This is a genomic window from Citrobacter sp. Cu096, from assembly GCF_030332285.1.
In the GTDB taxonomy this organism is placed as follows: Bacteria; Pseudomonadota; Gammaproteobacteria; order Enterobacterales; family Enterobacteriaceae; genus Citrobacter; species Citrobacter meridianamericanus.
In genome coordinates, this window is sequence record NZ_JAOWID010000019.1 from 115,344 (window position 1) to 230,686 (window position 115,343).

Consider the following 115,343-nt stretch of genomic DNA (forward strand, 5'->3'; position numbering starts at 1 on the left):
TACCCACTTCATAAACCTGCAGCAACGCAGGCGCGTTTCCGGTACGGAAAGCGGCAATACCTGCGCTCAGGTTCTGCTCATAGTTGCCTTTGTACTGCGGAACAATTTTGTAGTCGGGATTGGCGGCATTAAAGCGTTGCGCCAGAGAATCAACTTCTTTACCCAGTTCGCCTTCCATTGAATGCCAGAATGGGATGGTGGTGACCGCCAGTGCCTGACCTGCAAACGCCAGGCTAAGTGCCAGTCCTAAAGCTGTATGTCGTAACGATATCATCGGTTATCTCTCTTGTTGTGCCGGATGCGCGATATCACGCGTTTTATGCTCGCGGGGGTAACATGACATGCTCGAATGACAGAAAAATAACTTTTTTATTACAAAAAAAAGATAGTAAGGCGACAAACAGATGGCAAGGCGGTGAAAGTTGTAAGAAGGGAAAGTGGGAGCTGAGACACGTATAGGCAATTTAAATGAAACACCAGATGGCGATGTTTATGCCTCTTACCCGGCCTACACATACCGTAGGCCGAATAAAGCGTTTACGCCGCCATCCAGCAAGGAAGGAGAGAATTAACCGCCCAGATACGCGCTGCGCACCGCTTCATTAGCCAGTAACGCATCGCCGGTGTCTTCCAGCACCACATGACCGTTTTCCAGCACGTAGCCGCGATCGGCGAGCTTCAGCGCCTGGTTCGCGTTCTGTTCGACGAGGAAGATGGTCATCCCCTGCTCGCGCAATTGCTCTATGGTGTTAAAGATCTGCTGGATGATAATCGGCGCCAGGCCCAGCGATGGTTCATCAAGCAGTAGCAGCCTCGGCTGGCTCATCAGCGCACGGCCTATCGCCAGCATCTGCTGTTCGCCGCCGGACATCGTTCCCGCACGTTGAATACGGCGCTCATGCAGGCGAGGAAACAGGTCATACACCCACTTGATGCGTTCCTGAAACTGGTCCTTCTCGGCAAAAAAACCGCCCATCGCCAGGTTCTCTTCCACCGTCATGCGGGAAAACACGCGACGCCCTTCCGGGACAATCGCCACCGCTTCGCGCATGATTTTCGCCGTCTGCCAGTCGGTAATGTCTTTATCATCAAAGACGATTCGCCCGCTGGTCGCGCGCGGGTCGCCGCACAACGTACCGAGCAGCGTGGTTTTTCCCGCGCCGTTGGCGCCAATAAGCGTCACGATTTCACCTTGATTGATATACAAGCTGACGTCGTGCAGCGCCTGTATCTTGCCGTAGTGGGCGCTGACTTTATCAAACGATAACATCACCTTATCCATATTATCTCTCGCCCCCATTATGCTTCACCTAAATAGGCGCGGATCACGTCCGGGTTGTTACGAATCTGTTCCGGCGTCCCGTTCGCCAGCGGCGTGCCCTGGTTCACCACGTAAATACGGTCCGAAATCCCCATCACCAGCTTCATGTCGTGTTCAATCAACAAGATTGTCGTGTTGTGATGATTACGCAGCTCAGCAATCAGCTCGTCCAGCTCTTTGGTCTCTTTCGGGTTAAGACCTGCGGCGGGTTCGTCGAGCATCAGGATCTCCGGCTGGGTCACCATGCAACGGGCGATCTCCAGACGACGCTGATCGCCGTAGGCCAGGTTACTGGCCTGACGGTTGGCATGCTCCAGCAAACCAATACGCTCCAGCCAGGTGGCGGCGCGATCCAACGCTTCACTCTGCGCGCGGCGGAACGACGGGGTTTTCAACAGGCCCGAAAACACGCCGGTTTTCAGCTGCTGATGTTGCGCCACCAGCAGGTTTTCAATCACCGTCATCTCGCGAAACAAACGGACGTGCTGGAAAGTGCGCACCACGCCCATCCGCGCGATTTGCTGTCCCGGCAGCCCTTCCAGATGCTGGTCGCGCAGCTTAATGGTACCGCCGGTGGGTTTATAAAAACCGGTCAGACAGTTAAAGACCGTGGTTTTTCCCGCGCCGTTTGGCCCAATTAACGAAACTATCTCCTGTGGCCGCAGCTCCAGCTCAACGTTGTTTACCGCCAGCAGACCGCCGAAGCGCATCATCAGGCCGTTAACGGATAATAATGGCTGACTCATGCCTGCTCTCCTTTTGCTTCCCCGTTTTTCAGTTTCAACTGTGGACGGGTCATCGGCAACAAGCCCTGCGGACGCCAGATCATCATCAGTACCATTAAACCACCCAGCATTAACATGCTGTATTCATTGAAATCACGCATCAACTCGCGGGACACCACCAGCAGGATGGCCGCGAGGATCACCGCGAACTGTGAGCCCATTCCGCCCAGAACCACAATTGCCAGCACAAAGGCCGACTCGGCAAAGGTGAAGGATTCCGGGCTGACAAAGCCCTGGCGCGCGGCGAACAACGTACCGGCAAAACCGGCGAACGCGGCGCTGATGGTAAAGGCGGTCAGCTTGATGCGCGTAGGGTTTAAGCCCAGTGAGCGACAGGCAATTTCATCTTCGCGCAGCGCTTCCCACGCACGACCCAACGGCATACGCAGCAGACGGTTGATAACAAACAGCGAGAAGACCACCAGCAGCAGCGCCACCAGATACAGGAAAATCACACGGTCGGAGGGATCGTACTTCACGTTAAAGAAGTTGCTGAAGGTATCCCAGCCGCCTTCACGGGCGGTACGGCTAAACTCCAGACCGAAAAAAGTCGGTTTCGGGATCTGGCTGATACCGTTCGGGCCACCGGTCACTTCGGTGTTGTTGAGCAGCAGGATACGAACGATTTCGCCGAAGCCTAAGGTCACAATCGCCAGATAATCCCCGCGTAGACGCAGCACCGGGAAACCGAGCAAGAAGCCCGCAGCAGCGGAAACCAGCCCTGCCAGCGGCAGGCATGTCCAGAAGCCGAGGCCGTAATAGTGGTTCAGCAGTGCGAAAGTGTAAGCGCCGATGGCATAAAAGCCGCCGTAGCCCAGCACCAGCAGGCCGGAAAGCCCCACCACCACGTTTAAGCCGAGGCCGAGGATGATATAAATCATCGTCAGCGTGGCGATATCCACCGTACCGCGTGACACCATAAACGGCCACGCCACGGCAATCACCAGCAGCGCCACCAGAAACAGCTTCTGTTTAACGGTGGAGCCATCAATCGCCGGCAGAATAAACTTCGGCCCGGAGACGCTCTTCAGACCCTTCTGGAAGGCTGGACGCAGCAACTGGAAGAGGAAGACCACGCCAGTACCGATAAACACCCACTGCCAGCGAATATCCGCCGCGGAATCCACCACCAGTTTGGTGCCGTCAAGCTCCAGCTGGACGCCCATAAAGACGCCCGCCAGGACGAAGAACATCGCGGCAGAGAGCAGCGCCATTGCAAAATGCATCGGTTTCATACTTTCTCTACCTCCGGGCGACCCAGAATACCGGTCGGCATCACCAGCAGCACCAGAATCAGCAGCGCGAACGACACCACGTCTTTGTATTCAGTACTCAAGTAAGCAGAGGAGAGCGCTTCCGCGACGCCCAGAATCAGGCCGCCGATCATCGCCCCTGGAATACTACCGATACCGCCCAATACCGCTGCGGTAAAGGCCTTCATCCCGGCCATAAAGCCGATGTAGGGGTTAATTACGCCATAGAACTGACCGAGCAGCACACCCGCGACCGCCGCCATTGCCGCGCCAATCACAAAGGTCAGCGCAATCACGCGATCGGTATTTATACCGAGCAGGCTGGCCATTTTTAGATCTTCCGCGCAGGCACGGCAGGCGCGTCCCATACGGGAGTAACGGATAAACAGCGTCAGCGCCAGCATCGCCAAGAAGGTTACTATCCAGATAACCAGCTGCATGGTGGTGATGGAAGCAGAGAAGTTTTCGCTGCTGCCGACGGTCCACTGGCCGTTAAACAGGCTGGGTAATGCGACGTCGCGCGAGCCTTCCGTCAGGCTGACGTAGTTTTGCAGGAAGATGGACATCCCGATAGCGGAAATCAGCGCGATCAGGCGCTTGGAGCTGCGCACGGGCCGATACGCCACGCGTTCTATGCTCCAGCCGTAGGCGCTGGCAATCACAATCGCGCCGACGAAACCCGCCGCGACCAGTAGCCAACTGGAATCAATGCCCATCATCATTAGCGCAGCGATGATCATAAAGGAGACATAACTGCCGATCATATACACCTCGCCGTGGGCGAAGTTGATCATGCCAATAATGCCGTACACCATCGTGTAGCCGATGGCGATCAGCGCATAGGTGCTTCCCAGCGTGACGCCGTTAAACATCTGCTGCAAGAAATAGAGGAACTGCTCGGACATAAGGTAACCTTTCTTAACCCGCCCGTTTTACACGGGCGGTGGGATAACTCGTCTTCAGCGATTACTTCGCAACGGTCGATGATCCGTCCGCGTGCCACTGGAAGACACCAAACTCAAATCCCTTCAAATCGCCTTTTTCGTCCCATTTCAGCGGCCCAATCACGGTATCAGCCCCGTGTGCTTTCAAATCTTTCACCAGGTCCAACGGCTCTTTGCTGCCGCTGCGGTCCATGGCGGTTGCCAATGACTGGACGGCTGCATACGTGATCCACACGTACGGGCCGCTTGGATCTTTCTTGTCAGCTTTGAGTGCATCAACGATCGCTTTATTCGCTGGATCCTGGTCATAACGTTTAGGCATAGTCACCAACATGCCTTCAGCGGCATCACCGGCAATGTTAGACAGCGACGCATTACCTACGCCCTCTGGTCCCATAAACTGGGTTTTCAGGCCGACAGAACGAGCCTGGCGCAACATTTGTCCCATTTCCGGGTAATAGCCGCCGTAATAAACAAAGTCGATATTTTCTTTTTTCAGGCGGGCAATCAGCGCAGAAAAATCTTTTTCTCCGGCGGTGATTCCGTCAAAGAAGACGATATTGGCATTGCCTGCTTTCAGGCTGTCCTGTACCGAACGCGCCAGACCTTCACCATATTGCTGCTTATCGTGAATGATGGCGATACGCTGTGGTTTCACCTTCTCCAGAATGTATTTCGCGGCGGTCGGCCCTTGAGAGGAGTCCAGGCCCGCTGTACGCATAATGTGTGCGTAACCGCGCTGGGTCAGCTCCGGGTTGGTCGCGCCCGGGGAAATCATCAGAATGCCTTCATCTTCGTAGATATCGGATGCCGGTTGCGTGGAAGATGAGCACAGATGTCCAATAACGTACTGAATGCCGTCATTGACGATTTTGTTCGCTACCGCCACGGCCTGCTTCGGATCGCAAGCGTCGTCATATTCCACGGCGACCAGTTTGTCGCCTTTGATCCCGCCTTTGGCATTGATATCTTTAATGGCCTGACGCGCGCCATTAAATTCCATATCACCCCACTGCGCGACCGGGCCTGACATCGCGCCAACCACAGCGACCTTGATATCATCCGCCATGACCGCGTGTGACATGACCAGTGCTATCGCTCCTGCGATGATTGTTTTTGCATTCCGTTTCATATTCCTGAATCCCCATTCGTGACGTAATTAATATTTTGTATTTATATGGTTAAAAAGCAGACTGTGCTTTTTTTGAACTGCACTATTTTTACCAGTCTCATTAATGGTTTAGCGCAGTTTTTTTAGCAAATTGATACTAAAAGCTCTATTTTTCAGTCGATTAAGAAAAGATAATATTCTGCTTTTCACTATAGATAAACAAAAAAAAGCACGTTTGTCAGCATAAAATAACGGCACAAAGAGCGGAATAAAATGCTGCATTCCAGGGTATTATCCTGCCTATTTTTCAATCTCTGATGTTTCAAACTGTCAATATCGTTGTTACAAAACTATTAACCTGGTTAATCGAATAAAAAAGAGAAAGCATCCGGGTGAATTATTTCGGTACACTGATTCCATCTTTTGTGATTTGGACATGCTGTTAATGAAGCTGACCATCGTTCGTTTAGATAACTTTAGCGCCCAGGATCAGATTGATCTGGGCAAAATCTGGCCGGAATATTCCCCCTCATCGTTAAGCGTAGATGAAACGCATCGGATCTACGCCGCGCGCTTTAACGAGCGCCTGCTCGGCGCAGTGCGGGTCACGCTGAGCGGCACACAAGGCGCACTGGATTCATTGCGCGTGCGCGATATCACCCGCCGTCGTGGTGTGGGCCAGTATTTGATCGAAGAGGTCATCCGGGTAAATCCTGATGTGAGTGCATGGTGGATGGCCGATGTCGGCGTTGAAGACCGCAGCGTGATGGCCGCGTTTATGCAGGCGTTAGGGTTTACGGCCCAGGAAAATGGCTGGGAGAAACGGTAGAAAACCGCTCCCAACCAATTGTATTACTAGTAGTTTCCCAAGAATTACGTGTTGCAGGCAGGCGGCAAGTTATAAAATCCCCGGAGCTTACATAAGTAAGTGACCGGGGTTGAATAACGCAGCCAACACACCTGCGGCGCGAAAGGCGCCGGGAAAATCACTTGGCGTCTGTCGCCGTCCCGTTAGCATGCCAGTCAAACACGCCAAACTCGAAGCCTTTCAGATCGCCCTTCGCATCCCAGGACAACGGCCCCATGACGGTTTCCACCGAGTTTGCTTTCAGGTATTTGGCAATTTCAGCCGGGTCGTCAGACTGGTTCAGACCAGCCTGCAAAGATTGCAGCGCAGCGTAGGTGGTCCATACGAATGCACCACTCGGATCCTGTTTCTTGGCCTTGATGGCGTCCACAATCGGTTTGTTCGCTGGTACCTGGTCGTAGTTCTTCGGTTTCGTTACCAGTAAGCCTTCTGCTGATTCACCGGCGATATTAGACAGCGACACGTTCGCTACCCCTTCTGGTCCCATAAACTGAGTTTTCAGACCCGCAGCGCGTGCCTGACGCAGGATCTGCCCCATTTCCGGGTGGTAACCGCCGTAGTAAACGAAATCGATGTTCTCTTTCTTCAAACGCGCCACCAGCGTAGAGAAATCTTTCTCACCGGCAGTGATCCCGTCGAAGAACACCACGTCAGCGTTGGCTTTCTTGAGGTTGTCCTGCACGGAACGCGCCAGGCCTTCACCGTACTGTTGTTTGTCATGCACGATCGCAATGCGCTGCGGCTTCACTTTTTCAACAATATATTTGGCGGCTGTAGGGCCCTGATCGGAATCCAGACCGGTGGTACGTAACACCAGGTTATAGCCGCGTGCGGTCAGCTCTGGCGCCGTTGCCGCTGGGGTGATCATCAGAATACCTTCGTCTTCATAGATATCTGACGCAGGCTGAGTGGAAGAAGAGCACAGGTGACCGATAACGTATTTAATCCCGTCGTTGACCACTTTGTTAGCAACCGCTACCGCTTGTTTCGGGTCACAGGCATCGTCATATTTCACCATGACCAGTTTGTCGCCTTTCACGCCGCCCTTGGTGTTAATATCTGCAATCGCCTGCTCTGCGCCGGTAAATTCCTGATCGCCATATTGTGCTACCGGACCGGACATCGCGCCGACAACAGCAACTTTAATATCCTTAGCAAACGCCATATTGCTCAAAGACAGGGCGATACATCCTGCCAATAACGCTTTACCCTTCATATTCATCCTGACAATCCCCATTATTGTGGTTATTACGTGTGTTGTGATGTTGTTGTTCAGCACTTTATTTCAATTATTGGATAGCTACCCGTGCTTTAGCAGCATACTCTGCTAAAACATACCCGATTTTTATGATTATGGAATAGCTAAATTTGACATGCAGATAACAACTTGATGACAAAAAGCATAGAACGTCAGGAGAGAGAAGGAGAGATAAAAACAAAAAACCCCGGATTTTCATCCAGGGTTTATTAGCATTTCCAGTTTGGCAGGAAGATTACGCTTCGATCGCCGCACGCAGTTTTTTCATGGCGTTTTTTTCAAGCTGACGAACACGTTCAGCGGAGACGCCGTAGCGATCGGCCAGTTCCTGCAACGTTGACTTGTTATCTTCATCCAGCCAACGAGCACGAATGATGTCCTGGCTACGTTCGTCCAGACCTTCCATTGCGTGGGTCAGTTTGTTCGCAGCCTGATCTTCCCAGTTGTCTTCTTCAATGCCGTCAGCAAAGTTAGATGACTTATCCTGAAGATACAGAACCGGTGCCATCGGCTGGCTGTCAGACTCGTCGTCTGAAGACATATCAAACGTCATGTCCTGCGCCGCCATACGGGATTCCATTTCACGCACGTCTTTACTGGACACGCCCAGCTCACGAGCAACCATTTCGACTTCGTCCTGGTTAAACCAGCCCAGACGCTGCTTGGTTTTACGCAGGTTAAAGAACAGCTTACGCTGTGCTTTGGTGGTCGCGACTTTAACGATACGCCAGTTACGCAGAACGTATTCGTGGATCTCAGCTTTGATCCAGTGCACGGCGAAAGACACCAGGCGCACACCCACTTCCGGGTTGAAACGGCGCACGGCTTTCATCAGGCCGATATTACCTTCCTGAATCAGATCCGCCTGCGGCAGGCCATAGCCCGCATAATTACGAGCAACATGAACAACAAAGCGCAGGTGAGACAGGATCAGCGTTTTAGCTGCTTCCAGATCGCCCTGGTAATGCAGCTTTTCAGCCAGTGCCCGCTCCTCGTCAGCCGACAACATCGGCCACGCGTTTGCAGCCCGGATGTAAGATTCCAGGTTACCAACAGGGGCTAAAGCTAAATTTTGCATTTCTTTGGTCATTCAAATCCTCTCAATCTTTTCATCTGGCGCATTGGCAAAATGCTAATTAGCAAAAACCAGTAGCAACAACCATGCCAGAGCTTATGAGCAACGAGAATATCATTCAATCTTTTATCAGACAGTGATTTTATCCACAAGTTCCATGTCGTACTGTGTATAGATTACGCACAAAATGTGACATCACGGTGAATGCATCGGGAAGAGGTTACAGGGACTCTTTCCCTGCAGAGCGAACGACTCAGTGCAGGGAAAGATTATACCAGAGATTTTTTAATCGGGGGTAAAGTGACGTAAATGTTGAACCGTGGCAAGCCAGGCTGCCACCCAGCCAATCATTGAGCACACCAGCAGTAACAGCAGGCATTCATCGAATGATAAACCGTTGATATCAAACTTGGTCCCGAAAACCTGTGCCACTTCAGTCACCGCTGACGACAGCCGCATCACCAAAATTTCTGACAAAATCAGTGAAAGAAATGCACCGGAAAAACCCAACAGCGCGCCGCCGTAAAGGAACGGACGCAGGATAAATCCATCCGTCGCACCAATCAGTTTCTGGACGTTAATGGTATCGCGACGCGCAAAAATACTCAGACGCACGCTGTTACCGATGACGAGGAAGACCGCCGCCACCATCAGCACGCCAATCATCGCGGAAACGCGTCCGACAAGGCCCGTCAGCGCCGCCAGGCGAGCGAACCAGCTGTCATCCATCCGCACTTCATCAATCCCGTTGATTTGTGCGATACGGTCGCGCAGGGTGTTCAGCGATTCCGTGCCCTGAAAATCCAGTTTCGGGATCACCACCGCCACAGCCGGCAGCGGGTTCTCTTCCAGCATATCCAGCGCGCCGCCAAAGCCAGACCAGTTACGGAATTCGCCCAGCGCGTCATCGCGAGAAAGATAATTCACTTTCTCCACGCCCTGCTCAGCCTGCAACTGACCAACCACTCGCGCCGCCGCATCATCATCCAGCGTTTTTTGCAGGTAAACGGTGATCTGCGGGGACGGATAATACTGGCTCGCCGCGTGGTTTACATTCTTATAAACCATGTAGCACACGCTTGGCAGCGTCAGGGAGATGGCAATAACCATCACCGTCAGAAACGTCGCCAGCGGCTTACTTTTCAGGTCTTGTAACGCGCCCTGGAACGCGTAACGTACCTGCTCGTTAAAGACGTTGGTTTTCCGCGAGTTCGGTTTTGGCGCGGCTTTTGCCCGCTTTGGCGCGTTGCGACCGCCGTCACCAGGCGCACCGCCCGATTTACGAAAACGATCCAGTCGGCTACCGAACTGTTTGATTTGATTGATAGCGTCACGTCTATTCATGCGCCAGGCCTCCATGCAGATGCCCATCGCTCAGAACCATTTGGCGATAGGAGCGACGGGAGATCAGGCCAATATCGTGCGTAGCCATTAATACCGTGACCCCGACGCGGTTAAACTCTTCAAACAGACGCAGGATCCCTTCTGACAGCGCGTCATCCAGGTTACCCGTTGGTTCATCCGCCAACAGTACCGCAGGTTTATTCACCACCGCACGGGCGATGCCCACGCGCTGTTGTTCACCGCCGGAGAGCTGAATCGGAAAGTTTTTCGCTTTGTCCAGCAGCCCTACCTTATCCAGCGCCGCTGACACGCGACGACGAATATCGTCCCCACTGGCACCCGCAATGATCAGCGGGATTGCCACGTTGTCAAACACGGTTCTGTCCATCAACAGGTGGTGATCCTGAAAAATCATACCAATCTGACGACGCAGAAACGGTACCTCACGGTTTTTCAAACGGCTGATGTCATGCCCGCTGAAGTAGATTTTCCCGGCGCTGGGCCGTTCAATCCCACAGATCAGCTTCAGCAGGGTACTTTTCCCCGCGCCGGAATGGCCGGTCAGAAACGCCATCTCGCCAGGCTGCATATGGAAGGTCACTCCCTGCAGCGCTTGTCTCCCACCGAGATAGGCCTTGCTGACATGTTCAAAGCGAATCATTGTTAATCCTCTCGGGCAAAAAGTGCCTCTATAAAATCGCCCGCTTTAAACGGACGTAAATCCTCGATACGTTCGCCCACACCGATATAGCGGATAGGGATGCCAAACTGATCGGCAACCGAGAAAATGACCCCGCCTTTCGCCGTTCCGTCCAGCTTGGTCAGGGTGATACCGGTTAAGCCCACCGCTTCATGGAACAGTTTGGCCTGGCTTATCGCATTCTGCCCGGTACTGGCATCGATAGTCAGCATAACCTCATGCGGCGCATCAACGTCCAGCTTCTTCATGACGCGAACGATTTTTTTCAATTCTTCCATCAGGTGCGATTTATTCTGCAAACGCCCTGCGGTATCAGCGATCAGCACGTCTACGTTACGCGCCTTTGCCGCCTGGATGGCATCAAAGATGACGGACGCAGAATCCGCGCCGGTATGCTGGGCAATCACCGGAATGTTGTTACGTTGACCCCAGACCTGCAGCTGCTCTACCGCCGCCGCACGGAAAGTATCGCCCGCCGCCAGCATCACCGATTTTCCCTGCTGCTCAAACTGACGCGCCAGCTTGCCGATGGTGGTGGTTTTCCCCACACCGTTAACGCCAACCATTAAGATAACAAATGGCGTTTTACCCTCAACATTCAGCGGTTCGTCAACCTTCGCCAGAATCTCGCCCATCTCGTCTTTCAGCAGACCGTACAGCGCTTCTGCGTCTTTGAGCTGCTTGCGGCTGGCGCCTTCCGTCAGATTCGCAATGATCTTGCGGGTCGTTTCTACGCCCACATCGGCAATCAGCAGTTGCTCTTCCAGCTCTTCAAATAGATCATCGTCGATCTTTTTACCCCGGAAAAGACTGATAAATCCGGAACCAAGGTTTTCTTTGGTTTTCAGCAAGCTGCGTTTCAAGCGCGCAAAGAAACCTTCTTTCGTCGGTTTTTCCTGCTCCTGGACTACCTCTTCTTCTTCCGGTTCTTCTACAGCAGGTTCTTCTGGCGGCACCACCATAACCGATTCTTCAGCAGCCTCAGCGGCCAGCGCCTGTGCTTCGAGCTCTTCGTCGGTCAGTTGCGGCTCGTTTTCAGCTTCTTCTTCAGCCGCCTCAACGATTTCCACGGTTTCCGCTTCGGCCTGCCACTCTTCGGCAGAAACTTCTTCGGTTTTCACCTCTTCTGGCAGCGGCAATTCTTCGCGTTCGATAACCGCCGCCGCTGGCGTTTCCACTACAGTTTCAGCAACGGGTTCAGCAACCGGCTCAATTTCCGGCTGCGGTTGTTCGGTAACCGGTTCTTCTTCCGGCTGCAGTTTTTCGATTTCCGCAACCTGCTCAGTGACTTCCACAACCTCAGCAGCAAATGCTTCCGTTTCTGCTTCGCTATGGGTTTCCTGCGCGCGAGACGGTTCCTCAACGACGGCAATTTCTTCAGTAACCGGTTGTTGTTCTTCGTTTTTTACTTCTGTCTCGTTTTCCGGTGCCTGCTCTTTTTGACCAAAGCCCAGCCAGGAAAAAAAGCCACGTTTTTTCTCTTTCGCCATTTGCGACTACACTCCCCGCTGTTGCTTCATGGCACAGCGTCAACGCTATGTACATAGCAGCTAAAAAAATGATGAAATAGTCTATCACTTAACTTAACTCACATCACCGCCTGGAATGACATGCTATAGGCGGATTGAGCAATAATAGAAATGAAAAAACCGAATCACTCTGGCAGCGGACAGATCCGCATTATTGGCGGGCAATGGCGAGGCCGTAAACTCCCGGTTCCGGACAGCCCCGGATTGCGTCCGACCACCGACCGCGTACGCGAAACGCTGTTCAACTGGCTGGCGCCGGTAATGGTCGATGCCCACTGCCTGGACTGCTTCGCTGGCAGTGGCGCACTGGGGCTGGAAGCGCTCTCTCGCTATGCGGCAAATGCAACGCTACTGGAAATGGATCGCGCGGTATCTCAGCAGCTCCAAAAGAATCTCGCCACGCTGAAGGCAAATCACGCCCGAGTCGTTAACGCGAATACACTGGCATTTCTGGCTCAGGCAGGTACGCCGCATAACGTGGTATTTGTTGACCCACCGTTTCGCAAAGGATTACTGGAAGAAACATTAACTCTTCTGGAAACGAATGGCTGGCTGGCGAACGAAGCGTATATTTACGTGGAAAGCGAAGTTGAAAACGGTTTGCCGCCGGTTCCGGTGAACTGGTCGCTATACCGTGAGAAAGTCGCCGGACAGGTCGCCTATCGCCTGTACCAACGTGAAGCACGAGGAGAACACGATGCTGATTAACCTGGGACGCCTGCTGATGCTGTGCGTCTGGGCATTTTTACTACTGAATATTTTCCAACCTTTTCCACGCCCGCTTAACATCTTCGTTAACGTCGCACTGATATTTATGGTGCTGATGCACGGCATGCAGTTGGCGCTGCTAAAAAGCACCATGCCCAAAGATGGCCCGCAGATGACCAGTGGAGAGAAAATCCGTATTTTTCTGTTTGGCGTCTTTGAGCTGCTGGTCTGGCAAAAGAAGATTAAAGATCAGTTGAAGAAATGAGGTGATGCCGGATGGCGGCTGACGCCATTTCCGGCCAACTTAACTACGGTTGCGCACTAAACCCTTCAAAATGCGAACCTTTGTAGCTCAGCGTCCCTTTATCTCCGACCGTTAACGCATGGTACTGCTGAGCATCCAGACGAAACGTTTGTTCCAGGCCACCGCTTTGTGGCTTAAAGCTGGCTTCATAGCGCATGCTGGTTCCCGCCGGACTCACTTCCTGTTGACGGGAGCGTCGGTCGTTAAGCGGCTTTTCCCGCTTATTCGTCACCACCACCTGCTTTTGTACCAGCGGCGCGGCATCATTATCCGCTTTTTCACGTCGCTGCTGAACAAAGCGAAACGACGCTGCGACAACGATTAAGACAATGATAACAATGAAAAAAAGTGGTGGTTTGCTCATATTATTAACCCATCAGAAAATGCGGAAATAAGCATACATTGCCCGTTATGGTGTTGTCATCTGGCAGTATCGACCTCTACACTGGACAATAGAGCCGTAAGCACCCCGCTTACGAAAAAATAACGAATTCAAGGAACTAAGATGCTTTGGTCGTTTATCGCTGTCTGCCTTTCCGCATGGTTGTTCGTGGATGCTTCCTATCGTGGGCCTGCCTGGCAACGCTGGGTCTTTAAACCCCTGACGTTACTCCTGCTGGCGCTGCTGGCCTGGCAGGCGCCAATGTTTAACGCTATCAGTTACCTGGTACTGGCTGGCTTGCTGGCCGCGCTGCTGGGCGACGCGCTGACGCTATTGCCGCGCCAACGCCTGCTGTACGCAGTAGGGGCATTCTTCCTGTCGCATCTGCTGTATACCATTTACTTCGCCAGCCAAATGACGTTGTCGCTCTTCTGGCCTTTGCCGTTGGTACTGGCGGTGCTGGGGGCGTTGCTGATTGCCGTGATCTGGACGCGTCTGGAAGAATTGCGCGTTGCTATTTGTACCTTTATTGGCATCACGCTGATGATGGTCTGGATGGCTGGCGAACTGTGGTTCTTCCGCCCGACCGCTCCGGCGCTGTCGGCATTTATGGGCGCATCACTCCTGTTCATCGGCAATATTGTCTGGCTGAGTAGCCATTATCGTCGCCGCTTCCGCGCCGATAACGCCATTGCAGCCGCCTGCTACTTCGCCGGACATTTCCTGATTGTTCGTTCGTTGTATCTTTAAAAAGCTTGACTCTGGAGTCGACTCCAGAGTGTATCCTCCGGTTAATACGAAATGATTATCAACCGGAGGATGCCATGCCGACACCCGCTACCAATGGCAAAAAAGCCCCACAATTCTCTTCTTTCAAGCCAGTCCCTGCGCCACAAAAGGCTGACGATTGCTGCTGCGAGGGAAGTTGCTCTACCCCACCCCCCGTATCCGATACCGTAATAGGTACCCGTTATTCCTGGAAAGTGGCAGGCATGGACTGCGCGGCCTGCGCCCGAAAAGTAGAGAATGCAGCCCGCCAGGTCAGCGGCGTCAACCAGGCCCAGGTGTTGTTTGCCACCGAAAAACTGGTCGTCGACGCCAGTTCCGATATCCGCCAGCAAGTTGAAAACGCAGTGCAAAAAGCAGGCTATACCCTGCGCGATGAAAACGCGACGGAAGCCGCCCCCGAGTCACGTTTTAAAGAAAACTTGCCGCTGATTTCGCTGATTATCATGATGGCGATTAGCTGGGGGCTGGAGCAATTCAATCACCCCTTCGGCCAGATAGCGTTTATCGCTACCACCCTGGTCGGTCTGTACCCCATTGCCCGTCAGGCTCTGCGTCTGATGAAAACTGGCAGCTACTTTGCCATTGAAACGTTAATGAGCGTGGCCGCCATCGGCGCGCTGTTTATCGGCGCGACGGCGGAAGCCGCCATGGTGCTGCTGCTGTTTTTAATTGGCGAGCGCCTGGAAGGATGGGCTGCCAGCCGTGCCCGTAAAGGGGTCAGCGCGCTGATGGCGCTCAAACCGGAAACCGCCACACGTCTGCGTAACGGCGAACGCGAAGAGGTGGCTATTAATACCCTCCGCCCTGGCGATATTATCGAAGTTGCCGCGGGTGGGCGTTTACCAGCTGACGGCAAACTGGTTTCCGGTTTTGCCAGTTTTGATGAAAGCGCCCTGACCGGCGAATCGATCCCGGTTGAACGAGCCACCGGCGAGAAAGTCCCGGCAGGCGCCACCAGCGTGGATCGTCTGGTCACGCTGGAAGTGCTCTCCGAACCGGGCGCCAGCGCCATTGACCGTATTTTGCAGTTGATTGAAGAAGCGGATGAACGTCGCGCTCCCATTGAGCGCTTTATTGACCGTTTCAGCCGGATCTACACCCCAGCCATTATGGCGGTTGCGCTGCTGGTCACCCTTGTACCACCGCTGCTGTTTGCCGCATCCTGGCAGGAGTGGATTTATAAAGGGCTGACGCTACTGCTGATTGGCTGCCCATGCGCGCTGGTGATTTCAACCCCCGCAGCCATTACCTCTGGTCTTGCCGCCGCGGCGCGTCGTGGCGCGTTAATCAAAGGCGGGGCCGCGCTGGAACAACTGGGTAGAGTTACGCAGGTCGCGTTTGATAAAACCGGCACTCTGACCGTGGGTAAACCGCGCGTCACGGCGATTCACCCGGCGAGCGGTATTGGTGAAGCTGAACTATTGGCGCTGGCGGCGGCAGTAGAGCAAGGCGCGACACACCCGCTGGCGCAGGCGATTGTTCGGGAAGCACAAACGCGTGAACTGGTTATACCTGTCGCGAAAGAACAGCGCGCATTAGTCGGCACTGGCATTGAAGCGCTGGTCGATGGCGAGCACGTGCTGATTTGCGCCGCCGGTAAGCAACCTGCCGATGCTTTTGCCGGGCAGATAAGCGAACTTGAAAGCGCGGGCCAAACGGTGGTGCTGGTGCTACGTAACGAGGCCGTACTCGGCGTGCTGGCCTTACAGGACACGCTACGCGAGGATGCCCGCCACGCCATCAGCGAACTTAATCAGATTGGCGTGAAAGGGGTGATTCTGACCGGTGATAACCCACGTGCAGCGGCCGCCATTGCAGGCGAACTGGGTCTTGAATTCAAAGCGGGGCTATTGCCGGAAGATAAAGTACAGGCCGTTACCCATCTCAACCAACAGTCGCCGCTGGCGATGGTTGGCGACGGCATCAACGACGCTCCGGCGATGAAAGCAGCCACCATCGGTATTGCCATGGGGAGCGGAACCGACGTCGCGCTGGAGACCGCCGATGCCGCCCTGACCCACAACCGCCTGCGTGGTCTGGTGCAAATGATTCAACTGGCACGCGCTACCCACGCCAATATTCGCCAGAACATTGCGATTGCGTTGGGTCTGAAGGGGATTTTCCTCGTCACCACACTGCTCGGGATAACCGGACTGTGGCTGGCTGTACTGGCAGATACGGGGGCGACGGTACTGGTGACCGCTAACGCGCTGCGGTTGTTACGTAAAGGATAGTTTTTTGCCGGATAAGCATTGGCGCCATCCGGCAAACAAAACTACTGACCTTTACGCAGCAGATAGCGGTACGGCAGCGAGTCGGTCTCTTTGGCCACCAGCTCATGTTCCATAAAGGTACAGAAACCGGGAATATCACGGGTTGTCGCCGGATCGTCGGCGACAATCAGCAGTGTTTCACCCGCCTGCATGCCGCGCACGGTTTTGCGCACCATCATAACAGGTTCCGGACAGCGCAGCCCCTGAGCATCAAGAGTATGGTCGGGAGAGGTAAACAGATCGCTCATCGTAGTCTCGTTCATTCAAAAACGGCGTTATTTTACGCTCTGTTGTGACGTAAGCCAATCAGGTTAACGATTGCGTGAAAAACAACCATTGCAATGTGTTCTTAAAGCAGTATCATGCGACGGTTTTTTATTGGGTTCCCTCACCCCATCCAACAAAAAGGTCACAATATGACTCCGTTTACACAATCTCAGCGCGTAAAAGCGTTGTTTTGGCTATCGCTATTTCATCTGCTGGTGATCACCTCCAGCAACTATCTGGTGCAGCTACCGATCTCCATTTTTGGTTTCCATACCACATGGGGCGCGTTTAGCTTTCCGTTTATTTTCCTCGCCACTGACCTGACCGTGCGTATTTTTGGCGCGCCGTTGGCACGACGCATCATCTTCGCGGTGATGATCCCCGCGCTGCTGATCTCTTATGTCGTTTCATCACTGTTCTATATGGGATCGTGGCAGGGATTTGGCGCACTGCTGCACTTTAACCTGTTTGTTGCCCGTATCGCCGCCGCCAGCTTTATGGCTTACGCGCTGGGACAAATTCTGGATGTGCATGTCTTTAACCGCCTGCGCCAGAACCGTCGCTGGTGGCTGGCACCAACGGCCTCCACCCTGTTTGGCAACATCAGCGATACGTTAGCCTTCTTCTTTATCGCCTTCTGGCGCAGCCCGGATGCCTTTATGGCCGAACACTGGATGGAAATCGCGCTGGTCGATTACTGTTTCAAGGTGCTGATCAGCATTATTTTCTTCCTGCCGATGTACGGCGTGCTGCTGAATATGCTGCTGAAAAAGCTCGCAGATAAATCCGAAATCTCTGCATTGCAGACGAGTTAAAGGTTCATTTTCCGAGTTGTGATAAGATGGACGAATGAGCCGTTATGGCCGTTTATCGAAAGGAAGAAGTCAATGCGCAATCTGGTTAAATATGTCGGTATTGGCCTGCTGGTTATGGGGCTTGCGGCCTGTGATAATAGCGATACAAAAGCGCCAGCAGAGAAGACTGCCGCAGAAAGTAACGCCACCGGACAACCGGTCAGCCTGCTGGACGGCAAACTCAGTTTTTCTCTGCCAGCGGATATGACCGATCAGAGCGGTAAGCTGGGTACTCAGGCGAACAATATGCACGTCTATTCTGACGCAACCGGCCAGAAAGCGGTGATTGTGATTGTCGGCGACAATACCAACGACGACCTGGCTGTGCTGGCAAAACGCCTGGAAGAGCAGCAACGTAGCCGCGACCCGCAGCTGCAGGTCGTCACCAATAAATCCATTGAGCTGAAAGGCCACACGCTGCAGCAGTTAGACAGCATCATCTCGGCTAAAGGCCAGACCGCTTACTCTTCTGTGGTGTTAGGCAAAGTAGATAACCAACTGCTGACCCTGCAAATCACGCTGCCTGCTGACGATCAGCAAAAAGCGCAGACGACAGCAGAAAACATCATTAACACGCTGGTTATCCAGTAACGGTTAAGACGATGACGCGGCCTCCGGTGACCCCACCTGAGGCCGTTTTTTTAACCGCCAGGTCAGTAATAACGCCACTGCTACCAGCCCTGCCGCCGCCAGATAGATAACTGGCACACCCGCCCATGTCATTACCAGCCCAGCCAGCGGCCCGGTAACCCCCAGCGATAAATCCATAAACACCGTGTAGGTCGCCAGCGCAGCGCCCTGGTTTTGCTGCGGGACGGCTTTTACCGCCACCACGCCCAGCGCCGGGAAAACCAGCGAGAACCCCGCCCCGGCCAGCAGAACACCGATTTTTGCCATCCACGGCATGGAAGCCATCCCGACCAGTAACAGCCCAACAATCTCGACGCTAAAGCAGATCATCGCCACATTCAGTCCGCCTAAGCGGTTGATCCCATTTGGGAACAACAGACGCGTGCCCACAAACGTGCAGCTAAAAAGCGTCAGCGCGAAAGCCGCGCCGTCCCAGCCTTTGGCATCATAAAACAGGGTAATGAAAGTGGCGATCACGCCAAATCCGGCGGAGGCCAGGGCCAGCGCCATACCATACAACCAGACGCGCCCGAGCACCGCGCGGAACGGCAACGGTTTGCCTTTGCTGGCCTTTACCGCCTCACGAGGAAGCGCCAGCAATATTGCCGACAGCGCTACGCCCATTACCGTCAGCGCCAGCCCCTGTAAGCCACCCCAGGCATAACACAGTACACCCAGTGGGGCGCCTATCGCCATCGCACCATAGGTCACGATGCCGTTCCAGGAAATCACCCGCCCAATGTGCATTGAACCCACGACCCCTACGCCCCACAGCGTAGAGCCGGTCCCGGCAAAGCTTTGCCCGATCCCAAGGATCACGCGACCCAGGCATAACAGCAGCAGACTGGCCAGCGGCCAGTCGTTCGTTGACCCCGCCAGTAAATAACCCAGACCACTTAAAAAACAGCCGCACAGTCCGAATACCACAATCTTCTTTGGTCCCAGCAGGTCGGCATAGCGACCGGCATGTGGACGGCTCAGCAGCGTAGCGAAATATTGCAGGCTGATGACCAATCCAGCCCAGAAGGCGCTGAACCCCATCACATCATGGACATAGCCCGGCAATACCGCGAGCGGCAGGCCGATGGTCAGATAGCTGGCGAAGTTGAACATCACCACAGAGACAATACGCAGATTAAGGCGTAAACCGCTCAGCGTCGGTTCAGCGACGGGTTCGGGCATGGAGGGTCACCACGTTTTCACAACAGTGTTTCATTTCTACCATGTTGCCGCACAGAAATCAGCAGTCAGTTTAGGAATCTCAGCCGCAAGCCAGCCGCTACACTTAATGCAAAACGCAAACAGGAAGAAAATATGACAACTGCTCAGCCCGATAAAACGGGTTTGCACATTTTACTCAAACTGGCTGCTCTGGTGGTGATCCTCGCGGGTATTCATGCTGCGGCGGATATCATTGTACAGCTGCTGCTGGCCCTCTTTTTTGCCATTGTATTGAATCCGCTGGTCACCTGGTTTATTCGCCGGGGAGTAAGCCGCCCGGTAGCCATTACGCTCGTGGTAGTGGTCATGCTGATCGTCCTCACGGCACTGGTCGGCGTTCTGGCATCTTCGATCACTGAATTCATGGCCATGCTGCCCAAATACAATAAGGAGCTGACGCGCAAGGTCCTGCATCTGCAAGAGATGCTTCCCTTTCTAAATCTGCATATGTCCCCGGAGCGCATGCTACAACGCATGGACTCCGACAAAATAATGACCTTCACCACCACGCTGATGACAAGTCTTTCCGGCGCCATGGCCAGCGTTGTTCTGCTGGTAATGACGGTCGTCTTTATGCTGTTTGAGGTGCGTCATGTTCCTTATAAGCTGCGCTTTGCGCTGAACAACCCACAAATCCATATTGCGGGGCTGCATCGGGCGCTCAAGGGTGTATCTCACTATCTGGCGCTGAAAACGTTGCTCAGCCTATGGACCGGCGCTATCGTCTGGTTGGGGCTGGCGCTAATGGGGATTCAGTTTGCTCTGATGTGGGGCGTACTAGCCTTCTTGCTAAACTACGTGCCCAACATTGGCTCGGTCATTTCCGCCGTCCCGCCCATGATCCAGGCGCTACTGTTCAACGGCATTTACGAATGCGTGCTGGTTGGCGCGCTGTTCCTGGTGGTGCATATGGTGATTGGCAATATCCTCGAGCCTCGCATGATGGGACATCGCTTGGGATTATCGACGCTTATCGTCTTCCTCTCTCTGTTGGTATGGGGATGGCTACTCGGCCCGGTAGGCATGCTGCTCTCTGTGCCGTTAACCAGCGTATGTAAAATCTGGATGGAAACGACCACAGGCGGCAGCAAACTGGCAATTTTGCTTGGACCCGGCAGGCCCAAAAGCCGATTGCCTGGATAAACTTGCAAACAGCATGTGAAGAATGGTACACAACCCCATTATTACTAAAGGTTAGCCCTGATATGTACCGGATCGTTCTTGGGAAAGTTTCTGTTTTAAGCACTGACGCACTGCCCAACGCACTGAGTGAACAAGCCCCACAAGGAGCTCACCGTGCGCGCTGGATTGCAGGCCGGGTGCTGCTTTCCCATGTTCTTTCACCATTACCGGACATCGTCTACGGCGAGCAAGGAAAACCGGCTTTTTCCGCCGACACCCCGTTGTGGTTCAATCTCAGCCACAGCGGCGATGATATCGCCCTGCTGCTCAGCGACGAAGGGGAAGTCGGCTGCGATATTGAAGTCGTCCGCCCACAAGATAACTGGCAAACGCTGGCAAATACGGTATTCAGTCTCGGAGAACATGCCGAAGTCGAGGCTGAACACCCGGAGCAGCAACTGGCAGCATTCTGGCGCATCTGGACGCGTAAAGAAGCTATCGTTAAACAGCGCGGCGGCAGCGCCTGGCAAATTGTCAGCGTCGACAGTACCGCGCTAACTTCCTCGCTCTCTGTCAGCCAGTGCCAGTTTGACACCCTGAGCCTGGCGGTATGTACGCCAACGCCGTTTACCCTGACCGCCGACGCCGTACAAAGGCTGTAACGCTTTCATTCCCGTGCGCCGCCGCGCAATATCGTAAGGTTGAAATCTGATGCAACGTATCACCATCACACTTGATGACGATTTATTAGAAACGCTCGACGGCCTGAGCCAACGCCGTGGCTACCACAACCGTTCCGAAGCGATCCGCGATATTCTGCGCGGCGCACTGGCGCAGGAAACGACCCAGGAGCACGGCACACAAGGGTTCGCGGTGCTTTCGTATGTTTATGAGCATGAGAAGCGTGACCTGGCGAGCCGCATTGTTTCGACCCAGCATCACCACCACGATTTGTCGGTCGCTACACTGCACGTGCACATCAACCATGACGACTGCCTGGAAATCGCCGTACTAAAAGGCGACATGGGCGATGTGCAACATTTTGCCGATGACGTGATCTCCCAACGCGGGGTGCGCCACGGTCATTTGCAGTGCCTGCCGAAAGAAGAGTGAGTGCCTGTGCCGGATGTTTACGCCATCGTACCAATCGTCTTTCTAAAGCGCAGCAGCGCTATCATGAAGAACGCACTACCAATCGCCAGCAACGTCAGGAACTGCGGCCAGACAATACCGAACCCTGCGCCACGGTAAAGTATCGCCTGCGCGAGACTCACAAAATGCGTCGTTGGCATCGTCAACATGATGTCCTGCACCACCTGCGGCATGCTTTCACGCGGTGTAGAACCACCAGAGAGCATCTGTAACGGCAACAACACCAGAATCATCAGCAGTCCCAGCTGCGGCATAGAGCGCGCCAGCGTGCCCATAAAAATACCGATCGAAGTGGTTGCGAACAGGCTCAGCGCCACCCCCAGCATAAACAGAGGAATCGATCCCTCAATTGCTACGCCGAGCACGCCTTTTACCATCAGCATCAGCGACAGACCGGAAACCACCAGCACCACCAACCCCATCGACCAGATTTTTGCCATCATGATCTCAAACGGCGTCACCGGCATCACCAGCAGATGTTCTATTGTCCCGTGCTCGCGCTCGCGAATTAGCGCCGAGCCAGTGAGCACAATCGCCAGCATGGTGATGTTGTTGATAATTGCCATCACCGCACCGAAGCGTGCAGGTTCCAGATTGGGGTTAAAGCGCATGCGCATTTCCAGCGCCACCGGCGGCTCACTGTTGTCACGGTAACGGGCCACAAAGCTGTTCACCTCGCCGCTGATGATGTTCTGGATATAGCTGTTGCCGGTAAAAGCCTGGCTCATCCGCGTGGCATCGACGTTAACCTGAATATCCGGCTGACGCCCGGCCAACACATCACGCTGAAAATCAGGCGGAATATTCACGGCGAAGGTATAGCGTCCGGCATCCAGCCCGGCATCCATCTCATCGGCGGTGATCATCTCCGGCGGTAAAAACCACGGGCGATAAAAGCTGTTCACAATCCGATTCGACAACTGCGACTGGTCCATATCGGCGATGGCAATCGGTGCCAGGTGCAACGAGCCCGGAAGGACGGTGGCGGAGGAGTAAACCGAAATCGTGAAGGCGAAGACAATCAGCGTCAGCATCGCCTTGTCGCCTAGCAGGCTGCGTAACTCTTTGATACCGAGGTTATAAATATTACGTAGTCGGCGCATCACCCCTCCTGTTTTTTCAGCAGTAATACGCTCAAACCAATCACCACCGGAATGGCTATCGCCAGCGGCATAAACAGCTGCCAGAGATCCGTCAGATCCAGCGCTTTAGAGAACGTCCCGCGCGCGATGGTCAGAAAATGGCTGGTCGGGTAAATTTCGCCAATCCAGCGTCCAGGCCCTTCGAGCGAGGCGACCGGGTCAATCATCCCGGAAAACTGCGTCGCCGGGATCAGCGTAATAATTGCCGTACCAAAAATGGCCGCGATCTGGCTTTTCATAAACGTGGAGATGAATAGCCCAAGCCCGGTGGCAATGGTGACGTACAGCAGCGCGGCCAGCGTCAGAGTCATAAAGCTGCCCTTATGCGGGACGCCGAACACAAACACCGATAGCGCGCACAGCAGCAGGAAGTTCAGCATGCCCAGCACGATGTAAGGCAACTGTTTACCGAGTAAAAACTCGCTGCGGGTGGTGGGCGTAACGTACAGGTTGATAATCGATCCAAGTTCTTTCTCGCGCACCACGCTCAAGGCGCTGAGCATAGAAGGGATCATCATCAGCAGCAGCGGGATGACTGCTGGAACAATCGCCGGCAAACTCTTCACATCGGGGTTGTAGCGATAGCGAGTTTCAATGGTCATCAGCCCGTTTTGCCCTCTGGCATTGGGTTGACGTGCCATCACGTCCTGTAGCCAGGTCTGGTGCATCGCCTGCACGTAGCCTCTGACCGTTTCAGCGCGGCTCGGCATTGCGCCATCGACCCAGACGCCAATCTTCACCGGCGTGCCACGCGCGATATCGCGGCCAAAGTTTGGCGGGATCTCTATTGCTACCGCTACTTCGCCCGAACGCATCCGTTTGTCCAGCTCGTCATAACTGGTGAGCGGCGGCTGTTCGATAAAATAACGCGATCCCGCCAGATTGAGCGTCCACGCCTGGCTGCTGACGGTCTGGTCACGATCGAGCACCGAAAAACGCAGGTTTTCCACATCCATGCTGATGCCGTAGCCCATGATCAGCATCAGGATCACTGTGCCCATCAGCGCCAGCGTTGAACGAACCGGGTCACGTCGCAGCTCCAGCGCTTCACGTCGGCTGTAGCTAAACAAGCGCCGTAGGCTAAAGCCCTGCCGCGGCGGCTGACTATTTTCATGCGCTTTCGGAACATTGGCTGGCGGTAACTGAGCTTCCGGTACCGGGCCTGCCGCTTCCTGTAACCAGGAGATAAACGCCTCTTCCAGACTGGCGGCACCACGCTGTTTCACCAGTTCCTGCGGCGTGCCGCTGGCGAGTACTTTTCCGGCGTGCATCAGCGACATCCGGTCGCAGCGCTCCGCTTCGTTCATAAAGTGGGTGGAGATAAAAATGGTCACTTTGTCCTGCCGCGACAGATCGACCATCAGTTGCCAGAACATGTCCCTCGCCACCGGATCGACCCCGGAGGTCGGCTCATCAAGAATGAGCATTTCCGGACGATGGATCACCGCCACCGCCAGCGACAGGCGTTGACGGATCCCCAACGGCAGCGCGCCAGGCAACGCGTCTTCGACATCGGTCAGCGAAAAGCGCTCGCTCATCTCTTGTACCCGTCCCGGGATTTCTGCCTCGGGGATATGGAACAGTCGCGCGTGCAGCTCAAGGTTTTGCCGCACGGTCAGCTCGCTGTAAAGCGAAAACGCCTGCGACATATAGCCTACCCGGCTGCGGGTATCGATATTCTTCGGATCAACCGCTTGCCCAAACAACCATGCCTCACCTTCGCTTGCGGGCAGCAGACCAGTGAGCATCTTCATGGTGGTGGATTTACCGCACCCGTTGGAGCCGAGAAAACCGAAGATCTCCCCGCGCGGAATACGAAAGTTAACGTGGTCAACGGCAACAAACTTACCGAAGCGCATAGTCAGATCTTTCGCTTCAATAGCAATCTCTTCGTGTTCAGCGTGATACGGCGGGATCACCACCGGCTTATGCGCCTGACGCTGGGCTTCGGGTAACAGCGCGATAAACGCCTGCTCCAGCGTGTCGCTGTTGGTTTGTTCACGCAGCTGCTGGGCGCTCCCGGTGGCTAATACTTCCCCGGCGTTCATCGCTACCAGCCAGTCAAAACGCTCGGCTTCTTCCATGTAGGCGGTCGCAACCAGCACGCTCATGTTGGTCTGCCGCTGGCGAATGCTGTTAATCAGATCCCAGAACTGGGCGCGGGACAGCGGATCGACCCCGGTGGTGGGTTCATCGAGAATTAACAGTTCCGGGTCGTGGATTAACGCGCAGCACAGTCCCAGCTTTTGCTTCATCCCACCCGAGAGTTTCCCGGCGGGACGGTCGCGAAACGGCGCCAGTCCGGTGCTGTTCAGCAGCTCGGTTATCCGCGCTTCGCGTTCCGCTTTGTCATGACCAAACAGCCGGGCAAAGAAATCGACGTTCTCATATACCGACAACGTATGGTACAGGTTTTTCCCTAATCCCTGCGGCATCCAGGCAATACGCGGACAGACATCCTGGCGATGTTTCGGGTCACGCATATCGCCGCCCAGCACCATCACGTTGCCGTGTTCAATGACCCGCGCGCCGGAGATGAGCGACAGCAGACTCGATTTTCCGACGCCATCCGGACCAATCAGCCCCACCATACAGCGGGCGGGAATATCCAGCGTGATATTGTTCAGCGCTACCGTTTTCCCGTAATGCTGACTCACGCCGTCAAGGTGCGCCACGGGAGGAACGGGAAGGCGCGCCAGATGCGTCATTGCGGCAACCTCACGACCAGGTCGTCAGGCCAGGGGCGATTTTCATCGACACGCACCCACGCCATGCCCGGTAGACCGGTTTTCACATACTCCAGATGCTGCTGCAACAGTTCTGGCGGGATACGCGCTTTAACACGGAACATCAGCTTCAGTCGTTCATCGCTGGTTTCGACCGTTTTCGGCGTGAACTGCGCCACGCTTGCCACAAAGCTGATGGTCGCCGGAATACGCAGATCCGGCGCGGCGTCCAGCACCAGGCGGGCTTCACCGCCAATCTTTAATAAACCGGCCTGTTCAGTCGGTAAGAAGAACGTCATGTAAACATCACTGAGATCGACCATATTCAGCACGCGGCCCCCCGCGGAAAGGACCTCACCCGGTTCGGCTACGCGGTACTGTACGCGACCATCGCGCGGGGCTTTCAGTTCGCTGTCATCAATATCAGCTGCAATACGACGTTCGGTGGCCTGCGCGGCTTCTACGCGGGTTTGCGCCTGAATGATGCTGGTGCGGGCGGCTTCAATCGCGGCTTTTGCCGCAGAGACCTGCGCCTTTGCGGATTCCAGCGCCGCGCGCGCGCTTTCCGCCGCAGCCCTGTCGTCATCCAGCTGTTGCTCAGACACAGCCCCACGCTGGGACAGCGAGCGGGAACGTACGTGACGTTTAGAGACCGATTGCAGTTCCGCCTCGCGCTGCTTTACCACCGACTGCGCGGCGCGCATTTCACTTTGCCGCTGTTCCAGCAGCGCTCGTGCCGCCGCCACCGCGCTTTCGGCTTCTTTAATTTGCGCGACAGCTTCCAGTCGCTGCTCCTGCAGCACACGGGTATCCATTTTCGCCAGCACGTCGCCCTGGCGAACGAACTGCCCTTCCGAGACGAGGATTGTGTCAATTCGTCCGGCAATCTTGGTGGCAATATCCACTTCGGTAGCTTCAATTCTGCCGTTGCTGGCCGCGAAACCTTCCGGAATTCCCGCAGGACGTAACATCCACCACGCTATTGCGGCAACCGCTACCACAATACCCGCGCCCCACCACACCAGATGACGCTTAATCTTATCCATATCCGACCCGCCGTAATCCCTGTTATCAAACGATGCGTGTCACAAAGCCCACTGAACAGCTATTCAGCGGGAGATTCCATCCGGGATGAGAAGGAATGAGAAATAATGGCCAGAGTGCGGACAGGCGTGAAAGCAACGCACACCGCGAAGGACGTGAGTGACGAAAATGCTGTGAAATCGGGTAGTAATGTTGTCATCATCAGCGTTCCTGGCCGGAAATGAAACACGCATACTCATAACTGTTGTCTATTGAATACTAACACCTGGATTCAATATGTCTATTCGGTTGTCGTTTCCAGTTCAGATCTGGCACAAGGAATATTTCGTATATCAACGATTGATAAACAATCGCAACTATAAACATAATCAATGATTAGGCATCCCTATAATAGCGGCTCATTTACCGATCTCGTTATGGCGAGGCTCCTGTACAAATACAAGTTACCGCCCTGCTGGTATCGAGAGAGACCACTCAGGGAAATACAGGCATCCATCGAATCAAGGTGTTGCCAAGGTAACTTCTGACGATTTCACCATCGGACAGATACGTTGTTCAGTGCTAAAACCAGGACGTAGGGATCTGCCTGCGCTAACCCCTGTCTTGTTCGCCCCTATGAGAGATTTTTTATAGGGAATTACATCATGTCATCTATGCCACTCTGCGCCGCCCATCATCCTATGCCGGATTTCAATGGCGACGCTATCGCGCAATATATGCGCACCGATTTTATTACTCTGCCCGACCATCTCAGCGTGAACGGCGCTCGCGAATACTTTGTTTCCCAACTCACAACAGATGATATTCCAGGCCAGGTCTTTGTTGTGGCAGGAAAAGCGCTGCGCGGGGTGTTATCCATCAAGCGCTTATTACAGGAAAAAGATACGTCGCTTAACATCAACCATCTTACGGACAGCTGTTTATTTCATGTAAAGCCTGATGATGAACGGGCGCAGGTCGTTGCCGAGTTAGCCGAACGCGAAGTCGACCTGGTTGCTGTCGTTGAGAAAGGCGAGCTGATTGGTTGTCTGATGGAAAAAGAGATCGCTCATCTACAGGAAGATGATGTTACCGAAGACGTTCAGCTTCAGGGCGCCACGCTGCCGCTGGAAAAACCCTATCTGGAAATTAGTCCGTGGACATTGTGGAAAAAACGTTCGGTCTGGCTCCTGCTGCTGTTTGTCGCAGAAGCCTATACCAGCAGCGTGCTTCAGCATTTTGAAGAAGCGCTGGAATCCGCGATTGCCCTGGCCTTTTTTATTCCGCTATTAATTGGTACTGGTGGCAACAGCGGTACGCAGATCACTTCGACGCTGGTACGTTCAATGGCGCTGGGGGAAGTGCGGCTGCGCGATATGGGCCGGGTGATCCGCAAAGAAGTTTCAACTTCGCTGCTGATCGCTCTGACGCTGGGTCTGGCAGGGTGCTTGCGCGCGTGGATGATGGGTATCGGCATGGAAATCACGCTGATCGTCAGCCTGACGCTGGTTTGCATTACGCTGTGGAGCGCCGTGGTGTCATCAGTGATCCCCATGGTGCTCAAGCGTATCGGCATTGATCCCGCCGTGGTTTCGGCCCCGTTTATCGCCACGCTTATCGACGGTACCGGGTTAATTATCTACTTTAAAATCGCCCAGTATTTTCTGGGTCTGAACTAATGATAACGCCCGACAGCTCAGGTTGTCGGGCATCACAGTCAGGCTGGCGCCAAATCCTGCGCGCACGCCCAGGCACTCGACCATGCCCACTGGAAGTTATAGCCGCCCAGCCAACCGGTGACGTCCATAACTTCGCCGATAAAATAGAGTCCCGGTACTTTACGTGCTTCCATCGTGCGCGATGACAGCTCATTGGTATCAACGCCGCCCAACGTGACTTCAGCGGTACGATACCCTTCCGTACCGTTCGGCTGTACCCGCCACTCGGTTAGTGTCTCGACCAACGTTTGCTGATCGCGCACATTAAGCTGCTTAAGCGAAACATCCGGGATTTGTCCAAGCTGTTGCAAACATTCCACCAGCCGCTTTGGCAACTGCATTGCCAGGGTGTTCTTTAAGCTCTGGTTAGGATGAGCACTGCGTTGGTCATCGAGGAAGCTCGCGAGGTCAACATCTGGCAACAAATTAATGCTGACAAATTCACCAGGTTGCCAAAAACTGGAAATCTGCAGCACGGCCGGGCCAGAAAGCCCACGGTGCGTAAAGAGCAGATTTTCACGAAAGACGGTGCCGTCCTCGGCGGTGATAACGGAGGAAACGGATACGCCAGAGAGAACCTGAAGCTGCTCCAGCAGCGGCTTGTGTAAGGTGAAAGGCACCAGACCTGCGCGCGTTGGCAATACGTTCAGGCCGAACTGCTCGGCAATTTTATAACCAAACGGCGTCGCGCCCAGACCCGGCATAGAGAGACCACCAGAGGCAATAACCAGATTTTTCGTGCCCACGGTCATCCCGTTCAATTCGAGGATGAAAGCATCACCCTCTCGCCCGACGCTCAGGACTTCGCTACGTAACCGCATAGTTACGTTACCTTTTTCGCATTCCGCCACCAGCATATCGACAATTTGTTGGGCGGAATCATCACAAAACAGCTGACCCAGCGTTTTTTCATGCCAGGCAATGCCGTGTTTGCCCACCAGATCGATAAAATCCCACTGCGTATAACGCGCCAGCGCCGATTTGCAAAAATGCGGGTTTTGGCTCAAATATGCGGCCGGTTCGACATAAAGGTTGGTAAAGTTGCATCGGCCCCCGCCAGACATGAGAATCTTACGTCCAGGCTTTTTACCATTATCAATCAGCAGTACACGACTACCTGCTTGTCCTGCCTGCGCGGCACAAAACATACCTGCTGCGCCAGCGCCTATAATAACGGTATCAAACCTTTCCACGTTGCGATCCTCTCAAAAAAGCGGGTGTGAATTGTAAAGATTCCTCAGTGGTCGCACCAGCACCAAACTATCGATAAAGGGTATTTATCTGAAATATATAGGATAATTCTTTAGTGGTGTAAAACAAAGCAGGAGATAAATCAAAAAAACTCTATATTTCACTTTGCCCGCGCCGCCAAAGTCACTGATAATGCGCCGCGTTCATGTCCTCAAAATGGCGTAACGTCCTATGCTACATTTGTTTGCTGGCCTGGATTTACATACCGGGCTTTTACTATTGCTTGCTCTGGCTTTTGTGCTGTTCTACGAAGCGATTAACGGCTTCCATGATACAGCAAATGCTGTCGCAACCGTGATCTATACCCGTGCAATGCGTTCGCAATTGGCGGTAGTCATGGCTGCGGTGTTCAACTTCTTTGGTGTTTTGCTGGGCGGTCTCAGCGTGGCATATGCCATCGTGCATATGCTGCCAACGGATCTGCTGCTCAATATGGGATCGTCACATGGCCTCGCCATGGTGTTCTCCATGCTGCTGGCAGCAATTATCTGGAACCTGGGTACCTGGTACTTTGGTTTGCCTGCATCCAGCTCCCACACGCTAATTGGTGCCATTATCGGTATTGGTTTAACCAATGCGCTGATGACCGGCACTTCTGTGGTAGATGCACTTAACATTCCGAAAGTAATGGGTATTTTTGCCTCGCTTATCATCTCGCCGATTGTCGGTCTGGTGGTTGCAGGTGGTCTCATTTTCATTCTGCGTCGCTACTGGAGCGGTACGAAAAAACGTGCCCGTATCCACCTGACGCCAGCAGAACGTGAAAAGAAAGACGGTAAGAAAAAGCCGCCGTTCTGGACGCGTATTGCACTGATCCTCTCCGCTATCGGCGTAGCGTTCTCTCATGGCGCTAACGACGGGCAGAAAGGCATTGGTCTGGTGATGCTGGTGCTGATTGGCGTCGCCCCCGCTGGTTTCGTAGTAAATATGAATGCTTCCGGTTACGAAATTACCCGTACCCGCGATGCAATCAATAACGTCGAAATCTTCTTCCAGCAACGCCCTGACCTGCTGAAGCAAGCCACCGGCGTGGATCAGTTGATTCCATCTCCGGAAGCGGGCGCACCAACGCAAGCTAACGAGTTCCATTGTCACCCGGCTAATACTATTAACGCGCTGGAGCGTGCGAAAGGTATGCTGGCGAATCTGGAAACTTTCGACAAGTTAAGCGTTGAACAGCGCGGTCAACTGCGTCGCATTATGCTGTGCATCTCTGATACCACCGATAAAGTGGTGAAACTGCCTGGCGTAAGCGCTGACGACCAGCGTCTGCTGAAGAAACTGAAAGCTGACATGCTGAGCACCATTGAGTATGCACCTATCTGGATCATTATGGCCGTCGCACTGGCGCTGGGCATTGGTACCATGATTGGCTGGCGTCGTGTGGCGACGACTATCGGTGAGAAAATCGGTAAGAAAGGCATGACCTATGCTCAGGGGATGTCGGCGCAGATGACCGCCGCAGTCTCTATCGGTCTCGCCAGCTACACCGGTATGCCTGTTTCCACCACGCACGTTCTCTCCTCTTCCGTTGCAGGAACGATGGTTGTTGATGGCGGCGGTTTACAGCGTAAAACGGTGACCAGCATTCTGATGGCCTGGGTCTTCACCCTGCCAGCCGCAATTCTTCTTTCCGGCGGGCTTTACTGGCTCTCTCTGAAGCTTATCTAAGCGAATGCACGGAAAAAAAGCGGGTCAGAAAACTGGCCCGCTTTTTTTGTATCTGTCGTTGGCATCAGTGCCAGATAATCAGCGCAATCATGCTGATTAGCACCAGGCCACATAGCGCGCTGGTGAGAATGAACTGACCGCGAACCCGCTCACAGCGGCGAATAAACTCATCATCATGATGATCGCGGTAACGCTGAGCGTAGATATACCACACCAGACGCATCTGCTTGTTTGGTTGCCCATGCGAGGTAAAAAAGCCCCCACCATCTACATACTGGTAAAGCAATGGATCGCAACCACGAAGTACCACTAACAGTGCGCGTAACGAAGAAAAATAGCGCGCCATATTAACAATGCAAACGACACATAAAGCCCAGAACAATGCAATGGTGCTAATCATACCTCCTCCCCGGCGACCCGCCCACGGAACTCCTTTCCGGGACTACCGCTCCCCGATACCCTGCCAAATCATTCAGTGAAGAGTTCTGTCGAACCGTTCGTATTAGTATCACGCATCCGAACGCCTCTCTAGATAGTGTAGGAGATTAGTTAATTTTTTTGCCAGAAGGTTAATCGCTATCAATGCAATTAACTAAAAAATTTGTTTAACTGCTTGGCAAGCAAGGTGGATTGACGGATTATCCTGGTCGCTATAATGTAAGGATAGTCCTTATATGGTACGTTTTTACGACTGGGCTAGCCCCGCGCGCAAGGTTCGCAGGACGCGGATGACGCGGCGGCAGGTAAATGCCAGCAGGCTAGTCATCGACAACTTATGGAAGGAGTAACACTATGGCTTATAAACACATTCTTATCGCGGTTGATCTTTCTCCGGAAAGCAAAGTTCTGGTTGAAAAAGCGGTCTCTATGGCGCGGCCTTACAATGCTAAAGTCTCCCTTATCCACGTTGACGTAAACTATTCCGACCTGTACACCGGGCTTATCGACGTGAATCTGGGCGACATGCAGAAACGCATTTCTGAAGAAACCCACCACGCGCTAACCGAGCTTTCCACAAATGCAGGCTACCCTATCACCGAAACCCTGAGCGGTAGCGGCGACCTGGGTCAGGTTCTGGTTGATGCCATCAAAAAATACGACATGGATCTGGTCGTTTGTGGCCACCACCAGGATTTCTGGAGCAAACTGATGTCCTCCGCACGCCAACTGATCAACACCGTCCACGTCGACATGTTGATTGTTCCGTTGCGTGACGACGAAGAAGCATAAAACGCTGGCCGTCGGGAGATAACCCGGCGCGCTGCAAGTCGTAAAGCCTGTAAACGCCCGCCTGTGCGGGCGTTTTTGTTTTTATCATCCAGACGAAATTAGTACATCAATCCAACAAATAAATCATAATTAGTGTGATCAACTAATTGGATCGAAAACTATCTCTATAATACTCTACGCTTGCGGTCAATAACCGCAGTCTATAACAAAATAAGACTTTTTCGGCGCGTTTAAGCATACGCGTTCATACTTTTCGGGATGGCTTTGAAAGGCGATGGAATATGAATAAAACTGCACCTACGGGCTTGCTGCAGCAACCTCGTCCGTTCTTCATGATCTTCTTTGTGGAATTATGGGAACGATTTGGCTATTACGGCGTTCAGGGCATCCTGGCGGTATTTTTTGTTAAGCAGCTCGGCTTTTCGCAGGAACAGGCGTTTGTCACCTTTGGTGCATTTGCCGCGCTGGTCTACGGTCTGATCTCGATCGGCGGCTACGTCGGCGACCACCTTTTAGGCACCAAGCGCACGCTGGTGCTTGGCGCCATTGTGCTGGCGATAGGCTACTTCATGACCGGGATGTCACTGCTTAAGCCCGATCTGATCTTTATTGCTTTGGGTACCATTGCCGTCGGTAACGGGCTTTTTAAAGCCAACCCGGCAAGCCTGCTGTCAAAATGCTATCCACCGAAAGACGCTCGTCTGGACGGGGCTTTCACTCTGTTTTATATGTCGATTAACATCGGCTCGCTACTATCGCTGTCGCTGGCACCGGTGATTGCCGATAAGTTTGGCTACGCGGTGACCTACAACCTGTGTGGGGCCGGGCTTATTGTCGCGCTGTTGGTCTACTTTGCCTGCCGTGGAATGGTGAAGAATATCGGTTCAGAGCCGGACCATAAGCCGCTGAATTTCCGGAATCTGCTGTACGTGCTGGCTGGTACGGTAGTGATGGTATTTATCTGTGCCTGGCTGATGCACAACGTGCAGATTGCCAACCTGGTGCTGATTGTCCTGTCGATTGCCGTGACCATCATCTTCTTTCGTCAGGCATTCAAACTGGATAAAACCGGGCGCAACAAGATGTTCGTGGCCTTTATCCTGATGCTGGAAGCGGTGGTGTTCTACGTGCTGTACGCGCAGATGCCAACTTCGCTGAACTTCTTTGCTATCAATAACGTGCATCATGAAATTCTTGGTTTCGCCATCAACCCGGTAAGCTTCCAGGCATTGAACCCGTTCTGGGTGGTACTGGCGAGTCCGGTGCTGGCCGCAATCTATACCCGTCTGGGAAACAAAGGCAAAGACCTGACCATGCCGATGAAATTTACGCTCGGTATGTTCCTGTGCTCGTTGGGCTTCCTGACGGCCGCCGCTGCCGGGATGTGGTTTGCTGATGCGCAGGGGCTGACATCGCCGTGGTTTATCGTGCTGGTGTATCTGTTCCAGAGCCTGGGAGAACTACTGATTAGCGCCCTGGGACTGGCGATGGTCGCCGCTCTCGTGCCGCAGCATCTGATGGGCTTCATTCTCGGGATGTGGTTCCTGACGCAGGCCGCCGCCTTCCTGATGGGGGGTTATGTCGCGACGTTCACCGCTGTACCTGAGAACATCACCGACCCGCTGCAAACGTTGCCTATCTACACCAACGTCTTCAGTAAGATTGGTCTGGTGACCCTGGCCGTAACGATGGTGATGGCGATTATGGTGCCATGGCTGAACCGCATGATTAATACGCCAAGCACCGAGCAATAACCTTCAGTGCCGGATGGAGGCTATTGCCCAATCCGGCCTACATTCAACATGCCCGATCGCCTTGCGCTATCGGGCATTTTCACTCACTACCCTTTACGCGCGTCTATCCACTCTTGCACTTCCACCACAAAGGTGTCCGGCGCTTTGCGGTACATTTTGCGCGCCAAGTCCAGTATCGTATGCTGACCGAGCGCTTCTTCCATCCGCTGCTGGGCCATGTCCATTACCGAACGTACACCACAAATGCCTTCACAGGCCCACTGGGGCGGATGTTCCTCAAATACCGCCAGCCGCTGGCGAATTTCACGACATTCAAAGATGCGTTTATCGCCATCAATGGCATTCACCACATCCAGCACCGTGATGTGTTCAGCGGGTTTAGCCAACTGGAAACCACCGCCCTTACCCTCAATGCTGCGTACCAGGCCCGCTTTCGACAGACGGGTGAAAATTTTCGCCAGATAGTCATACGGTACGCTTTGCAGTTCGGCAATTTCCCGCACGCTCATATCCCGCGCGTCGCCCTTACTGTCGACCATACACATCAGGCTATGAATACCGTACTCAACCCCGGAACTGTAGAATGCCATTCTCTTATCTCAGCCAAAATTAATCTGAGTTGATTGTAGCTTTTTCGTTTCACTCATTCCAGACAGCAAAGTACCCCTCTTCACAATTAAAATTTAAATACATATTTATCAAACAGATAATAAAAACTCCCACCCTTTAAGGCAAAAAGGATCTCGATCGCATTGCAATCCTTAACTACGACAAATAAAATCCGAGTAAATAATTCGTAGTCACCTGTGAGAAAAAACCAATGCATAAACAAATTCTGATCGTGGGCGCCGGCTTTGCCGGTATGTGGGCAGCATTAAGCGCCGCGCGACTGGCGGACAAACACCAGCAGCCCATTGATATTACAGTGATTGCGCCACAGCCAGAGCTGCGTGTCCGCCCGCGCTTTTATGAAAGCGCCGTGCAAAACCTGGTCGCACCGCTACAACCCTTGTTTGACGTTACTGGCGTCAACTTCCTGCAAGGTCACGTCGAGCAGATCCTCCCGGACTCTAAAGAAGTCAGTTGGCAAGATGCCAACGGTGAAATTCATTTACGCCGCTACGACCGCCTGGTACTCGCCAGCGGCAGTCACGTAAACCGCGACGCCGTTGCCGGTGCTGCCGAGTACGCGTTTGACCTCGACCAGCTCGAAAGCGCCGCCGTACTGGAGCAACACATTAAGGATCTGGCGCAGCAGCCAGAGAGCGAGGCTCGCAATACGGTCGTGGTCTGCGGTGGCGGCTTTACCGGGATTGAGATGGCGCTGGAATTACCGGGCCGTCTGCGCGAGATTTTGGGTGCTGATGCTAAGACCAGAATTGTCGTAGTTGAGCGCGGTGCTCAGCCTGGCGGACGCTGGAGCCAGGAATTACGCGACGTGATTATCGAAGCCTCCGCTGAACTGGGCGTTGAATGGCTGGTTAATGCGGAAGTAGAGTGCGTGGATGCCTGCGGCGTCACGCTGAAAGATGGGCAGGTTATTGCCTCTCAAACGGTTATCTGGACCGTCGGTGTTCAGGCTAGCGGCCTGACCGGGCAGATTAACGCCCCGCGCGATCGTCAGGGTCGACTGCATGTAAACGGCAATCTGCAGGTGGTGGGCCATGAGGATATCTACGCCACCGGTGACGTCGCCTATGCGGCCACCGATGACAAAGGCAATCATGCGCTGATGACCTGCCAGCACGCCATTTTGCTGGGTAAATTCGCCGGTAACAATGCCGCCGCCAGCTTGCTGAACGTGGCACCACTGCCGTATCGCCAGGAAATGTACGTCACCTGTCTGGATCTCGGCGCGTGGGGCGCGGTGTATACCGAAGGATGGGACCAACAGGTGAAACTGACGCGAGCAGAAGCGAAAAAGCTGAAGGTGTCGATTGTCAGCGAGCTGATTTACCCGCCGAAGGCAGAGCGTGCGGCAGCGTTTGAAGTTGCCAATCCGTACGCGCCGTTTGTTTAAGCCGTAATGCCGGATACGGCTACCGCCTTATCCGGCCTGGAAACTACGCCGTCCCCGCATAAATATCAAACCGATGCCCTTTCGTAACTACCGCGTTCGGCGTGGCGACATCCGCCAGCGGTGGCGCGTAGTCCGGGCGCTTCACTACCACGCGTTTAGTGGCCAATTGACGTGCCGGCTTCAGCAGCCCATCGGCGTCGAGGTCCGGCCCCACCAGCGACTGAAACACGCGCATCTCTTTCTTAACCAGCGCACTTTTCTGCTTATGTGGGAACATCGGATCGAGATAGACCACCTGCGGGCGTGGCGTGATATCGGTTAATGCCGTCAGGCTTGAGGCGTGGATTAGCTGTAAACGTTCCTGCAGCCACGGGCCGATTTCCGGGTCCGCATAGCCCCGCGCCAGGCCATCATCAAGCAGCGCAGCGACCACCGGATTTCGTTCCAGCATCCGCACACGACAGCCCACCGAGGCCAGCACGAACGCATCGCGCCCCAGCCCGGCAGTGGCATCAACCACATCCGGCAGGTAATCGCCTTTAATACCGACCGCTTTCGCCACCGCTTCGCCGCGACCGCCACCAAACTTGCGCCGGTGAGCCATTGCGCCGCCAACAAAATCGACGAAGATACCGCCGAGCTTGGGTTCATCGCGTTTGCGCAGTTCCAGATGTGCTGTCGTCATCACCAGCGCCATCAGGTTATCTTCATCGTGTTCCAGTCCCCAACGGGCGGCAAGAACAGATAAGGCGCCGTCTCCGGCGCCTGTTTCATCGACTAAGCAGATTTTCACGTGAATAATCAGCCTTTAATTCCGTAATGCTCCAGCATCGCATCCAGCTGCGGCTCACGGCCACGGAAGCGTTTGAACAGCGCCATAGGCTCTTCAGAACCGCCACGGGTGAGGATGTTATCGAGGAACGACTGTCCGGTTTCACGGTTGAAAATCCCCTCATCTTCGAAGCGAGAGAAGGCATCCGCCGCCAGTACGTCGGCCCAAAGATAGCTGTAGTAACCCGCCGCGTAGCCACCAGCAAAAATGTGGCTGAAGGCATGCGGGAAGCGGCCCCAGGTTGGGCCCGGCACCACGGCGACCTGTTTCTTGATTTCGGCCAGCGTGTCGAGGATTTTCGCCCCTTGTTGCGGATCAAACTCCGCATGCAGACGGAAATCAAACAGGCCGAACTCCAGCTGACGCAGAATAAACAGCGCTGCCTGGTAGTTTTTCGCCGCCAGCATTTTATCCAGCAGTTCCTTCGGCAGTGGTTCGCCGGTTTCATAATGACCGGAGATAAACTCCAGCGCGTCCGGCTCCCAGCACCAGTTTTCCATAAACTGGCTTGGCAGCTCGACCGCATCCCACGGCACACCGTTGATCCCGGAAACACCGGCGGTTTCGATACGGGTCAGCATGTGGTGCAGACCATGACCGAACTCGTGGAACAGGGTGATCACTTCATCGTGGGTAAACAGTGCGGGTTTGCCGTTCACCGGACGGTTAAAGTTACAGGTCAGGTAGGCGACCGGTTTTTGCAACGTGCCGTCACTTTTACGCATCTGGCCGACGCAGTCGTCCATCCACGCCCCGCCGCGTTTATGTTCACGGGCATACAGGTCGAGGTAGAAGCTGCCGCGCAGCTCGTTGTTTTCGTCATACAGCTCGAAGAAACGAACTTCCGGATGCCAGACATCAACATCGGTGCGCTCCTTAGCGGTAATGCCGTAAATACGTTTAACCACTTCAAACAGGCCGTTAACGGCTTTGTTTTCCGGGAAATATGGGCGCAGTTGTTCATCGCTGATGCTGTACAGATGCTGTTTTTGTTTCTCGCTGTAGTAAGCGATATCCCACGGCTGCAGCTCTTCAACGCCAAATTCGGCTTTGGCAAAGGCGCGCAACTGGGCCAGCTCTTTCTCACCCTGTGGACGGGCGCGTTTCGCCAGATCGGTCAGGAAGTCGAGGACCTGCTGCGGGTTTTCCGCCATTTTGGTGGCCAGCGATTTAAAGGCGTAGCTTTCAAAGCCCAACAGTTGTGCCAGTTCGTGGCGCAGCGCGAGGATCTCTTCCATTATCGGGCTGTTGTCCCATTTGCCCGCATTCGGCCCCTGGTCAGACGCGCGCGTGGAGTAAGCGCGATACATCTCTTCACGCAGTCCCTGGTTGTCACAGTAGGTCATCACCGGCAGGTAGCTTGGGATATCCAGCGTTAACAGATAGCCTTCCTGCTCTTTGGCTTCCGCCTGAGCCTTCGCCGCAGCCAGCGCGCTTTCCGGCATACCTGCCAGCTCGGCTTCGTCGGTGACTAACTTCGTCCAGCCCATCGTGGCATCAAGGACGTTATTGCTGTACAAGTTGCCGAGCTCGGACAGGCGGGTGGCGATTTCACCATAACGCTGCTGTTTTTCCTTCGGCAGACCAATACCAGAAAGCTCAAAATCGCGCAGCGCATTATCGACCGCTTTTTTCTGTGCGGTACTCAGGGTGGCGTAATAATCGCCATCACGCAGGTCGCGATACGCTTTATACAGACCTTCATGTTGTCCAACCCAGGTGCTGTATTCAGACAGCAGCGGCAGCGTTTGTTCATAGGCTTCGCGCAGTTCCGGGCTGTTTTTCACCGAGTTCAGATGGCTGACCGGAGAGAAAATACGCCCCAGCACGTCATCAACTTCCGCCAGCGGCTGACAGAGATTTTCCCAGGTGTACGGCGCGCCCTGCGCAACCACTCGCTCAACGTTTTCGCGGCAATCGTTCAGCGCCTTAGTGACGGCAGGCACGACATGCTCAGGCTGAATTTTAGAAAACGGCGGCAGTTCGAAGGGAGTCAGCAATGGATTGGTCATTAGCGCGGTCCTGTTGAAAAGAGTGAATGAAGCGCGTATCCGGCGCTGTGCATATTAATTTGTACAATGGGGTTAAGTGTAGAGGATTTCAATGCCAGGCGTTGCGCTTTCGCGGCAGTGACGACTTTTCTGTATACTGTGGCGATACGCTTTATTTTCGCCCGATATCGCGCTGTTTTCGGGCCTACGTTTATAACCTGGAACACGTTTACCCATGCTCAGTTATCGCCACAGTTATCACGCTGGCAACCACGCCGACGTCCTGAAACACACCGTCCAGAGCCTGATCATCGAGTCGCTCAAAGAGAAAGAAAAACCGTTTCTCTATCTGGATACCCATGCTGGCGCTGGCCGTTATCAGCTGAGCAGTGAGCATGCCGAACGTACCGGTGAATATCTGGAAGGGATCGCCCGTATCTGGCAGCAGGACGATTTGCCTGCCGAACTGGAACCCTACATTGGCGTGGTGCAGCACTTCAACCGTAGCGGTCAGTTGCGCTACTACCCTGGCTCTCCGTTGATTGCTCGCCAGTTGCTGCGCGAGCAGGACAGCCTGCAGTTAACTGAACTGCACCCGAGCGACTTTCCTCTGCTGCGCGGCGAATTTCAGAAAGATGAGCGCGCACGCGTGGCCAAGGCCGATGGTTATCAGCAGCTAAAAGCGAAATTACCGCCGGTTTCCCGTCGCGGGTTGATCCTTATCGATCCCCCCTACGAGATCAAAAGCGACTACCAGGCGGTGGTGACCGGTATTAACGAAGGCTACAAGCGTTTCGCGACCGGCACCTATGCGCTGTGGTATCCGGTGGTTCTGCGTCAGCAAATCAAGCGCATGGTCCACGACCTGGAAGAGACCGGCATCCGCAAAATTCTGCAAATTGAACTGGCAGTGCGCCCGGACAGCGATCAGCGTGGTATGACTGCGTCAGGCATGATTGTCATTAACCCGCCGTGGAAGCTGGAGCAACAGATGAACAGCGTTCTGCCGTGGTTGCACAGCAAACTGGTTCCGGCAGGAACCGGTCATACCTCAGTAAGCTGGATCGTGCCTGAGTAATCGCAGCCATCGGTGGAACCTTTTAATATCAGGTATACAATCGCGAATATTTTGGCGGATGGCGTAACGCTTCTCCGCCCTACAATGAACATGAAGGAGCGGTCATGACCAAGCACTATGATTACATCGCTATTGGCGGCGGCAGCGGCGGTATTGCCTCCATTAACCGTGCAGCAATGTACGGCCAGAAATGCGCACTGATTGAAGCCAAAGAACTGGGCGGCACCTGCGTTAACGTGGGCTGCGTACCGAAAAAAGTGATGTGGCATGCCGCCCAGGTCCGCGAAGCGATCCACATGTACGGGCCGGATTACGGTTTCGACACCACCATCAATAAGTTCGATTGGGATAAACTGATCGCCACACGTACCGCTTACATTGATCGCATTCATACCTCATACGACAACGTGCTGGGTAAAAATAACGTCGATGTGATTAAAGGCTTTGCCCGTTTTGTGGATGCCAAAACCATTGAAGTAAACGGTGAAACCATTACTGCCGATCATATTTTGATCGCCACCGGTGGTCGCCCGAGCCATCCGAGCATTCCGGGTGTGGAATACGGGATCGACTCCGATGGCTTCTTTGAGTTGCCCGCGCTGCCGAAACGCGTTGCGGTCGTCGGCGCAGGTTACATCGCCGTTGAGCTGGCGGGCGTGATTAACGGCCTGGGCGCCCAAACGCATCTGTTTGTGCGTAAACACGCGCCGCTGCGCAGCTTCGATCCGATGATCGTCGACACGCTGGTTGAGGTGATGAACGCCGAAGGCCCGACCCTGCATACGCACGCAATCCCGAAAGCGGTTGTTAAAAACGCTGACGGCAGCCTGACTCTGCAACTGGAAGATGGTCGTAGCGAAACAGTAGATTGCCTGATTTGGGCGATCGGTCGTGAACCTGCCACCGACAACTTCAACCTGGCGGTTACTGGCGTGAAAACCAACGAAAAAGGCTACATCGTCGTGGATAAATACCAGAACACCAGTGTTCCGGGAATTTATGCCGTCGGCGATAACACCGGTGCCGTTGAGCTGACGCCAGTTGCCGTCGCTGCAGGCCGTCGCCTGTCCGAGCGTTTGTTTAACAACAAGCCGGATGAGCATCTGGATTACAGCAATATCCCTACCGTGGTTTTCAGCCACCCGCCGATTGGTACCGTAGGCCTGACCGAGCAGCAGGCTCGCGAACAGCACGGCGATGACCAGGTGAAAGTGTATAAATCCTCGTTTACCGCGATGTATACCGCTGTTACCACCCACCGCCAGCCGTGCCGCATGAAGCTGGTTTGCGTCGGACCGGAAGAGAAGATTGTCGGTATTCACGGTATTGGTTTCGGGATGGATGAAATGCTGCAAGGCTTCGCGGTCGCACTGAAAATGGGTGCCACCAAGAAAGACTTTGATAACACCGTTGCCATTCACCCAACGGCGGCAGAAGAGTTCGTTACTATGCGTTAATCGCACTTCATGAGTGTTAAAGGGCAAAGAGGGGTTAGCTCTTTGCCCTTAGTTACGTTTCCGCTATCAGTTCAAAAGTTGCAGCAGATAGCGGATCAGCTCCAGCAACGCGATTAACGCTCCCAGAACGATGATTGCTTTATCAATCACCCGTTTTCTCCATCAGATGGAGTGAGAATGCACCCGCTTACTCATCCATTGCCTGTCACGGGGCATGCTCCATTGTTAGATGATAACTATCTCACCCCGGCCAGAGCATCGGCCAACGGCACCACCCGTTTCGCCGATCAGGACTTAGAAAGCGTTTAGCGCGCGTCCGGAAGGGATAAGTTACAGAGCTAACTGGATAAGTATACAGTTCTTTTAATCGTAACTGCCAGCGCATTCTTGCAATAGTACCGTTAAGGTAATAGGATTGAAGCGTTAGATGATAACTATCTCACTTCGGCCAGAGCCACCAACTCGGGCTGAAGCGTAAAAAAACCGACGTGAAGTCGGTTTTTTTACGTCCGAATCAGGACCAGGGCAAAGTCTATTTACCCTGCATATACGGCGTATACACCCCATTAAGGCTTTCGAGGAACGCCACGATATCGTCGATATCTTCCTGCGGCAGTTCTTTGCCTACCTGATAACGCAGCATCAGTTTTACCGCACCATCAAGCGTCGGCACATCACCGCGATGGAAATAAGGTGCAGTCAGCGCAACGTTGCGCAAACCAGGAACTTTCTGACGCAGTTTGTCACGTAATTCATTAGTGACGTTCATGCGGCCAATATCTGCGGCAGTGACCTCGCCGAAATTAAAGTCCTTTTTCAAACCCAATGGCTCAAATGAGCGTCCGCCCAGAATAATACCGCCATGACAGGTCGCACACTTATTATCTTTAAACAGCTGATAGCCATGTTTTTGCTGGGCAGTTAACGCCGCTTCATCACCACGTAGCCATTTATCAAACGGTGAATTTGGCGTAATCAGCGTTTTCTCAAACTCAGCAATCGCATCGGTAATATTATCCCCGCTGAATCCCTGCGGATAAACCGCGATAAACTCTTGTTTGAGTTGCGGATCCTTATCCAGTTTCTGGATAATTTCATCCCAGGATTTAGACGCCATTTCGATCGGGTTCAACGGTGGACCGCCAGCCTGCGCCTGCAATGTTGGCGCACGGCCATCCCAGAATTGTTCCACGTTAAAGACCGAGTTAAATACCGTCGGCGCATTGATAGGGCCAACCGCGCCGCCTACGCCGATTGACGTTTTGCGGCCATCCACGCCGCCCGCATTCAGGGCGTGGCAGTGCGCGCAAGAAATCGTGCTGTCACCGGAAATACGCGGGTCGTGGTAAAGCGTAAAGCCCAGCGCCACTTTACGGGCATCAGTCGGGATGCTTTCCGGTATCGGCTGCACTGGCTCATTACGATGCTGTGCGGCGGTATCGTTACTGGCGTAATACTGCTCGCGCTGTTTCGCAATCCAGCCCAGGATCTCTGCTCGCTCCGTATCGCTTACCTGGCCAGCCCAATGCAATGCGGTATAACGCGTCGGCGGCATGGTGTCGTACTGCATCACCCATTCAATTTTATTCAGGTCGCTTTGCGAAACGGGTTTATCTGCGACCAGCGCTGCACGAACAGCCTCAAGATTGAATGACTTATATCCCAGTTGAATATCGTAATTCATCAACTGTTTTGCAACGGGAAATGATGCATAGAAAGGTAATTCCGCGGAAGGGGTGTGGCAATAATCACATCCCTTTTCACGTAAAAATCCCAGTACTTTATTATTTTCTTCCAGCGTAGAGGCCTGAACATCAGCCTGTTTACTCCGTTGATTATCGTGATACCACACATAACCGGATAATCCAAAATAACAAATCACGACGCCAGCTATGGCTATCGCGGTAAGACGGGTAATGATTTTCATTATTTTACCCTCACCGTTGTGAGTTATTGTGACCCAGAGAAATTAGAAAAATGAGTGCATAGTCTTTATCAGACTTAACCATCATAGAAAGTAAGGGATTTATTATTTTGATAAGTATCAAGCAATTACATGGGGGATAACTATCGATAGAATAGCCTGTGCCTATTACGGAGATAAGCCGTTATGGTTTTCCGTTCACACCTCGTTGCAATCGAATGTTCTGAAAATGAAATATCTTCAGGTTGCGCTAAACTATGATTTTTTCATTATATTCATTGGGATAGTCTTATTTTCTAAATATTACGCTGCACTAAAACGTGATCAACCGCACGCTTTACTCACCAGATACCGAAGCGAATGTCTACGCTTAACTGACGACCGGGCAATAGCCTTAATCTTTCAACGTCCATCGGAGGTCTTTCTCATTATGCTCAACCAGAAACTACCCCACGCCCCTTCAGAAGAATTGACGATCGACATCGATCTGCTTTATGAAATGGATCCGTGCGAGTTAAAGCTGGATGAAATGATTGAGGCAGAGCCTGAGCCGGAGATGATTGCAGGGTTACCCGCCTCAGATGCGTTAACCCCAGCCGATCGTTACCTCGAATTGTTCGAACACGTTCAGTCGTCGAAACTGTTTGCCGATAGCAAAACCTTCCCCGATTGTGCGCCCAAAATGGACCCGTTAGACATTCTGATCCGCTATCGCAAAGTTAAACGCCACCGCGACTTTGATCTGCGACGTTTCGTCGAGAATCATTTCTGGCTACCGGAAACGCCCTCCAGTGAATATGTGTCCGATCCGGCAAGCTCGCTGAAAGAGCATATCGATCAACTGTGGCCGGTGCTGACGCGCGAACCGCAGGATCACATTCCCTGGTCCTCACTGCTGGCGTTACCACAGTCATATATTGTGCCCGGCGGACGTTTTAGCGAAACCTACTACTGGGATTCCTACTTTACCATGCTGGGTCTGGCAGAGAGCGGTCGCGAAGACCTGCTGAAATGTATGGCGGATAACTTTGCCTGGATGATTGAAAACTATGGCCACATCCCCAACGGTAACCGTACTTACTACCTGAGCCGTTCGCAGCCGCCGGTCTTTGCGCTGATGGTGGAACTGTTTGAAGAGGATGGCGTACGCGGCGCACGTCGTTACCTTGAACATCTGAAAATGGAATACGCATTCTGGATGGATGGCGCCGATTCCCTGGTGCTCAACCAGGCCTACCGTCACGTGATCAGAATGTCGGACGGCTCTCTGCTCAACCGCTATTGGGACGATCGTGATACGCCGCGTGATGAGTCATGGCTTGAAGATGTTGAGACCGCCAAGCATTCAGGCCGTCCGCCCAATGAAGTGTATCGGGATTTGCGCGCGGGCGCGGCCTCCGGCTGGGATTACTCCTCGCGGTGGCTACGCGATTCAGGCCGCCTTGCCAGCATACGCACCACTCAGTTCATCCCGATTGATCTGAACGCCTTCCTCTACAAGCTGGAAAGCACTATCGCCAATATTTCCGCGCTGAAAGGCGACAAAGAAACGGAAGCGCAGTTTCGCCAGAAAGCCAATGACCGCCGAGATGCGGTGAACCGCTATCTGTGGGACGATGAAAACGGCTGCTACCGCGATTACGACTGGCGACGCGAACAAATGGCCCTTTTCTCTGCCGCCAGTATTGTGCCACTGTATGTCGGTATGGCAACGCATGAACAAGCCGACCGACTCGCCAATGCGGTACGCAGCCGCCTGCTCACGCCGGGCGGGATCTTAGCAACCGAGCATGAAACCGGTGAGCAGTGGGATAAACCCAACGGCTGGGCCCCGCTGCAGTGGATGGCGATCCAGGGTTTCAAACTTTACGGCGACGACCATCTCGGGGACGAAATTGCCCGAAACTGGTTAAAAACGGTGAACCTCTTTTATCAGGAACATCACAAACTAATCGAAAAATACCATATAGCCGACGCCGCGCCGCGCGAAGGCGGCGGCGGGGAATATCCGTTGCAGGACGGCTTTGGCTGGACAAACGGCGTGGTACGCCGTCTCATCGGTCTGTATGGCGAACCCTAACAGTTGACAGTATGAGTTATCCGACCGTCAGTTAATTGCGTCGTAGAGCTCAGCATGAATTTTCTGCCATTTCTTGTTCTCGGAGCTTGGCTGTGCGCGAACGCGCAGCTCAGCCTGTTCAAGATCATATTGCTGACGTGCGATGACCGCCGGAACCGAACAAAAACTTTGTAGATAGCTTTTATGTAGCGATGTGAGTGACGTCCCATTCAACATCGCGTGGCTGAGTGAAGTCATAAACTGTCGACAGGGTTTACTTTCACTCATCTGCGAAGGATAACGCAGCAGCAGCCTCAATACCTCAGTATTGCCTGCCGCGAACGCCGGCTCTGTCCACGCCAGCCTCCAGTCCATCCCGCCCTGCAGGAACAGTGACGTCACGCGAGTATCGTTGCGTTCGATAGCCGCCCGCATGTTAAAGGCATCCCAGGTTATGCCCATTCGGGTTACTGCCTCCCGCGCAGTGGGAGCATCACGCCGTGGCTCCTCCTGTACGATTTCAACGGACTGGCCGGAAGACGCCTGCGGCGATGGCGAAGTAAATAACCAAAATGCTCCCAGCGAAATCACCAGCACCATCACGCCGACCGCAACCCACAACATGCCGGAAATCAGCTGTTCACGTTCTTCTGCCGTGCGTTTGGCTCGCTTCTCCGGCGGATCGATACTGTCTGCGATTTCCTGCTTATCGCCCCCCGCCTGCTCGTCTTTTTGCTTTGCGGCTTGCCAAAACTGGCGAACCATCGCCTCATCGGACTCCAGATACGACGCGGGATTAATACGCGTACGCCGTTCTTCAAATGCGCGCTGCACAGGGTGAGTAATCTGCCGATACTGGTATTCCAGCAACAGCAATTGTACTGAGGTTAGCGGTTGTTGCGCGATAACGCAGTTACGCGACAGGCGGCAGTCATCCAGAAACATCCGCAGCGTGATGCGTGGTTCAACAAACGACATGAGCACCGAAGTATCGTTAAAGATATCGCTAAAATGCCGAACGAATAACTTCTTATCAACGACCATTAGCGCCAGTTCACTAAACATCATGCCGTCCAACGCATCATGCCCTTCCCCCAACTTTAGCCAGCGACGCAAGCGTTCACCGCCAAAGTGCTGTTTTAGGAAGCTATTGAGCGGATGTTGATCCGGCCATACCTTTGCAATCAGTGACTTGAGGGTTAATTCTAATGCACGAAGCTGACGCTGCGCGCGCATCTGCGCATCCGGCTCTACAGGTGCAATTTCGGTTTGATACTTCAGGATGGGCTGTTGCTGGCGTAATTGCTCCAGAGAAGCGACAAAGCGCAGCGCAGAAATCAGCTGGTTTTCGCTGACGTCCTGGCCATTTTCATATTGTGGCACGCTCTGCTGAAGATGGCGTAGCCGTAGAGTGAACTGGCTCAATTGCGCATCATTCATTTGTAACCGTCTGGCGACAACGCCCCAACCGCCCAGATTCAGTCGCGCCTGGTCAAGTTGTTCGAGAAACCAGCGTGGATCTTTACCTTCTGATATGCGTACGCCTAGCATCAGCAAAATTTCTACCGAGGCCTGGCGGATTATCCCTAAACAATGTTCGAATGGTGTGCATGTCGCCTGTAACGCGCTATTGGTCATTATCTTCCCTAAAAGGACCCAAAAAAAAGCGGCCTCATCATGGTTTGTCGTTATCTTTTTTAAATGCAGCGCTGTGCCGGTGTAGACTAAAACATATTCATATAGCAAATAAATATGTTTTACAGTGACTTCCGCACAATCATTGAAAACTATTCTGGAGGGAAGCCTGTGCCTGTACTGAAAACCTCGCGTCTGATCTGCCGTCCGCTGACAAATGACGACTGGGCGTTCTTCTTAACGTTACAGCAGAATTCAGATGTGATGCGTTTTGTCGCTGACGCGCGTACTGAAGATGAGATACGGGCAGCCTTTGACTCCCGCCTGCCTGAATGGTCTCCCGGCAGCCCGCACTGGCTATGTCTGGTCCTGTGCGATAAGGCATCGGGAGCACCGCTTGGGGTGACTGGATATATTCATGAAAACAATGAATGTGCCGAGGTCGGTTTTCTGCTCGCCCCTGAAGCACAGGGGAAAGGTTATGGTGCTGAATCCCTGCATGCCGTTTGCGATTTTGCATTTACCACCGGAGGGCTACGCCGGCTTACGGCTTGCGTCACCGCAGGAAACGACGCTTCGCGACGTCTACTGGAAAAGGTCGGGTTCATTCACGAAGGCACGCTGCGGGAAAGCTACTGGCTGCATCAAACCTGGAATGATGACTGGATTTTCGGCCTGTTAAAACACGACTATCAGTCACCCGCAGCATAAGACGTTTTGCTGAAAAAACGGGCTGTATGGCAACTGGCGTAACGGAGACGGTTTCTTAAAATAGGTCTCTTTGTACAGAGATGAATATGCCACTCAATTCAACGCATTTCACACCCGCCTGTGTTGCATTTATTAAACAATGGCAAGGTCTGTCACTTGAAAAGTATCAGGATAAAAATGGTGTCTGGGTGATTGGCTACGGGCACGAAATCACATCCGATGAAAGCTTTCCTGCGCCTGTTTCGGTAACGCAGGCAGAAACACTACTGCTCGCGGATCTGGAAATCTGCGAGGAATTCATACACCAGAAAATGCCGCAAATAAAAGAAAGATTTCAACAGGAAGCGTTAATTGCGTGGATTCTCAGCGTGGGGATAAGCCGGTTTTGTGCTGCAGAATTCTGCTCGGGGGCTTTTTCACAGCCAGAATCGTTCTGACTGTGAAATATTCGCCCATTAAATGGCGTCGTTTAACATCATTGCCGCTTGCGTACGGTTTTTTACCTCAAGGCGCTGATACAGCGACTCAAGATGGGCTTTGACCGTTCCGGTGCTGATATTTAACAACCGACCAATTTGTTTATTTGATTCTCCGGCGGCAAGCATAGTCAGAATCTCTCGCTGACGCGCACTAAGCGATCTGATATTTTGCCCGCTGCCCTCGGGAGTTGTCATACAATCTCTGGGGATGAATACCATTCCCATCGCAACGCTATTGAGTGCCAACGTGAAGGTTTCCGCGTCAGAGTCGCGTGGAACAATAGCCAGCACGTTCAATTGCGTAACCTCCTGCAGCCATTTTTTACGGCAGTCCGTTGCTGTCACCAGCACTTTTACCGTCGAAAAGCGTTGCGCTATCTGCTGTAGCAAGTTACGGCAGAACTCAGCGTCCTGGTCGCCATCCAGCATGACCAGCGCATCAGGGGTTTCTTCCAGTTTCTGCCAAAGGTCATCTGCCTGATTGACACCCTGAACATCCACTCCTGGAATACGCCCTTGCAAACTTACATTCATTCCATGAATAAATATCGACTGCCTGTCAAACATTATTACCTGCATTACTTATCTCCGTCTGAATAAGATACTAGCCTTAACACGCGGAAGGGTATTACCCGAGGGGTAAAATAAGAAGTCACCATTTGGCGGGGGCCATTTTACCGATAGACGGAGAAGAAAAAAGTAGAAATCGAAAATAGTTACAGCTCAAACCAAATAATCACACAAAGGGACAAATGTGGCGCCAAATATTAAGGAAATCCTTAATGTTTTGAGATAAAGCTCGGCTTATTAATATTAATTCTTCGAAGTTTATATTCTTTACTAAAAATAATAAACTCACGATAACAGAAAAAAATGTTACAAAACGAAATGTCGCATCAAATGATCATCACCTGTGATTTGCTGCCTGGCAGCGTTGGTATATCAATCGATACGGAAGGCTCCGGGTGATTGCATCACTGTGATCAGGTCTTCAAAGAGACAGGTCTGCATAAATAATACCCTTGAAAAAAATCACAGTTCTTTAAGTGCAAATAGTTGGCCTGAACCTGAGTCTCAACGCCTTCGGCAACCATCAGAATCTGACCCTGTCGTCCGGGCCGTTTTTGATATCTATCGAACCATAACGCTATTTAGCGAACATTAGTTGAAAATAAATAGAAAAGATAACGATAAAAAAAAGCCCCTCGCACAGCATGCTCAGGGCAAATACCTGGGTTGACATCACTCACTCAGGTTATCTATCTTCTCCCTTTTTTTGACAGCATGAGTCGGGAGTTCGCTCACTTTGTAATAAACGGGAATGACATCAGGATAATTGATGACATAACCCTGACCTCTTATATTAAGGATAAAATCTCTGGGTAATCCCAGCAGGCCAAGTTTATTATTAAGATTGTGCAGGACTTGCCATAATCGTTGCGCAGAGGGGCTCAGATTATGCGCCTCCCAGATTTTTTCAAATAATTCTTCTTTCGTTACTGGCTGGCTTCTGGCATTTATTAATAAATACAGAAAAAGCCTTAGCATTGTTTCATTAAAGTAAATTGACGCAAAAGCGATGTTTTTCTCGGTATGGCTACCCGTAAGCCGATACAGTCGGCGATTAGAAATATCAAAATGAATTTCAGCACCAATCATAAATCCATATAGACGATAGCCCATATCTTATACCCACGTTAAATGAAGACGAACATGCACCTCTACATATAAGCGTTGAGATAATCCATACCGTTTGTATGGTGGATTATATGGCTGCTATAAATACTTTCCAATCTACATCCCAATGTACTATGAGGAACCGGTCGTTTAGTATTCGTTTATGGTAGATTTGAGGTTATAAATGAATTTCACGGTTTATTATTCTTCCTATGCGAAATTTTCAGCACATGTACCATGTTTTCATATAAGCGATCAAGCACTCAATTTTTAATGTCGAATTTTACACATTTTAAAGAATTAAATCCTGATACGTGGAGAATATCAAGAAAATGGCGCACAGTCACAATCCGTCAGCAATCAAGTGACGTTTATATACTGGCATGGAGATGGGGAGGTGCTCATGGTTTCTTCTGAGGCAAATCCGCTGCCGAAGAAAATACTTAATTCAGAACGTTTATCCCGGATTTCTTTCCGCACCGCGATCGGGATATTAGATTCCAGATAATACCGGTAAACGCCACCAGCTATATTTTTACCTGGGGTGGCGCGCCGGTTTTCTATTGCTTAAAAGTTGAATAAGATACGCGCGACTTACAGGAACATTCCGCCCGATACTTCGATACGCTGCGCTGTCATCCAGGCCAACTCATCACTGAGCAACGCGGCGATCGCGTCGCCAATATCATCCGGCAAACCCGCGCGCCCCAGTGCCGTTTGCGATGCTACATACGCATTCAGCTCTTGATTATCCCGCAGTCGACCACCGCCAAAATCGGTTTCAATCGCCCCAGGCGCGATGATGTTTACTGAAATCCCCCGCTCTCCCAGTTCTTTCGCCTGATAACGCGTCAGTACTTCCATCGCCCCTTTCATTGAGGCATAGGCGGCATATCCTGGCAGCGCAAAACGCGCCAGTCCCGATGAAACATTCAGGATCCTGCCGCCATTCTGGATCAACGGCAACAGACGCTGGGTCAGGAAGAAGGGGCCCTTAAAGTGAATGTTCACTAATTGATCAAACATCGCTTCGGAGGTATCGGCAAAAGTGCCATACAGACCAATACCGGCATTGTTCACTAAATAATCAAATGATTCACGATTCCACATGCTTTTCAGCTGCGCTTGCACCTCACGGGCAAAGGACTCAAAGCCAGCCACATCGCTGACATTCAGTTGTATTGCCGCAGCTTTTCTGCCTTTTTGCTCAATCTCAGCAACCACATCCAGTGCCGCCTGCAGCTGGCTGTTGTAGGTGAAGATAATGTCCGTTCCTCTGTCTGCCAGCTTAAGTGCGGCATTTTTACCGAGTCCACGACTACCACCAGTCACTAATGCAATACGTTGCGTCATAAGAAACCTCATTTCCGACGTTGTGATGATTGAGATAAAGCTTATTAGGTGATAGAAAAACAATAAATATCACCTGTTGCGCATTACTGTTTCATCTGGAACAACAATAGGGCATGAGAATGGATAAAATTCACGCAATGCAGTTGTTCATCCGCGTCGCGGAACTGGAGAGTTTTTCACGCGCGGCAGACACTCTCGGTCTACCTAAAGGTAGCGTATCCCGCCAAATCCAGGCCCTGGAAAATCATCTCGGCACGCAGTTATTGCACCGCACTACCCGCCGCGTTCAGCTCACACAAGACGGCATGATCTATTACGAACGCGCAAAAGATTTGCTGAGCAATCTGGATGAACTGGATGGACTATTTCATCACGATCCTTCCAGCATCAGCGGCAAGCTGCGCGTCGATATGCCGGTTGGCGTAGCAAAAAATCTGGTGATGCCCCGCTTACCCACTTTCTTGCATCAGTATCCAGGCCTTGAGCTCGAACTCAGCAGCAGCGACCGCCTGGTGGATTTGATCCGCGAAGGCTTCGACTGTGTGGTACGCATAGGAACGCTGAAAGATTCAGGCATGATTGCGCGTCCGCTGGGAAAACTCACGCAGATCAATTGCGCCAGCCCGCAATACCTCGCCCGCTTTGGGTATCCAGAAAGCCTGGAGGATTTAACCTCGCACGCGGTGGTGCACTATTCGGTCAATTTGGGAACGCGTGCGCAAGGATTCGAAGTGGCGACAGACAACGGCGCTAAATGGGTCAAAACCGGCGGCATGCTAACAGTGAACAGTACCGAAACCTATCATGCGGCATGTCTTGCCGGTCTGGGCATTATTCAGGTACCGCGCGTGGGCGTGCGTGATGCCCTGCGTGCCGGTACGCTGGTAGAAGTATTACCGCAATATCGTGCCGAGCCATTACCGGTTTCCTTGCTCTATCCGCACCGTCGCAACCTCTCCCGTCGGGTACATCTGTTTATGGAATGGCTGACCGGCGTGATGAAAGACTACGTGGACTGACAAGCTATACTGTCCTGAGAATGAACAGAACAAGGATTATTGCCCTGATGACGCAGGAAAAAGAGATTAAACGCCCCATTCAGGAACTTGAGCACGCTCCCATCCCAAAAATTGAGACCCTGAAGCGTGAAAATACAGAGACCAACGGTAAGACTAACCAGGCGTTGAAAACTGCCCTGACCTTCGCTGAAAAAATTCAACGTCAGCCCATGATTGCCCATCTGATTCGCGCTGCGGAGCGGTTTAACGATCGCATGGGAAATCAGTTTGGCGCCGCGATCACCTACTTCTCGTTTCTGTCGATGATCCCTATTCTGATGGTGTCGTTTGCCGCCGCGGGTTTTATTCTCGCTTCGCATCCTACGCTGTTGCAGGATATCTTCGGCAAAATTCTGCTCAACGTCAGCGATCCGACACTCGCCTCTACGCTGAAAAACACCATTAACACCGCCGTACAGCAACGTACCACCGTCGGTCTGGTAGGGCTTGGTATCGCGCTCTATTCCGGCATTAACTGGATGGGAAACCTGCGCGAAGCTATTCGTGCCCAGTCGCGCGATGTCTGGGAGCGTACTCCGCAGGATCAGGAAAAAATTTGGGTTAAATATCTGCGTGATTTTATCTCATTGATTGGCTTACTGATTGCGCTAATTGTTACCCTGTCCATTACCTCCATTGCCGGTTCCGCCCAGCAAATGATTATCTCCGCGCTGTATCTCGACGGTATCGAATGGCTGAAGCCCGCCTGGCGGCTGATCGGTCTGACCATTTCCATTTTCGCCAACTACTTACTGTTCTTCTGGATTTTCTGGCGGCTACCGCGTCACCGCCCGCGTAAAAAGGCGCTGATTCGCGGGACATTTATTGCGGCTATTGGCTTTGAAGTGATTAAGATCGTCATGACCTACACGCTGCCATCGTTGGTAAAATCCCCTTCCGGCGCGGCGTTTGGTTCAGTGCTTGGACTGATGGCATTCTTTTACTTCTTCGCTCGTTTGACCCTGTTTTGCGCCGCCTGGATTGCCACAGCGGAATACAAAGATGACCCGCGTATGCCGGGGAAAACCCACCGCTAATTCATCAAATACTGCCGGATAACGCTCGCTTATCCGGCCTGACCAATGCTTAATTCGAAATCAGCCGCATTATCAGAATTAAAATCCAGACCGTAACTTTTATTTAACCGAAAACCAGTTTTATCATCCAAGTTTTAAATTATGTGAAGCATTTCATGGAAGTGAAATCTCCAGCCTAAAAATTATCCCCTTTTTGCTCTTTTTTTGACCTCTCGCAAGGTTTGTTACAGATTGAAATGTCGCTTTTGCTGTGCGTAATATGGCCTTTCGTTCGGCCAAAAATAAGAAAATATTATGCAAGCAACAGCCACAACGCTCGACAATGAACAGGAACACACCCCGGTCAACTCGCGCAATAAAGTCGTCGTCGCTTCACTCATTGGCACTGCCATTGAGTTCTTCGACTTCTATATCTACGCCACCGCCGCGGTGATCGTGTTTCCTCATATCTTCTTCCCGCAGGGGGATCCGACCGCAGCAACGCTGCAGTCTCTCGCAACCTTTGCTATCGCCTTTGTGGCCAGGCCGATAGGTTCTGCTGTATTCGGGCATTTCGGCGATCGCGTAGGGCGTAAAGTCACGCTGGTTGCCTCACTGCTCACCATGGGGATCTCGACGGTTGTCATTGGCCTGCTGCCGGGCTATGAAACAATCGGCATTTTCGCCCCGTTGCTGCTGGCGCTGGCGCGTTTTGGTCAGGGTTTAGGTCTGGGCGGTGAATGGGGCGGCGCGGCGTTGCTGGCGACGGAAAACGCACCACCGCGTAAGCGCGCGCTGTACGGCTCATTCCCGCAGTTGGGCGCGCCTATCGGCTTCTTCTTTGCTAACGGCACGTTCCTGTTGCTTTCCTGGCTGTTGACCGACGAACAGTTTATGAGCTGGGGCTGGCGCGTACCGTTTATCTTCTCTGCGGTACTGGTGATTATCGGTTTGTACGTTCGCGTGTCGCTGCATGAATCCCCGGTCTTCGCCAAAGTGGCTGCGGCGAAAAAACAGGTGAAAATCCCGCTGGGTACTCTGCTGACAAAACATGTTCGTGTGACGATCCTCGGCACATTCATCATGCTGGCGACCTATACGCTGTTTTATATCATGACCGTCTATTCAATGACGTTCAGCACCGCCGCTGCCCCCGTAGGGCTTGGCCTGCCGCGTAATGAAGTGTTGTGGATGCTGATGATGGCGGTTATTGGCTTTGGCGTAATGGTGCCGGTGGCGGGCCTGCTGGCCGATGCGTTTGGTCGTCGCAAGAGCATGCTCATCATCACCACGCTTATCATTCTGTTTGCGCTGTTTGCCTTTAAACCGCTGCTCGGTTCTGGCAATCCGGTGCTGGTGTTCGCCTTCCTGTTGCTTGGCCTGAGCCTGATGGGTCTGACATTTGGTCCGATGGGCGCGCTGCTGCCGGAGCTGTTCCCGACTGAAGTGCGCTATACGGGAGCGTCGTTCTCGTACAACGTGTCATCGATTCTTGGTGCGTCCGTTGCCCCTTACATTGCCGCATGGCTGCAGGCGAATTACGGCCTGGCGGCGGTTGGTACGTATCTGGCATCGATGGCGGCGTTAACACTGATTGCGCTGCTGTTAACTCACGAAACCCGCCATCAGTCGTTGTGATTCTTTTGCCGGATGCGGTAGTGACACCGCATCCGGTGCTCTCATCACTTCTTCATCTGCGACAGGATCGTCCGACACTGATTCGCGTCCCCCTCTGACGGCGAAATCAGCGCCAGCAGAGCTGCCGCTGGCGTCACCAGCGTTGCCAGCGCGGCAGCAACCGCACCGCGCGCAATCAGCGGTCCGGCCTTCACGCCAGCCTGTGGATTTTTAAAGGTTCCACGGACATACAGCGGCGAACGCAGGGTAATAATACGGATACCTTTGCTCTCCGGATCGATGGTTAAATCCAGTTGCTCCGACGCAAAGCTCGCCGTACCGGTGACATTGATGACCGCGTTTTCGGTGTCGAAAGCAAAAATCTGCGGACGCGCCACCCCGTTAACAATATCCAGATTCGCTGCCGCGCAGTTTACCCGCACCTCATCATCACCAAATATCTGTCCGACGATATAATTGCCCAAATTCAAGCCAACAATTTCCATCAGATTCCGGCTGATTAACCCATCATTCATCAGCAGCTTCAGATTGCCATTGCTGTTACCCAGCAGCGCAGCGATCGAGTTTCCACTCCCGCTAAACCTGGCGTCACCGTTCATTTCTCCAAGCGTTTTCTGCATCAACTCTACATCCGGCATCAGCGCTTTTAGCTTCAGGCGTCGAGCCTGAATGTCCGCCTGCCCCCGCATCGGCTTTTTGCCCCCTTCCAGGTGGATGCTGGAGACAATGCTGCCCCCCGCGAGGCCAAATTTTAGCGGTTGCAGCCGTAGGTCGGCATTTTTCAGGATGATATGTGTGGAGAGATCGCTGATCGGCAAACTACTGCCGTGTTCGATACGTCGCCCTTTGAAACGTACGTCAGCATCCATCACGTTCCATTTGTCGGTTTCAAATCGGTCATATGGCAAAACCTTGTCCGCTGGCTGGACGCTCTTCTCGCCTTTGCGCTGCTCAGACTGTTTTGCCCGCTCCGCCCCTTTGCCTGAATCCACTCCGATCAGCGGCCCCAAGTCTGCCAGCCTCAGTTGGCGCGATTCAACATCCCCCTTCAGCATGGGTCGCGGTTTACCGGTGGTATAGGTCAGCGTTCCGTGAATATCGCTGTCGCCAATGCGGCCATTGAAATCGCGATAATCAAAAACAGAGGATTTTTCCGGATCAATTTTAGCAATCAGACGCCCGTCAGTTTCAAACGGCGGTGTATCCGGGAGCAGCACGCCGGTCAAATCGTACAAATCCCCTAGCGAATCTCCCGAGAATTTAAGTCGCAGATCCGCTCCGCCCATATTCATTGGATCGTTTATCGTACCCATAAACGCCACGCGCGTACTGCCCGAACGGAAATCAGCCTGAATCGGGAAAGAGGTTCCTTCGCCGCGCAGCGCCAGCATTCCGCCAATTTTTCCGCTACCGCTTAGCGGTTCGCCGTTATATCGCCCTTGCGCTTTCAGACCAAACACATAGTCCTCAACGCGAACGTTGCTCTCTTTACCTTTTGTGCCAGTCACTTCGCTAAAGGGCAATGGTTTCCCCAGCGGATCGATCAGGATCTCAAGCTCCGACTTCGTCACTTTATCGTTAATGGCGATCCGCCCTTGATCGAACAAAATGTTATCCAGCCGGAAAGACCATGCGGATGGCGACGGATTAGGGTCGCGGTTTTCGTCCCCAGCGAAGTTAAAGGTCCAGTTATTGTTTTTCTCCGACAGACGGATCAGCCGCGCATCGGGTTTTACCAGCTTGATCCACGGGAGCCAGACTGTCTTTGTCAGCAATGCCAGTGGGGCGAGCGTGGCTTCAACGCGCGGGAGATGCACCATGGTAACGTCAGGAATATCCGGCGGGTTGCCAAGGATGATATCTTCGGCATGAATATGCGGCCACGGAACCCAGCTACGCCAGCCGGTTTCCTGCTTTTGGCGTTCCCAAACCACGCCCAGGTCACCCCGTATAGCGAAGGGCCGATTGAGTTCTGTAGAGACTTTCTGGTTGATGGTCGGTTTGAGCCGATTCCAGTCAAATGTCGCAATCACAATGATGAGTACGACGATCAACAACAAGAAAACCCCTATTATTGAAGTGGTTATTTTGCCTGTTTTCGTCATGTCTAACCTCCTTATTTCCTTCCTTGCCTGTCCTAAAGATAGCCCAGCAGGAAAAAAGGAGGTGTTCTACATCTTCATCAAAGCGACAGCATCACGTCTTCGAGGGTATCAAGAGGCAATGGACGAGAAAGAAAATAGCCTTGCGCAGCAAAAGCCGGTGAGTTTTGGACATCGCGCCACTCTTCCAGCGTTTCAACGCCTTCGACAATCACGCCGCGGCAATAGCGATTCATCAGCTGTAATAGCAGCGTGAAGAGATTGCGACCTTCCGGCGTCTGGCGCAGCATGACAAACAGATCCCGCGCCACTTTGATATAGTCATAGCTCACTTCGCTTAGGGCCGAGAAGTTCGCCATTCCGGTACCAAAATCATCCAGCCAGAGCGGGCCAAACTCGCACATTGAGGCGAACGACGACCCCTTCGGTAAGCGGATGTGCTCCACCAGTTCAAAGCGCAACCACGGCAGACATTCGATGATTTTCAGAACGTCAGCATCCTGGCGCATCGCAATGAGTGTTGGCCCGTCGACGTTCACCGATGCCAGCAGGCCGTTAGCTCTAAAAAACGCCCCTTTTTGTTCGAGCTGCAAAAGCTGTTCTTTCACTACATCAACGCGATGCCGGACGGCCACTTCGGCAAAATAGCGATCTGGCGCGATACGTTGGGTGGGGTTTTCAGGATGACTCACGACGGTCAGCAGCTCAACGGCCATCAGCCTTCCGTTGGTCTGGTAAATTGGCTGGTAGGTGTAAGCACGCTCGCACTGCAGCCAATAGCGTCTCTCCTGCAAGCTTTCAATACTCGCATCAGGCGTAATTAGCCGCTGGGTAACCTGCTTTATCATCTGAGATGTCCTGTAAATAAGAGTGTGACTGACCGGACTCGTCAAAGGTTATCGGCGCTCAGGCGCAGAACTTTACGTTCCGCCTCAGGCAAAATAGAAACTAAGCGGTAAAAAACGACGCAGAACACGTGCTGGCTCAAAAAAATAATGGAACGATGTTTTAATATAGTTGACCACTTAACACCCACAGCGCACACTAACGCTAATTTTTTTCACAGCAGGTTACGACTATGTCCAGAAAGATTGCCGTGATTGGCGAATGCATGATTGAGCTGTCACAAAAAGGCGCTGACGTTCAGCGCGGATTCGGTGGCGACACGTTGAATACATCCGTTTATATCGCCCGCCAGGTCGATGCTGCGGCACTTTCCGTACACTATGTGACTGCACTGGGTACCGACAGTTTTAGCCAACAAATGCTCGAATCCTGGCAGGGCGAAAACGTGGATACCTCATTAACCCAGCGCATGGAAAATCGCCTGCCGGGCCTTTACTACATAGAGACCGACAGCACTGGCGAACGTACCTTCTATTATTGGCGTAATGAAGCAGCCGCAAAATTCTGGCTGGAGAGCGAACAGTCCACCGCTATTTGTAACGCGCTGGCGACATTTGACTATCTGTATCTGAGCGGGATTAGCCTGGCAATTTTAAGCCCGGCAAGTCGTGACAAACTGCTGTCGTTGCTGCGTGAATGCCGCGCCAACGGTGGAAAGGTCATTTTTGACAATAACTACCGCCCACGTCTGTGGAGCAGCAAAGAAGAGACGCAGCAGGTGTATCAACAGATGCTGGAATGCACCGATATCGCGTTCCTGACGCTGGATGATGAGGACGCGCTGTGGGGTGAAAAACCTGTTGCCGAGGTGATGGCTCGTACTCACGCGGCTGGCGTGCAGGAAGTGGTAGTGAAGCGCGGCGCAGACTCTTGCCTGGTTTCCATCGTGGGTGAAGAACTCATCGATGTCCCGGCCGTAAAACTGCCGAAAGAGAAGGTGATCGATACCACCGCTGCGGGAGACTCCTTCAGCGCAGGGTATCTGGCGGTACGTCTGACCGGCGGCGATGCCGCTGATGCCGCGAAACGCGGCCACCTGACGGCAAGCACCGTTATTCAGCATCGCGGGGCGATTATCCCACGCGACGCCATGCCGCAATAACTTGTTGTTCTTGTAGGCCGGGGGCGCTTCGCTTGCCCGGCCTACAGGTTACGATCCCCTTTATTATACCGGCGGGATGTCCGTCACTTCAGGATGTGATTCATCCGTTTCAGCCGACGTTGCCGCTGCGCTAACCGGCGCCATAATGCTATCCCACGTCGCTTGCAGATCCTTCATATTGAATTCAGGCTCACCTTTCGGCTGCAGCAGAATTAACGCCATATCTTGCGACAGTTGCTGACGCAGATCCTGGTTCAGCATCTCAACGCTCAGGCTGTTAAGGAAGCTCTGGCGTAAACGCTGATACTGTTCCGGCGCAATATCCACGACCTGGTTTTGCAACGAACGCAAACGCTGGCTGATCAAGATATCGGTGTCGGTGCGGCCATAGGTGGCAAACAGCTTTTGCAGCTCCAGATTCTTTTGTGCGACCAGCGCATTGAACTCTTCCTCCGGCAAGCCCTTATCGCGCACTTTGGCCAGCTCACGCGCAACCGTACCGAGGTTCGCATTCAGCTTATCGTTCGGCGACTCAACGTTGATGGCGCACTGCGCACGCAGGAACAGCACCCGACAGTCAAAACCAAGGCCAATGTCTTTGGTATTGTTTTTACTCAGCTCCTGCTGAATGTGCCAGAACAGCGCCTCACGGGCTAAATCCGCGCGCCAGTAACGTAACAGCGCGGCAGATTCACGGATAGGCTGCCACGGCGTATCCCACATAATGGAAAGGCGATCCTGGCGTACCGCATCGGTCATAATGCTCACGGCTTCAGCACGCAGCGGCGAAAGCGTCGGTACTGGCGCAGGCGTTTCACGTTTTCCTTTTAACTCGCCAAAAGTTTTATTGATTTGCTCAGCCACGCTGCGCGCATCAACGTTACCGACGATAATCAGCGTCATCGCATCCGGGGTATACCATTTCTGATAGAAGGCGTGGATTTTTGTCGCATCGACAGGCGTTTTCAGCGGATCGGCTGGATCGTGGCCCAGCAACGTTGATCCCTTCAGACGATAGCGCCACCATCCCTCTTTGGTATCTGACGGCCAGGTTGCAACCATATCTTCGCTACTCAGCGCATGATTGACCGTTTCAGGGGTAATGCTCAGATTGCCGGAAATATTCGCCAGGTAAGAAAGTGACTCTTTCAGTAGATCGTTACGGCTGTTTGGCAGACTGAGGTTGTACAACGTGGAATCATAGGAAACGATAACGGGCGGCATGGGACGTTTGGGATCGAACCCCTGCTGCCATAATGAACGGGCTTGCGTGGCATCGAGGCCACCGCTTTGCGTCAGCGCGATACGTGGGATCGCATGGCTGAAACCACTCTGTTGCGTACTTTCGGTGAGTGAACCGGTATTAACCAGCAGGCGGACCTCAATACGGTCACTGGGGCGCTGGGGAGTGGCTAACACTTGCCACTGTAGACCATTTGCCAGCGTGCCCTGTTGCCACGCCGGGTCAGGCTGGAGCGCATCTGCCTGCACATAGCCGGCAGTGGCCATCATCAGCAAGCCGCCCGCTAAAAGTCGAATTTTTGTGCCCTGCATGTGAACCCCTGATCAACTATCCTGGAAATAAAAAGACAGCCCGCAAAAGGACTCTCTGAATATGACGTTAAAAACACTTCGTGTTAGACCGCAAGAACATGAAAATGTCACGGAGGAAGTGAAAAAATCCCGACACCGCCGAATCGACGGTTTCAGGCACAGGGGTTAATTATGCGCAAACACCCGCAGTCCTGGAAGGGACTACGGGCATAAGTGGAGAGATTAAGAGGATATTTCGTGCGTTTTGCCATCCGGCGCACGATTATTCAGCACATCGTCCAGCTTTTTATGGTCCAGTTCTTTGACCCATTTGGCGACGACGACAGTTGCCACACCGTTACCGACCAGGTTAGTCAGCGCACGTGCTTCAGACATAAAGCGGTCAATACCGAGAATCAACGCCAGACCCGCAACCGGCAAATGGCCCACCGCGGAGATCGTCGCGGCCAGAACAATGAAGCCACTCCCGGTCACACCCGCAGCACCTTTTGAAGAGAGCAGGAGCACCACCAACAGGGTTATCTGATGGAAGATATCCATATGGCTGTTGGTCGCCTGAGCGATAAACACCGCCGCCATCGTCAGATAGATTGATGTCCCATCAAGGTTAAACGAGTAGCCCGTGGGAATAACCAACCCGACAACAGACTTCCGGCAGCCCAGTTTTTCCATCTTATCAAGCATACGCGGCAGTGCGGACTCGGAAGAAGAGGTGCCCAGAACGATCAGCAGTTCTTCACGGATATAACGGATGAATTTGAAAATGCTGAAGCCGGTTGCGCGAGCAATCGAGCCCAGCACCACGACCACAAACAAAATACAGGTTATGTAGAAGCAGATGATCAACTGGCCCAGCTGCACCAGCGTCCCAACGCCATATTTACCGATGGTAAAGGCCATGGCACCGAAAGCACCGATCGGCGCCAGACGCATGATCATGTTGATGATGCCGAAAATAACCTGCGAAAAGCTTTCAATCACGTTGAAAATCATCTGGCCTTTGCTGCCCAGACGGTGCAGCGCAAAACCAAACATTACCGCAAACAGTAATACCTGCAGGATATTGCCGCTGGCGAACGCGCCAATGACGCTACCCGGGATAATATCCATCAGGAAGCCTACGATCCCCTGGTCTTTTGCCTGTTCAGCGTAAATGGCAACCGCTTTAGCGTCCAGCGTCGCCGGATCGACGTTCATTCCGGCACCGGGCTGCACTACGTTGACGATGATAAGGCCGATGATCAGCGCAATCGTACTGACAATTTCAAAATAGAGCAGTGCAACCGCACCGGTGCGACCGACTGCTTTCATACTTTCCATGCCTGCAATGCCGGTAACGACAGTACAGAAGATGACAGGTGCGATGACCATTTTGATGAGCTTAACGAAAGCATCACCAAGCGGCTTCATTTGGGCGCCTAATTCAGGATAGTAATGGCCAAGGAGGATACCGATGGCAATTGCTGTCAGGACCTGAAAGTAAAGGCTTTTGAATATAGAGGTCTTCATAGGGTGTCCTTAAAGTAAAAACCACAGGTCTTGTAAGGTTTTGTTTAACCTGCGGCCCTAAAGTAACACCCACACAACATGACAGAAATGTGCCTGGATCATAATTGATACAGAAATGTTAAAAATTTTGAGCTGGCTCGCACAAGCGAGACCTTTTTTAACTTTTGTAATCAGCGTTTTCCGGCGCCAGATAACGTTCTTCGAAGATATTAGCCGGAACCGGTCGGGCAAACAGGAACCCTTGCGCCACTTCCACCCCCGCTTGCGATAACCATTCGCGTTGCGCTTCGGTTTCGACGCCTTCGGCAATCATCTGCAAATTGAGTCCATGCGCCAACTGAATAATGGCGGAGATCATACTGCAATCTTCAGGGACGCCATCGACAAACATCTTATCGATTTTGAGTACATCCACCGGTAGCGATTTCATATGCTGTAGCTGTCGCAGACCCGCATATCCCATACCAAAGTCGTCGAGGGCAATACGCACGCCCGCGTTGCGCAGCGGACGTAAAATAGCCACAGCGGCATGGGGATCATCAATATGCCGACTTTCGGTCACTTCCAGAATCAACGTCCCAGGCTTGATACGATAGCGGTTTAGCAATTCCAGCAGATCCGACACCATACTTGGGTGCATTAGCTGTAGCGCAGACAGATTCACCGAAAGCGGCAGCATCAGACCACGTTCCTGCCAGGCCGAAAGCTGGCGGCATGTCTCTTCCAGCACCCAGTAACCTACCGTCACCATCAGACCACAGGACTCAATCCTGTCGATTAGCCCTTCAGGCAGTTCCCAGCTTCCGTCCGGCTGCTGCATGCGCAATAAAGCCTCTGCGCTCAATATTTTACCGCTGGACATTTCCACCTGCGGCTGCATCCACAACGCAAACTGATGGTTATCCAGCGCGGTAAGAATATCGTTCTCTTCCGTCAAACGCTGCTGCGCTTCTTCCATCTGCAACGGATCAAAGAACTGAATCTGGTTTTTACCTTTATGACGCGACGTTAACACGGCTGAGAGCGCGCGGCGGTATAGCTGTTCTGCGGTCAAATCGCCATTAAACATCGCCACCCCAATGTTGCAGGTGGGACGGAGTTGAATCCCCTGAATCGGTAACCGCTCGTTAACGATAGTGAGTACTTGCTGACCTAACGTAATCGCGTGCCAGGGCTCCTTTACGCCATGTGCGATAATGGCAAAGTCATAGCCGCTCACCTGGGTAAGTACCATTCTGGGGGCCAATACTGATTTCAGTTTTTCAACCAGCGTAAGCAACAGGATTTCCCGCTGGGTCTCGGATAACACCCCCGCGGTATCACGCAGGGTTTCGCAGGTGACAATCATCAGCGCCGTCGTCTGCTGGCGGGTAACAACCTGCTCCAACAGCCCCATCAGGAACGACTTGTTGGGCAGTTCGGAAACCGGGAACCGCATTGAATAGTCGCTTTGTTCGTCAGTGTAGCGCTGAATCTGCTGCTGATTAAGGTTGTAGCTACGCACCAGCAGGCCAATCTCATCGTCCTGATGCAGGCGCGGCAACGCCAGCTGATAGCCAATCAGATCCTGCTGAGGGATATCGTTCAGCTCGCGAGCGATTTTACGTAATGGATGCAAAATCAATCGGTTAATGCACCATGAGATCGCCACCGTGAGTACCAACGATAAAAGTAAGTAAATGGTCACTAACGTTGAAAGCGTGCTCATTACGAACTTGTACATACGGTACGAATCCGCCTGCAGCACCAGATACGCCAGCGGTTGCGGGTTCGCTGAGCGCTCGAGGGAATATACCGGCAGCGAAATTTGCACCGGAAGTTCAAACAGGCGAGTTACCGTAACAGGAACTGGGCGCTCAGGAATAAAACTCATCCGTAGAGCCTGAAACTGATTGGGCAGCACCACATCGGCGCGGCTGACCACGCCTGCTGGCCGAATACTTTTTAAAATGGCTTCCGCTTCAGGAATATCCCCTTTCAAGATAGTGCCCGACAGAGGCTCACGGACGGAGCGAGCGATACTTTCCAGTTGCGTAGCCGTGTTATAGCGGTTCTGCTGTACCAGATGGAACAACAAAACGGTGCAAAAAATAAACACAAACACCATGACAACGGCCGCAACCATTGCCATCTGCTTAATTGTTAACGAGCGGCTGACACGCAAACTGACTCTCCACGGATAGACGAAACTGCCGTCAGAGTATACCCGATCGTAGCGGTATTAAGAGAGGCGGTATCTGAAAACTTCCAAACGTGCATTATCGCGACAGGATAGGCACGTGGCGACGAGATTTATCTGCATTTAAGCCGAAAAAGGCCGCAAGGTCGCCTCTTGCGGCCTGGTTCGGGCGCATGTTGCCGTTACGGCAGGCAGACGCCCGCAAAGTGCATTACTTCCTGGTATGCATCCTGCACGCTGGAAAGATTCTTGCCAGTTGGCAACATTCCTGCCGACAATTAATGCCAGCAGATACATAACTCATTGATATCTATTAGTTCACTTTCTGGCACAGCGATTGCTATTTGACTGTGAGCTGTTCTGTTCCGAATCAAAGGAGATATCATGTCTGACTGTCGTACTTACGGATTCAATACCCAGATCGTTCACGCGGGGCAACAACCCGACCCTTCAACTGGCGCGCTTAGTACGCCTATTTTCCAGACTTCAACGTTTGTATTTGACAGCGCCGAACAAGGTGCCGCCCGCTTTGCGCTCGAAGAGTCCGGGTACATTTACACCCGTTTAGGCAACCCCACCACCGATGCGCTGGAGAAAAAGCTGGCGGTGCTGGAAAGAGGTGAAGCCGGGCTGGCCACCGCGTCCGGTATTTCTGCCATCACCACCACGCTGCTGACGTTGTGCCAGCAGGGCGACCATATCGTTTCCGCCAGCGCGATTTACGGCTGCACCCACGCATTTCTGTCGCACAGCATGCCGAAGTTCGGCATTAACGTCAGCTTCGTCGACGCGGCAAAGCCTGAAGAAATCCGCGCCGCCATGCGTCCGGAAACCAAAGTGGTGTATATCGAAACGCCCGCCAACCCGACGCTGTCGCTGGTCGACATTGAAACGGTAGCCGGTATTGCCCATCAGCAAGGCGCACTGCTGGTCGTGGATAACACCTTTATGTCGCCCTACTGTCAGCAGCCTTTGCAACTGGGCGCGGATATTGTGGTGCACAGCGTCACCAAATATATCAACGGTCACGGGGATGTGATTGGCGGCATCATTGTTGGTAAGCAGGAATTTATCGACCAGGCGCGGTTTGTTGGCCTGAAAGATATCACCGGCGGCTGCATGAGTCCTTTCAATGCGTGGTTGACGCTGCGCGGGGTTAAAACGCTGGGTATTCGAATGGAGCGCCACTGTGAAAACGCGTTGAAAATCGCCCGTTTTCTCGAAGGGCATCCGTCCATTACCCGCGTCTATTACCCTGGTCTGTCTTCGCACCCGCAGTATGAGCTGGGCCAGCGGCAGATGAGCCTGCCAGGAGGAATTATCAGCTTCGAAATCGCCGGCGGCCTCGATGCTGGCAGACGGATGATCAATTCTGTAGAATTGTGCCTCCTCGCGGTCAGTCTCGGTGATACCGAAACCCTCATTCAGCACCCAGCGTCTATGACACATTCGCCCGTTGCGCCAGAGGAACGGCTTAAAGCAGGTATTACCGACGGGCTTATCCGTCTTTCTGTGGGTCTTGAAGATCCAGAAGATATTATTAACGACCTTGAACACGCCATCAGAAAGGCAACATTCTGACCATTACGACCTGAACCGACGCCGATCGGTTCAGGTCGTTGAGAATCAAGGCACAACAGTCTGGCTATATGCACAATCCTCTTCCGGGGAGCGTGCGTATTTTCGGCAGGGGGTTCTATGCAGGACAACACAATACAATTAAGCAACAATACAGCAACCGCCGTACCATTCTCAAAAAAGATACCGTTTACGAAATACGATTTTGGCTGGGTATTACTGTGCATCGGCATGGCAATTGGTGCCGGAACGGTGCTAATGCCAGTACAAATTGGCTTAACTGGCATTTGGGTGTTTATCGTTGCCTTTATTATTGCCTATCCGGCAACCTATATTGTGCAAGATATTTATTTAAAAACATTATCAGAAAGTGAAACCTGTAATGACTATACCGATATTATCAGTCATTACCTGGGAAAGAACTGGGGCGTATTTCTTGGCGTCATCTATTTTCTAATGATTATTCACGGGATATTTATTTATTCCTTATCGGTGGTTTTTGACAGCGCCTCATATATCAAAACTTTTGGTTTGACCGATGCCGATCTTTCGCAGTCAATAATCTACAAAGTAGCCATTTTTGCAGTGCTGGTCGCCATTGCTTCCGGGGGAGAAAAATTGCTGTTCAAAATTTCCGGCCCGATGGTGGTGGTCAAAGTGGGTATCATCATCGTGTTTGGTTTTGCGATGATTCCGCACTGGAACTTCTCTAATATCAGCGCTTTCCCTGAAGCCTCTGTTTTCTTTCGCGACGTGCTGCTAACCATCCCGTTCTGCTTCTTCTCTGCGGTGTTTATTCAGGTGTTGAACCCTATGAACATCGCCTACCGCAAACGAGTGGCGGATCGAGTGCTGGCCACACGTATGGCTATACGCACGCATCGGATCAGTTACATTACGCTGATTGCGGTCATCCTGTTTTTCTCTTTTTCTTTTACCTTTTCCATTAGCCATGAAGAAGCCGTATCAGCCTTCGAACAAAATATTTCCGCATTGGCGCTGGCGGCACAAGTCATTCCCGGACAGATTATTCATATCACCTCAACGGTGCTAAATATCTTCGCCGTATTAACCGCGTTCTTTGGTATTTATTTGGGATTCCACGAGGCGATTAAAGGAATCATTCTTAACGTTCTGAGCCGCGTTATTGACGTGGAGAAAATTAATCCTCTGGTGCTTACGCTGGGTATTTGTACCTTTATTGTTATCACCCTGGTGATTTGGGTATCGTTTCGCGTATCGGTACTGGTGTTCTTCCAGTTAGGCAGCCCGCTATACGGGATTGTGTCGTGTATTATTCCGTTTTTCCTGATCTATAAAGTCACGCAGCTGGAAAAACTGCGCGGGCTGAAAACCTGGCTAATCCTGCTGTACGGGATCCTGCTGTGCCTGTCGCCGTTACTGAAGCTGATTGAATAATCCATTTAGCGCCGTCAACACCTGGCGGCGCTTAGCTCACACTCTCCAGTTGATAGCTGCGAATTTTATTCAGAACCGTGGTATGTGACACCCCCAGCGCTTTGGCGATATGCCGCGACGACACATTCTCCTCCACCATCTGTTCAATTAGCTGGCGTTCAGCACACAAAACCTGCTCTTTAAAAGGACGTTCTGTTGAGCCTTGCTCAACGACAGGTAGATTCAGCATCCCTAATTCTTCCCGCGTAATAACATCGGATTCCGCCATTAGCATCAGACGAATAATGGTATTTTCCAGTTCGCGCACGTTTCCCGGCCAGCTGTGATGGTGCAGGGCATCAAAACAAGCTTTATCCAGAATGATCCGCCGCTGGAATTCCTTTGCGTATTTCTGCACAAAGTGGCGAATCAACAGACTGATATCCTGCGGGCGCTCCCGCAAGGGTGGAATAGTCAGAGAAAGTACATTGATGCGGTAATAGAGATCGGCCCGCAGCAGGCGTTGCTCCACCATATCTTCCAGATTGGCGTTGGTTGCCACAATAATGCGTACATTAACCGGAATAATTTGTGCCCCGCCAACGCGACGGATCCCGCCATCCTGCAGTACGCGCAATAATTTAGCCTGTAAGCCCAGCGACATTTCACCAAATTCATCGAGAAAAAGGGTGCCTTTATCGGCCATTTCAAACAACCCTTTTTTACCTTTACAGTCCGCGCCGCTAAAAGCCCCTTTCTCATAGCCAAAGAATTCACTCTCCATCAACGACTCAGGAAGCGCAGAGCAGTTAACCGGAATAAACGGATAAAAACGCCGCTGCCCGGAATTATGGATAGCCCGGGCCAGCAGCTCTTTGCCTGTGCCCGTATCGCCACGGATCAGAACGGTATATTTGCTGTCAGCAATTTTTATCGCCTTTTCGATAAGCGAGTGCATGCTCTGGCTGCTGCAAATAATGTCAGAGAAATAGCGCGGGCGTTCCGGCTCAGACATCGACAACTCGCTTATCTCTTCGCACAGGTAAGCGACATTAATAATATCGGCACGCTGGCTTAAACAGGATTGCACGCAGGAAATATCCTGTAACTGGCGGCACCAGGATTTAATCAGGATCCGTCCAGGCGTGACTTTCATGGAGATGATATTGATATCGCAGCAGGAAAATTCCTTCAGGACATCCTCAACCATCGACAGACGATCAATTGTTTTAATATCCCAGCGTATCGTAACCACATTTGCTCCTGATAGTCAGCAACTGCGAAATAGATATTTCTGTGACGAGAGGAAATCTGACTACATTTTATACGCTGCGGAATAATGTTCTGCTATAGGACTCACATTGTGGACGGAAAAACAAAATATAAAAAAACCGGAGCACAAGGCTCCGGTTATTGGGTCATAACCCACGTTTATTGCTGTGGGTTTTCATCCTGGTCAACGGCGAAACAAGCTACCAATTGACCGCCATAGTCTTTTAACTGTGGCTGAAGCTGAGTACACGGACCAAAGCGACGACGGCAACGGGCGTTGAACGCGCAACCTGGTGGCGGATTCAGCGGGCTTGGCAGCTCACCGGTCAGCTTGATACGCTCGCGGCGATCGTCGGGGTTCAGACGCGGCGTTGCGGAGAGCAGCGCCTGAGTGTACGGATGCCGTGGATTATTGAAGATCTGATCCTTGGTTCCTTTTTCCACGCAGCGGCCTAAATACATCACCATCACTTCATCGGCAATGTGCTCTACCACCGACAGGTCGTGCGAGATAAAGACGTATGACAGCCCCAGTTCCTGTTGCAAGTCCATCATCAGGTTCAGCACCTGCGCACGTACGGAAACGTCCAGCGCCGAGACCGGTTCGTCGGCAATCACCACATCCGGGTCAAGCATCAAACCGCGGGCAATGGCGATACGCTGACGCTGGCCGCCGGAAAACATATGCGGATAGCGGTCGTAGTGCTCGGTTTTCAGCCCCACTTTCGCCATCATCGCCAGCGCTTTTTCACGACGCTCCTCTTTGCTGAGCGTGGAGTTGATCAGCAACGGCTCTTCCAGAATCTGCCCGACTTTCTTACGAGGGTTCAGGGAACCGTATGGGTTCTGGAATACTATCTGGATTTTCTGCCGACGCAGCTTCTGCGCCTGCGGGTCGTGCTTAAGCAAATCCTGTCCCTGGTAATACAGCTCACCGCCGGTCGGGATTTCAATCATCGTCAGCAGACGGCCAAGCGTGGATTTTCCACAGCCCGACTCACCTACCACCGCCAGCGTTTTACCGCGCTCCAGGGTAAAGGAAACACCATCCAGCGCTTTCACCAGGCGTTCCGGGGCGAACATGCCCTTCTTCACCGGGTAGTGTTTTTTCAGGTCAATTGCCTGCAACAGCGGCTGTTGCGCGGCGGCCTTTTGCGTACTCATAGCCCAGGCCTCCCGGCATCATCAAGTGGGTAGTGGCATTTCGACTGACGACCGCCTTCCAGCAGGTTCAGTTCAGGTTCTTCAGCGCGGCATTTGTCGGTCGCATAGGGACAGCGCGGGTTCAGTAAACAGCCGTTCGGACGGTCATATTTACCTGGTACCACGCCCGGCAACGAGGCCAGACGCGCTTTGTCCTGAGCAAACTCCGGCAACGCTCGCAGCAACGCCTGGGTATACGGATGGCGCGGCGCACGGAAAATATCCTGCGCGGCCCCGGTTTCCACGACCTGCCCGGCGTACATCACGATGATTTTGTGCGCCGCTTCGGCCACCAGCGCCAGATCGTGGGTAATCAAGACCAACGCCATGTTCTCTTTTTGCTGCAGTTCCAGCAGCAGCTCGATGATCTGCGCCTGAATAGTCACATCCAGCGCCGTTGTCGGTTCATCGGCAATCAGCAGCTTCGGACGACAGGCAATCGCCATGGCGATCATCACGCGCTGGCTCATCCCACCGGACAACTGGTGCGGATAGACATCCAGGCGCGAGGCCGGATCGGGGATCCCCACCAGCGTCAACAGGTCGATCGCCCGCTGAATACGCGTTTTTTTATTGCCGCCCTGGTGCACCTTGATGGCTTCCATAATCTGGTAGCCAACGGTGTAGCAGGGATTAAGGCTGGTCATCGGGTCCTGGAAGATCATTGCCACTTCCGCCCCCACCAGCTGGCGGCGCTCATTCTCAGAGATGCGCTTCAGGTCGCGACCATTAAACTCCAGATTTTCAGCCATAACGCGGCCGGGGTAGTCAATCAGTCCCATAATTGCCAACGAGCTGACGGACTTACCAGAACCAGATTCCCCAACAATGCCAACCACTTCACCCTGGTTCACACTGTAGCTAATGCGGTCCACGGCACGGAATTCTGAACCCACATCACCGAAGTGCACCGATAATTTATCTACATTTAATAACGCCATCTCGAACCTCTTACTGCTTCAGTTTGGGATCGAGCGCGTCACGCAGACCGTCACCCATCAGGTTAAATGCCAGTACCGTCAGCAGGATCGCCAGCCCCGGGAAGGTCACGACCCACCAGGCACTTTGAGCGAACTGCAGCACGTCAGAGAGCATGGTGCCCCACTCCGGCGTCGGCGGCTGTGCGCCCATCCCCAGGAAGCCGAGGGCAGCCATATCGAGAATGGCGTTCGAGAAGCCAAGCGACGCCTGAACAATCAGCGGCGCAAGACAGTTAGGAAGAATGTTGACGAACATCTGGCGCATCGCACCGGCGCCCGCCACGCGGGATGCGGTGACATAGTCGCGGTTAACCTCCACCAGTACGGCGGCGCGCGTCAGACGCACATAGTGCGGCAATGCCACGAACGTCAGCGCCAGCGCGGCGTTGCCAATCGAGGGACCAAATACCGCCACCAGCACCAGCGCCAGTAACAGGCTCGGCAGCGCCAGCATAATATCAACCACACGCATGATGACGTTATCGACAATCCCGCCAAAATAACCGGCGATAAGCCCGAGAACCACGCCCATCAGCAGGGAGAGCACCACCACCAGACAGCCAACCAGCAGCGACAGACGCGCACCGTACATCAGGCGGGACAGCACATCGCGGCCCACATCATCAGTACCAAACAGATGCGCCATGGAACCGCCTTCCTGCCATGCAGGCGGAGCCAGCAGCGTATCGCGGAACTGGTCGGCCGGGTTGTACGGCGCGAGAACGTTGGCAAAGACCGCAATCAGGATCATCACCACCACATACACCAGCCCAACAACCGCGCCTTTGTTGCGTTTAAAATAGTGCCAGAACTCCTGCAGCGGGGTCATGGGCACCGGTGCAGCAATAACTTTATTTTCAGTAACCTGTGACATGATGGCCCCTTACTTCTTATGCCGAATACGCGGGTTCACCACGCCGTACAGCAGGTCTACCAGTAGGTTGACGAGGATAATCATCGTCGCGACCAGTAATACCCCGCCCTGCACTACCGGATAATCGCGGCGTTGCAGCGCATCGATCAGCCAGCGCCCCAGACCCGGCCACGAGAAAATGGTCTCAGTCAGGATCGCCCCGGCCAGCAATGTACCGACCTGCAGGCCGATAACGGTCACAACGGGCAGCATGGCGTTGCGCAGAGCATGAATGATGATGACGCGCATCCGGGTCAGGCCCTTGGCGCGCGCGGTACGAATGTAATCCTCACCCAGCACTTCCAGCATCGATGAACGGGTCATACGCACAATGACCGCCAAAGGTATAGTGCCCAGTACCATTGCCGGCAGGACCATATGCGCCAGCGCATCGATGAAGTTGCCCTGTTCACCCCAGATAGCGGTGTCGATCAGCATAAAACCGGTCAGGGGGTTGGAATCATCAAGGAACACCATGTCGCTCACCCGACCGGAAACTGGCGTCAGGTTCCACTGTACGGAAACCAGCATGATCAGCATCATGCCCCACCAAAAGATCGGCATGGAGTAACCGGTCAGCGCAAGGCCAACGGCAGTATGATCGAAAATGGAGCCGCGCTTGACGGCAGCGAGAACACCCACCGGAATACCTACTGCGACGGCGAAAATCATCGCGCAGACGCCGAGTTCCAGCGTCGCTTTGAAGCGAGGTACGAACTCTTCCCACACCGGTAAGCGGCTTTTCAGCGAAATACCTAAATCACCATGCATAACCCCCCAGATATAGTGGAGGTACTGTTGCCACATCGGTTTGTCCAGACCGAGTTCAGCCAGCAGTTGAGCATGACGCTCAGGGGAGATTCCACGTTCACCCGCCATGATCATTACCGGATCGCCGGGGATCATATGGACAAAGGCAAAGGTGAGAAGAGTGATACCGATAAACGTGGGGATGACGAGTCCCAAACGTCGGAGAATGAACTGCAACATAACCCGGATTCTCTCTAATGACGCACGGCCTGGAACCGTGAGTCTGTATTGCTCACAAATCTTATCTCCCCCTCCAACGAGAGGGAGATAAAGCATTACTGTCAGGTGGCGCTACGGTGACCCGACTTAACGGTCCGTAGCGCTGCCTGGCTTGCTTTTAATTATTCGACAGAGACGTTTTCGAAGTGGTGTTTGCCTAATGGATCAACCACATAGCCTTTTACTTCTTTACGCACTGGTTCATACACGGTGGAGTGAGCAACAATCAGAGCCGGGGCCTGATCGTGCATAACAACCTGAGCTTGCTTGTACAGTTCAATACGTTTGTTGTGATCGTCGGTCGCTCGCGCCGGTTGGATCAGGTCTTCAAACGGCTTGTAGCACCAGCGAGAATAGTTAGAACCGTCTTTCGCTGCCGCACAGCTGAACAGGGTGGCGAAGAAGTTGTCCGGATCCCCGTTGTCACCGGTCCAGCCCATCATCACGGCCTGATGCTCACCCGCTTTGGCGCGTTTCAGGTACTCGCCCCACTCATAGGTCACAATCTTGGCCTGAACGCCAATTTTCGCCCAGTCAGCCTGAACCATTTCCGCCATACGGCGCGCGTTCGGGTTGTAAGGACGCTGTACCGGCATCGCCCACAGTTCAACGGTAAAGCCTTTGTCCTGACCGGCTTCCTTCAACAGCGCTTTGGCTTTCTCAGGATCGTAGGTGTAGTCCTTAACGTCGTCGTTATAGCCCCACATGGTCGGCGGGATCAGGTTCTTCGCGGCGACGCCAGCGCCCTGATAAACCGCTTTAATGATCGCTTCTTTGTTAACCGCGTAGGTCAGCGCCTGGCGGACTTTCACGTCATCAAACGGTTTCTTCTCTGTGTTGAAAGAGAGGTAGCCAACGTTCAGACCAGCCTGCTCCATCAGGTTGATATTTTTATCCTGCTTCATGCGCGCGATGTCAGCCGGGTTCGGGTACGGCATTACCTGGCACTCGTTCTTCTGCAGTTTTGCGTAACGCACGGAAGCGTCAGGCGTAATGGAGAAGACCAGACGGTCGATTTTAGGCTTAGTGCCCCAGTAACCTTCGAATGCTTTATACAGAATACGGGAGTCTTTCTGGTACTGCTGCAGCTGGAACGGACCGGTACCGATTGGGTTCAGATCCACTTTCTCCGGGGAACCGGCTTTCAGCATGTTGTCTGCATATTCTTTGGAAAGAATAGAAGCGAAGTCCATAGCCAGGTCAGCCAGGAATGGTGCTTCCGGGCGAGTCAGCACGAACTGAACCGTTTTATCATCCACTTTTTTCACTTCGGAGATCAGGTCTGGCAGCCCCATCCCTTCGAAGTATTCATAGCTGCCGCCAGACACTTTGTGGTACGGATTCTGGGCATTTTTCTGACGATCGAAAGAGAACACCACGTCATCAGCGTTTAAATCGCGCGTCGGTTTAAAATCTTTGTTGTCCTGCCACTTCACGCCCTGACGCAGGTGGAAGGTATAGGTTTTACCGTCTTCGCTGATTTCCCACTTCTCAGCAAGGCCCGGGACCACTTCAGTTGTACCGGTTTTGAACTCGACCAGGCGATTATAGATCGGCACGGAGCTGGCATCATAGGTGGTACCAGAGGTGAAAAGCTGTGGGTTAAAGCCTTCAGGAGATCCTTCTGAACAATAAACCAGAGTTTTAGCCTGTACGCTTGCTGCGACGGTCATAGCCACCAGGCTCAGACCAAGCTTCAGCATCCCTGACTTCTTCAAGGAAATACTCATTCTTCTGCTCCAAATGTGATGTTTGTTGTTTTACCCTTTGCAGTGGGTTTGCACCGCCTGGCCTTTTTTGTTTTTTACCCGGCCGGGTCAGCGTTAAGAGGATGGGGATTCCGTTCACATAAGCGACTGAGTTGCAGTGCGGATTCTCCATGAAATGCCCCTCATGCCCTACAATCTGTCAACAGAATGTGAAAACGTCAATACAGGTAGCCGCGATTTGCACCAACGGTGAGAATTGGCAGACAAAGATTAAAAAAAGTGCAAGCGGGTATTTTCAGCAGGGAAATTTGTGCTACGCGCACTATGCCAGAATAAACATCTTCATACTTCTCAACATTTAGTGATTAACATTTATGCAATTTATTCAAATTTCCCCAATGAATGCTGCATATCTGAGCGATTAATGCCATGAACGTTAAAACGCACAGCGGAAAATGCCAGCGTCAGCCATAAGTAGCGCAAAAAAAGTTTCATGCAAACATAAAAAAAGGCAATGGAATATGTCACAGAATCGTTAACAGTCAGTGGGAAGTGGTGCACAATTTTTACAGATAAAAGGAAGGTCAATTTAGGTCGGTGAGAGCGGTACTTCTTCCCCCGGAGGTTCTCATCCTCTCGGGCTATAAAGCAAAAAACCCTGCTCGTTGAGCAGGGTTTCAAATTTAGTCGGTGATAGAGGATTACTCGCCACTGCGTGGCTCGCCCTGCGGGCCGTTGCTTACGCAACGTTCTCTCGCTACGCTCGAGTCGAACCTCTTAACCCCGGAGGTTCTCATCCTCTCAGGCTATAAAACAAAAAACCCTGCTCGTTGAGCAGGGTTTTAAATTTGGTCGGTGATAGAGGATTCGAACCTCCGACCCCTTCGTCCCGAACGAAGTGCGCTACCAGGCTGCGCCAATCACCGAATGCGGGGCGCATCTTACTGCTCAGCCGCGCGCCCGTCAATCCCTTAGTAACAAAATGCCATTCGATCGGCGAGAAAGTCAGCAGGCCTGTTACTGGGCCGCTGCTTTCTCCCCATCCGGGATACGGCACCAGTTGTTATTCTCGTTAATACCGCCATTTGGCGAGGTATAACCGAGGCAACCCAGAACGGTATCGTACAGTTCCACATGACGACGCGGCACCTTCATCTCAGCTTCTTGCTTCAGGTGCGCAAACGCCTTCGCATGGTCAGGGTCTTCCAGATATTTGTCTGACATCCACACCATCATAGGAACGCGGAACTGCTCTGGCGGCGCCATTTTACGCGGTGTACCGTGCAGGTGCTCCCGTTCATTAATCGACTCGCCGTGATCGGCGGCGTAGAACACGATCGCTTTCTTATCGCGCAGCTGATCAAACACCTGAGTAATAAAGTGATCAACGTAGGTTACCGAATTATCAAATGAGTTAATCATCTCCTCTTTCGAGCAGCCACTATCTACGTTGACACACTCCGGCTTCCACTGTGCATATTCACGGGTGTAACGCTGGGTGTAGTTAAAGTGCGAGCCTTTGGTGTGCAGAATAATCAGACGCTTTTCACCATCATCAGTCTTCTGTAAAGATTGCTGCATCTCATTAATCAGCAGCATATCGTCAACGTTTTTGCCACGGTTACGCGGCTCAGCGCCAATCTGCTCACGGTAGGCGATGTTCTCCGCCATGGTATTGCTGTAGAACCACATCTCACTTTGCATTGCGTAGAGGTCTGTCTTGAACCCTAACTGACCGAGCACGGAAAAGACGTTTTGTTCTTTCAGAGTACGCTGAGGGTTTTCTTCCGCCCCACCTTCGCGCACAAACATACAGCGCAGCGAAAGTTTGGTCGCAGTGTCACAAGAGTATCCACGGAATGCGGCCAGATTTTTCTCCTGGGCGAGCCTTGGCGTGGTATTTCGTTCATAACCAAAAATCCCCATATGATCCCAGCGAGTCGTTTCGCCGATAATAAAGACCACATAAGTGTCGTCGAGGTTTTTGGGCGCAACATACGTAAACTTCTTCGCCGGGTTCATCAACGATTTGTTGTCTGAAGATTCATCCACCTGTGCCCAAGCGTACAAACCCAGCGCAGAGAGCCAGTTAGACGGCAAATAGGAGTTCGCAACGACCCCACCGTAGCTGGGTAAATCAATGCCTGTTTCACGCTCAACGCTTTTCTGTTGCATGCTGAGCAGACGAATGGGCACCCACACCATCAGGCCAGCCAATAAAACCGCCGCCACGCTACGCCATCTCATGCCTGGCGTACGAATCTGCCTCATCAGGGTATAACGACAGCGGTTACTCCAAATCAGCACCAATGGGATAATACTGACTGAAACCAGCCACGCGATAAAATGCCAGCCGACAACTTCTTTTGATAAATCAATATCGGTAGTCATAACCGAGGCAATAATACCGTAGCCAATGACCACGTTCAGGAAGGTCATGTAATAGCTGGCACCGGCAGAACAGAGCACCACAAACGTTGCCAGTACACGCCAGACTCGTCGGCCAAATAAAGAGAGAATACGGAGTAAAAAGAAGGTCACCAGCACAGTGCCTGCTAATTCAACAACCGCAGAAAGTCCTTTCCAGACGGTAAACTCGTGCGCATATCCGCTAAAGCGGCGGAAAAACACAGCGCAATTCATAAAGAGACCGATATAGATCGCGAGCAAGAAACTCAGCTTCTGCTGCGTCATCGATTTGATATATCTCATGCAAACAAACCCTGGAACAAGGGATAAAAACACCCTGTGTAAAGGCCTGTCAGACCCTACAGGGGAAAAGTGCGACAAGTGCAGATAATAAGACAATTCTACAGCGCAGGTAAGTAGACCACAGGAGGGAAGAAAAGTGCTTATAGAGAATGCAAAGGGCGCATATATTTTTGTAAATATATGCGCCGGGTATTAATCAAACCACTAATAGATTCAGGCGTGTGCCTCGGTATAGACGCTACGCTGCGGCTGACGAATAGTGGTAGAAAGCGCCAGCGAGATGATTAACAGCGCAAAGATAACGCAGAAGGTGACATAGAAACCGCCAAACAGCGAAGCGATAATCGAGCCACAAATACTGCCGATACCAAAACCAAGGTAGATAACACCGTAGTTTTTCGCCAGGTTATTCAACCCGAAAAACTCGCTGACCAGTGATGGGAACACGGTGATAGTGCCACCAAAGTTGAAGGCAACACAGGCAATTGCGGTAAAGAAGGTTATGTCATTCAGCGGCGCGAACAACAGTGCGGCCATACCCACCAGCGAAACGACCTGACCAATAGTGATAACGCGAATACGGGAGATTTTATCGGACAGAATACCCAGAACCAGACGACCAGACAGGTTAGCGATAGAAATCACGGTCACCGCGTTTGCCGCCGTTGCCACATCCATATTTGCCAGACTTTGTGCGATATCTTTTGCCACGCCAATTACGTACAGCCCGCTCATACACGCCGTCAGAAACATCACGGCCAGCATCCAGTACTGCGGTTTACGCATGGACTGCGCCAACGTGTAGTCGTTCTCCATTACGCCATTTTTGGCCTTCACTTCCTGATTCGGCGCATCTTTCATCAGCGTGGAGCCAAAGACGATCATCACCAGCACAATCGCGCCCCAAATCATGAAAGTTTTTTCCAGACCCACGGTGCTCAAAAGTTGGCTGTCGATAAATTTAAAACCGAGGCTGCCAAGGCCATAAGAACCGATGGCGAACGCAGAAATCAGTCCCTTACGCTCCGGGAACCATTTTACGCAGTTGGAAAGTGTTAACAGATAGCCCGCACCATCCGCCAGACCAACCAGCACGCCGGCGCTCAACCACAGCATAATCAGGCTGTCAGAATGGGCGGTTAAGAAGAAGCCAACGCCGAGTAAAATACCGGACGCCATGGTGACGCGCTTCACGCCAAAACGTTCCTGCAACTTCCCGGCGACGGAAGAGGAAATCGCCAGCCCAAGGCTCAGCAAACCAAAGGAAAATGCTACCTGGCTCACTGGCGCATCAAGCTTAGAAGAGAGCGCACCGTTAAACAGGCTCCAGGTATAAACAGAACCTAAGGCAAATTGAGTAATGATGGTGCCGATCAGTGTCAGCCAGCGGGTACGTTGATAATCAGAAGTTTTCATGGCAGTCTTCCTGCATAAACAAAATGGGAAATTCTCTGCCAACAACCATACCGAAGCGCTTTTATAGCCAGGGGAAAATGGCATGAAATGCCGCCAGGATGGAATGAACTGCCTGGAATGCGGAATGAATGACGAGACAAAAAGTCCGGTTACTGAATTTTATCGCATGAGTTAGTACACACTATCGCTGAGATGCGTATAATTGTTGATATCAACATGTAATCAAGATGTTTATTTGATGATTTTTTCGCGTTAAAATTTGGCGCTTACTCCCATGGTGTACATATAGTCGCTGTTGTTGGCACTATTTTCCGCCTGCGAGAGCGCCGCGTAAGCCGCCATGTGCGGGTTCAACAGCATATCCGCACCCACAGTAACATCCACCCAGTTACCGTCCTGACCCACCGCCGTCATGCGGCTGAGGCCCGACTGCGCTTTCCAGATATTTTCGCCAAACTGCTGGTTATAGCTGATTTGCGCCCACGGTCGCACATCGCCGAACTGCGAATTGACGCGCCAGCCTAACGTGCTGACGCTGGCATGCCACAGCGGATCGGTCTGCGTTACCGACGTCGCACTATCGCCAAATTCATTATAAGTAGAGGTGGTCGAACCGTCATAATGCAGTGCCGCAACCGGACCGGTCGTAACTTGCCTTGAGAGCGGGAAGTTCCAGCCCATACTCATGCCGCTGGTTGCATCCATTGGCGTATCATCGACCAGATTCACCACGGGACCCGCCACGTTTTGAGTGGAGCGAATACGTTCTTCCAAAATATCGTTATAACGCGGTTGGTGATCGCTGTCCCATGTATAACGTTCAGCCGTATGCCCTGACATTGCATCAACGATATATTCTTGTTGCCAGCCATATGCTGTATTGATGGACAGCGCACAAACTACAACGCTCGCCAGAGTTAACCTCTGACGACCACTACTGTTTCTTATAAGCATCAACGCGACTCCAGAAAAGAGCCGAATTCGGCGATATTATTGTCATTGTGTGAAGTATTTGGGCCTGAAGGCCTTATATTAAATATTGTCTTTTTAGCTGGCGCGTCAAGGCGGGCCGAATGAAATTTTTACGCCAGTAAAAACAGCGAGGAAGAATATGCAGCGTTGCGGATGGGTCAGTCAGGATCCACTTTACATTGCCTACCACGACAAGGAATGGGGCGTCCCGGAAACCGATGGCAAAAAGCTGTTCGAAATGATCTGCCTCGAAGGCCAGCAGGCAGGGCTATCGTGGATTACCGTACTGAAGAAACGGGAAAACTATCGCCACGCCTTTCACCATTTTGACCCGGAAAAAGTGGCGGCCATGACTGAAGAGGACGTGGAAAGGCTGGTACTGGATGCCGGCATAATTCGCCATCGCGGAAAAATTCAGGCCATTATTGGCAACGCGCGCGCTTACCAAACGATGACGCAAGACGGAGAGTCATTTAGCGAGTTCGTCTGGTCATTTGTTGATCACCAACCGCAAGTGACCCGCGCCGCCAACCTGAGCGATATTCCCACCTCAACGCCTGCGTCAGATGCGCTATCTAAGGCGTTAAAAAAACGCGGGTTTAAGTTTGTCGGCACCACCATCTGTTACTCCTTTATGCAGGCGTGCGGACTGGTCAACGACCATGTCACCAGCTGCATCTGTTACCCGGGAGAACAACATGATTCGTGAATCAAAGGCTGATGATCTACCGTCAATTCTGGCGCTGTGGATGGAAAGCACGATCCATGCTCATCCGTTTATCGAAGAACGTTACTGGCGCGAAAGTGAATCCATCGTGCGGGATGTTTACCTGCCCGCCGCACAAACCTGGGTGTGGGAAGAAGAAGGTGCGCTCAAAGGTTTTGTCAGCGTCATTGACGACCGCTTCCTCGGCGCCCTGTTTGTCGCACCTACCGCCATCAGAAGCGGGATCGGCAAAGCGCTGGTACACCATGTGCAGCAGCGCTTTTCGTTACTCAGCCTCGAGGTGTACCAGAAGAATCAATCAGCGGTGAACTTCTACCATGCGCTCGGTTTTCGCATTGAAGACGGCGCATGGCAGGAGGAGACTCACCATCCTACGTGGATTATGGGCTGGCAGGCGGATCAAACGCAGTAAGCGCCAGGTTCGGTCCGCTGTATTTTTCGAGCCACACCAGCGCAGTGTTGCCCGCGCAGCCATTCCCCAGCTTCGAGCTGGGGAGATCTTTGGTCAGCACGTTGACGGCGCCATTTTTACAAATACCGTCAGCTGTCGGCTCCAAATCAGGCCAGGCACCTTCATGAATACAGATGACGCCAGGTTTGATGCCTTCCGTCACCACGGCCCCCGCCAGAACGTGTCCACGTTGATTCCACACCCTGACCGTGTCGCCATCAGCAATGCCGCGCGCGTTGGCATCCTGCGGATGAATCGTTACCGGCTCACGATCCGCTACTGCATACTGCTCACGCAACGCGCTGTAGTTAAGCTGGCTGTGCAAACGGTGCGCCGGATGCGCGGAAAGCAGCTGTAACTGATCCGGCTCGGCGTTACCGAACCATTCATCCGGCTCCAGCCACATCGGGTGGCCCGCACAATCCGCATAGCCGTAACCGGCAATCTTCGCGGAGTAGATTTCAATTTTGCCGCTGTCCGTTTTCAGCGGATGCGCCTGCGGGTCGCGGCGAAAATCCGCGAAACGGATAAACTGCGCGCTGGTGGCGTTTTCCGGCATTTCAATCAGCGCATTTTGCTGCCAAAACAAGGAGAATGGCGGCAACGTCACCTGCTGGCTGGCCCCACGCTGCCCGGCAATATTGTAAAACGTCTCCAGCCATTCCAGCTCGCTTTTGCCTTCGGTGAATCGCTCATAACCGCCCTCTTCCCAGCGTTCACTCAGTTCGGCAAAAACATCATAATCATTTCGCGCTTCATACTGCGGCGGGACGACCTGCTTCATCGGCACCAGGTGCTGGTTGCTGTAATCGCCAGTCATGGTCAAATCATTGCGCTCAAAAGAAGTGGTCGCTGGCAGCACGATATCGGCATGCTTCGCTGCGGCGGTCCAGAAACATTCCGAGATAACCACCAGCTCCGGTTTTTGCCAGGCGCGAATCAGACGGTTGGTATCCTGATGATGCGTGAAGTTGGCACCGCCCGCCCACCACAGCATCCGGATATCCGGGAAATGGCGATCCATACCGTTATGCTGGTAAAAACCACCCGGGTTTTCCAGCGCTTCGACTATCCGCGCCACCGGGATTTTATCCACTGCATCGGTGCCGCCTTTAACGCTGCCCTGCATTGAAGCCAGCACCGCAGCACGGCGCGTCGGGTTCCCGCCATTGGCAAAATGGTACGATAGACCAAAACCACCGCCTGGCGTCCCAATCTGCCCAAGCATGGCGGCCAGGGTAACGATCATCCAGTGTTTCTGCTCGCCATACTGCTGACGCTGCATGCCCCATCCCGCCATCAGCATGGTAGTATTTTGATGAAATATCGCCGCGAGTTCACGTATTTTTGCTGCCGGAACACCACAAATTTTAGCCGCCCACTCCGCCGTTTTCGCAACATCGTCAGATTTACCCAGTAGATAATCCGAGAAAAGGTCATATCCCGTCGTACACCGGGCGAGAAAATCGACATCGTGCCAATCGTTTTCCACCAGCGTATGCGCGATGCCCAACATCAGCGCCACGTCGGTCCCCATATGCGGGGCAACCCATTCCATCTTATCGCCAAAGAATTCGACGCTTTCCGATCGCATCGGATCGATACAGATCAAACGTTTGCCGCTGTCGCGCAAAGCCTCAAAGTAAGTAAGACCCTGTTCGTCGGAGGCATTCCAGGCGATCTTCAGGGTATTCAGCGGATTAGCGCTCCATAACACCACCACCTCGCTGTTCTCCAATACCACAGGCCAGCTGGTTTGCTGCTGGTAAACTTCGTTACCGCCCACCACGTAAGGCATGATGGCCTGCGCAGCCCCCGTCGAATAATCCCCCAGATGCCCGGTATAACCGCCTGCCAGCGCCATATAACGCTGTAGCAGAGTTGCCGCTTTGTGTAACACGCCGTTAGAGCGCCAGCCATAGGAACCGGCAAAAATCGAGGCCGGGCCGTAGCTGTCACGGATACGTTTATGCTGCGTATGGATAAGATTCAGTGCCTCGTCCCAACTGATGCGAACAAATTCATCCTGCCCGCGCACGCCCTGCGGGTCCTCCGGCGAGGCGAGAAAGCCTTTACGCACCATTGGAAAACGTACCCGCGTTTTACTGTGCACCTGGTTATGCACCACGGTTTGCAAAGAGTTGGGATGGGAAGTGGGCAGCGCGCCACGCGAGGAGAAAACCGTCTCTCCATCGGTTTCGACGAGAACAGGTCCCCAGTGGGCGGCGGTTAACACCGAGTAATGTGCGGGTGAATTAGCCAAGATGGCGCTCCTGAATGCGATGTAACGGCTTATTTATTATGCCGTTCAATGTTACTTACAAATTTCAGAGTCTTCCCTGGAATTTTCTTCATGTTCACACGTCATAATCAACCGCCACGGTCGCTGTGGCAAAGAAGAAAAAGTCATTAAGGAATTAAGATGAAGAAACGTGTTTTTGTTATTGCTGCCATCGTGAGCGGCGCCCTGGCGGTTTCTGGCTGCACAACAAACCCTTACACCGGCGAACGTGAAGCGGGTAAATCCGGCATTGGCGCGGGTATTGGTTCTCTGGTCGGCGCGGGCATTGGCGCACTCTCTTCTTCGAAGAAAGATCGCGGCAAAGGCGCACTAATTGGCGCGGCGGCGGGTGCGGCCGTTGGCGGCGGTGTCGGTTATTACATGGACGTGCAGGAAGCCAAACTGCGCGACAAAATGCAGGGAACGGGCGTCAGCGTGACGCGTAGTGGCGATAACATCATTCTGAATATGCCGAATAACGTCACCTTCGACAGCAGCAGCGCCAACCTGAAACCTGCTGGTGCCAACACCCTGACCGGCGTGGCAATGGTACTGAAAGAGTACAATAAAACCGCCGTCAACGTGCTGGGCTTCACCGACAGCACTGGCAGCCAGGATCTGAATATGCGTCTGTCGCAGCAACGCGCGGACTCCGTGGCCAGCGCCCTGATCACTCAAGGAGTTGCAGCTAACCGTATCCGCACTCAGGGTATGGGTCCGTCAAATCCGATCGCCAGCAACAGCACGGCGGAAGGTAAAGCGCAGAACCGTCGCGTAGAGATTACCTTAAGCCCTCTCCAGTAACGTTTTGTGCCGGATACTGGCAGTGCCCAATCCGGCATGTAGCACTTGCCATCGTTGATTTTCGCGTTAAGGTGTTCACACCAAAGTCAGGGAAATCAGCGATGAGCAAATCAACAAGGGCAACCATCAGCGATGTGGCGAAAGCCGCAAAAACCGGCAAGACCAGCATTTCACGCTATCTCAACGGTGAAAAGCACCTGCTTTCCGACGCGCTATTGGCCCGCATTGAACAAGCTATTGCCGATCTCGATTATCGTCCCAGCCTGATGGCAAGAGGCCTTAAACACGGTCGTACCCGTCTGATTGGCCTGATCATCGCCGATATTACTAATCCCTACTCCGTCAACGTGCTAAGCGGTATTGAAGCCGCCTGTCGCGATAAAGGCTTTACTCCACTGGTGTGCAACACCAACAACGAAGTGGATCAGGAGTTGCATTATCTCGACCTGCTGCGCAGTTACCAGGTCGAAGGGATTGTGGTCAACGCCGTAGGGATGCGCGAAGAAGGGCTAAACCGCCTGCAGCAGTCTGCTCTGCCAATGGTGCTGATTGATCGCAAAATTCCGGATTTCGCCTGTGATATGGTCGGGCTGGATAACACCCAGGCGGCAACGGTTGCCACGGAACATCTGGTTGAGCAAGGTTTTGAAGCCATTTTGTTCCTCAGCGAACCGCTGGGCATGGTGAATACCCGCCGCGAGCGCCTGAGCGCTTTTCGCGCCACCCTCGCACAGTACCCCGGCGTTATCGCGCAAAATGCCGAAGTCCTACTAACGGACAATACACAACTGGATGACACACTGCGCCAGTTTCACCAGCAGCATCGGGGAATGCGCAAAGCCGTTATCTCAGCCAACGGCGCCCTCACGCTGCAGGTTGCCCGCGCCCTGAAGCGCATTGGCCTTAACTGGGGCAGCGATATCGGTCTACTCGGTTTTGACGAACTGGAATGGGCCGAACTGGCGGGCGTTGGTATTACCACGTTGAAACAACCCACATGGCAGATTGGCTACACCGCCGTTGAGCAGGTTGTACGCCGGATCGATGGCGGCTCTGCTGCCATTCAGGAACAGGTCTTCTCCGGCGAACTGATCGTTCGCGGCTCTACCGCCCGTTAAATTTCCTTCGTGATGGTGATCATAAATTCGACATCATTAACTTTTCTTTGGAACCGGTTCCATCTAGCGTTATAGCAAGAACGCTAGTCTGGAGTTTCCATGAAAAGAAAAATTATGGTGGTCACTGCCGCCTACGGCCACGACCAGGTACGGATCGCAGGCGGGCAAACGGCAATGTTGCCTATTATTGCCGAAGCCGGTGCTGACGGCGTCGAAATTCGCCGCGAGTTGCTGACCGATGCCGAGCTGCACACGCTGTCCACGATGGCCTCTGCTATCGAAATTTTCGGCCTGCTGGCCTGTTACTCAGCCCCTGAGTCACTGTTCCTTAAGGACGGTAGCCTCAATCCCCGACTTCCCGCGTTACTCGAAGAAGCGCAGACCCTTCAGGCGCTGTGGCTAAAAGTCTCCCTCGGTCATTTCTCCCATACCGAACAGTTCAACGTTTTACGTGAATGGCTGGACAACAGCGGAATGGAACTGGTTGTCGAAAACGATCAGACAACCTGCGGACGCCTGCAGCCGATGCAGCGCTTTAACCAGGCCTGCCAGACGCAGAATCTGCCGATATCTCTGACCTTCGATATGGGCAACTGGCTGTGGGTGGGCGACTCCCCGGAACTGGCGGCGCAGAAACTGGCGTCAACCGTTGGGTATATCCATGTCAAAGCCGCAGTGACGCATCGCGATAGCTACCGTGCCGTGCCGCCTGATGCAGCCGATCCGCGCTGGCTGGCGCTGTTGAAAACGCTGCCCGGCGATGTCCCACGCGGCATTGAGTTTCCCCTGGAAGGGCAGGATTTGACGGCGATTACCCGCCATTACGTCGAGCTGTTACGCAAGGAGTAACGCATGAAAAATTCATTGGATGTGGTAACGATTGGTGAAGCGATGGCGATGTTTGTCGCCACGCAAACCGGCGAACTGGCGGATGTGGAGCAGTTTATCAAGCGCGTTGCTGGCGCTGAACTCAATGTGGCGACCGGTCTTGCCCGGCTGGGCCTGAAGGTCGGTTGGGTAAGCCGCGTTGGCAACGACAGTTTTGGCCGTTTTATCGTTAAGTCGCTGGAAAAAGAAGGGATTGATGCGCAGGGAGTCACCCGGGATGGCCGTTACGCTACCGGCTTTCAGCTTAAATCTAAGGTCGAAAATGGAACCGATCCCATTGTGGAATACTTCCGCAAAGGTTCTGCTGCCAGCCACCTCAGCATTGAGGATTATCACGAAGCTTACTTCGCCAGCGCACGCCACCTGCACCTGAGCGGCGTAGCGGCTGCGCTTTCTGCCAGCTCTTATGAACTGTTAGCCCATACCGCCCGCACACTGAAAGCGCAAGGGAAGAGCATCTCGTTCGACCCGAATTTACGCCCAGTGCTGTGGAAAAGCGAAGCTGAAATGGTGGAAAAACTGAACCGTTTGGCGTTCCAGGCTGACTGGGTTTTACCTGGGTTAAAAGAGGGCATGATTTTAACCGGTCAGCAGACGCCTGAAGCCATCTCCGACTTTTATCTGCGCCATGGGGTGAAGGCCGTGATTATCAAAACCGGGGCTGATGGTGCCTGGTACAAAACCGCCAGCGGCGAACAAGGCTGCGTCGCACCGGTAAAAGTCGACAACGTAGTCGATACGGTCGGCGCAGGCGATGGCTTTGCCGTTGGCGTTATCAGTGCCCTGCTGGAAGGGCGTTCGCTGCATCAGGCGGTGACTCGTGGCAATAAAATTGGCGCACTGGCCATTCAGGTTCAGGGCGACAGCGAAGGATTACCCACACGTGAACAATTAGGGGAATAAATTCCCGACCAACTCTGTCTCTGTACCCTACATTCAGAGGCGGCGTATCAGCATAACCAGAGGGCAGTCTATGAATAGCTCAACCAATGCAGCAAAACGCTGGTGGTACATCATGCCAATCGTGTTTATCACGTACAGCCTGGCGTACCTTGACCGCGCGAACTTCAGCTTCGCCTCCGCCGCCGGTATCAATGAAGATCTCGGCATTACTAAAGGGATCTCTTCCCTACTGGGCGCGCTGTTTTTCCTCGGCTATTTCTTCTTTCAGATCCCAGGCGCAATTTACGCCGAACGCCGCAGCGTGCGAAAACTGATTTTTATCTGTCTAATTCTCTGGGGCGCATGCGCATCGTTAACCGGCATGGTCAGCAATATTCCAATGCTTGCCGCCATCCGCTTTATTCTTGGTGTCGTTGAAGCCGCGGTCATGCCCGCAATGCTGATTTATATCAGTAACTGGTTTACGAAGTCCGAGCGTTCGCGTGCTAATACCTTTCTGATCCTCGGTAACCCAGTCACCGTCCTGTGGATGTCTGTGGTTTCCGGATATTTGATTCAGGCGCTGGGCTGGCGGGAAATGTTCATCATCGAGGGATTCCCGGCCATCATCTGGGCATTCTGCTGGTGGGTACTGGTAAAAGACAAACCGTCTCAGGTCGGCTGGCTGTCAGAGTCTGAAAAAGCCGCCCTTCAGGCACAGCTGGAAAAAGAGCAGCAAGGCATCAAAGCTGTGCGTAACTATAGCGAAGCCTTCCGCTCACGTAACGTGATCCTGCTGTGCATGCAGTATTTCGCCTGGAGTATTGGGGTCTACGGTTTTGTTCTGTGGCTGCCGTCCATTATCCGCAACGGCGGCGCAAATCTGGGGATGGTTGAGGTTGGCTGGCTGTCATCCGTACCTTATCTGGCGGCGACGGCAGCAATGATCCTCGTCTCCTGGGCCTCCGATAAACTGCAAAATCGTAAGCTGTTTGTCTGGCCACTGTTACTGATAGCTGCTTTCGCTTTTATCGGCTCCTGGGCCGTGGGTGCAGACCACTTCTGGATTTCTTACACCCTACTGGTGATTGCGGGCGCGGCCATGTATGCCCCTTATGGTCCTTTCTTTGCCATCATTCCTGAAATGCTGCCGCGTAACGTTGCCGGGGGTGCAATGGCGCTGATTAACAGTATGGGCGCGCTAGGCTCATTCTTTGGTTCATGGTTTGTCGGCTACCTCAATGGCGCAACCGGCAGCCCGTCCGCGTCGTACATTTTTATGGGGGTAGCGCTTTTTGTCTCAGTGTGGCTAACTTTGATCGTTAAGCCTGCTAATAATCAACAGCTACCTATTGGCGCACGCCACGCTTAAATTTTAACTTACGGAGATTCGCATGAAACCGTCCATTATTCTCTATAAAGCGTTACCTGACGATTTACTGCATCGCCTGGAAGAGCATTTTACTGTGACACGTGTGCCTAACCTGCGCCCGGAAACCGTCGCACAGCACGCCGAAGCTTTTGCCAATGCGGAAGGTCTACTGGGCTCCAGTGAAGCCGTCAATACCGCTCTACTGGAGAAAATGCCGAAACTGCGTGCGACCTCCACGATTTCCGTCGGCTATGACAACTTCGACGTCGAAGCTCTTAACACCCGTAAGGTGCTGCTGATGCACACGCCAACCGTACTGACGGAAACCGTCGCTGATACGGTGATGGCGCTGGTGTTAAGCACCGCTCGCCGCGTGGTGGAAGTGGCTGAACGGGTGAAAATTGGTGAATGGACCAAAAGTATCGGGCCGGACTGGTTTGGTACGGATGTGCACCACAAAACGCTGGGGATTGTTGGCATGGGCCGTATTGGGCTAGCGCTGGCGCAACGGGCGCATTTCGGCTTTAGCATGCCGATTCTCTATAACGCCCGCCGCCATCATCAGGAAGCGGAAGAGCGCTTCAACGCGCGCTACTGCGATCTTGATACGCTGTTGCAGGAGTCCGATTTTGTCTGCCTGATCCTGCCGTTAACCGAAGAAACGCATCATCTGTTTAGTCGCGAACAATTTGCCAAAATGAAGTCTTCCGCCATTTTCATAAACGCCGGACGCGGGCCGGTGGTCGATGAAAAAGCGTTGATTGCTGCCCTGCAAAACGGGGAAATTCATGCTGCTGGCCTGGATGTGTTTGAGCAGGAGCCATTACCGGCAGACTCACCGCTGCTGTCGTTGCCAAACGTGGTTGCCGTGCCGCACATTGGCTCAGCCACGCACGAAACACGCTATAACATGGCGGCCTGTGCGGTGGATAACTTAATCGATGCGCTGCAAGGACGCGTTGAGAAGAACTGCGTGAACCCGCAAGTCACGCGATAAACAAAAGGCCGGGTAGCACTTACGCTCACCCGGCCTTCCATATCTTACAGCTCTTACAGCGGCTTAATTACTGAGCGGCATTCACCGCAGCAGTCCAGGCCTGGTTAAATGCCTGATGTTGAGAAGCCAACGGGCCAATCAGCGTGTTGTACTGACTTGCCTGCTGCGACGTTGGGAACTGGATACCGTTGGCGACAAAGCTCACCTGCGTATCCTGCTGCGCCACAAAATCACCAACCTGCACTAACTGCTGCGTGAAGATTTGCGCGGCAGGGATCAGCGGCTGTAACGCCTCTGCAGGTACAGTGACAACTTTATTGTAAACCTGGTCAAAGACCGGTTTCAGATCCTCGCCCTGCTTCAGTGCGCCATGCGCAGCATCCGCCTGCAGTTTCGCATTCTGCAACTGTTGCCCTAACACGCCCAGCGCACCATTTGCCTGACGCAGCGGTTCACGCTGAGTCACATAATCCTGAGGAACACGAATCGCATTCACGCTATCAACCACCGGGCGCAGACCGGAGTCCATCGCCTGATTAACCTGCTGCGAATAGCCATACAGAATCGCGTAATCGGACACAAACGGGCCAAACTGTTTTTTCTGATCTGCGGTCAGCGTTGGTAAACGCTCTCCACTACGCATTGCAGTATTCTGCAGAAAATCGATAAACGCTTTGCGCTGATCGCCTTCTTTATCAAAACACCCACTCAGGCCAACTACCATTAAGAGCGCCAAAACAGGCGCAAACCAGCGAGAGCAGGACTTACCTGTCGCCATTTTAATACTCCTTTCACCCAAAAATGCGCACAACGACACCCGCGTGCCTGACGTTGACAAGGATAGTCCAGGTCAGCCCCGCAAGATACCCTTTCCGCGTAATCTTGTGGGGGAAAATAACCGTTCTGGCCATCCTGCGTTTTGCGAAACAATGCGCCATTCACTGCGCGTCATCATATTTTAGTCATCTTTACAATCGGGGTCGATCGTTCGAGATCCCGACCTTTATCAGTTTGTTAGCCTGCGAAAGATTGTTACCCACTACCTGCTGAAACGAATCCACCTCTCAAACCCCAAATCCGACTTCATTTTTTGCGACTACTCTTAATGAGCTTCGAGAAAATTCACGATCCCGCTGTGTGATTTATAGGAGTTCTCAATGGAATACAAAGATCCTATGTTTGAACTGCTAAGCAGTCTGGAGCAGATTGTTTTTAAAGATGTATCGCAGACCGTCGCTCTGACGCAAAAAACCAACCCTTTCACTGAATTTGAACAGCTACGACGAGGGACAGGTTTAAAAACAGACGATTTTGCCCGGGCAATGGGCGTGACAGTCGCGATGGTTCACGAATGGGAGTCTAAACGCGTTAAGCCTTCCAGTACCGAATTGAAGCTGATGCGTCTGATTCAGGCAGACCCGAGATTAAGTAAGCAATTGATGGATTGAACTATTTTTTAATTTTACTTCATAACGGTCCTGAAAAAGGGCCGTTCCCTTAAGAAGGTTATCCACAAAAAAGAAAATAGTAGTTGCATCCACATGCGTAAAATGAGTTAATGCCCTCAACGGTTTGACGTACAGACCATTACAGCAGTTAGTAAGGCAAGTCCCTTCAAGAGTTATCGTTGATACCCTCGTAGTGAGCATTTCCTTTACTGTTAAAAAATCTGTAAAGCACGCCATATCGCCGAAAGGCACACTTATTTTTTAAAAGGTAATACACTATGTCCGGTAAAATGACTGGTATCGTAAAATGGTTCAACGCTGACAAAGGTTTCGGCTTCATCACTCCTGACGATGGCTCTAAAGACGTGTTCGTACACTTCTCTGCTATCCAGAACGATGGCTACAAATCTCTGGACGAAGGTCAGAAAGTTTCCTTCACCATCGAAAGCGGCGCTAAAGGCCCGGCAGCTGGCAACGTAACCAGCCTGTAAGCTTAAAAAGCTCAAAATTCTGAATCCCTGCCGAACGGCGGGGATTTTTTTATTTATAGTTCGTACAACGCCTCGCCCACACGTCTTTGCATTACTTTACCCGTCGCCCCTTTGACCTTTCCCTAAGGGCAAGCTTTATAGTGAGCCAGTCTGTATTCCACAACGTTCACAAGGAATTGAAGCTATGTCGAAATCCTCATTGCTGCTGGCTTTAGGTTTACTCACCACCGGTAGCGTGTTCGCGGCAACTCCGGAAGCCACTTTTTTGGCGGAACACGGGCTCAGCGGAAAATCCGTCGAGCAAATCGTCGAGGCCATTGACCAGTCTCCCCAGAGCCGCCCGCTGCCGTACTCGGCATCCATCACCAGCACTGAACTGAAGCTCTCTTCGGGCGATCAGATCTATACCCTGCCGCTCGGTGACAAGTTCTATCTGTCATTTGCCCCTTATGAATGGCAAACACATCCTTGCTTCAACCACAGCCTTTCCGGTTGCCAGGGCGAAATGCCGGAGCAGACATTCAATGTCAAAGTCACGGATAACAAGGGTGATGTGGTGCTACAAAAAGAGATGAAGAGTGGTCGAAATGGCTTCGTCGGGGTTTGGCTACCGCGCAATATGGCAGGCACAATCGCAGTAAGCTACAACGGCAAAAAAGCGGAGTATCCCATTAAAACCATGGAAGACAGCCAGACCTGTCTGACTAAATTACAATTGCGCTAACAAAAAAAAGCCGGATGGCGCAATTGCTTATCCGGCATTTTCTAAGTCAGCTCAGGACCGTTACTGCAGCAGCGAAATATCCGCCACGCGCAGGAACAGTTCGCGCAGTTTTTCGAGCATGGATAGACGGTTAATACGCAGATCTTTATCTTCTACATTAACCATCACTTTTTCGAAGAACGCATCAACCGGTTCACGCAGTGCTGATAACTCAACCAGCGCTTCCTGGTAATATCCAGCGGCGAAAACAGGCTCCAGCTTATCGCGCAGCACCACAACCTGCATCGCCAGCGCAATTTCTTCCGGCTCTTTCAGCGTTGCCGCATTCACACGGTCATTCAACGTTTCTTCAGACTTCGCCAGAATATTTGATACGCGCTTGTTCGCGGCAGCCAGCGCGGACGCAGCCTCCAGCGTACGGAAGTGCGAAACAGCCTTCATACGCGCATCGAAATCAGCCGGACGAGTCGGACGACGCGCCAGCACGGCCTGGATGGTATCGACGGTGTAACCTTCGTCCTGATACCAGGCGCGGAAGCGACCGAGCATAAAGTCGATAACGTCATCCACCACGTTGGCGTTAGTCAGCTTGTCGCCATACAGACGAACAGCCTCTTCCGTCAGCGTTTGCAGATCCAGATTCAGGTTCTTCTCAACGATGATACGCAGCACGCCCAGCGCGGCACGACGCAGCGCAAACGGATCTTTGTCGCCTTTCGGATGCTGACCAATCCCGAAGATACCCGCCAGGGTGTCCATCTTGTCAGCAATCGCCACGGCACAAGCCACCGGGTTAGACGGCAGGTCATCACCGGCAAAACGCGGCTGATACTGCTCGTTCAGCGCCACGGCAACATCTTCCGCTTCGCCATCGTGACGCGCGTAGTGCATTCCCATCACGCCCTGGGTGTCGGTGAACTCGAAGACCATGTTGGTCATCAGGTCGCACTTGGACAGCAGGCCAGCTCGCGTTGCGTGGTTAACGTCAGCGCCAATTTGACCAGCAATCCAGCCCGCCAGTGCCTGGATACGGTCAGTCTTGTCGCGCAGCGTACCCAGTTGCTGTTGGAACAGCACGGTTTGCAGACGCGGCAGATGGTCTTCCAGACGTTTTTTACGGTCGGTATTGAAGAAGAATTCGGCATCCGCCAGACGCGGACGAACCACTTTCTCGTTGCCAGAGATAATCTGGGTCGGATCTTTTGATTCGATGTTGGCCACAAAGATAAAGTTCGGCAGCAATTTGCCGTCGTTCGCGTAAACCGGGAAGTACTTCTGGTCACCTTTCATGGTGTGTACCAGCGCTTCAGACGGAACAGCGAGGAATTTATCTTCGAACTTCGCGGTCAGAACAACCGGCCATTCCACCAGTGAGGTGACCTCTTCCAGCAGGCTTTCACTCAGATCAGCGTTGCCGCCAATTTTACGAGCCGCCTCTTCAGCATCGGCTTTGATTTTCGCTTTACGCTCAGCGTAATCCGCAATCACTTTGCCGCGCTCACGCAGGATTTCCGGGTACTGATCGGCAGAATCGATGGTGAATTCCGGCTCGCCCATAAAACGATGGCCGCGGATCACGCGATCGGACTGGATACCCAGAATCGTTGCCGGGATGACTTTGTCGCCCAGCAGCAGGGTCACGGTGTGAACCGGACGCACGAAGTGAACGTCAGACGCGCCCCAGCGCATCAGTTTCGGGATCGGCAGTTTCGCCAGTGAGGTGGCGATCATGTTCGGCAACAGCGTTTCAGCGCTTTCGCCTTTCACATGCGCGCGATACAGCAGCCATTCGCCTTTGTCGGTGGTCAGACGCTCAGCCTGATCAACCGTGATACCGCAACCGCGCGCCCAACCTTCTGCCGCTTTGCTCGGTTTGCCTTCCGCGTCAAACGCCTGGGCAATGGCCGGGCCGCGTTTTTCAACTTCACGGTCCGGTTGAGATTCAGCAAGGGCAGCTACTTTCAGCGCCAGACGACGTGGAGCGGCGAACCACTCTACGTTGCCGTGTGCGAGGCCAGCGTTGTCCAGCTCCGCGGTAACGTTCGCAGCAAAGGACTCAGCCAGGCTGCGCAGTGCTTTTGGTGGCAGCTCTTCAGTGCCGATTTCCACCAGAAAAGTTTTCTCAGACATGGCCGCCTCTTATTTGTCTTTGTTGCACATCGGGAAGCCAAGGGCTTCACGGGAAGCGTAGTAAGCTTCTGCCACTGCTTTGGTCAGGGTGCGAATGCGCAGGATGTAGCGCTGACGCTCGGTGACGGAGATGGCTTTACGCGCATCCAGCAGGTTGAAGCTATGGGCGGCTTTCAGAATGCGCTCATACGCAGGCAGCGGCAGCGGGTTTTCCAACGCCAGAAGCTGCTGCGCTTCTTTCTCGTACTGCTCGAAGCAGGTGAACAGGAAGTCCACGTCAGCGTATTCAAAGTTGTAGGTGGATTGCTCCACTTCATTCTGATGGAACACGTCGCCGTAGGTGGTTTTACCCAGCGGGCCGTCGCTCCAGACCAGGTCGTAAACACTGTCTACGCCCTGAATGTACATGGCCAGACGTTCCAGACCGTAGGTAATTTCCCCGGTCACGGGTTTACATTCCAGACCACCAACCTGCTGGAAGTAGGTGAACTGCGTCACTTCCATGCCGTTCAGCCACACTTCCCAACCCAGACCCCAGGCACCCAGCGTCGGGTTTTCCCAGTTATCTTCCACGAAACGAATATCGTGAATGGTCGGGTCCATACCCAGCTCTTTCAGAGAACCCAGGTACAGCTCCTGAATGTTGTCCGGTGACGGCTTAATCACTACCTGGAACTGATAGTAGTGCTGTAAGCGGTTCGGGTTTTCGCCATAGCGGCCATCGGTCGGACGACGGGAAGGCTGCACATAAGCAGTCGCCATCGGTTCCGGCCCTAGCGCACGCAGGCAGGTCATTGGGTGAGATGTCCCCGCGCCGACTTCCATGTCCAATGGTTGAACAATGGTGCAGCCCTGGCGAGCCCAGTAATCCTGTAAGGTCAGGATCAAGCCCTGGAAGGTCCTGGTATCAAACTTTTGCATATTATTTCGTGCTGGATACGTGTGGATTTAAAGGAAGCGGTCAGTATACCCGCTGGCTGCAAGATATACAGTACGAAACGGGAAAAAGGGGGAACTTAGCGCATGGAAAGGTGCAAAAACTGCCCGTCTGCATCAAAAGAGCAGACAAAACTCTCTTTACGGAAGGTCGAACCCCGCATCTCATAGCTGCCCTGGAATTGTTCCAGGCCGGAGATATCAATTTTCAGCGCGTCAGTGTTATAAATCTGTGCCGCCTCATTTCTGCACAGTGACTCCATATCCAGCGAGCGCGTTGCATTGACCTTAACCTTTTGCGCCTTCTGCGCGGGCGGCGGTGTGTCGGCGCACGCCACCAGCAAAAGGGTCGCGAACGCGGGAAAGAAATACTTCATCATCATTTTATTACCGCCTGGTTTGCTGGTCAGTCTTATTATTAGTGTCTGGAAACGGATCCTATTTTCAGAATCTCATCAGACCATCTCAAGCTTTAGCGTAAGAACTCGGATTATTCCAGTGAGCTACGCATGCAAAATTTCGGTCAGACTTTTTTTAATGGATACAGAGGAACTGATGCAGCCCAAAATTTACTGGATTGATAATCTGCGCGGGATCGCCTGTCTTATGGTCGTGATGATCCACACCACGACCTGGTATATCACTAATGCGCAAAGCGTCAGCCTGTTGAATTGGGATCTGGCCAACGTGCTCAATTCCGCCTCTCGCGTCAGCGTCCCGCTGTTCTTTATGATTTCGGGCTATCTGTTTTTTGGCGAGCGCAGCGCCAAACCGCGCCATTTCACGCGCATCGCGCTCTGCATTTTGTTTTACAGCAGCGTGGCGTTGGCCTATATCCTGCTGTTTACCTCGATCAACGCTGAGCTATCGCTGAAAAACTTGTTGCAAAAGCCGGTGTTCTATCACCTGTGGTTTTTCTTCGCGATCGCCGTTATCTACCTGATTTCGCCGCTGATACAGGTAAAAAACATCAGCGGCAAGATGCTGCTGGCACTCATGGTGGTGATAGGTGTGATTGCCAATCCCAACACCGTCTCGCAAAAAATTGGCGGCTTTGAGTGGCTTCCGGTCAACCTGTACATCAGCGGCGACACTTTCTACTACATCGTGTACGGCATGCTGGGCCGGGCGATTGGCATGATGGATACGCAAAAGCGCGCGCTCACCTGGCTCTGTGCGGCGTTATTCATCACCGCCGTGTTTATTATTTCTCGAGGCACGTTGTATGAACTGCGCTGGCGAGGCAATTTTGCCGATACCTGGTACCTCTACTGCGGCCCGGCAGTGTTTATTTGTGCAGCCTCACTCCTGACACTGGTCAAAAATACGCTCAGCACGCGCACTCTGCCGGTACTGGGCCTTATTTCCCGCCACTCATTAGGAATTTATGGCTTTCATGCGCTGATCATTCACGCGTTGCGCACCAACGGTATAGAATTCAAGAACTGGCCACCGCTGGATATACTGTGGATTTTTAGCGCCACGCTGGCAGGAAGTTTACTGTTGTCCATATTGTTGCAGCGCATCGATACGCGCAGGTTGGTAAGTTAATCCCCCATATATTGCAGACGCAGCAACAAAACTTGCCCCAGTAGACATATGATGAATGCCACCGGGTACAGCCCCTTTTCGAGGGACGATACCGGGGCATTCCATACCCCCACCAGCAGTAACCCAACGGTTATTAGCACCACCATCTGACACACGGAAGCGAAGCGTTCGTCGTTCTGATTGAGATTTACAGCACGTTTATAAGCGTAGGTCACAAACATTCCCGTCATCAGCACGCCGAAAAAATAGCCTTTGCCGCTCAATAACGGGCACTCCCGCCATAGGCCAATAACGTAAATCAGTGCGCCAGAGAGGAATAGTATCCATGGCAACAGCCTTGTCGTCTTCATTGGGATCTCCTTATCCATCAGAGATACAATATGAATAACCCGCTACAGACAACACAGAAAAATGCCACTACGCCGGACTTTCAGAATAAATTCATGCGTGATAGTTATTTGTTTGATTGAAATATACATTTGATAAATCCCCTCTGTTTACCAGAGGGGATTTAGGGTCAGGACATCAGCGGCTGTAATTGCTGATAGATTCGGCGGAAGGTTTCCCGACGCTGTTGGTACAGCGCGTGGCGCCCGGCGTCAGGATAATGCGCCTGCTCCAGCGTAAGCTGAGGCAGTAGGTCTGATAAAGGCCGCTGCGTATTCATGGCAATTTGCGCCAGTCGCGCCGCGCCGAGTGCAGGGCCGACATCGCCGCCGGTACGGTAATCCAGCTGCAATCCGCTGATGTCAGACAGCATCTGACGCCAGTACTCACTGCGTGCCCCGCCGCCAATCAGCGTAATACTGGCAGGCTGCACGCCGCAGGCATGTACCACGTCCATACCGTCAGCCAGCGCAAAACCCACGCCTTCCAGCACCGCCTGAGCCAGTTCCGCCGGACCATGCTGATGCGTCAGACCAAAAAATACACCCTTCGCCTGAGGGTTGTTGTGTGGCGTACGTTCGCCGGACAGATAGGGTAAAAACCAGACCGGCTCAGCGTGTTCATCCGCCTGTTGCGCTGCGGCAATCAACGCAGGAACGCTCGCCAGCCCGGTTAATTTTGCCGCCCAGTCCAGGCAGGATGCCGCACTTAGCATCACGGACATCAGGTGCCATCTTTCAGGTAAAGCATGGCAAAAACTATGGACCGCGCTTTCCGGTTTGCTGAGAAAACCATCACTGACCGCAAAATAGACCCCGGAAGTCCCCAGCGATAACATTGCCTGACCGGCATTCATCATGCCGACGCCAACCGCTCCCGCCGCGTTATCACCGCCTCCGGCAACCACCGCAACCTCCTGCATTCCCCAGGCCCTGGCGACCTCCGGCAACAATGTTCCGGTAATCTCACTACCTTCATAAAGCTCAGGCATATGCGCACGGGTCAGTTGACAGGCGGCCAGCATGACATCACTCCAGTCACGCTTCGCGACATCCAACCACATGGTACCTGCCGCATCGGACATATCGCTGGCGAAATCGCCTGTCATACGCAGGCGCAGATAATCTTTCGGCAGCAGGACTTTATCAACCCGGCTGAAAATCTCCGGTTCGTGGCGCTGCACCCACAGCAGCTTTGGCGCGGTAAAGCCAGGCATCATCAGGTTACCGGTGATGCCACGCGATTGCGGAACCCGCTCCTCAAGCATGACGCACTCTTCAGCACAGCGACCATCGTTCCACAGAATAACCGGACGCAATATCTTCTGTTGCTCATCCAGTAGCGTCGCACCGTGCATCTGTCCGGCAATCCCCAGTGCTTTCACCTCGCGAAGTGAATGCTGGTGGCCCAATGTTTTCACAGCCCGATCCGTTGCCAACCACCACTGCTCAGGGTCTTGTTCAGACCATAATGGATGCGGGCGCGAAACGGTGAGTTTCTCCGTGTGTGAAGCGACCACATCCCCCAGCTCGTTAAGCAGAATGGCCTTTACGCCTGATGTGCCAAGATCTATCCCGATATACATAAGGCATCGTTCCTTAAAGAAAGGCCCGGTAGCGCGAGCTTACCGGGCTTACGGACGCTCTCAGAGACCCGTTATTTATCGAACAAATAATGGTTCACCAGATTTTCCAGCAATTCCTGATGACCGCTCTGGTGCACTGGCGCCAGGTTATGTTGTTCAGCGTACTGCGCAATTTCCGTCAGCGTCATCTGCCCTTTTAGAATTTGCTGGCCCAGCTCACCATTCCAACCGGCATAACGTTTTGCCACGCGCTGGTCCAGACCACCGTCTTCAATCATGCGCGCTGCAATTTTCAGCGACAGTGCCATGGTATCCATCGCGCCAATATGACCATAGAACAGATCGTATTTATCGGTACTCTGACGACGCACTTTGGCATCGAAGTTCAGGCCACCGGTGGTGAAACCGCCCGCTTTCAGGATTTCGTACATCACCAGCGCATTCTCTTCTACGCTGTTCGGGAACTGGTCAGTGTCCCAGCCCAGCTGCGCGTCACCACGGTTGGCATCGACAGAGCCAAACAGACCCAACGCAATAGCGGTGGCGATTTCGTGATGGAACGAATGGCCCGCCAGCGTGGCATGGTTAGCTTCAATATTCAGTTTGATCTCTTTTTCCAGACCGAACTGCTTGAGGAAGCCGTAGACGGTCGCCGCATCGTAATCGTACTGGTGCTTGGTCGGTTCCTGCGGCTTCGGTTCGATAAGCAAGGTACCCTGGAAACCGGTTTTGTGTTTGTGTTCCACCACCAGTTGCATGAAGCGACCAATTTGCTCACGCTCCTGACGCAGATCGGTATTCAGCAACGTCTCATAGCCTTCACGACCGCCCCACAGGACATAGTTTTCGCCACCTAACTTATGTGTGGCATCCATGGCCGTAACCACCTGCGTGGCGGCCCAGCTGAATACTTCCGGATCCGGATTCGTTGCCGCGCCCGCGCCGTAGCGTGGGTTGGTGAAGCAGTTTGCCGTTCCCCACAGCAGTTTCACGCCGCTCTGTTCCTGTTTTGCCGCCAGCACATCAACCATCTGCGCAAAGTTGTTTTTGTACTCTTTCAGTGAAGCCCCTTCAGGCGAGACATCCACGTCATGGAAGCAGTAGTAAGGCACATTCAGCTTGTGAAAGAACTCAAATGCCACATCCGCTTTGCGTTTCGCCAGCGCCAGTGCTTCACCAGGCTGCTGCCACGGACGATCGAAAGCGCCCATGCCGAACATATCCGCACCGTTCCAGCAGAAGGTATGCCAGTAGCAGGCAGCAAAACGCAGATGATCTTCCATGCGTTTGCCCAACACGATTTCGTCAGGATTGTAATGGCGAAATGCGAGCGGGTTAGTAGATTTAGTCCCTTCGAAACGAACGCGATCGAGTTGGTCAAAATAAGCCGGCATAATAAGCTCCATAATCAGGTAATACGGTAAGTAAACTGCGATATGGCTATACTGGAATTTCCTGATTTATTGCTCAATTACGTTATTTCACACCGCTATTAAGAGAATACCCAAACGTGCGCTGGCTCCCAAAAAAACGCGATGAAAGAAGAAATAAAAAAGCGATCGCGATCGAAGGTTAGCCATTAAACAAAAAACCGTAATGCGTAGATTAAAAATGACAATTGCCTTCCCGCTGGCTGTATGTAAATTTTGCCTGGCCTCAGGCAATCAGGAAATTTGTCACGCTTCATCAAGCAGTCGTACCGGCGGTTTTGCTAGTATCACAGGCCCACGTTAACCTTTCCAGGACAGGTTCTTATGTTTGATAAACGTCACCGCATCACTCTGTTATTTAATGCCAATAAAGCCTATGACCGCCAGGTGGTAGAAGGAGTGGGTGAATATTTACAGGCATCGCAATCCGAGTGGGATATATTCATTGAGGAAGATTTCCGCGCCCGTATTGATAATATTAAAGACTGGCTCGGCGATGGCGTTATTGCCGATTATGACGATGATGACATTGCACAATTACTTGCCGATGTCGATGTTCCAATCATCGGCGTTGGGGGTTCCTACCATCGGGAGCAAGATTATCCCCCGGTACATTACATTGCTACCGACAATCACGCGCTGGTAGAAAGTGCTTTCCTGCATCTGAAAGAAAAAGGGGTAAACCGCTTTGCGTTTTACGGCCTGCCTTCGTCAAGCGGTAAACGCTGGGCCGCGGAACGTGAATATGCGTTTTGCCAGTTGGTGGCAAAAGAAAAGTACCGCGGCGTCGTCTACCAGGGGCTGGAAACTGCGCCGGAAAACTGGCAGCACGCGCAAAATCGTCTGGCAGACTGGCTACAAACGTTGCCGCCTCAAACCGGCATTATCGCGGTCACCGACGCGCGGGCACGACACGTCCTGCAAGTCTGCGAGCACCTGCATATTCCGGTACCAGAAAAGCTGTGTGTGATAGGAATAGACAACGAAGAACTGACCCGTTACCTGTCGCGGGTAGCGCTGTCATCCGTGGCTCAGGGAGCCAGGCAGATGGGCTACCAGGCCGCAAAACTCCTGCACCGCTTGCTGGCGAATGAAGTGCTGCCTCTACAACGCATTCTGGTTCCTCCAGTGCGCGTGGTAGAGCGGCGCTCAACCGATTACCGCTCCTTGACCGATCCTGCCGTAATTCAGGCCATGCACTTTATTCGCAATCATGCCTGTAAAGGGATTAAGGTTGAACAAGTGCTGGATTCAGTGGGAATTTCACGTTCGAATCTGGAGAAGCGCTTTAAAGAAGAGGTCGGAGAGACCATCCACGCCGTGATTCATGCCGAAAAGCTGGAAAAAGCGCGCAGTCTGCTCGTTTCTACCACGCTTTCGATCAACGAAATTTCACAGATGTGCGGCTATCCGTCGCTGCAGTATTTCTATTCAGTCTTTAAGAAAGAGTACGATACGACGCCAAAAGAGTATCGCGATGTGAACAGTGAAGTGTTGCTATAGAGGGAATTGCCGGATGGCTACCTGGTCTGATCCGGCCTACAAGGTGATTTGTAGACCGGATTAGCACACGAAATTACATATGTGCGGCGATTAAGCGTTGGTTATCCTGATACATGGCGAACAGATAGTTGTTGTAGCTCTGTCCTTTCGTGGAATACCCCTTCAGCTTATGGATCATCGCGGTAGCGGTGACTTCCTGATCGGCCTTACGCAACTGCGCGCGTGACTTACGGAAAGAAGAGTAAGCCGGGTGCGTGTTCAGGTTAATGACGTAGGCATTTACCGACTCTTTCACCGATTCAAACTGTGAATAGCCTTTCACCTTACCCGGTGCGTTATTGCAACTACCTTTGCCACATTTCATGCCAAACAGGTTGTTGTTGCTACGCGCCAGCTTCGACGTCCCCCAGCCGCTTTCGGCCGCAGCCATGGTTGCAACCATGCTAGTCGGGATAATGTCTACGCGCTCAAGCAGCGTATTCCACGGAATTTTACGCGTGTTGCCAGACCAGCTCACCTTGTAGCGCTTCGCGATGTCTTTCATACGCGTGCGCTCAGTGGGTGACCAGCGGTTCTGGTACTGTTTTGAAATCAACCAGTTACGATCCGCCGTAATGGCAGCATTTTGGCTGGTAATATAAGGCATAACCGTCCGGAGAAACGCTTTTTTCCTTGGTGTTCCGGAAGGGTATTTTCGCAAATCAGGAAGTGAACTACTCTTTGCACTATTGCGAGAATACTCTTGTTTACTGCTTACCTGTTTATTACTTGCCTTGATTACCTGAGGCTTGTGACTCGTTGTCGCCGTGTGTGTCTTTGCCAGCGCCTCACCCGAAAATACCACGGTGAGTAACATAAGAATCATTGCCCCATATCGTCGAATGGGAGTCAATATCATTAGGTCTCCTGGTCGGATTTATGCATTCCAACACCTTATATTTTTCACAAAAATGAGAGATGAATCTCAAATCATATCAAAAATAGCCGTCAAGAGCACCCAAAGGAATAGTCCAATTCTGAAACTATGTCACGCATTAACGGTTCAGGGCGCCATTAATTCGAAGAAAATGTGGAGGTTATCGCAAAATCAGTTCATTTTTTGAACGCGTTAGCTCCCCCTCACTTCTCCTCCTGGCGGAATCGACTCAAAGGAGGAGTTTCCGGCCTGATTTCACTGGCAAACTGGCGAAAATCGCAGCATCAAGGACAGCATTATGAAACTTGCCGCCGTTGCGCTGGCGCTGATACCCGGCTTTGCCATCGCCTCATCATGGACTTCTCCAGAACTTCCCACCTTCGAAGCGGAAGGTACGGGTAAATTCGTCAGCCATGCAGCGTTGACGAAGGGTACTCGCCCTTTGATTCTGAATTTTGACCAACAGTGCTGGCAGCCTGCTGATGCGATAAAACTCAACCAGATGCTATCGCTAAAACCGTGTGAAGGCGCGCCGCCGCAGTGGCGTTTATTCAAAGACGGCGATTACACGCTGGAAGTCGATACCCGGTCCGGCACACCGACGCTAATGCTCTCGGTCAAAAACACCGTAGGGCCCGCCACCGTCCAGATTCGCCAGTGCCCAAAATGGGATGGTTCGCCGTTAACGCTGGACGTGAGCCAGACCTTCCCGGAAGGTGCCGTGGTGCGCGATTTCTACAGCCAGCAAACGGCAACAGTAAAAAACGGGTCGATTACCTTACAACCCGCCGCAACCAGTAACGGACTGTTGCTGCTGGAACGGGCAGAAACCGATGCCCCCGCCGCTTTCGACTGGCATAACGCCACGGTATATTTCGTCCTGACGGACCGCTTTGTGAATGGAGATCCGAGCAACGACCACAGCTACGGACGTCGCAACGACGGCATGCAGGAAATTGGCACTTTCCACGGTGGCGATTTGCGCGGCCTCACCAGTAAACTCGACTACCTGCAACAACTGGGCGTCAACGCCCTGTGGATCAGCGCACCGTTTGAGCAAATCCACGGCTGGGTTGGGGGCGGCGCCAAAGGAGATTTTCCCCACTACGCATACCACGGCTACTACACCCAGGACTGGACCACGCTTGACGCCAACATGGGTAATGAAGCGGATCTGCGTGCGCTGGTTGATGGCGCACACCAGCGCGGCATCCGTGTCCTGTTTGATGTGGTGATGAACCATACCGGCTACGCCACGTTGGCGGATATGCAGGAGTATCAGTTTGGGGCACTGTACCTATCGGGCGATGAGCTGAAAAAAACGCTCGGGGAACGCTGGACGGACTGGAAGCCCGCTGCCGGACAGAGCTGGCACAGTTTTAATGATTACATCAACTTCAGCAATAAAGCCGGCTGGGAAAAATGGTGGGGGAAAAACTGGATCCGCACCGATATTGGCGATTACGACAATCCTGGCTTTGATGACCTGACCATGTCGCTGGCGTTCCTGCCCGATCTGAAAACCGAATCCACCACACCTTCCGGGCTGCCAAACTTTTATCAGCACAAGCCGGATACGCGCGCCAAAGCCATTGCCGGTTACACCCCCCGGGATTATCTGACCCACTGGCTCAGCCAGTGGGTGCGAGATTATGGGATTGACGGCTTTCGGGTCGATACCGCCAAACACGTCGAGCTTCCCGCCTGGCAGCAGCTAAAAACACAGGCCAGCGCGGCACTGCTCGAATGGAAGAAAGCCAACCCGGACAAAGCGCTGGATGATAACCCCTTCTGGATGACCGGCGAAGCCTGGGGTCACGGCGTAATGCAGAGCGATTATTATCGTCACGGCTTCGATGCGATGATCAATTTTGACTATCAGGAACAGGCGGCAAAGGCCGTCGATTGTCTGGCAAACATGGATCTCATCTGGCAGCAGATGGCGGATAAACTGCAGGACTTCAACGTCCTGAGTTATCTCTCCTCGCACGATACGCGGTTGTTCCGCGAAGGTGGAGACAAAGCCGCCGAGCTATTGCTGCTGGCGCCGGGCGCGGTACAGCTCTTTTATGGCGACGAGTCGGCCCGACCTTTTGGCCCAACCGGCTCTGACCCATTACAGGGTACACGCTCAGAGATGAACTGGCAGGAGGTGACCGGCAAATCTGCCACCAGCGTCGCGCACTGGCAGCGTATCAGTCAGTTCAGGGCCAGACATTCCGCTATTGGCGCCGGTCAACAAACCACGCTGGCTTTGAAGCAGGGATACGGATTTATCCGCGAACATGGCGATGATAAAGTCATGGTGGTGTGGGCCGGCCAGCATTAACCAGGCTAGCGTCCGGTGTCGTCATCTGGTCGGACGCAGCTCAAAACAATTCACCAGCCTGATACGTTTAGGCAGCATAAAACATCAATCCAGCCTGATACCCCTGATTTGCACCCTGCTATGGGTAGCGCTATGGTTAGCCACTTTATTACTCAGTTCGACAGACCACCAGCTATGACATTCTCACTTTTTGGCGACAAATTTACCCGCCATTCAGGCATCACACGCCTGATGGAGGACCTCAACGACGGTTTACGCACCCCTGGCGCCATCATGCTCGGCGGCGGCAATCCAGCGCAAATTCCAGAGATGCAAAATTACTTTCATTCTCTGCTGGCAGATATGCTGGAAAACGGCAAAGCCACTGATGCGCTTTGTAATTATGACGGTCCACAAGGTAAAACCGAGCTACTGTCTGAGCTGGCGAAACTGCTACGTGAGAATCTGGGTTGGGATATTGAGCCACAAAATATTGCACTGACAAATGGCAGTCAGAGCGCGTTTTTCTACTTATTCAACCTCTTCGCCGGACGTCGCGCCGATGGAACCACCCGAAAAGTGTTGTTCCCATTGGCACCGGAATACATTGGCTATGCCGATTCCGGGCTGGAAGAAGATCTCTTTGTCTCCGCGCGTCCGAACATCGAACTGTTGCCGGAAGGTCAGTTTAAGTATCACGTTGATTTTGAACACCTGCACATCGGTGAAGAGACAGGCATGATCTGCGTGTCACGTCCTACCAATCCGACAGGTAACGTGATCACCGATGACGAGCTGATGAAGCTGGATCGGCTGGCCAACCAGCATGGGATCCCGTTGGTGATTGATAATGCCTATGGCGTACCGTTCCCTGGCATCATCTTTAGCGAAGCACGCCCGTTGTGGAACCCCAACATTGTGCTGTGCATGAGTCTTTCGAAGCTGGGTCTGCCGGGTTCCCGCTGTGGCATCATTATCGCCAATGAAAAAATCATCACAGCTATCACCAATATGAACGGCATCATCAGCCTTGCACCTGGCGGAATGGGTCCGGCAATGATGTGCGAAATGATTAAGCGCAACGACCTCTTGCGTCTGTCCGAGACGGTTATCAAACCGTTTTATTACCAGCGCGTACAGGAGACAATTGCGATCATTCGCCGCTATTTACCTGAAGATCGCTGCCTGATTCATAAACCAGAGGGCGCGATTTTCCTGTGGCTGTGGTTCAAAGATTTACCCATCACTACTGAACTGCTGTATCAGCGCCTGAAAGCGCGTGGCGTGCTGATGGTTCCCGGCGACTACTTCTTCCCAGGGCTGGATAAACCCTGGCCGCATACGCATCAGTGCATGCGGATGAACTACGTGCCAGAGCCGGAGAAAATCGAAGCGGGAGTGAAGATTCTGGCTGAAGAGATCGAACGCGCCTGGCTGGAAGGCTGATGATAAACCCGACCCAGGCACGGGTCGGGCTACTTTCACAGCGGCTGGGAACGTAGACGCTGTTTCTGGACGCTGACCGCATCTATACACTGCAACGCGCTGGTCGGGCAGGCTTCGACACACGCGGGTCCCGCCTCACGGTGCCAGCACAAATCGCATTTTATCGCCTGCACCCGTGACGAGCGGGCGACGACATTCATTGCCCCAAACGGACAAGCCAGCATACAGCTTTTACAGCCAATACAACGCGCCTGTTCAACGAAGATATGTCCATGTTCACGACGAATAGCGTGCGTTGGGCAAACATTCGCGCAAGGAGCATCTTCACATTGATGACAAGCGACCGCCGTCGTAAAGGCGTCATCTTTAATCACGCGGATCCGCGGAGTAAACGCAGTGGAAGAGACCGACGCACAATCCTGGTTTTGCTGATGCGCGACGACACAGGCCACTTCGCAGGTACGACACCCAATACATTTTGCCGCATCCGCCATAATAAACGCGTTCATTTTCCCCTCCCTATGCGTGAAAAACACAGAGTGCCAGAGAGGTCGCCCTTGTCGCTTTGATCGGACAGGGGAAACGGTTAAATTTTGTCAGGTGCCTGAACGACGCCAGGCATGCGCCTAATCGCGAACGGTAAAGCCCAGCTCATTGGAAATGGCCTGCGCGGTTTCCCGCAGCGGCTTGAGTAAATTCTTTTCTCCGACCTGCTTCAGGCGCGAGGTAGAGAGTGAAATCGATACCGAGTACGGCACCCGCCCATGAATATCAAACACCGGCACGGCAATGCAGGAAACCCCCAGCTCGTTCTCTTCCCGATCCATTGCCATGCTGCTTTCGCGAATCTGTGCCAGCTCATCGTACATGGCCGGTAAACCAGTAATCGTATTGCGGGTCAGCGGCTGAATCAGATCCTGGTGGCTCTGCCAGTAAGATTCCACATAGTCCGGATGACCAAACGCCATATAAATTTTGCCCATCGCTGAGCAATACAGCGGCATATGCTGACCGATATAAGCGCGGGTACGCAGCATGCCCGTTGTCGGCTCCAGCTTATAAATCAAAATCGCATGGTCGTCTTCACGACTGGAGAAGTTGATGGTTTCACCGGTGGCGATATTCAGCGCTTCAAGGTGCGGCGCAGCAACATGGATGATATTCAGTGACGACAGCGCCTTCTGACCCACGGCAATAAATTTGGTGGTCAGGCGATAACTCCCCGCCGCTGGCGCGGGGGTGACATATCCGCAGGATTGCAGCCCTTGCAGCAGTCGATGCACGGTACTTTTGTTCAGCCCTGCCAGTTCAGACAAATGCGCCAACGGGCAACCATTCGGATAGTTGCTCAAAATCTCAATCAACATCAAACCACGGAACAGGCTCTGACTTCCGGCTGGCCTCTCTTTGTCTTGCGTCATTTCACTCTCTTTAGTGCCCATCGCTTCCGCTCCCCTTTTCGTCGCGCTCTGATGGTAGCGCAAAGTGTGTTTCAGTTCACGATCTGAACCAAAAAAACACAACTGTTTGATTTTGATGATTTTAAAAAGCAAGCCGCCCCGTTGATCTGTCAAAATTTGATCGCTATATTTGAAATCAGATTTCGCATAGTGAAATTTAGAGATAAAAAAGCGATCAAATTTAAACAAGGAAACAGGAATGAAAGTCACTTTTGAGCAGTTGAAAGAAGCGTTCAATCGGGTACTGCTGGCACGCGGTATCGCCGTTGAAACCGCCGATGCCTGTGCCGAAATGTTTGCCCGTACCACCGAATCCGGCGTGTATTCGCACGGCGTGAACCGTTTTCCCCGTTTCATTCAGCAACTGGATAACGGTGACATCATTCCTGAAGCCAAACCGCAGCGCATTACCAGCCTGGGGGCAATTGAGCAGTGGGATGCCCAACGTTCGATCGGCAATTTGACGGCGAAAAAGATGATGGACCGAGCCATCGAACTGGCCTCCGATCACGGTATTGGCCTGGTCGCGCTGCGTAACGCCAACCACTGGATGCGCGGCGGCAGCTATGGCTGGCAAGCAGCGGAGAAAGGCTACATTGGTATCTGCTGGACCAACTCCATTGCCGTGATGCCTGCATGGGGTTCTAAAGAGTGCTGCATAGGCACTAACCCGCTGATTGTTGCCATCCCATCCACGCCGATCACCATGGTCGATATGTCGATGTCGATGTTCTCCTACGGCATGCTGGAAGTGAATCGCCTGGCCGGTCGTGAACTGCCGGTGGACGGCGGGTTCGACGATGAAGGTAACCTCACCAGAGAACCTGGCGTTATCGAGAAAAACCGCCGTATTTTGCCAATGGGTTACTGGAAAGGTTCTGGCCTGTCGATTGTGCTGGATATGATCGCCACCCTGCTTTCAGACGGTTCTTCCGTGGCCGAAGTCACCCAGGACAACAGTGATGAATATGGCGTTTCACAGATTTTCATCGCCATCGAAGTAGACAAGCTGATCGATGGCGCATCCCGCGACGCCAAACTGCAGCGGATTATGGATTTCATCACCTCCGCCGAACGCGCCGATGAAAACACACCTGTTCGTCTACCAGGTCACGAGTTTACAAAGTTGCTGGATGAAAACCGCCGCAACGGTATCACCGTTGATGACAGCGTCTGGGCCAAAATTCAGGCGTTGTAAGGAGTCAGAGTATGATCTTTGGACATATCGCTCAGCCTAACCCGTGTCGTTTACCCGCGGCGATTGAAAGAGCGCTCGACTTTCTGCGCAGCACAGACTTCCGCAAACTGGAACCGGGCGTAGTGGAAATCGACGGTAAAAACATCTTTGCGCAAATTATCGATTTAACCACGCGTGATGTTGCCGAAAATCGCCCGGAAGTGCATCGCCGCTACCTGGATATTCAATTTCTGGCCTGGGGTGAAGAAAAAATCGGTATCGCGATTGATACCGGGAATAACCAAATCAGTGAATCGTTATTAGAACAGCGCGATATTATTTTTTATCACACCAGCGAACATGAATCTTTCATCGAAATGATTCCGGGAAGCTATGCCATATTTTTCCCGCAGGATGTTCACCGTCCTGCATGTCATAAAACTGTCGCCACACCGATCCGCAAAATAGTTGTGAAGGTTGCTATTTCAGTTTTATAAAAGGAGCACAACATGAGCGTTAATAATGCCGGTTATATAATCGGTGCGTACCCCTGTGCACCCTCATTTCACCAAAAGAGTGAAGAGGAAGAGAAGGAATTCTGGCGACAGCTCGCCGATACCCCGGATATTCGAGGGCTGGAGCAGCCCTGCCTTGAACATCTTCACCCGTTAGGCGACGAATGGTTATTGCGCCATACGCCGGGCGACTGGCAAATCGTGGTCACCGCCATTATGGAAACCATGCGCCGTCGTGGCGCAAACAGCGGTTTCGGGTTGGCTTCCAGCGACGAAGATCAGCGTAAAGCCTGCGTGGCGTATTACCGTCATCTGCAGCAGAAAATCAACCATATCAATACGGCCCACGCCGGAAAAGTGATTGCGCTGGAACTACATGCCGCTCCCAATGCCAGCAATCCAAATGTTGCGCAGGCCACCGACGCACTCGCCCGTTCGCTTAAAGAGATAGCCAATTGGGACTGGTCATGCGATCTGGTGCTGGAACATTGTGATGCTATGACCGGCATTGCGCCGCGCAAAGGCTTTCTGCCGTTAGACAATGTGTTGGAGGTCATTGCCGGGTATGACATCAGCGTGTGCATTAACTGGGCGCGATCGGCCATTGAAGGGCAAAATCCCGCCCTGGCGTTGACCCACACGCAGCAGACCAAACAGGCTGGAAAATTGGGGGCGCTGATGTTCTCCGGCACCACAATAACGGGAGACTACGGCGAGTGGCAGGACTTGCACGCCCCGTTTGCTCCGTTCTGCTCACAAAGTCTGATGACCATCGACCATGCCCGCGAATTATTCGCCTGCGCAGAAGCCAAACCATTGCAATTTGCCGGTATTAAATTGCTGGAAATAAACGCCAATGCAGATGTGAACCATCGCGTAGCGATATTGCGTGACGGTATCGCGACGTTAAATAAAGCAAAAATATAAAAATAAAATACTACTCTACGAGAATATTAATATGAACATGACCTCTCGCCCTACACTCAAAGATATACCCCGTCAGCGCTGGCTGCGAATTATCCCACCTATTTTAATCGCCTGTATTATTTCTTATATGGACCGCGTCAATATCGCCTTTGCGATGCCGGGGGGTATGGATGCCGAATTAGATATTTCCGCCACCATGGCAGGACTGGCTGGCGGTATTTTCTTTATCGGTTATCTGTTTTTACAGGTTCCCGGCGGAAAAATTGCCGTTCACGGTAGCGGCAAGAAATTTATCGGCTGGTCACTGGTTGCCTGGGCAGTGATATCCGTCCTTACGGGGTTGATCACTAATCAATATCAACTGCTGGTTTTGCGCTTTTTACTCGGTGTAGCCGAAGGCGGCATGCTGCCGGTGGTGCTGACGATGATCAGTAACTGGTTCCCCGACGCCGAGCGTGGTCGTGCCAATGCGATCGTGATTATGTTTGTGCCGATTGCCGGAATCATTACTGCCCCGCTCTCGGGTTGGATTATCACCATTCTCGACTGGCGCTGGCTGTTCATCATTGAAGGTTTGCTTTCCGTCGTTGTACTGGTGTTGTGGGCCTATACCGTTTACGACCGTCCGCAGGAGGCACGCTGGATCTCTGAGGCCGAGAAAAATTATCTGGTCGAAACACTGGCCGCCGAGCAAAAAGCCATTGCCGGAACGGAAGTCAAAAACGCCTCGCTGGGCGCGGTGCTTTCCGATAAAACCATGTGGCAGCTCATCGCACTGAACTTCTTCTATCAGACCGGGATTTACGGTTACACCCTGTGGCTGCCGACCATCCTCAAAGAGTTGACGCACAGCAGCATGGGACAGGTCGGTATGCTCGCCATTCTGCCGTACGTCGGGGCCATTGCCGGGATGTTCCTGTTCTCTTCTCTCTCTGACCGCACCGGTAAACGCAAGCTATTCGTCTGCCTGCCATTGATTGGCTTTGCCCTGTGCATGTTCCTTTCCGTCGCGCTGAAAAATAACGTCTGGCTGGCTTATGCCGCGCTGGTCGGCTGCGGCTTCTTCCTACAATCGGCAGCGGGCGTGTTCTGGACCATTCCGGCGCGTTTGTTCAGTGCGGAAATGGCCGGTGGCGCACGCGGGGTCATCAACGCGCTGGGCAATCTCGGCGGCTTCTGCGGTCCTTATGCGGTCGGCGTACTCATCACCCTGTATAGCAAAGATGCGGGGGTTTACTGCCTGGCTATCTCACTGGCTCTGGCCGCGCTGATGGCGCTGCTGCTGCCAGCCAAATGCGATGCCGGTGCCGCTCCGCTAAAGACACTGAATCCACATAAACGCACAGCGTAAAACAATGCCCGGTGGCGCTAGCACAGCGCCATCCGGCAAAAATGAGATAACAAGATGAGTGAGAAAAAGACCTTCTGGCTGGGTATTGATTGTGGCGGTACGTATCTGAAAGCCGGGTTGTATGACGCCAAAGGTCATGAGCATGGCATTAATCGGCAATCGTTACAGACCGCATCGCCATTGCCCGGTTACGCCGAACGCGATATGCACCAGTTGTGGCAACAGTGTGTAGCTACGATCGCCGGGCTGTTAGCGCGCACCGGCGTCTGCGGAGATCAAATCAAAGGTATCGGTATTTCCGCTCAGGGCAAAGGCCTGTTCCTCCTCGATAAGCAGGATAAACCGCTGGGCAATGCCATCCTCTCTTCCGACCGCCGGGCGATGGAAATCGTCCAGCGCTGGCAGCAGGATGGAATTCCCGAGCAGCTCTACCCGATCACCCGCCAGACGTTATGGACCGGGCATCCGGCATCATTGCTGCGCTGGGTGAAAGAGAATCACCCCCACCGTTACGCGCAAATTGGCTGCGTCATGATGGGCCATGACTATCTGCGCTGGTGCTTAACCGGCGTCAAAGGCTGCGAAGAGAGCAATATTTCCGAGTCGAACCTCTACAACATGACTTCGGGTCAGTACGACTCGCGCCTGACCCAGTGGCTGGGCATCAGCGAGATCGACAATGCGCTACCGCCGATTGTCGGCTCAGCAGAAATATGCGGGGAAATCACCGCTCAGACAGCCGCCCTAACCGGTCTGGCGGCGGGCACACCCGTCGTCGGCGGACTGTTTGATGTGGTTTCCACCGCACTCTGCGCCGGTATCGAAGATGAACACACCCTCAACGCAGTGATGGGAACCTGGGCCGTCACCAGCGGGATCGCCCACGGCCTGCGCGACCACGAAGCTCATCCCTACGTTTATGGCCGCTATGTCAATGACGGGCAGTACATCGTTCACGAAGCCAGCCCGACCTCTTCCGGCAATCTGGAATGGTTTACCGCCCAGTGGGGCGAACTCTCTTTTGCTGAGATCAATCAGGCCGTTGCCAGCTTACCGAAAGCCGGTAGCGAGCTGTTCTTTCTCCCATTTTTGTACGGCAGCAACGCCGGGCTGGAGATGACCAGCGGCTTTTATGGCATGCAGGCGATACACACTCGCGCCCACTTATTGCAGGCCATCTACGAAGGCGTGGTTTTCAGCCACATGACCCACCTCAATCGCATGCGCGAACGCTTTACGAAGGCGCATACCCTGCGCGTCACCGGCGGTCCGGCGCACTCCGACATCTGGATGCAGATGCTGGCAGACGTCAGCGGTTTACGTATCGAATTGCCGCAGATTGAAGAGACCGGCTGCTTTGGCGCTGCGCTCGCCGCCCGCGTCGGCACCGGCGTTTATTCCAACTTCAGCGACGCCCAGCGCAGCCTGGAGCACCCGGTGCGCACGCTGTTGCCGGACGCCGCCGCACAGGCGAGCTACCAGCGTAAATACCGCCAATATCTGGATTTAATTACCGCACTACAGGGCTACCACGCCCGCATTAAGGAGCACGAATGATGAGTCGACCATTACTGCAACTGGCGCTCGACCACACCAGCCTTGAAGCCGCACAACGCGACGTCGCGCTGCTACAAGAGAGCGTCGATATCGTTGAGGCGGGGACGATTCTCTGCTTAACCGAAGGGCTGAGCGCCGTGAAAGCCCTGCGCGCCCAGTGCCCGAATAAAATCATCGTCGCCGACTGGAAAGTGGCCGATGCGGGCGAAACCCTCGCGCTCCAAGCCTTTGGAGCAGGTGCAAACTGGATGACCATCATCTGTGCCGCGCCGCTGGCGACGGTAGAGAAAGGTCATGACGTCGCGCAGTCCTGCGGCGGTGAAATTCAGATGGAGCTGTTCGGCAACTGGACGCTGGATGATGCCCGCGACTGGTATCGCGTTGGCGTTCGCCAGGCGATTTACCATCGCGGACGCGATGCTCAGGCCAGCGGACAACAGTGGGGAGAAGCAGACCTGGCACGCATGAAGGCGCTTTCTGATATCGGTCTGGAACTGTCGATTACCGGTGGGATCACGCCCGCCGATCTGCCGTTGTTCCGCGACATTAACGTCAAAGCCTTTATCGCCGGGCGCGCGCTGGCGGGGGCGCAAAACCCAGCGCAGGTTGCTGGCGAATTCCATGCGCAAATCGAGACCATCTGGGGAACACTGCATGCGTAACCATCCATTAGGTATCTATGAAAAAGCACTGGCCAAAGACCTTTCCTGGCCGGAACGGCTGGTGCTGGCGAAAAGCTGCGGTTTTGATTTCGTCGAGATGTCGGTGGATGAAACCGACGAACGCCTGGCGCGTCTCGACTGGAGTCCAGCTCAGCGCGCCTCGCTGGTTAGCGCGATGCTGGAAACCGGCGTGGCGATCCCGTCAATGTGCCTGTCAGCCCACCGTCGTTTTCCCTTTGGCAGCCGCGATGAAGCCATGCGTGAGCGGGCGCGAGAAATTATGAGCAAAGCCATTCGCCTGGCGCGCGATTTAGGCATTCGCACCATTCAACTGGCAGGCTACGACGTCTATTACGAAGAACATGACGCAGGCACGCAGCAGCGCTTTGCCGAAGGACTGGCATGGGCAGTGGAGCAGGCTGCCGCTGCGCAGGTGATGCTGGCGGTAGAAATCATGGATACCGCATTTATGAACTCGATCAGCAAGTGGAAAAAGTGGGATGAAATGCTGTCATCGCCGTGGTTCACCGTCTATCCAGACGTGGGCAACCTCAGCGCCTGGGGGAACGACGTCACTGCTGAATTGACGTTGGGCATTGACCGCATCGCTGCTATCCACCTGAAAGACACGCTGCCGGTAACCGAAACGCATCCGGGCCAGTTTCGCGATGTACCGTTTGGCGAAGGGTGCGTGGACTTTGTTGGCATCTTCAAAACGTTGCATCAACTGAACTATCGCGGGTCGTTTCTGATTGAAATGTGGACTGAAAAAGCGAAAGAGCCGGTACTGGAAATTATCCAGGCACGGCGCTGGATAGAAGCACGCATGCAGGAAGGAGGATTTCCATGTTAAAACAACTGAAAGCCGAGGTGCTGGCGGCAAACCTGGCGCTTCCGGCTCATGGCTTAGTTACCTTTACCTGGGGCAACGTCAGCGCAGTGGATGAAACACGTAAACTGATGGTGATTAAGCCATCCGGCGTGGAATATGACGTGATGACCGCCGACGACATGGTGGTGGTGGATATTGCCAGCGGCAACGTGGTGGAAGGCAACAAAAAACCGTCGTCCGACACGCCAACCCATCTGGCGCTGTATCGTCGTTATCCACAGATCGGCGGGATCGTCCATACCCATTCTCGCCACGCGACGATCTGGTCGCAGGCGGGTCTGGATCTCCCGGCATGGGGCACCACGCATGCCGATTATTTCTATGGTTCTATTCCATGTACGCGTCTGATGACCGCTGAAGAGATCAACGGCGAATATGAATATCAAACGGGAGAGGTGATCATTCAGACCTTCGAGCAACGCGATCTCAATCCGCTGCAGGTTCCGGCGGTATTGGTGCACTCCCACGGACCGTTCGCCTGGGGTAAAGACGCGGCAGACGCGGTGCATAACGCCGTGGTGCTCGAAGAGTGCGCATACATGGGGTTGTTCTCTCGCCAG

General features: G+C 53.0%; 106 protein-coding genes, 1 tRNA gene, 1 other RNA gene and 1 riboswitch (2 of these 109 cut by a window edge). Of the genes, 51 read left to right on the plus strand and 57 right to left on the minus strand.

The features are described from left to right. The 6 genes from ugpB to livK form a co-directional block, all read right to left on the minus strand. Window positions 1-274, minus strand: partial view of a sn-glycerol-3-phosphate ABC transporter substrate-binding protein UgpB gene (ugpB, locus tag OGX99_RS04605; RefSeq protein ID WP_151216890.1) — the 5' portion only. It extends 1,043 nt beyond the left edge of the window; 274 of the gene's 1,317 nt are visible here — the first part of the coding sequence; the start codon lies at window positions 272-274; the stop codon falls past the left edge of the window. Between the two features lie 294 nt (window positions 275-568). Beyond that, window positions 569-1,282, minus strand: coding sequence for a high-affinity branched-chain amino acid ABC transporter ATP-binding protein LivF (livF, locus tag OGX99_RS04610; RefSeq protein ID WP_151216891.1), 714 nt, complete (start codon window positions 1,280-1,282; stop codon window positions 569-571). A 17-nt stretch (window positions 1,283-1,299) separates the two neighbouring features. Beyond that, a complete protein-coding gene (gene livG, locus OGX99_RS04615) occupies window positions 1,300-2,067 on the minus strand; it encodes a high-affinity branched-chain amino acid ABC transporter ATP-binding protein LivG (RefSeq protein ID WP_003023438.1) in 768 nt (255 codons plus the stop codon). Next, window positions 2,064-3,341: a branched chain amino acid ABC transporter permease LivM gene (livM, locus tag OGX99_RS04620; protein WP_003023436.1), complete on the minus strand. Its 1,278-nt coding sequence runs from the start codon at window positions 3,339-3,341 to the stop codon at window positions 2,064-2,066. Before livM ends, livG begins: the two co-directional genes overlap by 4 nt. After that, a complete protein-coding gene (gene livH, locus OGX99_RS04625) occupies window positions 3,338-4,264 on the minus strand; it encodes a high-affinity branched-chain amino acid ABC transporter permease LivH (RefSeq protein WP_003023435.1) in 927 nt (308 codons plus the stop codon). The genes livM and livH overlap by 4 nt, the downstream gene beginning before the upstream one ends. A gap of 61 nt (window positions 4,265-4,325) precedes the next feature. Beyond that, on the minus strand, window positions 4,326-5,435 hold the full coding sequence (livK, locus tag OGX99_RS04630) for a high-affinity branched-chain amino acid ABC transporter substrate-binding protein LivK (RefSeq protein WP_151216892.1): 1,110 nt from the start codon (window positions 5,433-5,435) through the stop codon (window positions 4,326-4,328). A 424-nt stretch (window positions 5,436-5,859) separates the two neighbouring features. Between livK and panM the strand changes: the two genes are divergently transcribed. Then, window positions 5,860-6,243, plus strand: coding sequence for an aspartate 1-decarboxylase autocleavage activator PanM (panM, locus tag OGX99_RS04635; protein ID WP_151217210.1), 384 nt, complete (start codon window positions 5,860-5,862; stop codon window positions 6,241-6,243). 157 nt (window positions 6,244-6,400) lie between these two features. Here panM and livJ read toward each other — a convergent pair whose 3' ends face one another. The 5 genes from livJ to ftsY form a co-directional block, all read right to left on the minus strand. Then, complete coding sequence (livJ, locus tag OGX99_RS04640) at window positions 6,401-7,504, minus strand: branched chain amino acid ABC transporter substrate-binding protein LivJ (RefSeq protein ID WP_151216893.1); 1,104 nt, start codon at window positions 7,502-7,504, stop codon at window positions 6,401-6,403. 271 nt (window positions 7,505-7,775) lie between these two features. After that, window positions 7,776-8,630 carry an RNA polymerase sigma factor RpoH gene (rpoH, locus tag OGX99_RS04645; RefSeq protein WP_003023425.1) on the minus strand — a complete coding sequence of 285 codons (855 nt, stop codon included), beginning with the start codon at window positions 8,628-8,630 and terminating at the stop codon, window positions 7,776-7,778. Window positions 8,631-8,900: 270 nt separating this feature from the next. After that, window positions 8,901-9,959, minus strand: coding sequence for a permease-like cell division protein FtsX (gene ftsX / locus OGX99_RS04650; protein WP_103769551.1), 1,059 nt, complete (start codon window positions 9,957-9,959; stop codon window positions 8,901-8,903). Then, a complete protein-coding gene (ftsE, locus tag OGX99_RS04655) occupies window positions 9,952-10,620 on the minus strand; it encodes a cell division ATP-binding protein FtsE (protein WP_003023420.1) in 669 nt (222 codons plus the stop codon). Before ftsE ends, ftsX begins: the two co-directional genes overlap by 8 nt. Before the next feature lie 2 nt (window positions 10,621-10,622). Further along, window positions 10,623-12,149, minus strand: coding sequence for a signal recognition particle-docking protein FtsY (gene ftsY / locus OGX99_RS04660; protein WP_210904183.1), 1,527 nt, complete (start codon window positions 12,147-12,149; stop codon window positions 10,623-10,625). 150 nt (window positions 12,150-12,299) lie between these two features. On the opposite strand from ftsY, the gene rsmD reads away from it, so the two are divergent. Together rsmD and OGX99_RS04670 are read left to right on the plus strand one after the other, a co-directional pair. Then, a complete protein-coding gene (rsmD, locus tag OGX99_RS04665; protein ID WP_187253817.1) occupies window positions 12,300-12,896 on the plus strand; it encodes a 16S rRNA (guanine(966)-N(2))-methyltransferase in 597 nt (198 codons plus the stop codon). Beyond that, complete coding sequence (locus tag OGX99_RS04670) at window positions 12,886-13,161, plus strand: DUF1145 family protein (RefSeq protein ID WP_042311836.1); 276 nt, start codon at window positions 12,886-12,888, stop codon at window positions 13,159-13,161. The genes rsmD and OGX99_RS04670 overlap by 11 nt, the downstream gene beginning before the upstream one ends. Before the next feature lie 43 nt (window positions 13,162-13,204). On the opposite strand, the gene OGX99_RS04675 is transcribed toward OGX99_RS04670, so the two are convergent. Further along, on the minus strand, window positions 13,205-13,564 hold the full coding sequence (locus OGX99_RS04675; protein ID WP_187253818.1) for a DUF2500 domain-containing protein: 360 nt from the start codon (window positions 13,562-13,564) through the stop codon (window positions 13,205-13,207). A gap of 141 nt (window positions 13,565-13,705) precedes the next feature. Between OGX99_RS04675 and OGX99_RS04680 the strand changes: the two genes are divergently transcribed. Together OGX99_RS04680 and zntA are read left to right on the plus strand one after the other, a co-directional pair. Then, complete coding sequence (locus tag OGX99_RS04680; RefSeq protein ID WP_210904181.1) at window positions 13,706-14,332, plus strand: lysoplasmalogenase; 627 nt, start codon at window positions 13,706-13,708, stop codon at window positions 14,330-14,332. Between the two features lie 74 nt (window positions 14,333-14,406). Next, on the plus strand, window positions 14,407-16,605 hold the full coding sequence (gene zntA, locus OGX99_RS04685; RefSeq protein ID WP_210904180.1) for a Zn(II)/Cd(II)/Pb(II) translocating P-type ATPase ZntA: 2,199 nt from the start codon (window positions 14,407-14,409) through the stop codon (window positions 16,603-16,605). Window positions 16,606-16,646: 41 nt separating this feature from the next. On the opposite strand, the gene tusA is transcribed toward zntA, so the two are convergent. Then, window positions 16,647-16,892 (minus strand): sulfurtransferase TusA, encoded by a 246-nt coding sequence (gene tusA, locus OGX99_RS04690; RefSeq protein WP_005121576.1) that lies wholly within the window; start codon window positions 16,890-16,892, stop codon window positions 16,647-16,649. A gap of 168 nt (window positions 16,893-17,060) precedes the next feature. On the opposite strand from tusA, the gene OGX99_RS04695 reads away from it, so the two are divergent. Both OGX99_RS04695 and OGX99_RS04700 read left to right on the plus strand, forming a co-directional pair. Continuing rightward, on the plus strand, window positions 17,061-17,726 hold the full coding sequence (locus tag OGX99_RS04695) for a 7-cyano-7-deazaguanine/7-aminomethyl-7-deazaguanine transporter (protein ID WP_286542806.1): 666 nt from the start codon (window positions 17,061-17,063) through the stop codon (window positions 17,724-17,726). 72 nt (window positions 17,727-17,798) lie between these two features. Then, window positions 17,799-18,356 (plus strand): DcrB family lipoprotein, encoded by a 558-nt coding sequence (locus OGX99_RS04700; RefSeq protein WP_151216899.1) that lies wholly within the window; start codon window positions 17,799-17,801, stop codon window positions 18,354-18,356. 3 nt (window positions 18,357-18,359) lie between these two features. On the opposite strand, the gene OGX99_RS04705 is transcribed toward OGX99_RS04700, so the two are convergent. Further along, window positions 18,360-19,577: an MFS transporter gene (locus OGX99_RS04705; protein WP_187253820.1), complete on the minus strand. Its 1,218-nt coding sequence runs from the start codon at window positions 19,575-19,577 to the stop codon at window positions 18,360-18,362. Between the two features lie 132 nt (window positions 19,578-19,709). On the opposite strand from OGX99_RS04705, the gene OGX99_RS04710 reads away from it, so the two are divergent. The 3 genes from OGX99_RS04710 (at window position 19,710) to nikR (ending at window position 21,851) form a co-directional block, all read left to right on the plus strand. Next, window positions 19,710-20,759 (plus strand): AI-2E family transporter, encoded by a 1,050-nt coding sequence (locus tag OGX99_RS04710; RefSeq protein ID WP_151216900.1) that lies wholly within the window; start codon window positions 19,710-19,712, stop codon window positions 20,757-20,759. A 62-nt stretch (window positions 20,760-20,821) separates the two neighbouring features. After that, a complete protein-coding gene (gene acpT, locus OGX99_RS04715; protein ID WP_151216901.1) occupies window positions 20,822-21,400 on the plus strand; it encodes a 4'-phosphopantetheinyl transferase AcpT in 579 nt (192 codons plus the stop codon). A gap of 49 nt (window positions 21,401-21,449) precedes the next feature. Further along, a complete protein-coding gene (gene nikR / locus OGX99_RS04720; protein ID WP_286539368.1) occupies window positions 21,450-21,851 on the plus strand; it encodes a nickel-responsive transcriptional regulator NikR in 402 nt (133 codons plus the stop codon). 17 nt (window positions 21,852-21,868) lie between these two features. Here the strand turns inward: nikR and OGX99_RS04725 are convergent, their stop codons facing one another. From OGX99_RS04725 to OGX99_RS04735, 3 genes are read right to left on the minus strand one after another with little or no spacing between them, the layout of a single operon-like run. Then, the gene (locus OGX99_RS04725) at window positions 21,869-22,993 is read right to left on the minus strand and encodes an ABC transporter permease (RefSeq protein WP_252838543.1); all 1,125 of its coding nucleotides are present in this window, start codon (window positions 22,991-22,993) and stop codon (window positions 21,869-21,871) included. After that, complete coding sequence (gene rbbA / locus OGX99_RS04730) at window positions 22,993-25,740, minus strand: ribosome-associated ATPase/putative transporter RbbA (protein WP_187253822.1); 2,748 nt, start codon at window positions 25,738-25,740, stop codon at window positions 22,993-22,995. Before rbbA ends, OGX99_RS04725 begins: the two co-directional genes overlap by 1 nt. Next, window positions 25,737-26,804, minus strand: coding sequence for an HlyD family secretion protein (locus tag OGX99_RS04735; RefSeq protein WP_151216905.1), 1,068 nt, complete (start codon window positions 26,802-26,804; stop codon window positions 25,737-25,739). The genes rbbA and OGX99_RS04735 overlap by 4 nt, the downstream gene beginning before the upstream one ends. Before the next feature lie 401 nt (window positions 26,805-27,205). Next, window positions 27,206-27,389: riboswitch (M-box (ykoK) riboswitch) on the plus strand. Between the two features lie 57 nt (window positions 27,390-27,446). Here OGX99_RS04735 and OGX99_RS04740 point away from each other — a divergent pair. Continuing rightward, window positions 27,447-28,460 (plus strand): magnesium transporter, encoded by a 1,014-nt coding sequence (locus tag OGX99_RS04740; protein WP_151216906.1) that lies wholly within the window; start codon window positions 27,447-27,449, stop codon window positions 28,458-28,460. Between the two features lie 38 nt (window positions 28,461-28,498). Here OGX99_RS04740 and OGX99_RS04745 read toward each other — a convergent pair whose 3' ends face one another. Next, window positions 28,499-29,692 carry a BaiN/RdsA family NAD(P)/FAD-dependent oxidoreductase gene (locus tag OGX99_RS04745; RefSeq protein ID WP_210904178.1) on the minus strand — a complete coding sequence of 398 codons (1,194 nt, stop codon included), beginning with the start codon at window positions 29,690-29,692 and terminating at the stop codon, window positions 28,499-28,501. 229 nt (window positions 29,693-29,921) lie between these two features. Here OGX99_RS04745 and pitA point away from each other — a divergent pair, with 229 nt between their 5' ends. Beyond that, a complete protein-coding gene (gene pitA / locus OGX99_RS04750) occupies window positions 29,922-31,421 on the plus strand; it encodes an inorganic phosphate transporter PitA (protein WP_187253825.1) in 1,500 nt (499 codons plus the stop codon). A 64-nt stretch (window positions 31,422-31,485) separates the two neighbouring features. Here pitA and uspB read toward each other — a convergent pair whose 3' ends face one another. Next, on the minus strand, window positions 31,486-31,821 hold the full coding sequence (gene uspB / locus OGX99_RS04755; protein ID WP_151216907.1) for a universal stress protein UspB: 336 nt from the start codon (window positions 31,819-31,821) through the stop codon (window positions 31,486-31,488). A 392-nt stretch (window positions 31,822-32,213) separates the two neighbouring features. Here uspB and uspA point away from each other — a divergent pair, with 392 nt between their 5' ends. Next, window positions 32,214-32,651 (plus strand): universal stress protein UspA, encoded by a 438-nt coding sequence (gene uspA / locus OGX99_RS04760; RefSeq protein ID WP_003023368.1) that lies wholly within the window; start codon window positions 32,214-32,216, stop codon window positions 32,649-32,651. Window positions 32,652-32,932: 281 nt separating this feature from the next. Next, window positions 32,933-34,405 carry a dipeptide/tripeptide permease DtpB gene (gene dtpB / locus OGX99_RS04765; protein ID WP_286542810.1) on the plus strand — a complete coding sequence of 491 codons (1,473 nt, stop codon included), beginning with the start codon at window positions 32,933-32,935 and terminating at the stop codon, window positions 34,403-34,405. Between the two features lie 86 nt (window positions 34,406-34,491). On the opposite strand, the gene OGX99_RS04770 is transcribed toward dtpB, so the two are convergent. After that, window positions 34,492-34,995, minus strand: coding sequence for an RrF2 family transcriptional regulator (locus OGX99_RS04770; protein WP_005122505.1), 504 nt, complete (start codon window positions 34,993-34,995; stop codon window positions 34,492-34,494). Between the two features lie 230 nt (window positions 34,996-35,225). Between OGX99_RS04770 and OGX99_RS04775 the strand changes: the two genes are divergently transcribed. Further along, window positions 35,226-36,425: an NAD(P)/FAD-dependent oxidoreductase gene (locus OGX99_RS04775; protein WP_286542812.1), complete on the plus strand. Its 1,200-nt coding sequence runs from the start codon at window positions 35,226-35,228 to the stop codon at window positions 36,423-36,425. Window positions 36,426-36,468: 43 nt separating this feature from the next. Here OGX99_RS04775 and rsmJ read toward each other — a convergent pair whose 3' ends face one another. Continuing rightward, a complete protein-coding gene (rsmJ, locus tag OGX99_RS04780) occupies window positions 36,469-37,218 on the minus strand; it encodes a 16S rRNA (guanine(1516)-N(2))-methyltransferase RsmJ (RefSeq protein WP_210904175.1) in 750 nt (249 codons plus the stop codon). Between the two features lie 8 nt (window positions 37,219-37,226). Beyond that, window positions 37,227-39,269, minus strand: a complete 2,043-nt coding sequence (prlC, locus tag OGX99_RS04785; RefSeq protein WP_151216909.1) for an oligopeptidase A — start codon at window positions 39,267-39,269, stop codon at window positions 37,227-37,229. Between the two features lie 214 nt (window positions 39,270-39,483). Between prlC and OGX99_RS04790 the strand changes: the two genes are divergently transcribed. Together OGX99_RS04790 and gorA are read left to right on the plus strand one after the other, a co-directional pair. Then, window positions 39,484-40,326 (plus strand): 23S rRNA (adenine(2030)-N(6))-methyltransferase RlmJ, encoded by an 843-nt coding sequence (locus tag OGX99_RS04790; RefSeq protein ID WP_187259780.1) that lies wholly within the window; start codon window positions 39,484-39,486, stop codon window positions 40,324-40,326. Between the two features lie 104 nt (window positions 40,327-40,430). Further along, the gene (gene gorA / locus OGX99_RS04795; RefSeq protein WP_187259781.1) at window positions 40,431-41,783 is read left to right on the plus strand and encodes a glutathione-disulfide reductase; all 1,353 of its coding nucleotides are present in this window, start codon (window positions 40,431-40,433) and stop codon (window positions 41,781-41,783) included. A 66-nt stretch (window positions 41,784-41,849) separates the two neighbouring features. On the opposite strand, the gene dinQ is transcribed toward gorA, so the two are convergent. Then, window positions 41,850-41,933: a damage-inducible type I toxin DinQ gene (gene dinQ, locus OGX99_RS04800; RefSeq protein WP_003837776.1), complete on the minus strand. Its 84-nt coding sequence runs from the start codon at window positions 41,931-41,933 to the stop codon at window positions 41,850-41,852. Between the two features lie 27 nt (window positions 41,934-41,960). Here dinQ and OGX99_RS04805 point away from each other — a divergent pair, with 27 nt between their 5' ends. Next, entirely contained in the window at window positions 41,961-42,092 is a 132-nt protein-coding gene (locus tag OGX99_RS04805) for a hypothetical protein (RefSeq protein WP_005122496.1), read from the plus strand. A gap of 223 nt (window positions 42,093-42,315) precedes the next feature. On the opposite strand, the gene OGX99_RS04810 is transcribed toward OGX99_RS04805, so the two are convergent. Further along, entirely contained in the window at window positions 42,316-43,710 is a 1,395-nt protein-coding gene (locus OGX99_RS04810; protein ID WP_151223968.1) for a cytochrome-c peroxidase, read from the minus strand. A 427-nt stretch (window positions 43,711-44,137) separates the two neighbouring features. Between OGX99_RS04810 and OGX99_RS04815 the strand changes: the two genes are divergently transcribed. Further along, window positions 44,138-45,787, plus strand: a complete 1,650-nt coding sequence (locus OGX99_RS04815; protein ID WP_151216912.1) for an alpha,alpha-trehalase — start codon at window positions 44,138-44,140, stop codon at window positions 45,785-45,787. Between the two features lie 27 nt (window positions 45,788-45,814). Here the strand turns inward: OGX99_RS04815 and OGX99_RS04820 are convergent, their stop codons facing one another. After that, on the minus strand, window positions 45,815-47,404 hold the full coding sequence (locus OGX99_RS04820; protein WP_187253830.1) for an STY4199 family HEPN domain-containing protein: 1,590 nt from the start codon (window positions 47,402-47,404) through the stop codon (window positions 45,815-45,817). A gap of 168 nt (window positions 47,405-47,572) precedes the next feature. Here OGX99_RS04820 and OGX99_RS04825 point away from each other — a divergent pair, with 168 nt between their 5' ends. Beyond that, window positions 47,573-48,112 (plus strand): GNAT family N-acetyltransferase, encoded by a 540-nt coding sequence (locus OGX99_RS04825; RefSeq protein ID WP_151216914.1) that lies wholly within the window; start codon window positions 47,573-47,575, stop codon window positions 48,110-48,112. 86 nt (window positions 48,113-48,198) lie between these two features. After that, a complete protein-coding gene (locus OGX99_RS04830) occupies window positions 48,199-48,549 on the plus strand; it encodes a glycoside hydrolase family protein (RefSeq protein WP_286542816.1) in 351 nt (116 codons plus the stop codon). A gap of 18 nt (window positions 48,550-48,567) precedes the next feature. Here the strand turns inward: OGX99_RS04830 and OGX99_RS04835 are convergent, their stop codons facing one another. The 3 genes from OGX99_RS04835 to OGX99_RS04845 form a co-directional block, all read right to left on the minus strand. Beyond that, a complete protein-coding gene (locus OGX99_RS04835) occupies window positions 48,568-49,170 on the minus strand; it encodes a response regulator transcription factor (RefSeq protein WP_286542818.1) in 603 nt (200 codons plus the stop codon). A gap of 404 nt (window positions 49,171-49,574) precedes the next feature. After that, window positions 49,575-49,685: an EAL domain-containing protein gene (locus tag OGX99_RS04840; protein ID WP_210904174.1), complete on the minus strand. Its 111-nt coding sequence runs from the start codon at window positions 49,683-49,685 to the stop codon at window positions 49,575-49,577. Between the two features lie 148 nt (window positions 49,686-49,833). After that, window positions 49,834-50,274 (minus strand): winged helix-turn-helix domain-containing protein, encoded by a 441-nt coding sequence (locus OGX99_RS04845; RefSeq protein WP_151216916.1) that lies wholly within the window; start codon window positions 50,272-50,274, stop codon window positions 49,834-49,836. 453 nt (window positions 50,275-50,727) lie between these two features. On the opposite strand from OGX99_RS04845, the gene OGX99_RS23850 reads away from it, so the two are divergent. Further along, a complete protein-coding gene (locus OGX99_RS23850; RefSeq protein WP_502872295.1) occupies window positions 50,728-50,850 on the plus strand; it encodes a hypothetical protein in 123 nt (40 codons plus the stop codon). Between the two features lie 12 nt (window positions 50,851-50,862). Here the strand turns inward: OGX99_RS23850 and OGX99_RS04850 are convergent, their stop codons facing one another. Further along, complete coding sequence (locus OGX99_RS04850) at window positions 50,863-51,621, minus strand: SDR family NAD(P)-dependent oxidoreductase (protein ID WP_151223972.1); 759 nt, start codon at window positions 51,619-51,621, stop codon at window positions 50,863-50,865. Window positions 51,622-51,740: 119 nt separating this feature from the next. On the opposite strand from OGX99_RS04850, the gene OGX99_RS04855 reads away from it, so the two are divergent. The 3 genes from OGX99_RS04855 (at window position 51,741) to OGX99_RS04865 (ending at window position 55,333) form a co-directional block, all read left to right on the plus strand. Beyond that, window positions 51,741-52,640: a LysR family transcriptional regulator gene (locus tag OGX99_RS04855; RefSeq protein WP_286542820.1), complete on the plus strand. Its 900-nt coding sequence runs from the start codon at window positions 51,741-51,743 to the stop codon at window positions 52,638-52,640. A gap of 47 nt (window positions 52,641-52,687) precedes the next feature. Further along, window positions 52,688-53,716: an inner membrane protein YhjD gene (gene yhjD, locus OGX99_RS04860; protein ID WP_286542822.1), complete on the plus strand. Its 1,029-nt coding sequence runs from the start codon at window positions 52,688-52,690 to the stop codon at window positions 53,714-53,716. 294 nt (window positions 53,717-54,010) lie between these two features. After that, on the plus strand, window positions 54,011-55,333 hold the full coding sequence (locus OGX99_RS04865; protein ID WP_003023312.1) for an MFS transporter: 1,323 nt from the start codon (window positions 54,011-54,013) through the stop codon (window positions 55,331-55,333). A gap of 44 nt (window positions 55,334-55,377) precedes the next feature. Here the strand turns inward: OGX99_RS04865 and OGX99_RS04870 are convergent, their stop codons facing one another. Both OGX99_RS04870 and pdeH read right to left on the minus strand, forming a co-directional pair. Then, window positions 55,378-57,438, minus strand: a complete 2,061-nt coding sequence (locus OGX99_RS04870) for an AsmA family protein (RefSeq protein ID WP_151223974.1) — start codon at window positions 57,436-57,438, stop codon at window positions 55,378-55,380. 77 nt (window positions 57,439-57,515) lie between these two features. Further along, the gene (pdeH, locus tag OGX99_RS04875; RefSeq protein ID WP_286542825.1) at window positions 57,516-58,283 is read right to left on the minus strand and encodes a cyclic-guanylate-specific phosphodiesterase; all 768 of its coding nucleotides are present in this window, start codon (window positions 58,281-58,283) and stop codon (window positions 57,516-57,518) included. A gap of 230 nt (window positions 58,284-58,513) precedes the next feature. Between pdeH and kdgK the strand changes: the two genes are divergently transcribed. Then, window positions 58,514-59,443: a 2-dehydro-3-deoxygluconokinase gene (gene kdgK / locus OGX99_RS04880; protein WP_187253839.1), complete on the plus strand. Its 930-nt coding sequence runs from the start codon at window positions 58,514-58,516 to the stop codon at window positions 59,441-59,443. A 63-nt stretch (window positions 59,444-59,506) separates the two neighbouring features. Here the strand turns inward: kdgK and OGX99_RS04885 are convergent, their stop codons facing one another. From OGX99_RS04885 to hmsP, 3 genes are all read right to left on the minus strand, one after another. After that, the gene (locus tag OGX99_RS04885; protein WP_286542828.1) at window positions 59,507-60,997 is read right to left on the minus strand and encodes a M16 family metallopeptidase; all 1,491 of its coding nucleotides are present in this window, start codon (window positions 60,995-60,997) and stop codon (window positions 59,507-59,509) included. 222 nt (window positions 60,998-61,219) lie between these two features. Continuing rightward, window positions 61,220-62,506, minus strand: coding sequence for a C4-dicarboxylate transporter DctC (dctA, locus tag OGX99_RS04890; protein WP_003023301.1), 1,287 nt, complete (start codon window positions 62,504-62,506; stop codon window positions 61,220-61,222). A 157-nt stretch (window positions 62,507-62,663) separates the two neighbouring features. Beyond that, a complete protein-coding gene (gene hmsP / locus OGX99_RS04895) occupies window positions 62,664-64,670 on the minus strand; it encodes a biofilm formation regulator HmsP (RefSeq protein WP_151216923.1) in 2,007 nt (668 codons plus the stop codon). 399 nt (window positions 64,671-65,069) lie between these two features. Here hmsP and megL point away from each other — a divergent pair, with 399 nt between their 5' ends. Beyond that, the gene (megL, locus tag OGX99_RS04900; protein ID WP_151223977.1) at window positions 65,070-66,266 is read left to right on the plus strand and encodes a methionine gamma-lyase; all 1,197 of its coding nucleotides are present in this window, start codon (window positions 65,070-65,072) and stop codon (window positions 66,264-66,266) included. A 117-nt stretch (window positions 66,267-66,383) separates the two neighbouring features. Then, window positions 66,384-67,682: an aromatic amino acid transport family protein gene (locus tag OGX99_RS04905; RefSeq protein ID WP_151216925.1), complete on the plus strand. Its 1,299-nt coding sequence runs from the start codon at window positions 66,384-66,386 to the stop codon at window positions 67,680-67,682. Window positions 67,683-67,713: 31 nt separating this feature from the next. On the opposite strand, the gene OGX99_RS04910 is transcribed toward OGX99_RS04905, so the two are convergent. From OGX99_RS04910 to OGX99_RS04965, 12 genes are all read right to left on the minus strand, one after another. Further along, window positions 67,714-68,916 (minus strand): sigma-54 interaction domain-containing protein, encoded by a 1,203-nt coding sequence (locus tag OGX99_RS04910; RefSeq protein ID WP_187253841.1) that lies wholly within the window; start codon window positions 68,914-68,916, stop codon window positions 67,714-67,716. A 176-nt stretch (window positions 68,917-69,092) separates the two neighbouring features. Further along, a complete protein-coding gene (gene dppF, locus OGX99_RS04915; RefSeq protein ID WP_003024319.1) occupies window positions 69,093-70,097 on the minus strand; it encodes a dipeptide ABC transporter ATP-binding subunit DppF in 1,005 nt (334 codons plus the stop codon). Then, on the minus strand, window positions 70,094-71,077 hold the full coding sequence (dppD, locus tag OGX99_RS04920; protein ID WP_187253842.1) for a dipeptide ABC transporter ATP-binding protein: 984 nt from the start codon (window positions 71,075-71,077) through the stop codon (window positions 70,094-70,096). The genes dppF and dppD overlap by 4 nt, the downstream gene beginning before the upstream one ends. Before the next feature lie 10 nt (window positions 71,078-71,087). Beyond that, window positions 71,088-71,990 (minus strand): dipeptide ABC transporter permease DppC, encoded by a 903-nt coding sequence (dppC, locus tag OGX99_RS04925; RefSeq protein WP_003837734.1) that lies wholly within the window; start codon window positions 71,988-71,990, stop codon window positions 71,088-71,090. Window positions 71,991-71,999: 9 nt separating this feature from the next. After that, the gene (dppB, locus tag OGX99_RS04930) at window positions 72,000-73,019 is read right to left on the minus strand and encodes a dipeptide ABC transporter permease DppB (protein WP_151216926.1); all 1,020 of its coding nucleotides are present in this window, start codon (window positions 73,017-73,019) and stop codon (window positions 72,000-72,002) included. A gap of 161 nt (window positions 73,020-73,180) precedes the next feature. Further along, the gene (gene dppA, locus OGX99_RS04935; RefSeq protein WP_151216927.1) at window positions 73,181-74,788 is read right to left on the minus strand and encodes a dipeptide ABC transporter periplasmic-binding protein DppA; all 1,608 of its coding nucleotides are present in this window, start codon (window positions 74,786-74,788) and stop codon (window positions 73,181-73,183) included. Continuing rightward, on the minus strand, window positions 74,703-74,939 hold the full coding sequence (locus OGX99_RS04940; RefSeq protein ID WP_127674029.1) for a hypothetical protein: 237 nt from the start codon (window positions 74,937-74,939) through the stop codon (window positions 74,703-74,705). Before OGX99_RS04940 ends, dppA begins: the two co-directional genes overlap by 86 nt. A gap of 512 nt (window positions 74,940-75,451) precedes the next feature. Beyond that, window positions 75,452-75,585: non-coding RNA, RtT sRNA (locus OGX99_RS04945), on the minus strand. 31 nt (window positions 75,586-75,616) lie between these two features. After that, window positions 75,617-75,693 (minus strand) — tRNA-Pro (locus tag OGX99_RS04950). 91 nt (window positions 75,694-75,784) lie between these two features. Beyond that, window positions 75,785-77,479, minus strand: a complete 1,695-nt coding sequence (gene eptB, locus OGX99_RS04955) for a kdo(2)-lipid A phosphoethanolamine 7''-transferase (protein ID WP_187253843.1) — start codon at window positions 77,477-77,479, stop codon at window positions 75,785-75,787. Window positions 77,480-77,692: 213 nt separating this feature from the next. Next, complete coding sequence (locus OGX99_RS04960) at window positions 77,693-78,895, minus strand: L-lactate MFS transporter (protein ID WP_151223980.1); 1,203 nt, start codon at window positions 78,893-78,895, stop codon at window positions 77,693-77,695. Window positions 78,896-79,147: 252 nt separating this feature from the next. Further along, window positions 79,148-79,849 carry an autotransporter outer membrane beta-barrel domain-containing protein gene (locus OGX99_RS04965; protein ID WP_151223981.1) on the minus strand — a complete coding sequence of 234 codons (702 nt, stop codon included), beginning with the start codon at window positions 79,847-79,849 and terminating at the stop codon, window positions 79,148-79,150. 157 nt (window positions 79,850-80,006) lie between these two features. Between OGX99_RS04965 and tag the strand changes: the two genes are divergently transcribed. Both tag and OGX99_RS04975 read left to right on the plus strand, forming a co-directional pair. After that, a complete protein-coding gene (tag, locus tag OGX99_RS04970) occupies window positions 80,007-80,576 on the plus strand; it encodes a DNA-3-methyladenine glycosylase I (RefSeq protein ID WP_151216931.1) in 570 nt (189 codons plus the stop codon). Next, window positions 80,566-81,006 carry an N-acetyltransferase gene (locus OGX99_RS04975; RefSeq protein ID WP_151216932.1) on the plus strand — a complete coding sequence of 147 codons (441 nt, stop codon included), beginning with the start codon at window positions 80,566-80,568 and terminating at the stop codon, window positions 81,004-81,006. Before tag ends, OGX99_RS04975 begins: the two co-directional genes overlap by 11 nt. On the opposite strand, the gene OGX99_RS04980 is transcribed toward OGX99_RS04975, so the two are convergent. Further along, window positions 80,975-83,308 carry a molybdopterin guanine dinucleotide-containing S/N-oxide reductase gene (locus OGX99_RS04980; protein WP_252838550.1) on the minus strand — a complete coding sequence of 778 codons (2,334 nt, stop codon included), beginning with the start codon at window positions 83,306-83,308 and terminating at the stop codon, window positions 80,975-80,977. The genes OGX99_RS04975 and OGX99_RS04980 overlap by 32 nt on opposite strands. A gap of 159 nt (window positions 83,309-83,467) precedes the next feature. Here OGX99_RS04980 and OGX99_RS04985 point away from each other — a divergent pair, with 159 nt between their 5' ends. From OGX99_RS04985 to ghrB, 6 genes are all read left to right on the plus strand, one after another. Continuing rightward, on the plus strand, window positions 83,468-84,130 hold the full coding sequence (locus OGX99_RS04985; RefSeq protein WP_151216934.1) for an OmpA family lipoprotein: 663 nt from the start codon (window positions 83,468-83,470) through the stop codon (window positions 84,128-84,130). 101 nt (window positions 84,131-84,231) lie between these two features. Beyond that, a complete protein-coding gene (locus tag OGX99_RS04990) occupies window positions 84,232-85,248 on the plus strand; it encodes a LacI family DNA-binding transcriptional regulator (protein ID WP_210904164.1) in 1,017 nt (338 codons plus the stop codon). Window positions 85,249-85,347: 99 nt separating this feature from the next. Continuing rightward, window positions 85,348-86,097 carry a sugar phosphate isomerase/epimerase family protein gene (locus OGX99_RS04995; protein WP_286542832.1) on the plus strand — a complete coding sequence of 250 codons (750 nt, stop codon included), beginning with the start codon at window positions 85,348-85,350 and terminating at the stop codon, window positions 86,095-86,097. Between the two features lie 3 nt (window positions 86,098-86,100). Then, window positions 86,101-87,039 (plus strand): sugar kinase, encoded by a 939-nt coding sequence (locus tag OGX99_RS05000; RefSeq protein WP_210904162.1) that lies wholly within the window; start codon window positions 86,101-86,103, stop codon window positions 87,037-87,039. A gap of 70 nt (window positions 87,040-87,109) precedes the next feature. After that, window positions 87,110-88,390, plus strand: a complete 1,281-nt coding sequence (locus OGX99_RS05005) for an MFS transporter (RefSeq protein ID WP_151216936.1) — start codon at window positions 87,110-87,112, stop codon at window positions 88,388-88,390. A 22-nt stretch (window positions 88,391-88,412) separates the two neighbouring features. Beyond that, the gene (ghrB, locus tag OGX99_RS05010) at window positions 88,413-89,387 is read left to right on the plus strand and encodes a glyoxylate/hydroxypyruvate reductase GhrB (protein ID WP_151223985.1); all 975 of its coding nucleotides are present in this window, start codon (window positions 88,413-88,415) and stop codon (window positions 89,385-89,387) included. A gap of 67 nt (window positions 89,388-89,454) precedes the next feature. On the opposite strand, the gene OGX99_RS05015 is transcribed toward ghrB, so the two are convergent. After that, on the minus strand, window positions 89,455-90,165 hold the full coding sequence (locus OGX99_RS05015; RefSeq protein WP_003837709.1) for a DUF3053 domain-containing protein: 711 nt from the start codon (window positions 90,163-90,165) through the stop codon (window positions 89,455-89,457). Between the two features lie 379 nt (window positions 90,166-90,544). Here OGX99_RS05015 and OGX99_RS05020 point away from each other — a divergent pair, with 379 nt between their 5' ends. From OGX99_RS05020 to cueP, 3 genes are all read left to right on the plus strand, one after another. Further along, window positions 90,545-90,835, plus strand: a complete 291-nt coding sequence (locus tag OGX99_RS05020; RefSeq protein ID WP_151216938.1) for an HTH-type transcriptional regulator — start codon at window positions 90,545-90,547, stop codon at window positions 90,833-90,835. Window positions 90,836-91,113: 278 nt separating this feature from the next. Then, window positions 91,114-91,326, plus strand: coding sequence for a transcription antiterminator/RNA stability regulator CspE (gene cspE / locus OGX99_RS05025; protein ID WP_000014594.1), 213 nt, complete (start codon window positions 91,114-91,116; stop codon window positions 91,324-91,326). A 184-nt stretch (window positions 91,327-91,510) separates the two neighbouring features. Beyond that, window positions 91,511-92,050: a copper-binding periplasmic metallochaperone CueP gene (gene cueP / locus OGX99_RS05030; protein WP_151216939.1), complete on the plus strand. Its 540-nt coding sequence runs from the start codon at window positions 91,511-91,513 to the stop codon at window positions 92,048-92,050. Window positions 92,051-92,110: 60 nt separating this feature from the next. Here the strand turns inward: cueP and glyS are convergent, their stop codons facing one another. The 3 genes from glyS to OGX99_RS05045 form a co-directional block, all read right to left on the minus strand. Next, a complete protein-coding gene (glyS, locus tag OGX99_RS05035) occupies window positions 92,111-94,180 on the minus strand; it encodes a glycine--tRNA ligase subunit beta (protein WP_286542835.1) in 2,070 nt (689 codons plus the stop codon). A 9-nt stretch (window positions 94,181-94,189) separates the two neighbouring features. Beyond that, complete coding sequence (gene glyQ, locus OGX99_RS05040; RefSeq protein ID WP_001168551.1) at window positions 94,190-95,101, minus strand: glycine--tRNA ligase subunit alpha; 912 nt, start codon at window positions 95,099-95,101, stop codon at window positions 94,190-94,192. A 95-nt stretch (window positions 95,102-95,196) separates the two neighbouring features. Beyond that, on the minus strand, window positions 95,197-95,499 hold the full coding sequence (locus OGX99_RS05045) for a YsaB family lipoprotein (protein ID WP_286542837.1): 303 nt from the start codon (window positions 95,497-95,499) through the stop codon (window positions 95,197-95,199). 172 nt (window positions 95,500-95,671) lie between these two features. Between OGX99_RS05045 and OGX99_RS05050 the strand changes: the two genes are divergently transcribed. Beyond that, on the plus strand, window positions 95,672-96,667 hold the full coding sequence (locus OGX99_RS05050) for an acyltransferase (RefSeq protein WP_151216941.1): 996 nt from the start codon (window positions 95,672-95,674) through the stop codon (window positions 96,665-96,667). On the opposite strand, the gene yiaB is transcribed toward OGX99_RS05050, so the two are convergent. From yiaB to xylA, 3 genes are all read right to left on the minus strand, one after another. After that, the gene (yiaB, locus tag OGX99_RS05055) at window positions 96,664-97,017 is read right to left on the minus strand and encodes an inner membrane protein YiaB (RefSeq protein WP_286542840.1); all 354 of its coding nucleotides are present in this window, start codon (window positions 97,015-97,017) and stop codon (window positions 96,664-96,666) included. The two genes, OGX99_RS05050 and yiaB, sit on opposite strands and share 4 nt — an antisense overlap. 167 nt (window positions 97,018-97,184) lie before the next feature. Further along, the gene (gene xylB, locus OGX99_RS05060) at window positions 97,185-98,639 is read right to left on the minus strand and encodes a xylulokinase (RefSeq protein WP_286542842.1); all 1,455 of its coding nucleotides are present in this window, start codon (window positions 98,637-98,639) and stop codon (window positions 97,185-97,187) included. Window positions 98,640-98,710: 71 nt separating this feature from the next. Continuing rightward, a complete protein-coding gene (gene xylA, locus OGX99_RS05065) occupies window positions 98,711-100,033 on the minus strand; it encodes a xylose isomerase (protein WP_151216944.1) in 1,323 nt (440 codons plus the stop codon). A gap of 360 nt (window positions 100,034-100,393) precedes the next feature. On the opposite strand from xylA, the gene xylR reads away from it, so the two are divergent. Beyond that, on the plus strand, window positions 100,394-101,572 hold the full coding sequence (xylR, locus tag OGX99_RS05070; protein WP_151216945.1) for a D-xylose utilization transcriptional activator XylR: 1,179 nt from the start codon (window positions 100,394-100,396) through the stop codon (window positions 101,570-101,572). A gap of 73 nt (window positions 101,573-101,645) precedes the next feature. Here the strand turns inward: xylR and OGX99_RS05075 are convergent, their stop codons facing one another. After that, window positions 101,646-102,470: a protein bax gene (locus tag OGX99_RS05075; protein WP_151216947.1), complete on the minus strand. Its 825-nt coding sequence runs from the start codon at window positions 102,468-102,470 to the stop codon at window positions 101,646-101,648. Window positions 102,471-102,786: 316 nt separating this feature from the next. On the opposite strand from OGX99_RS05075, the gene malS reads away from it, so the two are divergent. Both malS and avtA read left to right on the plus strand, forming a co-directional pair. Beyond that, window positions 102,787-104,817 (plus strand): alpha-amylase, encoded by a 2,031-nt coding sequence (gene malS, locus OGX99_RS05080; RefSeq protein ID WP_187253853.1) that lies wholly within the window; start codon window positions 102,787-102,789, stop codon window positions 104,815-104,817. Between the two features lie 174 nt (window positions 104,818-104,991). After that, complete coding sequence (gene avtA, locus OGX99_RS05085) at window positions 104,992-106,242, plus strand: valine--pyruvate transaminase (RefSeq protein ID WP_151223990.1); 1,251 nt, start codon at window positions 104,992-104,994, stop codon at window positions 106,240-106,242. A 35-nt stretch (window positions 106,243-106,277) separates the two neighbouring features. Here avtA and OGX99_RS05090 read toward each other — a convergent pair whose 3' ends face one another. Then, a complete protein-coding gene (locus tag OGX99_RS05090; protein ID WP_005120516.1) occupies window positions 106,278-106,751 on the minus strand; it encodes a 4Fe-4S dicluster domain-containing protein in 474 nt (157 codons plus the stop codon). Window positions 106,752-106,868: 117 nt separating this feature from the next. Continuing rightward, window positions 106,869-107,684: an IclR family transcriptional regulator YiaJ gene (gene yiaJ, locus OGX99_RS05095; protein WP_048213806.1), complete on the minus strand. Its 816-nt coding sequence runs from the start codon at window positions 107,682-107,684 to the stop codon at window positions 106,869-106,871. A 217-nt stretch (window positions 107,685-107,901) separates the two neighbouring features. Between yiaJ and yiaK the strand changes: the two genes are divergently transcribed. The 8 genes in view from yiaK to araD are tightly spaced (at most 54 nt apart) and all read left to right on the plus strand, a layout consistent with a single transcriptional unit that may run on beyond the window. Continuing rightward, window positions 107,902-108,900, plus strand: a complete 999-nt coding sequence (yiaK, locus tag OGX99_RS05100; protein ID WP_151216954.1) for a 3-dehydro-L-gulonate 2-dehydrogenase — start codon at window positions 107,902-107,904, stop codon at window positions 108,898-108,900. A gap of 11 nt (window positions 108,901-108,911) precedes the next feature. Then, window positions 108,912-109,376, plus strand: a complete 465-nt coding sequence (locus OGX99_RS05105) for a YhcH/YjgK/YiaL family protein (RefSeq protein WP_286542848.1) — start codon at window positions 108,912-108,914, stop codon at window positions 109,374-109,376. A gap of 12 nt (window positions 109,377-109,388) precedes the next feature. Continuing rightward, complete coding sequence (locus tag OGX99_RS05110; RefSeq protein ID WP_187259800.1) at window positions 109,389-110,321, plus strand: DUF4862 family protein; 933 nt, start codon at window positions 109,389-109,391, stop codon at window positions 110,319-110,321. A gap of 31 nt (window positions 110,322-110,352) precedes the next feature. Further along, the gene (locus tag OGX99_RS05115) at window positions 110,353-111,672 is read left to right on the plus strand and encodes an MFS transporter (RefSeq protein WP_286542851.1); all 1,320 of its coding nucleotides are present in this window, start codon (window positions 110,353-110,355) and stop codon (window positions 111,670-111,672) included. A 54-nt stretch (window positions 111,673-111,726) separates the two neighbouring features. Next, the gene (locus tag OGX99_RS05120) at window positions 111,727-113,229 is read left to right on the plus strand and encodes an FGGY-family carbohydrate kinase (protein ID WP_286542853.1); all 1,503 of its coding nucleotides are present in this window, start codon (window positions 111,727-111,729) and stop codon (window positions 113,227-113,229) included. Beyond that, the gene (ulaD, locus tag OGX99_RS05125; RefSeq protein ID WP_151217214.1) at window positions 113,229-113,891 is read left to right on the plus strand and encodes a 3-keto-L-gulonate-6-phosphate decarboxylase UlaD; all 663 of its coding nucleotides are present in this window, start codon (window positions 113,229-113,231) and stop codon (window positions 113,889-113,891) included. Before OGX99_RS05120 ends, ulaD begins: the two co-directional genes overlap by 1 nt. Beyond that, window positions 113,884-114,744 carry an L-ribulose-5-phosphate 3-epimerase gene (locus OGX99_RS05130; RefSeq protein WP_151223993.1) on the plus strand — a complete coding sequence of 287 codons (861 nt, stop codon included), beginning with the start codon at window positions 113,884-113,886 and terminating at the stop codon, window positions 114,742-114,744. Before ulaD ends, OGX99_RS05130 begins: the two co-directional genes overlap by 8 nt. Continuing rightward, window positions 114,738-115,343 carry the 5' portion of an L-ribulose-5-phosphate 4-epimerase gene (gene araD, locus OGX99_RS05135; protein ID WP_151223994.1) on the plus strand. 90 nt of this gene lie beyond the right edge of the window, so the window shows 606 of its 696 coding nt (coding positions 1-606); the start codon lies at window positions 114,738-114,740; the stop codon falls past the right edge of the window. Before OGX99_RS05130 ends, araD begins: the two co-directional genes overlap by 7 nt.

Excerpts from the sequence above, each read along its gene's own strand:
- livF (WP_151216891.1), bottom strand. The coding sequence starts at position 1,282 with ATGGATAAGGTGATGTTATCGTTTGATAAAGTCAGCGCCCACTACGGC.
- livG (WP_003023438.1), bottom strand. The coding sequence starts at position 2,067 with ATGAGTCAGCCATTATTATCCGTTAACGGCCTGATGATGCGCTTCGGC.
- livM (WP_003023436.1), bottom strand. The coding sequence starts at position 3,341 with ATGAAACCGATGCATTTTGCAATGGCGCTGCTCTCTGCCGCGATGTTC.
- livH (WP_003023435.1), bottom strand. The coding sequence starts at position 4,264 with ATGTCCGAGCAGTTCCTCTATTTCTTGCAGCAGATGTTTAACGGCGTC.
- livK (WP_151216892.1), bottom strand. The coding sequence starts at position 5,435 with ATGAAACGGAATGCAAAAACAATCATCGCAGGAGCGATAGCACTGGTC.
- panM (WP_151217210.1), top strand. The coding sequence starts at position 5,860 with ATGAAGCTGACCATCGTTCGTTTAGATAACTTTAGCGCCCAGGATCAG.
- livJ (WP_151216893.1), bottom strand. The coding sequence starts at position 7,504 with ATGAATATGAAGGGTAAAGCGTTATTGGCAGGATGTATCGCCCTGTCT.
- rpoH (WP_003023425.1), bottom strand. The coding sequence starts at position 8,630 with ATGACCAAAGAAATGCAAAATTTAGCTTTAGCCCCTGTTGGTAACCTG.
- ftsX (WP_103769551.1), bottom strand. The coding sequence starts at position 9,959 with ATGAATAGACGTGACGCTATCAATCAAATCAAACAGTTCGGTAGCCGA.
- ftsE (WP_003023420.1), bottom strand. The coding sequence starts at position 10,620 with ATGATTCGCTTTGAACATGTCAGCAAGGCCTATCTCGGTGGGAGACAA.
- ftsY (WP_210904183.1), bottom strand. The coding sequence starts at position 12,149 with ATGGCGAAAGAGAAAAAACGTGGCTTTTTTTCCTGGCTGGGCTTTGGT.
- rsmD (WP_187253817.1), top strand. The coding sequence starts at position 12,300 with ATGAAAAAACCGAATCACTCTGGCAGCGGACAGATCCGCATTATTGGC.
- OGX99_RS04670 (WP_042311836.1), top strand. The coding sequence starts at position 12,886 with ATGCTGATTAACCTGGGACGCCTGCTGATGCTGTGCGTCTGGGCATTT.
- OGX99_RS04675 (WP_187253818.1), bottom strand. The coding sequence starts at position 13,564 with ATGAGCAAACCACCACTTTTTTTCATTGTTATCATTGTCTTAATCGTT.
- OGX99_RS04680 (WP_210904181.1), top strand. The coding sequence starts at position 13,706 with ATGCTTTGGTCGTTTATCGCTGTCTGCCTTTCCGCATGGTTGTTCGTG.
- zntA (WP_210904180.1), top strand. The coding sequence starts at position 14,407 with ATGCCGACACCCGCTACCAATGGCAAAAAAGCCCCACAATTCTCTTCT.
- tusA (WP_005121576.1), bottom strand. The coding sequence starts at position 16,892 with ATGAGCGATCTGTTTACCTCTCCCGACCATACTCTTGATGCTCAGGGG.
- OGX99_RS04695 (WP_286542806.1), top strand. The coding sequence starts at position 17,061 with ATGACTCCGTTTACACAATCTCAGCGCGTAAAAGCGTTGTTTTGGCTA.
- OGX99_RS04700 (WP_151216899.1), top strand. The coding sequence starts at position 17,799 with ATGCGCAATCTGGTTAAATATGTCGGTATTGGCCTGCTGGTTATGGGG.
- OGX99_RS04705 (WP_187253820.1), bottom strand. The coding sequence starts at position 19,577 with ATGCCCGAACCCGTCGCTGAACCGACGCTGAGCGGTTTACGCCTTAAT.
- OGX99_RS04710 (WP_151216900.1), top strand. The coding sequence starts at position 19,710 with ATGACAACTGCTCAGCCCGATAAAACGGGTTTGCACATTTTACTCAAA.
- acpT (WP_151216901.1), top strand. The coding sequence starts at position 20,822 with ATGTACCGGATCGTTCTTGGGAAAGTTTCTGTTTTAAGCACTGACGCA.
- nikR (WP_286539368.1), top strand. The coding sequence starts at position 21,450 with ATGCAACGTATCACCATCACACTTGATGACGATTTATTAGAAACGCTC.
- OGX99_RS04725 (WP_252838543.1), bottom strand. The coding sequence starts at position 22,993 with ATGCGCCGACTACGTAATATTTATAACCTCGGTATCAAAGAGTTACGC.
- rbbA (WP_187253822.1), bottom strand. The coding sequence starts at position 25,740 with ATGACGCATCTGGCGCGCCTTCCCGTTCCTCCCGTGGCGCACCTTGAC.
- OGX99_RS04735 (WP_151216905.1), bottom strand. The coding sequence starts at position 26,804 with ATGGATAAGATTAAGCGTCATCTGGTGTGGTGGGGCGCGGGTATTGTG.
- OGX99_RS04740 (WP_151216906.1), top strand. The coding sequence starts at position 27,447 with ATGTCATCTATGCCACTCTGCGCCGCCCATCATCCTATGCCGGATTTC.
- pitA (WP_187253825.1), top strand. The coding sequence starts at position 29,922 with ATGCTACATTTGTTTGCTGGCCTGGATTTACATACCGGGCTTTTACTA.
- uspB (WP_151216907.1), bottom strand. The coding sequence starts at position 31,821 with ATGATTAGCACCATTGCATTGTTCTGGGCTTTATGTGTCGTTTGCATT.
- uspA (WP_003023368.1), top strand. The coding sequence starts at position 32,214 with ATGGCTTATAAACACATTCTTATCGCGGTTGATCTTTCTCCGGAAAGC.
- dtpB (WP_286542810.1), top strand. The coding sequence starts at position 32,933 with ATGAATAAAACTGCACCTACGGGCTTGCTGCAGCAACCTCGTCCGTTC.
- OGX99_RS04770 (WP_005122505.1), bottom strand. The coding sequence starts at position 34,995 with ATGGCATTCTACAGTTCCGGGGTTGAGTACGGTATTCATAGCCTGATG.
- OGX99_RS04775 (WP_286542812.1), top strand. The coding sequence starts at position 35,226 with ATGCATAAACAAATTCTGATCGTGGGCGCCGGCTTTGCCGGTATGTGG.
- prlC (WP_151216909.1), bottom strand. The coding sequence starts at position 39,269 with ATGACCAATCCATTGCTGACTCCCTTCGAACTGCCGCCGTTTTCTAAA.
- OGX99_RS04790 (WP_187259780.1), top strand. The coding sequence starts at position 39,484 with ATGCTCAGTTATCGCCACAGTTATCACGCTGGCAACCACGCCGACGTC.
- gorA (WP_187259781.1), top strand. The coding sequence starts at position 40,431 with ATGACCAAGCACTATGATTACATCGCTATTGGCGGCGGCAGCGGCGGT.
- OGX99_RS04805 (WP_005122496.1), top strand. The coding sequence starts at position 41,961 with ATGCACCCGCTTACTCATCCATTGCCTGTCACGGGGCATGCTCCATTG.
- OGX99_RS04810 (WP_151223968.1), bottom strand. The coding sequence starts at position 43,710 with ATGAAAATCATTACCCGTCTTACCGCGATAGCCATAGCTGGCGTCGTG.
- OGX99_RS04815 (WP_151216912.1), top strand. The coding sequence starts at position 44,138 with ATGCTCAACCAGAAACTACCCCACGCCCCTTCAGAAGAATTGACGATC.
- OGX99_RS04820 (WP_187253830.1), bottom strand. The coding sequence starts at position 47,404 with ATGACCAATAGCGCGTTACAGGCGACATGCACACCATTCGAACATTGT.
- OGX99_RS04830 (WP_286542816.1), top strand. The coding sequence starts at position 48,199 with ATGCCACTCAATTCAACGCATTTCACACCCGCCTGTGTTGCATTTATT.
- OGX99_RS04835 (WP_286542818.1), bottom strand. The coding sequence starts at position 49,170 with ATGCAGGTAATAATGTTTGACAGGCAGTCGATATTTATTCATGGAATG.
- OGX99_RS04840 (WP_210904174.1), bottom strand. The coding sequence starts at position 49,685 with ATGGTTGCCGAAGGCGTTGAGACTCAGGTTCAGGCCAACTATTTGCAC.
- OGX99_RS04845 (WP_151216916.1), bottom strand. The coding sequence starts at position 50,274 with ATGGGCTATCGTCTATATGGATTTATGATTGGTGCTGAAATTCATTTT.
- OGX99_RS04850 (WP_151223972.1), bottom strand. The coding sequence starts at position 51,621 with ATGACGCAACGTATTGCATTAGTGACTGGTGGTAGTCGTGGACTCGGT.
- OGX99_RS04855 (WP_286542820.1), top strand. The coding sequence starts at position 51,741 with ATGGATAAAATTCACGCAATGCAGTTGTTCATCCGCGTCGCGGAACTG.
- yhjD (WP_286542822.1), top strand. The coding sequence starts at position 52,688 with ATGACGCAGGAAAAAGAGATTAAACGCCCCATTCAGGAACTTGAGCAC.
- OGX99_RS04865 (WP_003023312.1), top strand. The coding sequence starts at position 54,011 with ATGCAAGCAACAGCCACAACGCTCGACAATGAACAGGAACACACCCCG.
- OGX99_RS04870 (WP_151223974.1), bottom strand. The coding sequence starts at position 57,438 with ATGACGAAAACAGGCAAAATAACCACTTCAATAATAGGGGTTTTCTTG.
- pdeH (WP_286542825.1), bottom strand. The coding sequence starts at position 58,283 with ATGATAAAGCAGGTTACCCAGCGGCTAATTACGCCTGATGCGAGTATT.
- kdgK (WP_187253839.1), top strand. The coding sequence starts at position 58,514 with ATGTCCAGAAAGATTGCCGTGATTGGCGAATGCATGATTGAGCTGTCA.
- OGX99_RS04885 (WP_286542828.1), bottom strand. The coding sequence starts at position 60,997 with ATGCAGGGCACAAAAATTCGACTTTTAGCGGGCGGCTTGCTGATGATG.
- dctA (WP_003023301.1), bottom strand. The coding sequence starts at position 62,506 with ATGAAGACCTCTATATTCAAAAGCCTTTACTTTCAGGTCCTGACAGCA.
- megL (WP_151223977.1), top strand. The coding sequence starts at position 65,070 with ATGTCTGACTGTCGTACTTACGGATTCAATACCCAGATCGTTCACGCG.
- OGX99_RS04905 (WP_151216925.1), top strand. The coding sequence starts at position 66,384 with ATGCAGGACAACACAATACAATTAAGCAACAATACAGCAACCGCCGTA.
- dppF (WP_003024319.1), bottom strand. The coding sequence starts at position 70,097 with ATGAGTACGCAAAAGGCCGCCGCGCAACAGCCGCTGTTGCAGGCAATT.
- dppD (WP_187253842.1), bottom strand. The coding sequence starts at position 71,077 with ATGGCGTTATTAAATGTAGATAAATTATCGGTGCACTTCGGTGATGTG.
- dppC (WP_003837734.1), bottom strand. The coding sequence starts at position 71,990 with ATGTCACAGGTTACTGAAAATAAAGTTATTGCTGCACCGGTGCCCATG.
- dppB (WP_151216926.1), bottom strand. The coding sequence starts at position 73,019 with ATGTTGCAGTTCATTCTCCGACGTTTGGGACTCGTCATCCCCACGTTT.
- dppA (WP_151216927.1), bottom strand. The coding sequence starts at position 74,788 with ATGAGTATTTCCTTGAAGAAGTCAGGGATGCTGAAGCTTGGTCTGAGC.
- OGX99_RS04940 (WP_127674029.1), bottom strand. The coding sequence starts at position 74,939 with ATGGAGAATCCGCACTGCAACTCAGTCGCTTATGTGAACGGAATCCCC.
- eptB (WP_187253843.1), bottom strand. The coding sequence starts at position 77,479 with ATGAGATATATCAAATCGATGACGCAGCAGAAGCTGAGTTTCTTGCTC.
- OGX99_RS04960 (WP_151223980.1), bottom strand. The coding sequence starts at position 78,895 with ATGAAAACTTCTGATTATCAACGTACCCGCTGGCTGACACTGATCGGC.
- OGX99_RS04965 (WP_151223981.1), bottom strand. The coding sequence starts at position 79,849 with ATGCTTATAAGAAACAGTAGTGGTCGTCAGAGGTTAACTCTGGCGAGC.
- tag (WP_151216931.1), top strand. The coding sequence starts at position 80,007 with ATGCAGCGTTGCGGATGGGTCAGTCAGGATCCACTTTACATTGCCTAC.
- OGX99_RS04975 (WP_151216932.1), top strand. The coding sequence starts at position 80,566 with ATGATTCGTGAATCAAAGGCTGATGATCTACCGTCAATTCTGGCGCTG.
- OGX99_RS04985 (WP_151216934.1), top strand. The coding sequence starts at position 83,468 with ATGAAGAAACGTGTTTTTGTTATTGCTGCCATCGTGAGCGGCGCCCTG.
- OGX99_RS04990 (WP_210904164.1), top strand. The coding sequence starts at position 84,232 with ATGAGCAAATCAACAAGGGCAACCATCAGCGATGTGGCGAAAGCCGCA.
- OGX99_RS04995 (WP_286542832.1), top strand. The coding sequence starts at position 85,348 with ATGAAAAGAAAAATTATGGTGGTCACTGCCGCCTACGGCCACGACCAG.
- OGX99_RS05000 (WP_210904162.1), top strand. The coding sequence starts at position 86,101 with ATGAAAAATTCATTGGATGTGGTAACGATTGGTGAAGCGATGGCGATG.
- OGX99_RS05005 (WP_151216936.1), top strand. The coding sequence starts at position 87,110 with ATGAATAGCTCAACCAATGCAGCAAAACGCTGGTGGTACATCATGCCA.
- ghrB (WP_151223985.1), top strand. The coding sequence starts at position 88,413 with ATGAAACCGTCCATTATTCTCTATAAAGCGTTACCTGACGATTTACTG.
- OGX99_RS05015 (WP_003837709.1), bottom strand. The coding sequence starts at position 90,165 with ATGGCGACAGGTAAGTCCTGCTCTCGCTGGTTTGCGCCTGTTTTGGCG.
- OGX99_RS05020 (WP_151216938.1), top strand. The coding sequence starts at position 90,545 with ATGGAATACAAAGATCCTATGTTTGAACTGCTAAGCAGTCTGGAGCAG.
- cspE (WP_000014594.1), top strand. The coding sequence starts at position 91,114 with ATGTCCGGTAAAATGACTGGTATCGTAAAATGGTTCAACGCTGACAAA.
- cueP (WP_151216939.1), top strand. The coding sequence starts at position 91,511 with ATGTCGAAATCCTCATTGCTGCTGGCTTTAGGTTTACTCACCACCGGT.
- glyS (WP_286542835.1), bottom strand. The coding sequence starts at position 94,180 with ATGTCTGAGAAAACTTTTCTGGTGGAAATCGGCACTGAAGAGCTGCCA.
- glyQ (WP_001168551.1), bottom strand. The coding sequence starts at position 95,101 with ATGCAAAAGTTTGATACCAGGACCTTCCAGGGCTTGATCCTGACCTTA.
- OGX99_RS05045 (WP_286542837.1), bottom strand. The coding sequence starts at position 95,499 with ATGATGATGAAGTATTTCTTTCCCGCGTTCGCGACCCTTTTGCTGGTG.
- OGX99_RS05050 (WP_151216941.1), top strand. The coding sequence starts at position 95,672 with ATGCAGCCCAAAATTTACTGGATTGATAATCTGCGCGGGATCGCCTGT.
- yiaB (WP_286542840.1), bottom strand. The coding sequence starts at position 97,017 with ATGAAGACGACAAGGCTGTTGCCATGGATACTATTCCTCTCTGGCGCA.
- xylB (WP_286542842.1), bottom strand. The coding sequence starts at position 98,639 with ATGTATATCGGGATAGATCTTGGCACATCAGGCGTAAAGGCCATTCTG.
- xylA (WP_151216944.1), bottom strand. The coding sequence starts at position 100,033 with ATGCCGGCTTATTTTGACCAACTCGATCGCGTTCGTTTCGAAGGGACT.
- xylR (WP_151216945.1), top strand. The coding sequence starts at position 100,394 with ATGTTTGATAAACGTCACCGCATCACTCTGTTATTTAATGCCAATAAA.
- OGX99_RS05075 (WP_151216947.1), bottom strand. The coding sequence starts at position 102,470 with ATGATATTGACTCCCATTCGACGATATGGGGCAATGATTCTTATGTTA.
- malS (WP_187253853.1), top strand. The coding sequence starts at position 102,787 with ATGAAACTTGCCGCCGTTGCGCTGGCGCTGATACCCGGCTTTGCCATC.
- avtA (WP_151223990.1), top strand. The coding sequence starts at position 104,992 with ATGACATTCTCACTTTTTGGCGACAAATTTACCCGCCATTCAGGCATC.
- OGX99_RS05090 (WP_005120516.1), bottom strand. The coding sequence starts at position 106,751 with ATGAACGCGTTTATTATGGCGGATGCGGCAAAATGTATTGGGTGTCGT.
- yiaJ (WP_048213806.1), bottom strand. The coding sequence starts at position 107,684 with ATGGGCACTAAAGAGAGTGAAATGACGCAAGACAAAGAGAGGCCAGCC.
- yiaK (WP_151216954.1), top strand. The coding sequence starts at position 107,902 with ATGAAAGTCACTTTTGAGCAGTTGAAAGAAGCGTTCAATCGGGTACTG.
- OGX99_RS05105 (WP_286542848.1), top strand. The coding sequence starts at position 108,912 with ATGATCTTTGGACATATCGCTCAGCCTAACCCGTGTCGTTTACCCGCG.
- OGX99_RS05110 (WP_187259800.1), top strand. The coding sequence starts at position 109,389 with ATGAGCGTTAATAATGCCGGTTATATAATCGGTGCGTACCCCTGTGCA.
- OGX99_RS05115 (WP_286542851.1), top strand. The coding sequence starts at position 110,353 with ATGAACATGACCTCTCGCCCTACACTCAAAGATATACCCCGTCAGCGC.
- OGX99_RS05120 (WP_286542853.1), top strand. The coding sequence starts at position 111,727 with ATGAGTGAGAAAAAGACCTTCTGGCTGGGTATTGATTGTGGCGGTACG.
- ulaD (WP_151217214.1), top strand. The coding sequence starts at position 113,229 with ATGAGTCGACCATTACTGCAACTGGCGCTCGACCACACCAGCCTTGAA.
- OGX99_RS05130 (WP_151223993.1), top strand. The coding sequence starts at position 113,884 with ATGCGTAACCATCCATTAGGTATCTATGAAAAAGCACTGGCCAAAGAC.